Here is a 115343-nt window from a genome sequence, read left to right as displayed (position 1 = left end):
TTTCAAATCGAGTTTCAAAGCGATCTCTTTCTGGTTAATAGTAACTTGGGCGGAAGTCACACCCGGATAAGACTGAACAATTTTCATGAGTGGGTTGTGCAGAGTAAGCTGACGATACGTAAACCAGCCCCCAAACAGTACGGCAATTGAAACGATTACGGTAATCATAACAGGCATTGCCCGAAGTTTCATACATGTCCTCCTCTGTGTATATACATGGTGCAGTTATTTTATATAACTTTATTTCGGCAGACATTAGCCTTTCGGTAACCCAAAAACGACAGGTTTTTTTGTGATTCTTAAAAATATTTTACACAAATTGAAGATAATTGTAGTATATCATAACCATTTACTCCTATTTAAGGCAACTCTATGAACTTTTTTTACATATAAGAGATACTGTAAAATCTGAAATTGTATGCTTGTATTTATGCATGCGAATATTTTCGGTTTTTTTGTTATTTTGTTATTTTGTTATTTTGTCGAAGATGCTATACAGAAATCGTTTTTTTAACGGTAAGTTTAGAATATTAGCTAAAAATATCATTAGTCTGCATCTGGAAATAAATATCTTCTTTTTCCATATATGATGTGATCTAATCATTAATTAAAAAAGCTTATTACTATACTACTGCTTTTCGATCATCTGCTGCAAGTTTACCCAAGCTTTAGCCCCCTATACCGCTACACTACAGAATAGGGCAAAAACTGCAGGAAACGGTGTCCCAGTTCAAGCTGTAAGACAGAAAAAGTAATTCATAAAATCTACAAAAAAAGCGACCGTACAGGAGTTGGTACTCTCTGCGGTCGCTTTTTCTATAATTACACATACAATTAGCTCTTGTACACCCAGACCGGATCATTCATGATCCGGTCCTTGCTCTTCGTCCACTATTCTAGGTACCGATCAGAGTATTCGGCATTTCCATCGGTCCACCCAGCTTGGTGCCGTCACGGAAATTGTAGAATACATAATAATAATGATCCCCGGATTTGGCAAAAATCTGCCATGCATATTTGCCGTTGTATGAACCCGGTATGGCACGAACCACTTCAGCGCCCGGCAGATCCGTCTGTACCAGCTGCTTGGCCTGCTGAACGTTCATCGTTCCTGCTGTTTTCTCTACATGTACAGCATTGGCTCCCTGTACCGGAGTACCATCTTTGTTAAACTTGACCCAAACCATGACTTCCTGCTGCTGATCATTCTGTCCCTGTACGACCCAGTAGATCGATTTGTCATTCCAGACCGACTGGTATGTCCTTGTTAGTGACGTCAGATTCGCCTGCTTCTGGGCAATCTCCAACGCTTGCTGTTCATTGCTCCACGGCTTGGCCATAACATGCACATAGAACTGGTTCACGCACAGTACAATCAGACCTACTACCGTAATAATAATCGCTATCCACTTGCCACTTCCCAAATTTCGCAAGACACGCCATCCTTTCTGTTCAACTTCCGGTTAGCGTGTGAGCAAACCTTCAAAAGCAAGCTGTGCTTCACGGCGGATTTTCTCTTCATCCAGCGTCAGCGATACGCCATCCTTGATCAGCTGCTTGCCATCTACCCAGACATGCAGTACGTCCTTGGCACTCGCGGAATATACCGTATGAGAGATAAAGTCCGTAAACGGCAGGAAATGCGGCTGATCGATATTCAGAGAGGTAATGTCCGCTTTCATGCCTACCGCAAACACGCCTGTATTATCAAGGAATACGGATTTCGCACCATATTCGGTACCCATGCGCAAGGCTTCCAGTGCCGGTACCGCTGTAGGATCACCGGATACGCCTTTGTGAATCAGGGCTGCGAGACGCATTTCTTCGAACATATCCAGATTATTATTGCTGGCCGGTCCGTCGGTACCGAGCGATACGACTACGCCTGCACGCAGCAGATCCGGTACACGGGCTACGCCGCTCGCCAGCTTCAGGTTACTACCCGGGTTATGTGAAATGGTTGCTTTGTGGGCAGCCAGTGTCTGAATCTCTTCATCTGTCAGATGCACGGCATGTGCCAGCAGCGTCGGACGAGTGAATACACCGAGTTTCTCCAGGTGGGCTACCGGACGCAGACCGTAGTCACGTACGTTTTGCTCCACTTCAGCGATCGTCTCGGACATATGTGTATGCAGCGGCACATCGAGATCATGTGCGGCCTGAACGAATTTCTCGATAAATGCCGGCGGGCACGTATACGGCGCATGTGGAGACATCATCGTCGTAATGCGTCCGTTAGCTTGACCGTGCCAGTCGCGTACAAACTGTACCGCCTGATTCAGCTTCTCGTTTTGTTCTTCCTCCGAGCACAGACCGATAACACCGCGCATCAATACCGCTCGCATTCCCGACTGCTCGACCACTTCGGCCACGCGCTCGGAACGGTCATACATATCGAGGAAAGTAGTTGTACCGCCTTTGAGCATCTCCAGTACAGAGAGTGCTGTACCGGTATAGACATCATCACTCGTAAATTTGGCTTCCATCGGCCACATTTTCTCCTGCAGCCAGACCTGAAGGGCCAGATCGTCGCCATATCCGCGCAGCAAAGACATGGCCGCATGACCATGACTGTTAACCAGACCCGGAATGAAGAACTGGTGCCTGCCATCTACGATGGTCATTTCTTCCTGGTCAGCAGGCTCCTCCTCACCCAGATAGGTAATGATATCATTCTCGATGACCATATGGCCGTAGAGTACTGCTTTTTCTCCATGGGAAGCTGCAAATATCCCGTTTTTGATCATCCATTTACTCGGTGAGTTGTTCATTCGTCTCTAATTCCTTTCCATCTTCAAGGTAGTAGGCCAGACTAAGCAGATCGGTTGTAAAATCTGCCGTATGCACACGCACATGCGGTGGTGTCTTCAGAATAATCGGTGCAAAATTCAGAATGGCTTCGATGCCTGCTTCGATCAGCTGATCGGCAACACGCTGGGCTTCGGTATTGGGAACGGTAATGATGCCGACCCGAATATGTTTGGCTTGAACGGTCTCGGCCAGTTCATCAATCGGTTGCACAGTTAGTGTATTGATCTGTGTGCCTACCTTGGGCGTATACGAATCAAAGATCGCTACAATCTTCATCGTCTCCTGCAGATAGGCATTATAGTTGGAAAGCGCATGCCCCAGATTACCCGCTCCGATCAGCGCTACATTGATCTGCTGATCCAGTTTGAGGATATGACGGATCTTCTCGATCAGATAGGATACGTCATATCCGATTCCCTTTCGGCCAAAGTCACCGAAGTAAGCGAGATCCTTGCGAATCTGGGCCGGGTTCAGATCCAGCTTTTGCCCCAGTTCCTGCGAGGATACGGTCGGTACCTCGCGGGTGTGAAGCTCATTCAAGTATCTCAGGTAGACAGGTAATCTTCGCACGACCGCTTCTGATATTTTGTCGGATTTCATGCTTGCTCCCCCTCTTGATTTGCAGCATCCTTTTCGTTCTCACGATGGCTCAGCCATTCCGCAATACGGGGAACCATTTGCTGGGTAGGCATATGTTCCATTTTCGGACCGGGCAGCGAGTAGAGAAAATGCTTTCCGTAATACGACTCGATGACCCGGGTGTCATAAATCAGCACAATACCGCGGTCATTCGCTGTCCGGACCAGTCTGCCAAAGCCCTGTTTGAACCGGATAACTGCCTGTGGTACAGATAATTTCATAAATGGATTTTTCTTTTCTTTTTTGAGCCGTTCGCTTTTGGCTTCTACCAGCGGATGGTTTGGCGGCTGGAAAGGAAGTCGTACAATCGCCAGACAGGTCAGTGCCTCTCCGGGAATATCGACACCTTCCCAGAAGCTGCTCGTCCCTAGCAGTACGCAGGCCGGATGCTCCTGGAAGCGGCGGGTCAGCTTGGTTCGGCTGCCTCCATCCACACCCTGTCCGAATACAGCAATGTCACTCTGTGATAATTTCTCCTTCAGAGGCTCATACACCTGCTTGAGCATCCGGTAAGAAGTAAATAAGACAAGCATGCGTCCGCGCGTAGCCTCGGCAGCATCCGCCAGTGAATGGGCCAGCATGCTAACAAAATGCTCATCACCCACGCTGCCCTTGACGCTTGGGAAGTCTCTCGGGATCAATACGAGCGATTGCTCTCTATAGTTGAAAGGCGATTCCAGCATGGCGGTGTTCAGCTTGCCTTCCTGTTCGGCATCCTTTAGTCCCAGCTGCTCGATCATATACTGGAAATTTTTGTCGATCGACAGCGTCGCCGATGTCAGCACAATACTTTTCTTTTTGTCAAAGAAATGCTCCTTGAGCTGCTGGCTCACGTCGACAGGCACAGCATACATCTGAAGAGACTTGCTGCGATAGTTACCGTTGGCTTCGTACCAGTACACCGTATCCTCGCTGTCCAGCTTGATAAAGTGACGAAGATCGTCGCGTACACCGGTCAGATCCTTGAACAGTCCGGAGACATCTGTTACTAATCCGTCACTGTCCAGCACCTCGTCCGATTCCTTGATCTTGCTCATCACCTGCTCGCCTTTGCGGATAATCTGGCTGAGGCCGATATGAATCCGGTTCTCCAGCTCGGTGATCCCGGCCCATTCGTCCGGTTTCTTTTGCGGCAGCAGGCGAAGTGTGAACTGTGCAGCTTCACCGGGAGCCGCATCACTGCGCTGCGGCAGCAGGGCGAACAGCAGCTCACTGAGCTTGTCCCAGTCTTCCTTGACATCCGTCAATTCCGGGTACAGATTATCGATTGCAATGGCCCATTCCATACCGCGTTCACTGCCGGAAGATCCCAGCTGCTGACGCAAAATCGCCAGCTGGCCGGTCTTGCTGTCCTTGAACAGGCGAAGCATCGGATGAACCAATGTGAAATATTTCATGTGCATGCCCAGATGCTTACCGGCCACATCTTCCAGGTGATGGGCTTCATCAATAATCAGATGTTCATAGGCAGGCAGCAGCTGATGGCCAGCCTTGATATCCGTAAACAGCTTGGAATGATTGGTGATGACTACATCGGCTGCACCGGCTTCATGCTTGGCCCGGTGATAAAAGCATTGCCGGAACCATGGACAGGCGCGTCCAAGGCAGGAATCCGTATCGCTGGCGACCGTTTCCCAGAAATCGCCGCCCCGGTTACCCATATTCAGCTCTTCATCATCCCCGGTCTCGGTCGCTGTCAGCCAGACGATCATCTGTGCTGCAATCAGCACATCTTCCTTGGGACTCTGAAATTCCTTTGTATTTATTTTATGCTCAAATTTGCGCAGACACAAATAATGCTGGCGTCCCTTGAATACGGCAGCACGAAAAGCAAACGGAATGACCTGAGTAAGCAGCGGAACATCCCGTTCGCGCAGCTGTTCCTGCAAATTAATCGTATGCGTGCTGACCATGACTCTCTCGCTGTTTTTGACGCTATGGTAAATGGAAGGCAGCAGATAACCAAGCGACTTGCCGGTTCCTGTTCCTGCCTCGATCAGTAAATGCTTCTCATCCGTAAGCGCACGCACCACTTCATCAAACATATGATTCTGCGGCTCACGTTCTTCATAATCGGGCAGCAGCTTGCGCAGATTGTCCTTGACCTGCTCCAGGAACTCATCAAAGGAGACATCCGCAAGCGGCATGCCTTCGCGCGCTTCCTCTGCGGACGGGATATCCATCCAGTCGCCTACCTTGAGGGCCAGCTGACGGTAAAAGCGGTGCTCATCGAGATCCTGGGCAGGCTGCGCTTCACGCTGCATACGCACACCGTCAAAATACCAGCCCAGATCGCTGTCCTGGTTATCAAACAGTTCGGATAGACGCTGCACGGTAATCAGCGGCAGACCATCCAGCTCTTCGATGCATTTAAGGAACACATAAGCTGTCGCCAATGCATCGCTGTCTGCCTGATGAGGACGATCATGCTCGAACCCCAATGAACTGCTGACCATGCTGAGCTGATAGCTCGGCAGATTCGGGAAAAAAATACGCAGGAAATCCATCGTATCCAGCACTCTGCCGGTAAATGGCAAATAACCGGTACGGTCCAGCGCACGCTGCAAAAATCCCAGGTCAAAAGCTACATTATGCCCGACCAGTACGGCATCTTCCAGCAGCGGTATCATCTCCAGCATGACGTCATCCAGTTCGGGAGCATCTGCCACATCTTCATTGCGAATACCGGTGAGTCCGGTAATAAACGGAGGAATCTTGCCTCCGGGCTTAACCATGGAGCTGTATACCTGTGTAATGGTTAAATCATGATCTATAACAGCAAGACCCACCTGAATGATATCATCCGAGGACTGGGTTCCTGTTGTCTCAAAATCCAGTACGGCAAATTTCATGGATGTCTAAATCCTTTCCTTGCAGTCGTCACACCTGATGTCAAAATGTTCACCTATCAGCATACCAGAACGAGGCGGTTTTGAAAACGTGGCGAGGTGACGGGAACTGCCGCATCCTGCATACAGCCTGTACGGCTGTACGGCAATCTCTCTCCCGGCCGCCCGGGTTATCCTTTATATACATAAAAAAGGTGATACATGACGTGTTTGACAGGCACGCGGTATCACCTTGCTTAGGCGTTATGTTTCTTTTATTATACATGATTTCGCCGGGTTCGCCTACGCATATTATCCATTTCACCGGCTTCCATCGGTAATCATCATGATTCCGATTTCTTTTCCGGAAATCCAGAGTGGGTGAAAAAACCTGCCGGCAACCATACCGGCAGGACATCATTCCAATTACATAATGGTCGCGTGAACTTCCTTGTGTGCTTCCATGACCGGTTTGTTCTGATCATCCACAAATACAACGGTTGGACGATGTGTCTGCAGCTCTTCACTGCTCATCATCGCATACGAAATAATGATTACGGTATCTCCAGGCTGTACGAGACGTGCGGCTGCACCATTCAGGCATACAACGCCGCTGCCGCGCGGGCCGGTAATGACGTACGTTTCCAGGCGGGCACCATTGTTGTTGTTGACGATCTGTACTTTTTCATTTTCAAGCAGATCCGCCGCTTCCATCAGATCTTCGTCGATCGTAATGCTGCCGACATAGTTCAGATTGGCCTCTGTAACCGTGGCACGGTGGATTTTGGATTTCATCATTGTTCTATACATGAAGGGACACACCTTTCGTTTCCATAATTACATTATCGATCAGACGGGTTGGGCCGAATTTGACAGCCAGCGCTATGATCACTTCCTGATTCAGTTCATGCAGTACCGTATCGTCAGCCAGCACTTCCAGCTGCGGGAAAGACAGAATCTCCGCATAATCGATTACCGCTATCGGAGAAGTGCCAATCTCGCGGCGCAGCAGTTCACGCACTTGGCCGGCTGTCATCTCCTGATTCTCCAGAATCTGCTCACGAGCCAGACGCAGGGAACGGGATAATACGAGCGCCTGCGCGCGTTCTTCCCTGGAAAGGTAGACATTGCGCGAGCTGAGTGCCAGTCCATCTTCTTCGCGAATAATCGGACAAGGAACAATCTCGATATCCATGTTTAGATCATTCACCATCTGGGTAATGACCGCGACCTGCTGGGCGTCTTTGGCTCCGAAAAAGGCATGGTCCGGTTTGACGATATTGAACAGCTTGGTCACCACGGTCGATACGCCGTCAAAGTGACCGGGACGAGATGCCCCGCACAGTGTATCGGTCAGCTCCGCTACAGTGACATGCGTCTTGGTCGGTGACGGATACATCACCTCTACGGTCGGCAGGAAGACGATATCCACGCCTTCCGCTTCAGCCAGCGCCAGATCGCGCTGTTCGTCACGTGGATAACGTTCGAAATCTTCATTGGGTCCAAACTGGATCGGATTGACGAAAATGCTGATGACCACAATATCGCTGGTCTGTTTGGCTTTGCGCATCAGACTGGCATGGCCTTCATGCAGGAATCCCATGGTAGGCACCAGACCGACGGTTGCTTCATGATCTTCACGAGAACGCTGCTTGCGAAGGTCTTTCACTTCCTGGCGAATCTCTGCGATGCTGTGCAGTACCTTCACGCTTGCTCCTCTCCTTTCCGTTTGGCTCCATATAGGGAATCCAGTGCTTCCTGATCCGGGTTAAAAGCATGCTGCTCTGCCGGGAAGGCACGTGTTTTGACTTCATTTACATACTCTTCGAGAGCCGTACGGATCGTAGCTCCGATATCGGCATACGTTTTGACAAAACGCTTCTCGCGGTAGGACGATGTGTATTTGACCACATCATGAAATACGAGCACCTGACCGTCACAACCACGGCCTGCTCCAATACCGATCGTCGGGATAGACAGCTGACCGGTAATCATTGCTGCGGTATCTTCAGTGACCAGTTCCAGCACGACGCCAAATGCACCTGCGGCTTCCAATGCCCGGGCATCATTCAGCAGACGCTGGGCATCCTGCTCATCTTTGCCTTGTACACGGTACCCCCCAATCTGATGCACCGATTGCGGTGTTAGACCAATATGCGCCAGTACGGGTACGCCGGCGCGTGTAATCGCCGCAACCGTATCGGCAATCTCCGCTCCGCCTTCAAGCTTCACGGCATGGGCATGTCCTTCCTGCATAATGCGCTTCACACTGCGCAGGGTCTCATCTATACTTCCGTGATATGTCATGAACGGCAGATCCGCCACGATAAAGGTAGACTGTGCTCCACGTGCAACCGCACGGGAGTGGTAGACGATATCGTCCACCGTTACCGGGATGGTGGAATCATATCCCAGCACCACATTTCCCAGTGAATCTCCGATCAACAGCATCTCCACGCCAGCTTCTTCAGCCAGCTGTGCTGTCGGATAATCATAGGCGGTCACCATCGTAATCGGATCGCCTTCCTTCTTCATTTTTTTCATTTTTACAATATTCAGCGGCGTTTTGGCTGCCATGTGACATCAAGCTCCTTCTAATCAATATAGTATTTGGACAAAATAAAAAACCTTTTAGTTGATCACTAAAAAGGTCCTGAGTCCAAAAAAGAGTCACTTTGCGATCGTCTCTCCTGTCTCGGTCCATTTCATGGCTCAGAGCAGAATTGAAGTTAGCCAACACCTCGCTTCGTATGGGTATCCCGCAGGATACATATAGTAGGGCAGAATACAGATCAGCCGGAAAAATAGATCCCGGACGGTACAGAGCTGCTGCCTGCAGGCTGCCGGACATAACTGTCCACACGGCCAAATCGCTCGGCACGACTCCATATCCTCTGACGGTGCTCGCCTGCCAGCTTACACCAAGTTAACATCATAAAGTACGGTTCGGTCATGCCGATACCGTCTTCCCTGCTAGTATACCAGAGTCGTTCCACAATTTCACTATTTAAAGTTAATTACATTTTATTACTTACCTACCGGGGATATAGAATCCAAATACTGATATATCCCCTTGCATTTTGCTCGTACCTCCAGTACTTATACCGGTACCTTTATTGCCTTTAGCGCCTGAGTATTTTCGTGCTTGAAGACTTTTAATGCCACTGGTATTTGGGTGCTTGTATAGTGTTGGAGTGCTTTTGGTAGCTTTGATGCCTCTGCTTGCCCGGTTAGAGATTAATTTCACCCGAGTATACCGGCAAAATAGTACCATCCTCCTGCTGAAGCAGCAGTTCACCGTTGCTTCCAAGCCCTGTCGCTTTTCCGTTCATCACGCCCTGCGGAGTATGAACGGTCAAATGCTGACCCATGGAGAAAGCCAGCGCTTCCCACAACGCAGCAATCGCCGCAAATCCCTGCTCGCTGTACAGCCGGTACATCGCTTCCAGTTCCTGTATGACCGCTGCCACTACCACGGTACGATCCAGCGGTTCGCCGCCGCTTTCCATACGCAGCGATGTGGCAATAGACTGCAGCTCTTCCGGCAGGTCTTCGGCCGCCAGATTGACGTCGATGCCGATTCCGGCAATCGCGTGACGCACATACCCATCCTCGGCAGCGGATTCAACGAGAATGCCGCATACTTTGCGCCCGTCGATCAGCAGATCATTCGGCCATTTGATACCGATATTCAGGCTGCTGACACTTCGCAGTGCCCTGCAGACGGCTACTGCCGCCAGCAGGGTCAGCTGCGGGGTATACTGCAGCGGCTGCACCGGACGCATAATCAGGCTCATCCAGATGCCGCGGCCCGGAGGGGAATGCCAGTGGCGTCCCTGTCTGCCGCGCCCCTTGGTCTGTTCTTCCGCAATGACCAGTGTTCCCTCAGGTGCGCCCTGTTCGGCCAATGTACGGGCGATATCCTGTGTGGAACCGATCGACGGGAATAAGTGCAAGGGCTCTCCCCATGAGGTCACTTCGCCCAGACGCATACGCAGGGAGACTTCATCGAACCGATCCGGATAACGGGTGATCCGGTATCCTTTGCGGGTGACCGATTCGAACTCGTATCCCTGCTCCTTGAGTCGGTTAATGCCTTTCCATACGGCGGTTCGGCTGACGGCCATCCGGCGGCTGATCTCTTCCCCGGATATATATTCACCTGGACGCTCGGTCAGGAGCGCCAGCAGTTGTTCATCACGCATCATTCTTCCCTCTCTTCGTACCGCTGACGGGCGTATTCCAGAATCGCTTCCCGTTCATTATCCAGCTGACCGGTGGCCGCTGCCAGCAGAATACTGTTCATCAATTTACCCAGCCAGGGACCCCCTTTGGCCTGCAGGGCTGCTAGTATTTCCTGTCCATTGATCTGTACATCTCCAAGGCCGAATATGCTCATTCCATCCAGCCACTCCTCGGCATGCTGCGCGACAACCGCAAGCTGCCGCTGATCCTGTTCCGGCAGAACCGGATAGAGCTGCCGCCACTGCAGGGCTGCCTCGCATCCATAATCGATAACTGCGGAGACATAGATCTCGTACAGAGATTTCCCGGCTGCGGAAGCAGTAAGCAGTCGATCATTCATACGCAGCAGACGGGATACCTGATCCATAAAGGCATTGGAAAAGGTCCATTCCTTCATATAAGGCTTCATACGGTCACTATCCAGTCCCAGCGCCATGATCATAAGCGTCCATCGCAATGCGGCAGGCGAAGCTGGCACATCCGCCAACCGGTTCAGCAGCTCCGGCTGCTTCGGCGGGCAGGGCACCTGTATTTTCATGTACGGTACCAGTTCACTCTCCTGCAGCAGCCGGATACCTTTGAACGGGTGAGGACCGGCGATCATTTTCTCCATTTCGACCCGGATACGCTCGGCTGCAATATAGCTGATCAGCGAGCGGCGGTGCAGCAATGCCTGCCAGGTCGCCTTTTCAATCGTAAAATCAAATACCGCCGAGAAACGGATACCGCGCAGCATACGCAGCGCATCTTCCTCAAACCGCTCCTCCGGATCGCCAACACAGCGGATAATGCCCTGCTCCAGATCTTCCCTGCCATGGAACGGATCGACATAGCTGCCGTCGATGCCGCGGGCGATTGCATTCATCGTAAAATCCCGGCGCCGCAGGTCCTCATACAGATCGCTCACAAACTGCACTTGCTCCGGACGCCGGTGATCGGTATAATCACTCTCCGTGCGGTATGTAGTCACTTCGAAATGCTCACCATTCATAATGACAGTGATCGTTCCATGAGCAATTCCCGTGGGAATGGTATGTTCAAATAAAGCCATTACCTGCTCGGGTGTGGCATTGGTCGCTATATCCATATCATTTACCGGACGGCCCATCAGCTCATCCCGGACACAGCCACCGACAAAATAACCTTCATATCCCTGTTCAACCAGATGGCGGAGCAGAGATATACCCTGCTCCGCCATCTGTGGATCAATCCATTTCCAATCCATTTCTTATTCCTCTCAACCCTGTACCGCAGAAGTATGGGACATCTCGCGGCCCAGTACGCGGTAATAGATTTGTTCGTATTTATTTAACATCGCTTCATTGCTGAATTCCGTCTGGGCCCGCTGGATACATTGTTCACGTACCCGCTGCATCAGCAGGGGATCACGCAGCAGCTGCAGTGCATAGCCTGCCATCGCTTCCGTGTCCCCGATCTGTGCCAGATAGCCGGTCTCTCCATGAATGACCAGCTCGGGAATGCCGCCGGCCTGTGATCCGATCGTCGGTACGCCGCAGGCCATCGCTTCCAGCGCCACCAGGCCAAAGCTTTCCTTTTCGGAAGGCAGCATGAGAATGTCAGCCAGCGAGATTACCTGCGGAATATCGTCCTGCTTGCCAAGGAAATGTACACGATCCGTCAACCCCAGTTCCTGAATCTGCCACTGGATCTTCGGCAGATCCGGGCCTTCGCCGACAAACAGCAGCCGTGAAGGAATCTCGGCATTGATTCTGGCAAAGGTATCGACTACATCGCTGACACGCTTGACCGGACGGAAGTTGGAGATATGCATAATGATCCGGTCATCCCCAAATCCGAAATCTTCGCACAGCTGGGCAGTTTCCCGTGGATAATATACCCGTTTGTCCACAAAATTGTACGTGAGATCAATATCACGTGTTATATCGAGCAGCTCATGCGTCTCCCGGATCAGATCCTTGGAGACGGCTGTCACTGCATCACTTTCATTGATCGCCAGACGAATCAGGTCCTTGAGCGATTCGTCCTGAGCCAGCACGGTAATGTCTGTCCCGTGCAGTGTGGTTACCACTTTGAGATGGTCACCGATCATCTGTTTGGCCAGAAAGGCACACACCGCATGTGGTACCGCATAATGCACATGCAGCACATCCAGCTGCTGCATTTTGGCCACCTGGGCCATTTTATTCGCCAGTGTCAGATCATATGGTGGATACTTGAATACATAATAGTCGTTAACCTCGACTTCATGATAGAAAATATTTTTGTGAAACGTTCCCAGACGAAAAGGGACACTATGCGAAATAAAATGCACTTCATGCCCTTTTTCGGCAAGCAGCTTGCCAAGTTCGGTCGCCACGACGCCGGAACCGCCAAGTGACGGATAACAAGTGATGCCAATTTTCAGCATCTTGTCCATAAGGGCAGTCTCCCTTCCTCTAATCATCCATTAATGTATATCTGTATGTTTATATGAAAATATATCTTTTATATACCCTGATTCCGTGCAAATACCAATCACTGCAAGCTTCCTGCACTTTGCACAGCAACAGCCTACAGCAGCCGGTCGGCTACATACGGAGTGCGGGTAACAAAGCCTTCCGCATACGGAACCATGCTGCGCTGTCCGGCCAGTGAATCACGGTAGCGAACACGCTCGACATAGCCCTGATTCAGCGGCGTCGCGACGGTATCGCTGTCGCTGCCAAGACCGCCGAACTGCGAAGCATAGCAGGACAGCGTCTGTATTTTGCGTTCGTAATGTTCGCTTACATCAATCATCAGATTGGCCGGGCCCGGATCATTAATAAAATAATAATAAGTCTGCTGCACGGTAACCGGCGGCAGCTCCGGCATATAGCGTCGCAGCTTGGCATTGAATACCGCTTCTTCCACCAGCTTGCTGCATACCATATGGTCAGGATGGCGGTCTTCCCAGTAAGGAGCAAACACAATTTTCGGCGCACAGCGGCGAATCTCCGCTGTAATGGCATCCAGCTGTTCCCGCGAGCGTTCCAGACCGCGATCCGGCAGCCTCAGATTATTGCGATAGGCAAGACCCATCACTTCCGCAGCCGCAGCCGCCTCCTGCTTGCGCAGCTCGACCGTACCGTTGGAAGACATTTCCGCTTCGGTTAGTTCGCAGATGCCTACCCGCAGACCCGCTGCAGTATGCTTGATGATCGTTCCGGCCATCCCGATCTCCGCGTCATCCGCATGAGCGCCGAAGATCAGAATGTCCAGCGGCTCAATCATTTCATATCCTCCACCGGTTTGTACTTGTCCGGCAGCTCACGCCAGGCAAAATCTCCACGATCCAGCGCTTTAACCAGAATCTCGGCAGTCGCAATATTGGTCGCTACCGGAATACCCTGCACGTCGCAGATACGCAGCAGTGCCGTAATATCGGGTTCATGCGGCTGCGCCATCAATGGATCACGCAGAAAAATGATCAGATCCAGCTGATTCTCGGCAACGAGCGCACCGATCTGCTGGTCACCGCCCAGCGGACCAGACATAAAGCGGTGAATTTTCAGTTCCGTCTGTTCCATGATCCGCAGTCCGGTTGTACCGGTGGAATACAGCTGGTGGCCCTGGAATACATGCTCATAGGCCGTTACAAAGTTAACCATTTCATCCTTTTTACGATCATGCGCGATAAAAGCAATCTGAAACACAGACATCTCTCCCATCATTTATCTATTTATCCGTATATTCACTAACTGTTCAGCGACCCGTACGAGATACACATGCAGATCGCTGGAAGATTTACTTTCCGCTTAGTCGACGAATCGTTCAAATCCGTACACCATACCGGTATATTCCATAACCTTTTGTACCCCAATTTTCACGCCTGGCATATAACCTGCGCGTTCATAGGAATCATGACGAATTTTGAGTGACTGGCCAAAGCTGCCAAAGATCACTTCCTGCTGGGCAAACACTCCGGGCAGACGTACGCTGTGAATGCGGAATCCATCGTACTCTCCACCGCGTGAGCCGGCAATGATTTCCTTTTCGTTCGGATTGCCCTGCTTCATGGATTCACGCACTTCAGAGATCATCTCCGCTGTCTTCACCGCAGTTCCTGAAGGTGCATCCAGCTTCTGGTCACCGTGATACTCGATAATCTCCAGATGCGGGAAATGCTTGGCTGCCAGCGCCGAGAAGCGCATCAGCAAAATAGCGCCAATAGAGAAGTTCGGAGCGATCAAGCCGCCAATGCCGGCCTGCTCACATTTGGTGTTCAATTCTTCAATCTGTTCCGGTGTATAGCCGGTCGTTCCCATCACGGGACGCACACCTGCTGCAATCGCCAGATTGGCATGTTCATAGGCAAATTCAGGGTTTGTAAAATCGACCAGCACATCCGCCTGCCCGGCAGAGATTGCTTCCTGCAGATCAGCTGTCACCAGCACACCTGCTGTTCCCATTCCTACCATTTCTCCGGCATCCTTGCCTGCATCGGAGCGTCCGACAGCAGCTGCGAGTTCCAACTCCTGATCGCCAAGCACCAGCTTTACAACTTCCTTGCCCATACGCCCTCCGGCGCCGGCTACAATTACACGAATCGGTTTGTCCATGACTAATCTCCTTTACCGCTGCTATTCATTATCATTATATAGATACTTATTATAAGTGTGTATCCGTCAAATGAGCCAGTACTTTATCATTCGGCTGCATTTACTGACTGTCTCCGTCCGATTCCGCTTCTATGCGTGTCCAGCGGTCTTTGTCCCGGGTATTAAATTTATGCATCACTTTATTATGAGCCTCTGCCAGATCAATCCCGAGCGAATTGGCAAAACAAATCGTAATAAACAAGATATCGCCAAGTTCCAGTTCGATCGAATTATCGTCTTCGTCGCTTTTTTTGGGCTTCTCGCCAAAGGAATGGTTTACTTCACGCGCCAGTTCACCGACTTCCTCCGACATCCGCGCCAGCATGGCCAGCGGGGAAAAGTATCCTTCCTTGAACTGGGAAATGTAGGCATCTACCTCTCTTTGCATTTCCGCAAGTGATTTTTCTGTCATTTCAATCCCTCCGTAAATTCCAGATAAATAGTATAAAAATTACAAATGGTGTATAGGTATGTATACGCTCCGGAAAGCCGCCAATACTGCCTATTGCCGAATTCATGACTCCCCCATATAGTTAAGAATGGGCCGGGCTGCAACCGGGATTTGATATCATTCTGTATGTACCATTCTGCGATATGGTGTCAATTGAATATGTCATTACCATGTTATCCTAAAGCGATTTTGAAAACAAATCCTTTTTACTGTACCTATTTCCCTTTATCCTTGACTATTCCAATGGAGGTATTCACATCATGGTACAACAATTTTGGCGGCAATTCAGGGTTATTTTGCCGATTCTGTTCGGTGCGGGCGTCTACGCCTTTGGTTTATTGTATTTTATTATTCCGAATAAGCTTATGGAAGGCGGCGTTACCGGAATTACCATTTTGCTGAATTATTCCTTTGGCATCTCGCCTTCGCTGTCCACATTAATTATTAATATTCCACTGTTTCTGATCGGACTCAAAATGCTCGGTCGGCGAAAGATGATCTACACCGGGGTAGGAATCGCTGCACTGACCTTTTTCCTGTGGCTGTTCGAGCGGCTGATCGATATGGGCTGGATTGTGCCATTCCAGACGCAGCATGATTATATTCTGGCTGTATTGTACGCAGGCGTGACGCTGGGAATTGGGCTGGGGATCGTATTCCGATTCGGCGGGACGACCGGTGGATCGGATATTATCGCGACAATTCTGAACCGGGCATTCGGCTGGAGTATCGGCCAGATTATGCTGGTGCTGGACATTATCATTATTGGCGGTTCCCTGTTCTTTATTTCCAAGGAGCTGGTGCTGTACACGCTGGTGACGGTATTTATCGCCACCAAGATTATTGATTTTATCCAGGAAGGCGCTTATTCCGGCAAAGCATTTACGATCATCAGCGATCATGCCGGGGAGATTGCCGAGGTTATTATGAAAGAAATGGATCGCGGCGTGACGCTGATCCCTGCGATTGGGGCCTATTCCAAGCAGGCCAAGGAAGTCGCCTACTGCGTCGTCTCCCGTCAGGAGATCCGGCGGGTACATACGATTGTGAAGTCGGTGGACCCGCGGGCATTTGTGATTATTAATGAAGTGAATGATGTGCATGGGGAAGGGTTCCGGGAAGAGCTGCATCACTGAGACGAGTTAAATATCTGGACGTATGGAGCGGCAATATATAGGGTATTTATCCAGAATCGGGGTCATACAGTGCCAATATGCATATTAGCACTGGGAAACATATCAATGAAACCTGAAAAACATTCGCTAAAGATAGGTGAATTCTTTATATGAACAAAAGCACTGAACGAATTGTTCAGTGCTTTTTCTGCTGCTGGATATGACTGTTACTCTGTAGTTTGCCTGTCTATTTCTAGCTTGTACTTTTCCTGCTTTTCCTTTTTGTTGATTGTGTTTTTGGTTTCCTGTATTTTAATCTTCCAATTGGTATTTCCATACCAACGCTTGGTCGTTGTGCGAATGAGTGTAAGCTTTTCAGGTACTCTATCCAATCCGAATATACGGAGTTCATAGCTCATATCATCATCTTTACTCTTGAACTGATCCAGCTCGATACCGGCACTATTTTTATCAGAGGTTAATCTATAGCTGCCTCTTCCATCTACTTTATATGTGTTTCCATATTCATCTATCGCTTTATACTCATAACTATCCATACCGTTCTTGACCTTACCGATTACAGGCAAGCTTCCCTCCAATGATTTGGATAGATCATCTCCTTCATGATTGACTTCATATCTCCCCAACTTTAGCTGATCTCCCATAGAATCGAAAGACAAGGGATAATTGACATGAGCCGGGTCAAATGTCAGAGCATGTCCATCACGTTCTTTTACCAGATACCCGTCTAATACCAAATAATAGGGTTGATCGACAGGCAAATCACTGAATGTATAGCTCCAGTGCATTTCTCCAGTCGTTTCACCTGCAATATGCTGAGAAGTTAATACATTCGAATTAGGATCAGCAGAACTTACATTTACAATATGATTCCCCGACCTATCCTCAATATGGAATCGGATTTCCTGCTCTTTCCACAGTTCTCCTGGAGAGCGCTCCAGTGCTTTTTTAGATAATTGAGTATCCCATTCCAGCCGTACTCCCTGAACCATCCATGTAATACGTATCCATGTAATACGTTTTAAGCTTATGCTCATTCCATCAGGCGACGTATAGTTTCCCATGATCGGAATGATTCTGGTCTGTTTGTTTGCTCTATCTAAGTCAATCGTAAATTGGAATTTCCAGTTCCCCTGTATGATGTTGTGGGTATATGCTTCTTTTAAGCTGGTAATTCGTCCTCACTGCCAAGCATAGAGCGGGCGAGCCGGTACAGATTCATCTCCAGATCATGAATCAACCGGATAAATGCTTCCTTGCTACCTCCCAGCCGAAATCGTGTCATACCAACCAGCGAATATTCAGTCAAAATAAAAAACCGCCCTGCACAGGCGGCTTTAAGCGGATTTTTCTGAAACTAGATTATACGTAAACACCCGGCTCCATGGTGATGATGACTTTGCCCAGCATACGACCTTCACCGAAATACCGTAATGCTTGGGCTCCCTCTTGTAATGAATACTTCCGATCGATCACAGGTGTAATCCGACCTGTCTCTACCAGCGACTTCCAAACGAGCTGATCATCATGATTCGGTTTATGAATCAGCAGCTTTACTTTCTTTTTCTCCAACCAGCCGATCCATGGAGATGCCGCAAGCGCTTCAAGAATCCGGAATGTAGTCCCCCCGATAATCACGTATGTACCGCCGGGTCGGAGTGCTTTTTTGATATCAAAAATCGAACGATTCCCGATTACATCGAGGATGACATCATACTGCTGACCATTTCCAGTGAAATCGCTGCGTGTATAATCGAGCACATGATCCGCTCCGAGCCTGCTCAGCAGATCCAGCTTTTCCATGCTGTCCACGCCGGTCACTTCAGCTCCGAGCCATTTGGCATATTGAATACCGAATGTACCCACACCTCCGCCTGCACCATTGATCAGTACATGATGATCTTTGGCAAGCTTTCCCTGATCACGCAATCCCTGCAGAGCCAGCACAGCCGCTTGTGGAATAGCCGCTGCCTGCTCAAATTCAAGATCCTCTGGCATTAATGTCAAAGCCTCTTCATGGGCACATACATACTCCGCAAATCCACCCCACCCGCACCCGGAAATGTCACCAAACACTCTATCTCCCTGCCGGAACTTGCTTACAGCAGGACCTACCGAGATAACCTGTCCTGCCACATCGGCGCCCAGTATACGGTAACGCGGCTTGTAGGGCCGACCAATCCGATTGGCAAATGGCTTGCCGCGCAGGAGGTCCCAATCCCAGGAATTCACTGATGCAGCATACACTCTGATCAGCACTTCATGATCGCGTGCCTGGGGAATTTCCATTTCGTCCACATAAAGAACATCGGACATGCCATAAGTATCGTATACCAGAGCCATCATTTTGCCGGTTTCCGCTTCCATTTGAGACCTCCATCCGATTCTGCAATGAATGTGCAGTGTCCAGAATTCTTCCTCGCGATCAGTTAGAGCCGCTTGCGTTCACGGCGAGCCTGCCATAGAGCAAGACCTCCAACCAGTGCAGATAGTACCGTCAATGTTACTGTGAAATTCCGTACCTGATTCAGCCGTTTGACCAGTTCTTCCGTCAGCCACGGATAAATGCCCTGGCTGTAATCCATATAATCGTTGAGCAGTGTCCAGCCGAGCGCAATAATCAATGACTTCCAACCAAACAGGAAAAAGCGGACAAACAGCAGCGATTCGATCGCCATCGCCAGATGGGAAAAGGTCAACATCCAGTCTTCCCACACCAGTGTATCGCCCAGCGCCTGCCCCCAGAATATCATGACAACCGCCCAGACGCCATACTTAACCGACGTAACGACGGCCAGCGCTTCAAAAAGCTTGCGCACAATCTGCAGCCATCCGCTGCGCGGCGGAAACATCAGAAAAATCAGCGCAATACTGAAAAACAGGCTCGCTGTCGGACTGTCCGGAACAAAAATAACCATCCATGAAGGCCAGCGTTCCAGTGTATATTCCATCTGTGCACCGTACCATATGTATCCATAAATCGTTCCCAGCGCATTGCAGATGAGCAGCAGCCACAGCAGCCGGCGATCGGTAAGGAACATTTTGCTCCATAAATAAGAAATCGGCATTTCCATTCTCCTTTATTTTTATCCAGCCGGAGGCATCGCATCGTATTGCCGAATACCGCTCATTCCGGATATAATCTCTACTATTTTAAAAGTAAGTATACTAACAAGCAAGCGCTATTCTGCCTTTCCATTTTGAGTGATCAGTCAGAGATGCACATAATCCCAAAAGAACATCAAAAAAGTCTGCCTCAGATCACGGCAGACTTTTATAGGATAAAATGATACATACATATCGTCTTAGTGAGATAATGATTTACGTTCATAATGCTCCACTTCTGGCAGTTCGACTTCAATAGCCGGCGCTAATGAACGCAATTCATTAGTCCACTTTTGAAAAGATTCTTCATCTCTGTCGGCAAGCGCCCGATCAATAAGTGTGTTCAGTTCCTCAATCCGATGTTCGCGAAGTACTTGGTCCCATACCATCTCAGCTGCCAAACCCAACATGACCTCATAGGTTACTTTCATCTTGTACATAGGGCGCACCTCCATAATGCTATTCATGGATTCCTGAACTCTCTTCCTTTGTCCACATAGCTCTGTGTAGTCCTGGCCATCCGCTGCAAATCAGCTTCGGTTAGTTCGCGGATTACACGTGCCGGTGAACCTAGTGCAAGAGTATAAGGTGGAATTTTGTTATTCTCTGTGACAATTGAACCTGCACCAATTAACGAATATTCACCAACCTCTACTCCGTTCAGCAAAATGGCACCCATTCCGATCAAGGATCCCTGACCGATCCGGCAGCCGTGAACAATAGCAGAGTGTCCGACGGAAACATCATTTTCGATAATTAAGGGGTGAATCTCATGTACATGTCCTACAGCCAGATCTTGTACATTACATCGGTCTCCAATGATTACCGGAGCGAGATCTCCGCGCAGTACAGTATTAAACCATACGCTGCTGTCCTCGCCCAGCTTCACGTCTCCGATCAGCTTGGCACCCTCGGCGATGAATGTATTTTCGTGTACAATCGGCCATTGATTGTGGTAAGGCAATAACATGTTATCCGCTCCTTATCTGGACTTTAACCAAAATATCTGTAAGCGCATCATTAATTTCACAAAAAAAGTGATAAAAATAATAACAATGCTGTAAACTTTATGCTGGAACATCTTATCTCCCGCGCTTTTTTCCTATCGTTATGCCTTAATATAGTCCAATGAGCACGTGCGACGGTTCTCCAACCAACCTCAATCGTGCTCATTCTTCCATTTGCGTCCATATATCACGTCATGCCTCATTACTGAAGATGATCCGTATTATTATACAGCAAAGCCTTCCATTCTTCGGCTTCCCGTTCCAGAACAGTCAATGACAAATTGCCGATTCGCTCGGTATGCTGCTCCTGCAGCAGCAAAGTGAACAGATGCGAAAGGAAACCGCCATGACTGACGACAAGAATATTATGATTGGGAAACTGCTCCCAGGTGGAATTGAGAAAGCTCATTCCGCGTTCCTGAAGCAGCTCGACCTTTTCCTGTCCCAGCTCCAGTGTCTCCCAATCTGTGCCCCATTTGGCTTCACGCTCTGTCCAGGTTAATCCTTCCACCTGACCGAAGCCTCGTTCCTTGAGGCGCTCATCCGGTTCCAGAAGTGGGATATCCAGACGCTGTGCGATGATCTGCGCAGTCTCATGCGCACGCTGTAGACTGCTGGAAATAATATGGTCCCAGTGAATCGGCTCTACCGCGAGCCGTTCTGCCAGTCGTGATGCCTGTCTCCTCCCTTCCTCATTGAGTGGAATATCGCTGTGACCCTGAATACGCCCCAGCGCATTCCAGTCGGTCAAGCCGTGCCTGATTAATCCGATCCGCATTTTTCCTTTACACCCTTCCTCCGACTGCTCACACATGCTGCGATCGCTGCTATGTACTGGATATGAATACCTACAGCATAACATAAATAAAAGCCTGCCGGCATCCGTCCAATTACGGAATTTGCCTGCAAGCTATGCATCTTTGTGTTTATTATTGATGTTTGGTTCGGGCGAGCCAGCGCAGGGAGACCAGCGCCAGCAGCATGCCGACAAGCGACAGAATCATCCAGTACTGCGGATGGCTCGGATTCATTGGAATCACCAGCGGATCGATCAATCCCCGTTCCGATCCGGCAAAGTGAAGCGACGAATATACAACGGTAGTATCATCACCTGTAGCTACAGCGGTAGGCACAATGCCGGTAACCCGTTCCGGCTGCGGCTGCTGTTCAAACGTGCCTGTCATATCGAGCGTCAAGTAAATGGAACTGCATATAAAGACCGCAATGAGCGAGGAGATCCAGACGGACAGACGACGGCGGAACAAACGCGAGATCGGTCCACGCTTTACATCTGTCTGTACCAGCCATGGTGATTCAGCATAAATCCGGTCCATAACGTTCCGGTTTATATTTTCGGCGCGGATCGTCATGGTCGGCATATTTTCCAATTGTGCTGTTTCCGCCTGAATGAGTTCATGACTTTCTTTCCACACTTCAAATTCTGCCGCGCAGTCAGGACACTCCCGAACATGTTCGTCCAGTGCCAACCGACGTGGATCACCCGGTGTCAGGTCCCAATAGATCCCGAACAGCTCTTCGGCCTCTCTGCAATTCATTTTCTCTTCATCCCTTCACTAGGCTGATTGTAGACCGAGTCATAATAATACGGCTCCAACCGTGTTTTTACGCTCGCTCTTGCCCGGAACAATAGAGATTTGACGGAGCTTACACTTTGACAGAGGATATCAGCAATTTCCTGATAGTCCAGCTGATCATATTCGCGGAGGATCAAAGCAGATCGTTGTTTTTCAGGCAGCTGGTCAATCGCTTCCCGTACCATCTGGACGCGTTCCCCGCGCAGTACAGCCTGTTCCGGCACCATACTGTTCGGTGCAACCGGGGTGTAGCCGCTCTCTTCCAGAGGGATGCTGCCGCTTTTCTGCTTACGCAGCTCGCTCAGTACGGTATTGCGTGCGATTGTATACAGCCAGGTGGAGAACGAAGCATCCACTTCACGGAAGGAATGCAGGCTTTTATAAGCCTTGTAGAACGTCTCCGAGCACAGGTCTTCTGCCATAATTTCGAGATTGGAGCTTTTGAGCATATGATAGATAAACGCCAGAATCTTGCGCTGATAACGGCGCATCAGCTCAGAATACAGCTCCACATCACCGTTTTTAATTTCCTGAATTAACAGGGAATCTGTCATTGAAATGCGACCCTCCTCATTGTTGCCGCCGCATCTTCCTATTCCTCATGTATTAGATAATACCGGATAGAACGGCAAAAGTTGCGGTGTTTATAACATTTTCCGCAGCTGACAACAATTCACTGATTTTATATGGATGGTAGGCTTGTTCGGAGAACCGAACGAGCGACTGGAATAATAGGCTGCAGCCTTAATCAGGCTGACCGGATAGAAGGGACATCTTGCTTATATTTATCAAATGCAGCTTCGCGGCCGCTTGAATACGTTCGGAATAATCACTTGCCAGCAGATCGTTTGCCGGCCAGGCCGATTCATGGAAATGAGCCGTCGGTACGGAGCCGAACCGATTCATTTCATAGCACTGCACAAGTGCAACCTTTATATCATACCTGACTTTTAGACGGATGGCAAAGTTAAAAGGTTGCTGATCCAGCCATCAAATTAATCTTATACGATTGAGAATGACGCTTACTCTCCTGCTATCCCTGCTGCTGTGCCTCGTTATCCACAGTCAAGGGATGGGATGAAACGATATTTTTCTGGAACCAGGTGCAATTATTTATGTATACATCCCAAATCGATTATGTAGGTGCTGCAAGATCGGTTCCATCAAAGGCTGAATTCCATACTGGATAACGGCAGACGAAAACTCCCTTATCTGTTATACCATACAAAGCTGCTGCAATTCAAAGTTCGCTAAATAACTGTTCGGACAAAAAAGAAATCGCTAACATAAGTTAGCGGTTGGAGTCTCATATTTCAGAAACTCCAGTTATTGGATAGAAGTTTTTTGTTATAATGAAATCTTTAATTGCAGCGCATCTTCAAAACCCATTTTATAAGCTTTTTGGCTGCAACATTCTTCTCTAAAAATATGCCTTCTAGCTTATTCAGCTCCTCTGTATGTTCATCTGCTAAAAGGTCCTTTATTTTTTCAACTGCGCCGAAAATTCTAATATATTCCCCTCGTTCTCTCTTTCTGCTAAAAGTACAGCCTCCCATGCTCGTTGCTCTAATTTCGGCGCTATCCACTCATAACTAATATCCATTTAAAATTTATACTCACCAATAACATATTTCATATTAAATAAATTATTGAAACCTTTTCCACTATTTTCCGATATAGTGATGATGAAATTTAATATTTATGAAGGAGTTATATAACTATGAAATCATTAATCATTCTTGTATTAACTTCATTTCTCTTTTTGCCTTCAGCTTCAGGAGATATTTCTTACAGCAAACCAGTAACAGGTTCTGACTCAATAATTTCTACTCAGCCAAAAATTACAAAAGAGAAAAAGCACCTAGATTATAAGCAAATCGCCGGCTGGACTTTAGGGCTTTCTTTTTCTGAATTGCAGCCAAAAATCAAAAATATGGATCATAAAATCCCTACTGAAGATAAGAAGTACGATAGTACGGTTGTCTTTTTTGATAAAAAACAAATATTAATATTCGAAGGCGGTATCCTTGAATATGTTATCACCACTACAAAAGGTCAAGGGATCAAGAATGTTGTCCTGGTTGGTGATTCTCTTAAACAGGTTTTAAATAAGCTGGGGAACCCCCTCCAAAAGTATAAAGACACTGACGGAGTTTATTATGGATATGGAACCAGCTACGATAATCCGGAGTTACAAATTAAAATAAAGAATTATAGAGTTATCGAAATCAGCTTGGAAAATCCCACCGTAGGTTTTGTTGACGAAAACAGAGTTGTTCTTGCATATTTGCACAGTATTGGCGATCTGGCCGTTGACTACTATGTATGTAATGCTTGCAGTATTAAAAATGAAAATTCTGCCGAGTCAAACACATCAAGCATTCTAACCTTGAATGAAATGAAATCAATCTTTGAACAAATAAATAAAGATATGAAATCTCTAAAGATTTTAATCGCTAAAAATTCTACAATTGCATTAGATTATCAATCTGTTTTCACTGATCAACAAGCTCAGTTAGAACAAAAGCTAGACGAAGCGGAGAAAAATTCAGAAGGTTCTAAAAACCAAGTAATTATAAAACAACTTAATTTGTATTCCACACTTGTCTACGACGCATATAATCAAAAAGAACTCTCTCTAACACCCAACTTATCAGAATATGATAAATCAAATTATGAGCAGACAGCTTTCATAAGTATTACTGATGCGATGACTATTCATAATGTAATCAACGCTTATTTAAAAACTGAAAAGTAATTACACATCCCAATATCAAATGAATCTAGTTAAGTATTGTACTACAGAAAATACTATAAATTTAAAATCAAAATAAGACCTAACTTACAGACTGTTAATCAGCTAAATATATATTTGAGAGGAATTAGTATCTTTGAAAACAAATATTAATAACGAATCTGCAAGTGATTATCTAAGAAGAAAATATCGTGTAGGAAAATTTCTAAATCAAGAATTGGGAAGTATTTCTAAAAATCAGGATTTATTCTTAAGGCGGAAACTAGTTCAAGTTGAAACCTTTGAAAATCTTAGAAGTATCTTTTCTGGAATTGAAGCAAGATATGAATCTATGAAGCAATTAAATTTAATTGTCACTATAGCATTATTTTTTGTAACTATTCTACTTGGAAACTTCTCATTTTATCTGCAACATACTATGAAACAGGTAGATTGGGCTCATGAAATGGCTATGCTTAAATTAAAAGCTAAAATTGACCTTTTTAAAACAATACCGGTATTAGGAGAAAAAGGTTACTTATACAATGCAGAAATAAGTGCTTATACTGAAAGCTTGAACAAACAAAGTAGCTCATACATTGATTTACTGGGAGATATTAATTCTATATATTTCTTAATAATTTCAGTTATTTTATTATATTTAGCATTTTTCATTTTTGGAAAATGGTATCAATATCTATGGGTTTCTAGTATATATGCTTGTGTAAAGGAAGCTTATAAGCAAAAAGAAAAAATTAAGACTGAAATTGATAAAAAGGCAATATTAACTAATAATTTTGAGTGAATACAAAAGGCACTGCCATAACCGGCAGGGACTTTTAATATTGAGTAAAGTAATCTGAGCCACTTTGTGCCGGCTGGATCGCCCAGACGGTTTCAGGCTGTTGTAGCAATACGACTGTCTGCAAATCCGCCCCATCCCAATTGATGTATCCCTGATTAGCCAGACCATTCAACAGCATAGTCACTTGATCTTTATCTCTTCCGATCTTCCGGGGCGCCTCTACCCAGCTGGGCATCATCCGGCTCTTTGCAAAATAATTGTACAGCACTCTCAATACCTTCCGCTCTGCATCCTGCAGCATGCCAATCACCTCAGTATGAATTATGTTCGAACATCAGTTCGGTTACAAGGCGATTATGTAGAGGTATCTCAGCGGTAAAAGACTATCCTTTTGTTGCTTTAAATATACGAGTTGATCTGGAATAATAAGTGTCTTGTATTTTAACGAAATCTGACGTATAGATTTTAATGAGTCCACCGTAATCCACAATAATATCTACTTCAAGTTCTGACTTCATTTCTATTCTGTCACATATTTGAGATATAAATATTTCCACTAATTTCATATCTATTTTTACTTTTTTATACTTTAATTTAAATAATAAGAAATTAAGTTTTATTATTGAAATAAACAAATTTATATACTATACTTTTAATATAATTTAATAAAAGGAGAAAATACATATGAATAAATTTATTAAATCCCTTTCTTTAGGAATAGTTGCTGCTTCTTTTATTGCAACTTCGGCATTTGCTTCTATTAATTCTGGATATATCCAAGTGCTGCCAAGTACAAGTAGCGAAACTCCACGCTTAGGACAAACTCCGTTCGTTGAAGGTGTTGGTAAGACAGGAAAAATAACACTTATTTCTTCTCCTTCACAAGGAACTGGTTACAGCTATGCAAATCTCCAAGAGTATTGTAACGGCAACAAACAAGAATATTATAACATTTTAACTTCTTTCCATGATCAACCTGATTCTAAAAATTTCTCAATGAAAAGTGGTTGTACTTATCGACTCAACGTATATACCTTTGGCGGGGCAAAAGGATACATTAATAATGGTGTAAATTAATACTCATCAAATACTAATTTAAATAAAGAAGACTCTACCAATAAATTATCGGTAAAGTCTTCTTTATTTACGTACTCCAAATTTATATGTTTTGCACGAATAGTAGGTGTCCTGTATTTTGGCAAACTCCGGCGTATAAATTTTAACAGGTCCGCCGTAATCCACAACGATATCTGCTCCAAGTTCTGACTCTATCTCTACTTTGGTATGGGCCTAAAATAGTACTGCTGAAAGCAATTACATATCTATTTTTATTTTTTTATATAAGTCTTATTGGTCTCTTTAAAATAATAATTCTCTCATTACTTAAAAAAGAGTTTTATCAGTATATACTAATAAAACTCTAATCTTTTAAGTTTATAAAAATTAAAACAAACTTTTGATAGGTGTTTTCTTATTTAAGATGGAGTATTACCGTCATTATCTTTAGAAACTTTTTTAAAATCATTGGCCAGATCCATAATAGATACCAAGACAGTTTGTACTCTTTTTGTTTGAAAAAATTTTTCTAGAAATATAATAAAGTCATCTTCACTGTTTATGTTTATTACTTTTTCATCTTTATCTTCTTTATAAAGGCATCTTTTGGATAATCATTTAATATCTCTTGTAAGACAAGTTTATCTAACTTTATAGAAACAGGATAAAGAAGAATATCATGATAGAATTTAAGTAATTCAAACTTATAATTTTTCAAATAAGAAGAACCTATTTTGAAACTAAAAGTAAAAGGTAGCTCATCTATACGCTTCTCTGAAAAGAATGATGGTGGAATATTATCAATACTGCATTGCAAAGTTTTATTTGTTATTTGCGATAAAATTTTTGCTTGTTCATTTAGTATTGCAGTTGCTGGCTGCTGTTTTTTTATAATCATTAATACTAGGCCATAAACTTCTCATAAAAACCTCCATGTTTTAGATCGCAAAAAAATAGGTAGGTGATCTGTGATCTTTTTATTTATGATACTAGCTTTTCCAATAAGACTCTGCTCTCCAATAAATGAAATTAATTTCAATTTACTAGAATTGAAAGATGGGATTAATTGCGGCCTCAATATAATTTGATCAACTATATTCCAATAAAATAATACGTCAGTAGCTTTTGTATAATAAAAAGTTCCTTCTGGACCGTAATCTTCTGAAAAAACTTCCACCTAGGGTTATAAAACATTGTATACGACCTTCCGCGAATTGTTCGTTCTCTTTTTTTACTTTGACTTTCGTGGGTATTGCATGTAACCCTCTAGCAGAGATCATTCCAGGATCAAATGGATTCATATTAAAATCACCCAAGACTATAGTGTTTTGACATTGCCTCCTGATTTCGATATCATCTATCAGAGCCTTAAGACCGAGGCCTCTCCTAAATGATCGTATTCAGTAGCATATAGTTTACTAGGGAAATGAACAAATACTATTAAGATGGTATTTAATTGAGGGTGAGGAAAAGTCTTAAAAGTATAGTAATAGGACTCATCAAAACTTTCAACATCAATTAAATTTAGATAAAATAGTGATCCTATCACAACTAGGACAGGGATAAGGAAGGAACAGATCATTTATAATGATCTGTTCCTTCTCTTTTAATTACGACTTCGTTGATTAAGATATGTATCATCGAATAGCATTTATGCCGTTATGCAGCGTTGGGAAGATGAGTATCTATAGAGTTACTAATACACAAAATTATCCTGGCTCTCCATTTGAAGTACAATTTAAGTGGGGTAACGTGGAAGAGATACCGGTACATTATACCAAGTGTAAAGGCAGCACCTATTTTTACTAAATAACAAAAAAAGAAACCGCTAACATAAGTTAGCGGTTCGAGTCTCATATTTCAGAAACTCCAGTTATTGGATAGGAGTGGAGAGAAACCATACTGTAGTTACAGTATACTGTATGCGCTTTCATTAAGTCAACCCTTTTAGCTAATCTTTTTTGGTAAATTTACATTTTTTTAAAATTAATGTGATATCCACTTAATGTATACGTGTACTTCCAAGTGATGACCGCTTTGGAATCAACTATCCAAAGCAGTCGATACAACCAGCTTCCGTGGACGTGCATCCCGGTACCATCGGTAACAAAATAGCCCGATAATGATCAGCTGAACCAGATCCCCGCCATAGTACATCCACATTGCCCCTGTCTCCGCGTCCCCCGCCGGTATGCCTGCCGGAGGATGAATATAAATGTATTTGGACAGCATGCCGTGCAGAGCTGCAGCTATAATAGCCACGACCGCCCGGTACACATAGCCATACCGGTGAGCTACCGGATCAATATACAGCATGGAAATGGTGAATACATACCCTGCCAGCAGAATATGCAGATGAACCAGCAGGTTGACTGCGGTGTACTGGTGCATCCATGTATAGAGCGGAGTCGTATACAGCAGCCACAGACCACCGGTATTCAGCAGAGCTGCCACGATCGGGTGACAGACCAGCGCAGGATACGGACTGCGCAGAAATCTGCTCAGCTCCCGTGCCCGGCTCACCGGCAGACTGCGCAGCAGCAGTGTAACCGGAGCAGCTATAGCCATCAACAGTGGACCCAGCATTCCGAGCAGTAGATGACCGATCATATGTATGCGAAAATCGCTGTGCGCTGCTGCTGCGAGCGGCCCGATAATGACGATTACTGCACAGGTACAGCCTGTGTACCAGCAGAGGTAACGGTACAGCGGCCAGGGTTTGTAATTTCGGTTGGTGATCAGTCCTGTCAGCGTGTAGCCCAATATTGCAGCCGCATAAATCAGTGTGCAGAGCAATTCCACTGCAATCGATGCCGAAGTGCCTCCATGTCCGATTGAATGTTCCATCTTCCCTTTTCCCCTTTCATCCTAAATAGCCTGCCAGCCTGATCAATCGGTGCTGGCAGGGAAGTTATTAGCAGAGGCTTAAAGCCCTGGGGTTTTAGAGTTTTGAGCCTACCTGCATACCGGTATCAGGCACGGCGCGTGCGCCAGACCAGAATGCTGCCGATAATGATCATGATGACCGCAATAATATTCCAGGTTAGGTCATAGGGCGTCAGATCGACGTTGTACCGAATCTGGTGAATCCCCATCAGCTTGTGATGTACCAGTCCGTCATACAGCTGGAACAGCCCTGCTCCGAGCAGGACGCCGCCCCACCAGCGCATCATCCAGAGCGCTTTGCGACGCCGCAGATCCGCGAACAGAAACAGGGAAGCAATCGTGGCAAACCAGCTGAACGCGTGAAAAAATCCATCCGATACCAGTCCGACCGCTGTGGTCGACAAATCGTAAAAATGATGCCAGTGCAGCAGCTGATGAAAAATCGTCTCATCAATAAAAGCCGCCAGTCCTACGCCAAACAAGAAACCTGACCACATATTGCGCTTGCTGTAAATACGACGCGGCTCAGCCGTGTCATCATGGATATCCCCTGTGTAAGATGTCATCCTGTTTCCTCCTTGGCATTTTTGCCGGTGAATAAATTGGTAAATATTTTACATTCAACAGCCTATTACCCTTCCCAGCATAATAAAAACAAAAAGGAACGCTGTGAATGACACAGCGTTCCTGGAGATGATGTAAGATACAGCCGTAAGACATCAGTTATGGTTACCAGTACTTTCCCTGCTGAACAGCTGTCGTTTCTCAGACAAATACGGAGTATTCACTTTGCTGGAGCATTGCCTTCGCCTGCTCCATATCATGCTCATTGCGGAAAGACAGGCGCATGACGCCCGGCACATCCTCCCGGCTCTCGATAATCTGTACGTTGCTGATGTTGATGCCGCGGTTACCGATCTCGGTCGTAATTTTACCAATAATACCGGGATGATCCGGTACATCGAGGTACAGATCATACAGTTGGGTGATCATGCCTTTACGGCGCTCGGGCAGCTCATCGCGGAAAGCACCCGCTTTTTCAAACTGCTCTTCGATACCGCGCGCATCCTGGCTCTCCAGCAGACCGATAAACTGCTCCACTCCTTCATTCCAGTCCTGCAGCAGCTGCAGCACAATATGACGGTTATTGAGCAGAATATCCCGCCATACGATCGGGTCACTGGACGCAATCCGGGTAATATCCCGGAATCCTCCTGCTGCCAGCATCCGGTACAATGGATTGCCTTCATTATAGCTGCGAATCTGGTTGACCAGCGCAACCGCAATGACATGCGGCAAATGGCTGATCGCCCCGACAATCTCGTCATGCATCAGCGGCTCGACTTTGATAATCTGGGCACGGGTATGCTGTGTCAGCAGATCAGCCAGACGTTCGTACACAAGCTGGGGTACCTGAGCCGGCGGAGTCAGCACATAGTAGGCATTTTCAAACAGCAGATAGGAAGCGGCCCCTACTCCGGAGCGTTCCGATCCTGCCATTGGATGACCGCCGATGAAATGCACATCCTCACGCAGCTGCAGCTGATCGGCACAGGCTGTGATCGATGCCTTGGTACTGCCTACATCGGTAATGATGCAGCCAGGCTTGAGCGGCAGATGGCTCAGCTGCTTCAGATAGGTTCCGAGCAGACTGACCGGTACACAGAGAAAAATAAAGTCCGCTTCCAATGCCGCTTCCTCTACCGAAAGGGTAGCATGGTCGACAACCTGCCGTTCCTGAAAGATATGTATCAATTCCGGCAAGTGCGTATAACCGGTCACATGCAGACCCGGCTTGCCTTTAAAGCAGAGCGCAAGTGAACCGCCGATTAGCCCTACGCCGAAGATTGCAATTTTTGTTGTCATAATGATCCCACTCATTCTTCGTTAATTAGATTGCTTTGTATATCATCCTATATGCTGCATAGATGCTTTAAAGCATCATAATACCCGGTTACAGATGGGCAGCGGATTTCCTTGCCAGCCTCTTTGCCGGAAGGAATCCGCCTGATCCCCTTGATATAAATTAGTTAATGCAGTACCGCAGTCTTATACGGCAGCAGTACGTTCCTGCAGTGTCTCTTCCAGTGCACGGATGAAAATCTCATTCTCGCGCGGTGTTCCAACGGTCACACGGATGTAGCTCGGATATTTGTGATGACCGGCACGGATAATGACACCCCGACTCAGCATAGCCTGGAATACTTCCATTGCGGGATGCCCGGTGTCGACCATGATGAAGTTCGTCTGGCTCGGGAAATAAGAGAGTCCCAGACGGTCAAAATGTCCTGTCAGGTACTCAATGCCTTCACGGTTCTTGGTACGGCATTCATCGACAAAAGCCTGATCTCTCAGCGCCTGACGAGCTGCAGCCTGTCCGATTCGTGATGTGTTGAACGGTTCACGCACCTGGTTGATCAGCTTGATCACACCTGCTCCACCGACTCCGTAGCCGATGCGCAGTGCAGCCAGACCGTAGATTTTGGAAAATGTACGCAGAATGACCAGATTCGGATATTGATCCAGCATCGGGATGCTCTGCGGGTAGGCGCCGTCCACTACATACTCGTAATAGGCTTCATCCAGTACAACCAGTACATGCGCCGGTACCTGATCAAGAAACTGCACCAGTTCGGATTCATCCACAATCGTACCTGTCGGGTTGTTCGGATTGCATACCCAGACAATTTTGGTACGGTCATTGATTTGCTCCAGCATCGCCGGCAGATCATGCACGCCATCCTTGAGCGGTACTTCGTGAACAGCAGCACCCTCGATATCTGCATTGCTCTTGTACACAGAGAACGTCTGGTCGGCCATGATGGTCTCATCACCCGGCTCCAGGAAAGCACGTGTAATCAAGGCAATAATTTCATCAGAACCACAGCCAAAGATAATCTGCTCGGACTGCACATCAAGCGAAGCTGCCAGCTCGGCAGTCAGTTCTACAGCCCCGCCATCCGGATACAGATGCAGCTGGGACAGTTCCGCTGCAATCGCCTGCTGGACGGAAGGTGCTGAACCATACGGATTCTCATTGGAAGCCAACTTGGTTACCTCAGTCAGCCCAAGCTCGCGCTTTACCTCTTCAATCGGCTTGCCTGGCTGGTAAACGGGAATATTGACAATACGGGATTTTGGTTTCATTTTGGGACCACTCCTTCGGACTTTGTACGGTTTCTTTTCTGATACGTATTCATTTCATTATACAGAATTAGCGGACGGAATCCATCGTTTCCGCGGAAAACCTGTTTCCCGCCGATCCGATATGATCCCATCCGCTGGTACAGCATGACGGTTACTGTTTCATGAATGCAGCCGGAGCAACAGCTCTGCTCTCCACTGCATGATCATGACAGCAATCTGTTATTTTATTGATGATGACCAGACATTAACGGTACCTGGCAGGATCGCCATGACAGACCGTAATCGCTTATTCCGATCCGATCAATTCGGATACAAAATTCCGGATCTGCCGCAGCCCATCGGCTTTGCGCTCCGGGTCGGTAAGCAGCGGAATCTGGGACTCGATCTGACGCACAATTGCGCTGCCCACCACTACGCCGTCGCAGAACTCGGAAAATTTACGTACCTGCTCATGACTGGAAATGCCAAACCCGACCGCTACCGGCAGATCCGTGTTTGCTTTGACATTACGGATAAACTGCTCCACATTGTTATGGAAAGAAGCACGCTCACCGGTTACACCGAGCGAAGAGACGCAGTACACAAACCCCTGTGCCCCATCCAGAATGGAAGCAATGCGTTCTTCCGAAGTAGGTGCTACGAGCGGTACGAGGCTGACGCCTGCTGCTCTGGAGCGGCTGCGCATCTCTTCGGATTCTTCCACCGGCAGATCCGGTATGATCATGCCGCTGATATCATAATGCTGCATCTGCTCGAAGAAGCGGTCCAGTCCATACTGCAGGATCGGATTGTAATAGGTGAACAGGATAAAAGGCATCGTCACTCCCCGGCTGCGCGCCTGCTCGGCGACTTCCAGACAGGTATCAATCGTCACCCGATGAGTCAGTGAACGCTGGGAAGCGCGCTGGATCACCGGACCATCTGCCAGCGGGTCAGAGTACGGAACACCAAGCTCCAGGATATGTGCTCCGGCCGCCTGCAGCTCGACGATAATATCGACGGTCGTCTGCGGATCGGGATCACCTACCGTCAGGAAAGGAATCAGCGCGGTGCTGCCCTTTTCCCGAAGTTCGGCAAATGTAACATCCATCCGGTTCTGGCTCTGTCCTGTAATACTCATAGCGACCCCTCCCGTTCATATCTCATAATGGATTCGACATCCTTGTCACCGCGCCCCGACAGACAGATGACCAGCAGCTGATCCGCTGTCATTTCCTTCGCGAGCTTGACGGTATGGGCAATGGCATGAGCGGATTCAAGTGCTGGAATGATGCCCTCGGTCCGGCACAGCAGCTTGAGTGCATCCAGTGCTTCCTGGTCAGTGATCGGCACGTACTGGGCACGCTCAATATCCTTGAGATACGAATGCTCCGGGCCGACACCGGGATAATCCAACCCGGCTGAAATGGAGTGTGCTTCTTGCACCTGTCCATGCTGATCCTGCAGCAGATAGCTCATCGAGCCCTGGAATACGCCTTTGGTACCGAGGCTCATCGTGGCTGCATGCAGTGGAGTATCAATACCTCGGCCTGCCGCTTCCACACCGATCAGGCGTACTTCTTTATCTTCCACAAATGGATAGAACATGCCGATCGCATTGCTGCCGCCGCCGATAGCCGCTACCACCGTATGCGGCAGACGATTTTCCTTTTCCAGAATCTGACGGCGGGTCTCGTCGCCGATCACTCGCTGGAAGTTACGCACCATCATCGGATACGGATGAGGACCGACGGCAGAGCCGAGAATGTAGAACGTATCGTCCACATTGCTGACCCAGTAACGCAGCGCTTCATTGCCTGCGTCCTTGAGTGTGCGGCTGCCCGAGGTAACCGGTACGACTTCGGCGCCCAGCATGTTCATGCGGAATACATTGAGCTGCTGACGCTTAATATCCTCTTCACCCATGAATACTTTACATTCCAGACCGAGCAGTGCTGCGACCGTGGCTGTCGCAACGCCATGCTGTCCGGCTCCTGTTTCGGCGATTACTTTTTGCTTGCCCATGCGCTTGGCGAGTACACCCTGACCGATCGCATTGTTGATTTTGTGAGCGCCGGTATGGTTGAGATCCTCACGCTTGAGATAGATTTTTGGACCGCCCAGCTGTTCGGTCAGTCTCTCTGCATAATAAAGCGGGGTCTCGCGTCCGGAATATTCTTTGAGCAGATAGGCAACCTCTGCATTAAATTCATCGTCAGCCGCATATTTACGGTAGGAATCTTCGAGCTCAATCAGTGCGTTCATTAGCGTCTCCGGCACATAGCGTCCGCCGAAGTCTCCAAATCTTCCTTTTGCATCAGGTAGTGTTGTCATTATGATCTCGCCCTTTCCACAAACGATTTGATTTTTGCGATATCCTTGGTTCCATCCGTCTCGACGCCGCTGGACACATCAATACCTTCCAGCGGATAGCCGGACAGCAGTGCATTCACATTATCCGGGTTCAGTCCTCCGGCGACAAACAGCGGGATATTCCGCGCTGCGGTCCAGTCATGGTAAGCACGAATCCGGTCCCAGGCAAATGTCTTGCCGGAGCCTCCTCCATACAGAGGGTCATACGTATCTAATAAAAAGGCATCTACGCTGCCTTCATACATTTTCAATTGAGCAGCAGCATCCAACTTGGGCTGCTGCGGATTGCCGCCAAGGGAGATTACCTTGAATACCTGCACATCCAGCACCTCACGTACCTGCCGGCAAAATTCTGGCGTCTCCTGGCCATGCAGCTGAATCACATCCAGTGGAGCAGTGCTCATGACAGCGGCCAGTTCATCCATCGTCGGATTCACAAACACTCCTGCACTCTGTGGACGCTTTCTATCGGGCCACTTCTGCAGCACTTCGATCAATCCGGCTGCCTGCTGTGGTGTAATCTGACGCTTGCTTTTTGCGAACACAAACCCGATATAATCGACGGATAACGGTATCATAGATTTTAGCACTTCAACGCTTTGAAGTCCACAAATTTTTATCCTCGTTTTTGCTTTGCCATTCTGTTTTCCGCTCTCATTTACAGCAGGATCAGGATGGGAAAAAGCAGCTTGTGACTGCTGATTATTCATGGGAATCCTCGGCAGCCGCAGCAGACTGCAGACGAGACTGCGCAGGTTGCATGAGGGTTTGGACCGCCTGGGCAATATTATCCTGCCGCATAAAATATTCTCCAACCAGCACGCCAGCAGCTCCCGCTTCAGCTACATAACGGATATCATCCGGTGACATAATCCCACTCTCGCTGATTAAAGGCACCCCTTCAGGCAGCAGCTTGATCAGCTCTGCGGTCGTCGTAAGCGAAGTCTCGAAAGTCTTGAGATCGCGGTTATTCACACCGATCAATCCATGTTCTACCGCTCCCTCGGCTGCCAGTACAATCTTCAATTCATGAAGATCATGTACCTCGATCAGTACATCCAGTCCGAGTGATACAGCTAGTCTCAGGTAGTCACGAATCTGTGCAGGTGTCAAAATGGCTGCAATCAGCAGAATCGCATCCGCCCCGATCAGACGCGCTTCGTAGATCTGCCGTTCATCAATAATAAAGTCTTTGCGCAGCAACGGCAGCTGAATCTCTTCACGAATCTCGGTCAGATAGCTGTTATTTCCCTGGAAATACTGCACATCGGTCAATATCGAAATGCAATCGGCTCCAGCCTCCTCATAGGCACGAGCGATATGTACCGGATGAAAGTCCGGACGAATCAGCCCTTTGGATGGTGAAGCTTTCTTCACTTCGGCAATCAGACCGAGGCTGCGGTTTGGTGTCTTGGTCAGTGCACCCCTGAATCCCCGCGTGGCAGGCATGGCGGCTATCTGACGCTCTGCTTCTGCCAACGTGAACCGACTGGCTAACTGTTCCACTTCACTTTGTTTGGTTACGACGATACGATCAAGATACATAGCTATATGCCTCCGTTGTCTGAATTAGTTGTTCCAGCTTGTGAGCTGCTGCTCCGGAATCGATGGCTGCCGCTGCAATGGCCGCACCTTCTGCCAGATGATCGGCCTGTCCGGCCAGGTAAATGCAGGCTGCCGTGTTGGCCAGTACAACATCACGATAAGCACCTTTCTCTCCATGCAGTACCCGGCGGATAATATCTGCATTTTGCAGTGCATCTCCACCAAGCATATGTTCCAGCGGATGCACATCCAATCCAAAATCATGCGGATTCACTTCATACGTCTGCACCTGTCCGTCCCGCAGCTCGGCGATCCGTGTAGGAGCGGCAATACTGATCTCATCCAGTCCGTCATGACTGGCAACGACCATCGCACGCTTGAGTCCCAGCAGATTCAGCGTCTCGGCGACCGTCTCGATTTTGCTGCCATCATACAATCCGATCAGCTGGCGGTCTGCCCCTGCCGGATTGGTCAGCGGTCCCAGCATGTTGAAGACGGTGCGTACACCCAGCTCCCGTCTGGTGGCGGCGGCGTGCTTCATTGATGGATGGAATACCTGGGCAAACAGGAAGCAGATGCCGATCTCATCGAGACAGCGGGCCGCCTGATCGGCATTCAGTCCGATATTGACCCCGAGCGCTTCCAACACATCCGCACTGCCTGCCTTGCCGGAAGCCGACCGGTTGCCATGCTTGGCTACACGTACCGATACCGATGAAGCAATAATAGCCGATACGGTGGAAATGTTAAACTTGTGAATACCCGATCCGCCTGTACCGCACGTATCCAGCAGATTGGAGGACAACACCGGCACCCGTCCGCCACTCATGCGCATCGCTTCGGCAAAGCCTGCAATCTCTTCCACAGTCTCTCCCTTGACCCGCAGCGCTGTGAGAAGCCCGCCGATCTGCGAAGGTGTCGCTTCCCCGCTCATAATGGTACTCATCACACGGTTTGCTTCTTCCCGCTGCAAATGCTCTCCCTGAATGACTTTCGTAATGGCCTGCTGCATCGTTGCTGATGTATGCATATCGTCTCCTCCTTTAAATTCTGCTACTGTAAAATACAATAACTGTAGACGGAATAAATTCATTTTCCTGCTATATCGAAATCACGTTATCAACTCGTGCTTTATTTGAATGGTACCGGCTCGTAGCCATACAGATAATCCTGATTGGTCACCGTATCCTGCTTTGCCTGGGGCGGGAACATCGCTTCTGCCACCCGGATCGATTTGAGCATCCCTTTGGCTTTATTGACTGTTTCCTCATATTCATTTTCCGCAATGGAATCCCAGACGATGCCAGCTCCTGCTTGCACATAGGCACGACCATGTTTGAAAATAATCGTCCGGATCGTGATGCATGCATCCATATTTCCGGAAAAGCCCAGATATCCGATGGCACCGGCATACGCACCGCGTGCTTCATTCTCGATCTCTGCGATAATTTCCATCGCCCGCAGCTTCGGTGCGCCGGATACCGTCCCCGCTGGCAGACAGGAGAGAAAAGCATCAAAGAAATCCTTGTCCTTGCTCAGCTGGCCCGATACATTGGACACGATATGCATGACATGCGAGTATTTCTCGATCTGCATAAAGGAATCTGTCTTGACCGTACCGTATTCGGATACACGTCCCAGATCATTCCGGCCCAGATCGACGAGCATTAGATGTTCTGCCCGCTCTTTCTCATCCTGCAGCAGCTCCTCGGCCAGTGCCTGATCTTCCGCCTCTGTCTTGCCTCTCGGCCGTGTACCGGCGATAGGACGGGTCTGCAGCCGGTCGCCTTCCACTTTGACGAGCGCTTCCGGCGAGGTCCCGACGATAATCTCGTCATCCATTTTCAGATAATACATATATGGCGAAGGGTTCATCGTTCGCAGTACCCGGTACACTTCCAGCGGAGCAACCTCGGTCTCAATATGGAAGCGCTGGGACAGCACCACCTGGAAAATGTCTCCGGCCCGGATATATTCTTTGGCCCGGCTTACTCCGTCCAGATATTGTTCCTTGGTCATATTCGACTGAATCTCGCCCATTTCGATATCTTCGGATACCGGAGCGCGTCCTGCTGTGCTGACTGGCGGCTGATTGTGCAGCAGCAGTTCCATACTTTCCAGCTTGCGTGAAGCCTGATCATAGGCTTTGCGGATCTGCTGATCATCTGCCCCCTCGGGAATATGCACATTACTGACGAGCAGGATATGCTGCTTCACATGGTCAAAGACCACGATCTGATCGCAAAACATAAACTGAATATCGTCCATGCCCATATCATCCACCCGGTGAGCCGGCAGTCTCTCGTAATACTGCAGCAGATCATAGCCGAAGAATCCGATCGCTCCGCCTGTAAAAGGAGGCAATGTGTCCAGCTTGGGACTGCGGTAGCGGCGCAGCAGCGCTTTGAGCTGCTCTACCGGCTTGCCGGTTAAGGCCTTTTTCTCACCGTTCATTTCCAGTGTGATCTGTCCCTGCTTGCCGGAGATCATCAGAAACGGGTCGCTGCCGATAAAGGAATATCGTGCCCATTTACTGCCGCCTTCCACACTCTCCAGCAGAAAGGCTCGCTTATGATCCGCATAACGCTGGAAAATCCGGATCGGTGTCTCCATATCTCCCAGCAGCCGCTTGGTAATGGGAACCAGATTATATTGACCTGCCATTGCGATCACTTGCTCTACCTGTGGTTGAATCATAAGTATCCGCTCCTTTGTCTCGTATAGGGATAGTTCGTTTGAATTTGATAATGACACGCCGGATAACAAAAAAGCCTTCACGCGTAATGACGCATGAAGGCTGCTATTGGTATAAATTGTACAAATGTAAGAAACAGACATATTCATCCATTTCCCGCTTCCCCGGTAATTGAACGTATCATCCTGTCCTGTGACAGTGATCGATACGATTATGGCAAAAGCAGCTCTTTCCCTATGGAAAGCGGCCTGCTCTGCGGATTCATTCATTTTCCGGTTCTGCTCTTAAAACGCCATCGCACCTGTAATCGCTACGGACACACGACCGGGACAACCATCATCTGCTGTTCTACTCTGCATATACGGTTTATCCATACTGTCCGCCGATAGGGCTTACGTTTTCTTCTCATCTATACTCTTCTCTACTCAATTGCATCTCATCTCAATACACGGCTCATACTGCTTATTAATCTTGTTGTATACTATACCCTACAACGAGCAGCTGACGCAACCCTTACAGTGAAAAAGATGATTGTATACTTGATATCATTCATTTGCTTCATCCTCAAAGTCCTGATATCACGCTCAAAGTCCTATATCAAGAATTTATTTTTATGTCCACTACATATTTATGATGCATTAGTAAATTTGGGGATATGTAAATGATTTTAATGCTTTAAAGTGACAAAAGCAAAGACAGAGAGCTGCCTTTGCTTTTGTTTCCTTTATCTATGTTACTTTCATCTACAATTGATCTGCTATAGGTGATCTGTAGTATTTCCCTGTCTGCTCAGGAAGTAGCCAGATCCGGCCGCAGCCGTTTGGCTTCATTCAGGTAGACATGCCGGATCTCCTGCTGGGTCTTGGTTGTATTGATATGCAGCATTAGCCGGATACACATAGGCAGACTGCCCTGTACTGGCACTTCCAGTGCACACATCAGCGGAACCATATTCCAGCCCTCCATCTCGCGGATTGCCAGAGCGGGGAAGACTGCATCCAGATCAGGTGTCATCGTGATCCAGATGCTGCTGATATCTTCCGGTTCGAACTCATTGCGGGCCACAATTTCCCGCAGCAGTACCAGTGTCTCATCCAGAATTTCCTGGCGGTCGTTGCGTGTCACTGTAGTGGCTCCGCGAATACCTCGTACGTACATGGTTCTACACCTCTTTCTTTAAAAGCTCAACGGTTCTGCGAACCAGATCGTAATCGACATTGCGGTTAATCTCCACTTTGCCAATCTCCAGCGGTACCACAAAGGTCATCTGCCCTTCCTGGAACTTCTTGTCATGCATCATCGCCTTCATGATCCGGTCCACACTCAGATGCTCCGGCAGTACGGTAGGCAGTCCAAGCGACTGCAGCATTTCCCGGGTCGTATCGACCAATCCCGGCTCTGCACCCAGTGCTTCACCGATCAGAGCCGAACCGACCATACCGATCGAAATGGCTTCACCATGAATAATCTCGCCATAGCCGGCTACTGCTTCAATCGCATGACCAATCGTATGACCCAGATTAAGGATGGCGCGCAGATCACTTTCCCGTTCATCCTGCGACACTACTGCCGCTTTGATCGAACAACCTTTTTCCAGACCGTAACCCATGGCCTGCATATCCACAGACTTCAGCTCTTCGGCATGTTCCAGACACCAGTAGGCAAATTCACGATCCCAGATCAGTCCGTGCTTTACCATCTCGGCGAGTCCTGCATACACTTCACGCGCCGGAAGAGTTTTCAGCGCAGAAAGGTCATACAGCACGAGTTCCGGCTGATGGAAGACACCGATCATGTTTTTGGCAAGGGAATGGTTGATTCCAACCTTACCGCCGACACTGCTGTCATGCGCCAGTACCGTGGTCGGCATCTGGATAAAGCGAATGCCTCTCATGTACGTTCCTGCCACAAAACCGGCAAGATCACCCACGACGCCGCCGCCCAGTGCGATGACTGCAGATTTGCGGTCCAGACCGCCTTCAATCGCTTTGGTCATTACCGCTTCAAATACGGACAGCGATTTGGAAGTCTCGCCGGACCCCACAATCGCTGTGAGCACTTTGAAACCGGAAGCAGTCAGAGACTGCTCCACTATACTCAAATAAGGATCAGCCACTTTTTCATCCGTAACAATCAACAGTGGACTCTGCTTGGATAACTGATGTTTTTCCAGATAGCTGCCCGCCTGCTGAAGCAATCCTTCGCCAATATAAATGGGATACGAACGTTCGCCAAGTTGAACGTCGACGATCCGGATATCACTCATTAGTATTCATCCACCTGAGCCTGGTAGTTTTCCAGGTTTTTGCGGATTTCTGTCATCGAGTCACCGCCGAATTTTTCCAGGAAGGCCTTGGCTACTTCCCAGGCGACCACACTCTCCATCACTACGCTGGCAGCCGGAACCGCACATGCATCCGAACGTTCCACCTGAGCGGTAAATGGTTCTTTCGTATCGATATCCACGCTTTGCAGCGGCTTATAGAGCGTCGGAATCGGCTTCATGACGCCGCGTACGACGATTGGCATACCGTTAGTCATGCCGCCTTCGAATCCACCCAGACGATTGGTCGCCCGGTGATAGCCACGTTCCTCGTTGTACATAATCTCATCATGTACCTGGGAGCCGCGGATATGTCCTGCTTCGAATCCGATACCAATCTCCACACCTTTAAAGGCATTGATCGACATGACTGCCTGGGCGATTCGTGCATCCAGCTTGCGATCATACTGCACATAGCTGCCGAGTCCAATCGGGACACCTTCGATAATGCATTCAACGATGCCGCCGATGGAGTCGCCTTCTTTTTTGATCTGGTCAATATAGGCTTCCATCTTTTGTTCGGTTTCCTTGTCCACGACACGCACCGAGGATTCTTCCGTACGGGCAACCAGCTCGTCGAGCGGCAGATTGTTCGGCGGCGCTTCGATCTCACCGATCCGGATCACCTGTCCACCCACCTTGATGCCAAAGGAAGCGAGGAACTGACGCGCGATAGCACCTACTGCTACACGAATAGCCGTCTCGCGGGCGCTGGAGCGCTCCAGTACATTACGCAGATCCTTGTGATTATACTTGAGTCCGCCATTCAGATCGGCATGACCGGGACGCGGGCGATGGACACGGCGCTTCTCTTCATCCGTTCCTTCCATCGGCTCGATATTCATAATTTTGGTCCAGTGCTTCCAGTCATTGTTGACGACAACCAGTGCAACCGGTGCGCCTGTCGTATATCCATGACGAACACCGCCTACGATATCCGCTGTATCTTTTTCAATCTGCATCCGGCGGCCGCGACCATAGCCTTTTTGACGGCGTGCCAGCTGGAAATTCAATTCTTCAAAATCAAGCTGCAGTTCGCTCGGCAGCCCCTCAATAATCGCAGTCAGCTGGGGTCCGTGAGTCTCCCCTGCTGTTAAGTAACGTATACTCATTTTGCGTTCCCCCTTTAAACTGTTAAACTGCGCATCGCTAAAATCCGTAATTACCTTTGCTTATTATAGTACAGGATTTATCCATTTGACAAGGAACGTTAAACATTGCATTTCCATATGGAAAACAGAGTATTTCCTGCTTTTTATAACAAAAACACGCCTCTGCTGCCGGAGCAAAACAGACTGCGTGTTTGATGCATTATCTTTAATATTATAGATTCTGCCCTCCTCGGCGGATGGTGATACCACGAGACAGCAGACTTTCTTGTATGATTGGTTGGTACAGCTATAAGTAATTCACCGCTGAGCAATACCTTTGCCCGGCCAGAGGGCGTGATTATACCACCCATTCTGGCCCTGTATTGCTGCATACTGCCGGTTCTCTCTTATGCGACTACAATTACCGTTCTTCGTCCAGACTGCAATCAGCCGTTTTTGTGATAGAAGAACGTCTCGGATGAATCAAATCCGTATTGTGCCGGAGAGAAAATCTGCTCCGTACTGCCTACAAACAATACGCCGCCCGGACGCAGACTCGCCGCGAACTTATGGTACAGCATGCTTTTGGCTTCTTCAGTAAAGTAAATCATGACATTACGGCATACAATCAGGTCATATCCGGTTTCAAACGTATCTGTCAGCAGATTACCCTTGCGGAATTGTACCGCCTTTTTGAGGTTGTCATTTACAGCAAACATATGACCATTCGGTGTGAAATGACGTTTGGCTACATCTGCCGGTACATCTTTGAGCGAGCGCTCCAGATAAAGTCCTTTTTTGGCTTTTTCCAATGCACCGTCATCGATATCAGTCGCATGCAGGGTCGTTGAAGACAGAATATTTTTATCGGCCAAGATCGTAGCGATTGTATAAGGCTCTTCACCTGTCGAGCAAGCAGCACTCCATACTTTGAGGTTCTTGCCACTCTTTTGCAGCTGCGGCAAAATGCTATCACGCAGCACTTCCCAGCGGTTCGGGTTACGCCAGAACTCGGATACGTTGATCGTCATCCGATCAAGGAACTCATAAAATAATGCTTTGTCCTTGAGCATGGCATCAAAAAATGCAGAGAAGGTGGCAAAACCGTTTTTGGTACGCAGCGTTGTCAGTCTGCGCTTCATTTGTGCTTCCTTATACTGTGCTAAGTCAATGCCCGTACTATCTTTCACTTTTTTGATGAAACCTGTATAGTCCGAGTCTGGTTGAACGGCATCATTTGTAAGCATGGCATCACTTCCTTGATTTCATATTGAGTGTAGTCCATGCGAGGGTATGTTTAGAGCCAGACGGAAATGTTTTTTTCGTAAACGCTTAACTCGTCTGGAGTGAAAAAGTTCGCGATCTCTCGTTCTGCACTCTCGGGCGCATCGGAGCCATGAATCAGATTGAAAGGAGTGTGAGCAGCAAAATCCCCACGGATTGTACCGGGCAGTGCTTCAGTGACTTTGGTTTTCCCCATCAGTGTACGGGATAATGTGATGACATCATCGCCTTCCCATACCATGGCAAAGACCGGTCCTGAAGTAATAAAGTCAATGAGTTCTCCGTAGAACACTTTGCCTTCATGCTCGGCATAATGCCGTTTGGCCTGCTCTTCCGTCGGAATAAGAAACTTGCCTCCGATCAATTTAAATCCTTTGTCTTCGAAGCGGCTGATAATGCGTCCCATTAACCCCCGCTGTACTCCATCAGGTTTAATCATCAAAAATGTGCGTTCCATTGATTCACTCTCCTGTTATCTACAAAGTGATCTGCTATCGGAGCAATTTCAAGATGCTCACTTGTGTATTCTAACAGAAAGTGTGAATTACAGAAAGAAACACCATCATATACGTTTCCGACATTTTTTGATAAAATACCACCTTCAAAAAGTACATTACTCGTTATGTGCCTGATTTCCGACAAGCAACCAGCCTTTGATGCGGTTAGCGGAAAGCCATTCACATACTTCGTAACTTATATATCGACTGAAGGGGGCCTGTCTGTTAGTTCTTGTCGAGAAATGTTTTTGAATTTAACGCTATTAATGGGAGCGCTTAGCAACAAAATGCGCAATTTCCTGCAAATGCTTTTGTGTTTTGCCGGATGGAAGCTGTTTTAGCGCATTCATCGCCTTTTGAATATATCGATCTGCCAGCACTTCAGCCTGTTCAATCCCCTGGCTGCCGCGGACCATCTGAACGGCCTGCTTGACGTCTGTTTCCCCATTCGCCTGATGAATCCGGTTGATCTCGGCCAGCAGCGGCTCTCTCAGTGAATTTTGCTGCAAAGCGTACAATACCGGCAGCGTAATATTACCCTGACGCAGATCGCTGCCCGGCGGCTTGCCGATTTGTTTTTCCGTACCGCACAGATCAAGCACGTCGTCACGAATCTGAAAAGCCATGCCAACATTATAGCCATAGCGGTACAGCTGACGCGTAACTTCACGCGGTGCATCCGCAGCCAGTCCGCCCAGCTGGCAGCTGATCGCAATCAGCAGTGCCGTTTTGCGACGAATCCGCAGCAGATAACGGCGAATCGTCTGATCCGTATTGAAAAAGTCGCGGATCTGCTCCATCTCACCGATCGACATCTGCACCATTGCTTTGGCAAGCACCTGATGAATCTCCGGATTTTCCAGTCTGGCTACAATAGCCAGCGCCTTGGCATAAATATAGTCACCGGTATACATGGCAATCCGGTTATCCCATTTGGATTTGACGGTCAGTTGTCCGCGGCGCGTCTGTGCATCGTCGATAACATCATCATGCACCAGGGAAGCCATATGAATCAGTTCGAGCGGGACAGCAATATTACTCAGCCGTTCCAAATCATAATGGCCATACTTGCCTCCAAGCAGCACAAAAGCGGGACGAAGCCGCTTTCCCCCCGCTTTCAACAGATGAAGTGAAGTTTCATTGAGCAGCGCATGCTCGGTATCGATGCTGCGGCTGAGCTCACGTTCAATTAGGTTCATATCTTTTTTTAGTGTCCCGAAAATATCCAGTAGTTTCATTCGTTCACCCGTGTCGTCGTATTGTCAGTCCATAATTCCATATTCACTTCGTGATCCAGCAGACCCAGCTCATAGGCATACTTAAAATAAAGCGCGAGGCCCAGCTGTTCCTGCTCTCCAAAATCATACCATAGTTGCCGGAAGTAGTGCTCCCAGTATTCATGACTGCCGCCCATTTTCTCGCGGGCTTCATGAATAACCGGATTCAGATCAGCTACACTGCGCTGCTTGCTGATGCGCAGTTGCTCGCCAATTTCGCTTACCAGCTCCGGATATGCTGCAGCAAACTGCTTGTTCACTGCCCAGACAGCAAATGTCATGCTCAGTCCGGTCCACTGTTTCCATTCCAGCCCCAGATCGGTAATGATATACCCTGTCTCCTGCTGTGCAGCAGCAATCGCATGATCACCGATCAGCAGTGCGGCATCACAGCTCTCCATCATCTGATCCAGATCAGGATCCATGGATATGTATTCCGGTTTGCAGTCATAACGCTTATCCAGAATAATTTTGAGCAAATTAATGGATGTGGCTGATGTATTTGTCAGCGCGATCGTTCCACTTCCCAGTTCCGCCACCGGCTTTCTGGAAAACAGAAGAATCGATCCGACCGCATTGCGGGCACTTACCGAAAGATCCGGCAGCAGCCAGAAATCATCAGAACGTGTTCCATAGGCAAAAGAAGATACCGGTGTAATATACAGACAGTCTTCCAGCAGACCACGATTCAGGTTAGCCGGAAGATCGCTGTGGATAACAGCCGGTACAGACAGCTGCGCCGGATCAAAGTTCTGATAAATAGGCCAATCATTTGTATATTCAATTTTACCGATTTTGATCGGCAATTCAAACTTACTCACTGTTATTCCCCCATCGTTCAAATAAATGATGCTCAATATCGAGAATATCGAGCACTTTGCCAACCATAAAGTCGACGGCATCTTCCAGTGTCTGAGGGCGGTAATAAAAAGCCGGCATCGCCGGAATGATGCTGATTCCCATGCGGGCCAGCTTGAGCATATTTTCCAGATGAATCGCATGCAAAGGTGTTTCTCTTGGAACTATAACCAGTTTTCGCTCTTCTTTAATCATTACATCCGCTGCGCGGGTCATCAGATTGGCGGAAGTGCCTCCGGCAATATTCGCCAGCGTCCCCATCGAGCAAGGGATAATAATCATTGCTTTGACCCGGAAAGAGCCGCTCGCAATCGATGCACCGATATCCGAAAAAGAATGATACACCAGCTTGCCCGGCAGGGAACCGAAATGCTCACTCAGCATCTCTTCCCTGCTGGAAGCTGTCCAGTCCAGTTCTTCCTTAAGCACTCTCCACCCGGCATTCGAGATCACCAGATGGACACTGTAGCCCATCGATAACAGTACTTCGATCAGACGAACGCCGTATACAGAGCCGCTGGCTCCGGTAATGCCAATTACATAACGCTTGCTGGCATGATCCGGATGATAAGCGGCAGGAAAAAGGGCGTCAGACTCGGACGGTGCGGGTTCCGGACGATTTACCACCATTGTTTAACCGCCAGATCCACCAGTGTAAACACGAACATAATGATGCTGAGCGCTCCGTTCATCGTAAAGAAGGCGGTTTGCAGACGGCTCAGATCTTTTGGCGTTACAATATAGTGCTCATAGAACAGAATCGCACAGGCAATAATGACACCGGCGATATACCACCATCCCAGATCGGTGATGAACAGCAGACTGATCAGACCAGCTGCTGTAATGACGTGGAAGCCCTGAGCGATTTTGAGTGCGCGTGGAATACCGAAGCGGCTCGGGATGGAATGCAATCCTTCTTTGCGGTCAAATTCCGCATCATCACACGCATAGATAACGTCAAATCCGGCTGTCCAGAACGTAATCGCAATATAGAAGACAATAGCTGCCCAGTCGATCCGGCCAGCGACAGCGACCCATCCGCCCAGCGGAGCAAGTGCGATCGTCATGCCGAGCACAACATGGCACAGCCAGGTAAATCGTTTGGTAAAGGAATAGAAAATCAGCATAAACACCGCGATAGGCAGCAGCTTAAATGCCAGCGGCGATAGCTGGGTCACCGCCCAGAAAAAAACGACGAGTGAAATCACAATAAAGATAACGACCTCACCGGAACGAAGCAGCCCGGCAGGAATGGCCCGCATCATTGTACGGGGGTTTTTGCCATCAAAGGTACGGTCAATGAGACGGTTCAGTCCCATCGCTGCACTGCGTGCACCGACCATGGCAACCAGAATCCAGACGATCTGCTCCCAGGTTGGCAAATGCCCTTTGACTACATAAGATCCCAGCATCGCGCCCATAAAGGCAAATGGCAGGGCAAACAAGGTATGCTCAATTTTAATCATTTCCAAAAATATCTTAATCTTCTTAAACATCCTACTTCTCCTTGATCCCAATATGAAGTGCCGCAATCCCACCGGTTAGCGGATAAGCCTGAACCTGCTGGAGTCCGATCTCACGAAATACACCGGCCAGCTCCTCACGCCCGGGGAAAGCCTTAAGCGAGTCCGGAAGCCATTTGTACTGTTCGTAACGCTTGGCGACCAGCTTGCCCATCAGCGGCAGCAAATTCTGAAAATAAAAATAATAAATGCCTTTAAACGGCTGCCAGGTTGGCTTGGACAATTCCAGACAAACGACCATGCCGCCAGGTTTGACGACACGCTGCATTTCTTTGAGCGTCTGTACCAGATCCGGCACATTGCGCAGTCCGAATCCGATCGTCACATAGTCGAATGAATTATCCGCATAAGGCAGATCCATCGCATTGCCCTGGGTCAGCGTAATATTATCGCTCCACCCGTCACGGTCAATCTTTTTCTGTCCAAACTGCAGCATATTGGGGCTGAAGTCCAGGCCGCATACCTGACCGGTACCGCTGGCTTCGGCCAAACTGAGCGTCCAGTCGCATGTACCACAGCATACATCCAGTGCAGAATCGCCGCGCTGGACGTTCATTTTTTTCATCGTAAACTTACGCCATGTCTTGTGCATGCGGAAGCTGAGCAGATCATTCATCATATCGTATTGTGGCGCAATCGATTCAAACACCGACTGGACAAATTGTTCTTTGGGTTTGACACTTTCCGGTTTGCTCATAGTGTTACCACCTCTTCTGAATTACTTGGATTATGCGGTTAACGCAGAGTGGCATATCCTTCCGTCAACTCGGAAATGTCTGCACGCAGACGCTCATTGCCAGGCTGCTGCAGGCGCGCTTCAATCGCAGACAGGGATTGTTCCAGCAGTCGGCTGATCTGCCCGGCTGTTCCATATTGCTCATACCACTGCGTCCAGCGCGGACTGTCTGTCGGCTCGGTCATCATGGCAGCCTGATCTTGTTCGGCTGCCTGTTCCAAGGCATAATACAAGCTGTAATGTCCGAATGGACGCTGCAGCAGGGAAGCCTCCTCCAGCTGCATATCCTCGGCCAGTACCTCGCAGCGGCTGAATTCATACAGCAGCTCTTCCCACAACGTGGTGCGGGAGGCTGGAAGATAGGCTGTAAATGAAAGAAACAGCTGCATCTTCAGCTGTGTAATCGCCTCGATATACTGTTCGGAGGTAAGCGGCGTTTTCTGGACCTGCTGATACAGATTCATTTTCAGACGGTTGTTCTCACAAATGGCTTCGCTGAGACGGGCTACCATCTCAATCTCGCCCGCTTTAGCCAGCAGCTCGTAGAAGCGACTGCTGAAATAATCGCCTGCCAGTACATTCAGCTGGCGAGAGCGCATTTTGGCTTCTTCCTGATGCAATGGGGAAGTATCGATCAGATCATGCGTATCCAGAGCCATCTGTACCAACCCCGTAACAAGGGAAAACAGCTGCCCACGGGATGTTTCCTGTTCCGTATCTGCCGCCTCGTTCAAAAAAGCCAGCAGCAGCCGAGCTCTGATGTCCGGAAACTCGGGGATCTTGGTATGCTCTTGAATCATATCGTATTCTGTATATTTTTGGGATGTTTCCAATAAGCGATACGGTTTCATCTCAGCCTCCATGCCTTCGTTTGGCAAGTCTATATTTTCACAAACTATAATGTTTTAGATTTAAACATTTCAGTTCATTATAACATATGTTTTTTCGACAAAACAGGGCAAGTGAATATTTGTAAGTCCATTATGATTAGGTTATATAAACAATAAAATACTGGCTTTCCCACAATTAAGTCCAGCTTAATAATGAGGAAGCCAGTATAGGTGCTGCAGGCTGCGGCAGTGTTGTGCAGCAGCCATATTAATCTTCCGTTTTCACGGTACCATGCTTAGTATGCACTTCAGCATCGCCCCTGATTTTGATGGCGGATGTATTTTCCGTGAACTGCACGATCAGCAGCTCACCTTTATCCAGCTTTTCTGTATGATGAAAACGGGTATCCCGTCCGCGAGTCAGACCGATAACCTGTACTCCGTTTTCCTTGGCCTTGATGACTACATAATCACCATTTACAATACCGTCTTTTGATGGCTCCATCATTTCCTCCTTTTGCTTGTCATGGCTCTCACGTTAAGTATGCTGGCAGATACGGAAAGGACCGTGAACATGAAGATCACGGTCCTTTCCTGAACATGGAATATGTACAGCTTATTTAATTCCATCTTTCAGTGCTTTACCAGGCTTGAAAGCCGGAATTTTGCTCGCCGGGATTTCCATTTGCTCCCCAGTTTGCGGGTTACGTCCCATACGTGCGGAACGTTCACGAACTTCGAAGTTACCAAATCCAACCAGTTGGACTTTATCACCACTTTGCAGGGCGCTAGAGATTGCTTCGAAAACAGCGTCAACTGCTTTTGTAGCATCTTTCTTCTGCAGTTCTGTTTTTTCAACAACCTGTGCGATCAGATCAGTTTTGTTCATGTGTATTCACCTCCTAATGCAAATATAAACTTCTCCACTTGCTACTTTGGTTTTCGCATTAACGAAAATATAGGTAAACGCCGCGGAATTTTTGGAATATGGACTGTACCAGCTATCGCCGGGACACAGAACAAACCTATAGTAATACAGCTACCCCGTAATTTCAAGCGTTTTACGCTTTTTTTATCCGATATCGAATAAATGTAAATTATTACCAGTCGCTCAAATCGTCATTTTGCTGTTCCATTTGTTTGCGGATAGCGGCCTTGAGACGGTCTTCCGGAATACGCACCACACATGGACCTGTGACACGTGCCTGACATCCCAAACGTATGTGCTCCTCCAAGGAGGCTCCCAGCTTCCGACTTTCTACCGCTTCCGGTGTGGAAAGGGATATTGCTTCCGCAGGCTGGTCATCCGGCAAAACGGTCACTTTGCACATAAGACAGGCCGCTCTGCCATCACAACGCACAGGCAGATGCACCCCTGCACGTCTGGCAGCTGCCAGCAGCGTGGTTCCTTCCGGCACAAGTACCAATTTGCCGGAAGGCCAGAATTTCACCTGGCATTGCTGATGTCGGGACATGGGGGATTCCTCCTTTTAGTGGTTGATTCCGGCCAACCTCTGAATATGCTGAATCATCTGCGGATGAAATCCGTTGGCAGCAATAATCTGTTCTACCAGGGCAGCATGGCGCTCCGGCTCGGCAGCCATCTGCTTGGCGATGCGCCCATAGCGATCCCGGCGATCCCTCAGCAGGTTAAAGATCAATTCATGTGCCAGCGGCATCAAGAACACAGTATGGCTACCCAGAGCAATGCTCTGCGCATGATCATACAGATTTTTATCAATATGTACCCGATAATACGATTCTCGCGCCCGCACCTCAAAGTCTCCAACCAGTTCAACTTTGTAGTCTCCGGCCTGATAATGGCTCAGAACAGAGCGGTACATTCTCGTCTCGTTCGGTTCCGGACCATCCAGTACAATGGTATGGGTCTGCAGCTGCTCATGAAGCGTCTGTACCGCGTCGCCATCCGCATATAAATCAATATCCCTTGGCGCCTCATCCAGTGGAATTCCCTGCAGCAGCAGTCCGCAGCTTCCTCCCAGCAGCCAACGTGTACGACTGATCCCCTGATCCAGCCAACCGGCGATATTCGTAAGTGACTGCTTCAGCTTCGGATACGGCTGCAAATAGTGTTCAGGATTATACATTTTGAACCTGCTCCCCCTCTGCATTCAGACCTGTACAAAAAGAACGACAGGATTTCCCCTCGTTCTCTGTACGTCTGACTTCATATCAGATCAGGAATGCCACTGCTGCCAGATTTCCAGCTTCATGGATTCCATCTCATTTTTAGGATCTCTTCCCATTAATGCCTCCACTGCTTCGCGCGGATCGCTTTGTTCAAACAGTACACGGTACAGCTGCTCGGCAATCGGCATCTGGACATCGTATTTGCGGGACATGTCATGCGCTACCTGTGTAGTCCGTACGCCTTCCACCACCATATTCATGGAATTCATCACTTCATCCAGTGACTTGCCCTGACCGAGCATATAACCGGCTCTCCAGTTCCGGCTGTGACGACTTGTACCGGTTACCATCAGATCGCCTATACCCGCGAGACCTGCAAAAGTCAGCGGATTTGCACCCATTTCACTGCCTACCCGGACCATCTCGGCAATCCCGCGTGTCAGCAGCGCCGCTTTGGCATTATCGCCATAGCCAAGTCCATCAGACATGCCTGCACCAAGCGCGATAATGTTTTTAAGTGCTCCCGCCAGTTCTACACCAATCATATCAAGATTCGTATAGACCCTGAAGTACTCTTCGTTCATGAAAAGAGTCTGGGCAGCTGCAGCCGCTCTCTCATTACGGGAAGCGACCACCACTGTCGTCGGCATCCGCTTAACCACTTCTTCAGCATGACTCGGTCCGGAGAGAACCACAATATTGGATTCTTTGGCACCAAGCTCCTCACTGATTACGGTAGACATGCGTTTAAGCGATTCGGTCTCAAATCCTTTGGTCGCATGAACACAGAGCATATCTTCATGATAATAAGATTTGAGTTGACTGCACACTTCACGCATCGCTTTGGAAGGCGCTACGATAATAACTGCCTGCGTGTCTCTCATCGCTTCGGCCAAGCTTGATGTAGCTGTGATATTATCCGGCAGCACTGCCTCCGGCAAGTATTTGCGATTCGTATGCTGTCCGTTGATTTCCCTCGCCTGCTCCTCGCTGCGTGTCCACAAAGACACCTGCAGCCCGTTATCCGCCAGAACACAGGCAAGTGCCGTACCCCAGCTTCCCGCAACTAGAACCGTTACTTTATCAGACAATTCCGCTTCCTCCCTTGTCCGCTTTTGCTCCGATTTTATTTTCCGTACCCTTGAAAATCCGGGACAGGTTCGCCCGGTGACGCCAGACTGCCAGCGCCCAGATAATGACACTAACTGTTATAATTGGCGCCGAATACCCAAGGAACAACAATATGACCGGCGTCAGCGTAACGAAGATCAGAGAACCCAGTGATACATAACGTGTGAACACGATAGCCAGTATAGCCACTATACCAGCCGCCAGGGAAGGCAGCAGAGACAGGGTAGCCAGTACACCAATCGTGGTAGCGATCCCTTTGCCCCCGCGGAAGCGGAAATAAATCGGCCAGTTGTGGCCCAGAATCGCTGCAATCCCGCATAATGCCGGAACCCAGTAGGTAGGAGAAGAAGATAACCATACTCCCAGCCATACGGCTCCTATACCTTTGAGCGCATCCAGCAACAGTACCGTAATAGCCGGACCTTTACCGAGCACGCGCAGCGTATTCGTCGCGCCAGCATTACCGCTGCCATGATCACGAATATCGATTCCTTTCATGCCTTTAGCGATCAGTACACTAAAACTGATGGAACCGAGAAGATAACTCACTATGATGGCTAAAACCGATACAATCACAAGCTTCTCTCCTTAATCGTCCGATGATTTGCGACGTGTAAAGATACGGATCGGCGTTCCTACGAAATCAAAAGCCGCCCGGATTTTATTTTCCAGATAACGTTCATAGGAAAAGTGCATCATTTCCGGCTCATTGACAAATACGATAATGGTAGGTGGTTTTACCGCTACCTGGGTTACATAGTTAATACGCAGACGTTTCCCTTTATCGGTTGGAGGCGGATTGATCGCAATCGCATCTGAAATGACATCATTGAGTAGATGCGTCGGAATACGCAGGGAATGCTGCTCGGCTACCTGCTGTACGACAGGCAGAAGCTTGTGAATACGCTGTTTGGTCAGTGCAGACAGGAATACAACCGGAGCATACTGCATAAATAGGAAGTGATCACGGATATTGTTCTCGAAATGCTGCATCGTTTTATCATCTTTCTCGACAACGTCCCATTTGTTTACAACGATAATGGCGGCTTTACCCGCATCATGTGCATAACCGGCAACGTGTTTATCCTGGTCGATAATGCCCTCTTCGCCGTTGATTACCATTAGAACGACGTCTGCACGCTCAATCGCTTTCATCGCACGCATCACGCTGTATTTCTCGGTGTTTTCATAGACTTTACCGCGTTTGCGCATCCCGGCCGTATCAATCAGTACATAACGCTGTCCATCCCGTTCAAACGGAGTATCTATCGCATCGCGCGTTGTACCCGCTACACTGCTGACGATAACCCGCTCTTCGCCCAGAATGGCGTTAACGAGTGAAGATTTACCAACGTTAGGACGTCCGATCAGTGCAACACGAATTACATCCTCACCGTACTCATCGTCTTCCAGCTCAGGCAGATTGGCTACGATGGCATCCATCAGATCCCCCATACCGCTGCCATGACTGCCGGAGACTCCGATTGGATCGCCGAAGCCTACATTATAAAATTCATAAATATCATCCATTCGGTTCATGTTATCGACTTTGTTGACAGCTACGATAACAGGTTTGCGGGAGCGATACAGAATCTGTGCCACTTCCTCGTCGGACTGGGTTAAGCCGCTTTTGACGTCACACATAAATACGATTACATCCGCTTCAGCGATAGCGAGCTCCGCCTGCATCCGGATCGATTTGAGCATCATATCTTCGCCATCCAGTTCAATACCACCGGTATCAATTACACTGAAAGGCTTGCCATTCCATTCTGAAGTTCCATATATCCGGTCACGGGTTACCCCCGGGCGGTCTTCTACAATTGCCAACCGGTCACCGATCATCCGGTTAAATACCGTTGATTTACCCACATTCGGGCGTCCAACGATTGCTACTACGGGTCTTGCCATAGGTTTTTTCCTCCTGTTCTATCTTTCCGTTAATCATCATAGCAAAAAACCATTGCCTTGGCTAACATTATGATGAATTTTAACGTCAGTGAAAAGCAATAATCGGCGAACCCATTACGGATTCGCCGATTATCTGGTGAACTTAGCCGTTGAATCCTCCGCAATAATCTGGTGGACTGTACGGGTTAAGCCCTGAAATATTTATGCTGGTTAAGTGAAAGTGGAAGCGCTAGTGTTTTCTCAGAACCAATAGCATAGACAGTGGCTTTGAACCGCAGTTTGTCTGCCAGCAAATGAAATTTGCATTTCGGATTTGCTGTAAGAAATGGGCGGGTTAAAGTTATTGTATGTGCATAATGGTCATGCGTCTAAACGGCACTAGAGCGTTGCCGTTTAGGGAGCAAGAAGAGCACTTGCTCCTGCATCCAATCTAAACGGCATTAGAGCATTGCCGTTTAGGGAGCAAGGAGAGCACTTGCTCCTGCATCCAATCTAAACGGCATTAGAGCATTGCCGTTTAGGGAGCAAGGAGAGCACTTGCTCCTTATCACTTAAATTTGCTGAGTTTGTCGCCGAAGAGGTCGCCCAATGTTACGTTCATGCCCTGATTGCTCAGAGATACGTTAGGGTTGTTCAGCTCTTCTTGTTTCGGAGCTCGGTTGCCCTTGTTGCTGTGTTCTCTAGGAGCTTTTGGCTCGTCTGCAGGAGCTTCTTCGGTTTCTTTAATGCTCAGGCTAACGCGTTTTTCGCTAGGATTTACATCCAGTACTTTAACGGAAACGGTTTGACCTTCTTCCAGTACTTCTTGCGGAGTACCGATGTGTTTGTGGGAGATTTGGGAAATGTGAACCAGACCTTCCACTCCTGGAGCGATTTCAACGAATGCGCCGAAGTTCACCAGGCGTTTTACTTCACCGGTTACTACATCGCCAGTATGGAATTTCTCTGCTGCTGTCTCCCAAGGACCTGGTTGAGCTGCTTTGATACTAAGACTGATTTTGCCTTTTTCAGGATCAACGCGCAGAACTTTTACTTTCACTTCGTCGCCTTCGGACAGCACGTCAGCCGGTTTGTCCACATGTGTCCAAGCAATCTCGGATACGTGTACCAGACCATCTACACCGCCTACATCAACGAATGCACCGAATTGAGTCAGACGCTGTACAGTACCTGTCAGCTCCTGGCCTTCTTGCAGGCTTTCCATGATTTTGTGCTTGTTGGACTCGTATTCCGCTTCCAGCACTTCTTTTTGGGACAGGATTACTTTGTTGTTTTCGCGGTCCAGTTCTTTTACTTTAACGCGAAGTGTACGACCTTTGTAATCGCTGAAGTCTTCTACGAAATGACGCTCTACCATGGATGCAGGGATAAATCCACGTGCGCCCACGTCAGCTACCAGTCCGCCTTTTACAACATCGGACACAGTAACTTCGAATACTTCACCAGACTCAAAGCGCTGTTCCAGTGTTTCCCATGCGTTTTCACTGTCGATCGCACGCTTGGACAGAACGAGAGTTTCTTTCTCGTCATTGATGCTTACGACTTTGCATTCCACTTCCTGGCCCACTTCTACAGCTTCAGAAGCGCTGTCTACGTGTACTGAAGAAAGTTCACGGACTGGAATAACACCGTCATATTTATATCCAATACTTACATAAGCTTGATTATCATCAATTTTGACGATTGTTCCTGTGACTGTGTCACCTTTCTTCACGGAGACGATCTGATCCATTGCCTCCTGGTTTGTAACTTCGGTAGTTTCTTGGTTATTATTTTCTTCCGACATGTCAATACCCTCCTCGATTCAAACCCCATTTATTTAAACTCGCAGTAATGCTGAGTTCAAAACACATTCATTGATTTTCGTGGATAATTTTACGGATAGCTTCCATAATTTTCTCCGTTGCTTCTTCAGCCGTACCTGTCGCATCTTTGCCTTTGTAAGCGGAAAGGTCAACCGGTGGACCATATACAACCTTGGTTGTACGAAAAAGCTTGTAGTTTCCAATAATCGCAGCCGGAATAACTGCCGCATCACTCCGCAATGCAAAAGTTGCAGCGCCACGCTTGGCAGCCGCCGCCTGAGAATTGCGCGTACCTTCAGGGAAAATACCCATTATACCGCCTTCACGTAAAATGGTGAGCGCAGTACGGATCGATTCCTTGCTGATGCCGCCCCGTTTGACCGGAAAGGCACCAAGTCTTGCAATAATCGGTCCCAATACAGGAGCATGGAACAGCTCTTCCTTGGCCATAAAGCGAACCTGGCGTTTAATCAGGATGCCTACCATGGGAGGATCCAGATTACTGATGTGGTTGGAACAGAGCAGTACGCCACCTTCCTGCGGGATATGCTCTAATCCTTCAGCCTTAATGCGGAACAGAATGCGATAAAAAAAGCGTATAAGAGCGCGAATGAATCGATAGAACATCATTGGACTCTCCCTGCCATTGTAGTATGGGCCAGCATCAGTATGTGATCGGATACTTGATCGATAGACATCGACGTTGTATCCAGTACCACTGCATCATCTGCACATACCAGCGGAGAAAATTCACGTTGCTCATCCAGCTGATCCCGTTCTGCAATCTCGCGTTCAAGCTGCTCCAGTGTAATACCCTCCGAAGCATCCATTTCTGCATACCTGCGTCTGGCACGTTCCTGCACAGTTGCTGTCATAAAGATCTTCAACTCTGCATCTGGAAGCACATGAGTACCGATATCGCGTCCATCCATCACAACGCCTTTACGCAAAGCCATTTGCCGCTGTAAAGACGATAGCTTTACTCTCAGCCCCTCGATTTGCGCATATCGTGACACAATCCGGTTCACGGTCAGACTACGAATATCTGCAGTTACATCCGCTCCATTAGCCAGGACCTTCTGTCCCTGTTCATCAGGTATTAATTCAATCACCAGATTCTGTGCTTCTTGAAGCACCTTTTCGGCATTTTCAGGTTCAATATTTAATTGAAGCATATGCCATGTGACGGCGCGGTACATTGCTCCCGTATCGACATATACATAGCCAAGCCGCTTCGCGACCATACGTGCAATTGTACTTTTCCCTGCGCCGGCAGGTCCATCAATCGCAATGTTGATTTTCCCGTTATGTTCTAACATTTGGCGTTCCAACCGGGAACTCCCCCTCAACCATCATACTCCAACTCAATAAAAAAGCAGGCATTGCCTGCGTCAAGCAAATTATAACACAGACCCCTAGAACATGCAAAAGCGTACAGTACACCAGAAAGTACAAAAATCCAATTTCCGCTTAAAAAGGAACAGATCCATTTTTGCCAATCGGTATCGGGATGGTATTGCAGCGCTTGTCTCTACCTTCACTCGTCTGTCCCAAAGGTCTGACAATCAAAGCGGACTGCCTAAGCGCGTTGTATCCTGCAGAACCACTCTCCAATGGTATCTTTCTCTATTGATAGTACTGAAACTATATGTCAATGCACTCCGTTTGCAGCGCCGCCGACTATATTTTACAAAAATAAAACCTGTAGTTCGGAACTGTTGTCCAACTGCAGGTTTTATTGATGTGTCTATTTACGTATTTATTTCTTCTTCCCTTTTAACAAACCGAAAAGGTGAGCGGTTATTCGCACGTGCAATCTTGATCATGCCTCCGTACCAGAGGAACAACATTAGCGGTATAATGTACCACATCCAGTGCTGGGTAACCGTCTGCAGGATAAAGTCATATACACCATGCCAAAATAATGGCAATACCAGCGCACAAGCCAGAAACAAACGGCGTTTGCGTGAAGTGGCGGTGAATTTGGCTTTGCCTACATAGTAACCCATAATGACACCGAACAATGCATGTCCGGATACCGGCAGCAGACCGCGTGCAAGCAGCGACATGACCGACATCGAATTATAGAGCGCATAGAGCACATTTTCCAGTGTGGCAAATCCGAGTGAAAGTGCAACAGCATAGACGATTCCATCATAAGGCTCATCAAATTCCGTATGGTTATACAGCATGTGATAAATGATAAACCATTTGGCTGCTTCCTCTACACCGGCAGAGATTAGAAAAGAGAAAACATACGGACTTTCTCCCAAACCGAGTACCATTGCCCGCTGAATAATCATGATCGGAAATACGATAGCTATTCCGAGCAGGAAAAACTTGATTACCAGATGAAGCGGTTCGGTGTCGTATTTATCCTTGAGATAGACATATACAAGCAGTGCAATACCCGGAGCTATTGCAGCCATCAGAATTGAAAATAAAGACACCCAGATTCCCCCTCATCGATTTATAGCCAGACCACCGGTGATGTGCCGTTATGTGCAACATACAAAATAGGAACTCCTTCCGGCCGGTTTGGACTATTTATTAGTGAAGGAAATACCTGGATGCCTTGATTTCATTCAGTCATTACGCTTGAAATGGTCACAGATAATCTGTACCGCATTTTCCGGCATGACCACCTTGCCATACTCTTCCAGCATGGCTTCGGTAACCGAAGTGGCATCACCAAATTCAGCCAGCACAGCAATAAGGGCTGCATGCTTGGACATATCCACCTCAGCCGGATCAAGGGTAAACACCCACTGATCTTTGTAATGATACAGTCTTCCAGCCTCCGTTACGTTCTGGGAAAGCGTATGCGCCGCTTCGATCAATGTCTCGAAGTCCTTGAAGGCATAGGCGATAAAATCGGTCTCTTCCAGAGTAACTTCCATCTCGTATATCTCATCAGCCAGATCATCTTCGTTCATGGTACCCAGATGCTGATCATATTTACCGCGAGTTACTATCACTACCATACCCTGTGCAGGAAGCGCGAATACTTCAACCGCCAGTGGACCGGTAGCATCAAACCCAAGCTCCGTATAAGCCTGGTCCATCATTTCAGTGAACAGGTCATGCACTTTTGGAATCTCCTGCCACATATCTTCTTTTTGAATCCCGCGCTCAGTGAGATCATCAAAGGTAAGGAAAATCCGTATTTTGTCTGAGCTCAATCTTTCTATTTTCATGATAGGATCCCCCTTGAAAACATAGGTTGTGATCACGCATAATGCGTGTCATCCATTCCCTATTCATATGGTTTAAATATAGCAAGGCTATATTATATATGTTACCATTTATTATCCTTAAATGCACGTAATAAAACGCTTTGCACATAATTATGATTGTAAGCGTTTTATCGTTTTACGGTTGATTCAGCACTCTACTTTTTGGGTTATTAGGCATTTGTATGCCCAAATCGCATAGAAAGTTTATACAAGTGTTGATTTTTCATGCCGATTAGGGATTTAATTTACATAGGCGTACTGTTGTCCAAGTAAGTGAGCAGGATAGCTTCTCAAAATTATTTTCATGGACATCAGCGGCTTGGCTACAGAAACTACAGACAGAAAAGAGCGTGAAATGAATGGGTAAGAAAACTGCGGGCTGGCTGCTCCTTTCCGTGCTAATGTTATCTGCATGCAGCAACCAGACCACCGCCGAAAATACGGGTGCCAATCAGCCCCCCGCCACACCGACTGCTATTACAGAACAAAGCTCCGAATCCGGCACGACGCCACAGAATGGAGCTGAAGGTACGGCTTCCACTGATTCAATGGAAGCCAAAACGCAGGACAGCAGTAATAAGCCGGCTGAAGATGCCAAAGCCGAAGCACCTGCAAGCTATACATATCATATGAACAAAAACTATGATATTGTGCCGAACAAAGAATCGGACAAAACACCGAAAAAAGTCGTTCTGCTGACTTTTGACGATGGTCCAAAAGAAGCAAAAATGATTAACAGCATGATGGATACGCTCGACAAGCATCATGCCCGTGCCATTTTCTATGTGAATGGCAGCCGTGTCAAGCAGCATCCAGAGCTGCTCAAATTGATTCATGACCGCGGAGGCGTGATCGGCAACCACACCTATGATCATATCGTACTCAAAAATGAATCGGCCGCCAAAGTAAAGCAGCAAATTGAAGACACCCAGAAAATTATTGAGGAAACGATCAATGTTACACCACGCTTCCTGCGTCCGCCAAACGGAGCAGGCAATGATGCCGTGCATGAAGTCGCTGCCAAAAACAACCTGATGTACATGAACTGGTCTGTAGGCTCGCTGGACTGGGTTAACCAGGATGATCCACAAGCGGTAATTACCAATGTGATGGATCAGCTGCATTCTGGCAGCAACATTCTGATGCATGAACTGCCATGGACAGTGGAAGCGCTGGATCAGCTGCTGACCAAGCTGGAAGCCAAAGGATATACTTTTGTCGATCCGGATACGATTGAACCGGAAATGCGTTAAGCAAACAACATATAGGCATATAAAAACGCAGAGCTGCGGAATCATGCGAGCTCTGCGTTTTTGGTTTTTAATGTTATCAATCAAGCAGCTGTTGGCTGTTCAAGGGTGGCGCCAGTTACTGCAGAAGCATACTTTTGAATTTGTCCCAGCTCAGCATAAAGCCGGAAAGCTTGAAGCCCCACCAGAGCAGCATACCTGTCAGTACGACAAACATGAAGATCAGATAGCCGTAAAAGAACTTGGCCAGTTTGATTTTGCGGGCCGGATAGATTGTACTGCGAGGCGCATATTCCTTCTCTGCCTCTCCTTCTTCTCCTTCGCCCTGTTCCTGCCGATCTGCCTCCAAAGCCGGGTTCATCGGGTTGTATGCTGCCTGCCGTACTGTTTGGGATGATCGCTTGCTACGGCCGCCAGGCAGCTTGATCCGCCCGCCGATCAGCAATCCTTCATCTCGATTACTGCCAAAACGCTCTATTCTGCTTGTATCTCTAGCTGTGCTGTAACGTTCCAACCTGCTTAGACGTTCGCTCATTTTTCCCTCCGCAACGAAATAATCAGACCGGATATCAGGTCAATCATAAAATGACATAAAATGGGTGCCCATAATGTACCGGATTCAATATAAATATACCCAAGAGCGTAGCTGCTGACAAACACCCAGCCAGTCGGAATCCAGTGACGCAGATACCGAAAGTGAATGGCTGCAAAAATAATGCTGGTCCAGTACGGTCCAAAGGCATGCTGAATGGCTCCGCGAAACAGAACTTCCTCACAGATGCCGACGATCATGGTAATGATCACGATATGCCAGATCGGCCGGTTTTTAAAAATCATTTCGTTAATCCCGCCATCATCCATGCTGCTCTCCGGAATTATTCTTGAAATAAACAGATCGGCCAGCAACATCGCTCCAGCGAGTCCGAGTCCCCACCATACAAATTGTAGATTGGTCGGCAGCTGAAACAGCAGAAATGGATTGCGTCCCTGCAGCCATATCCAGATCAGACCGACAAGCAGTGTGAGTCCCTGGGTCAGATACAGATTGGCAAGCAAAAGCTTGTCAGTCAGCTGTTCGGGCTGTACCCTTTTTAATTTAAACGATCGAAACTTGCCTTTTTTCATAATCACAATCCTCTTGGTTAAGCATTGAGCCGAATGCCCACTTTCCATTGATAAAATTCATTATAACATGATATCCCCCAAAGCAAATAATCCTCTTGCCGGTTCGTTCGCTATTCCCGCCTATCCGGCGTGATCGGTACGCTATATAGACCGCTGAACCTGTGTTGAGCAGCAGAATATAATTATGCTGTATTTGATTACGTTTATGGGATACAATAGGATTCAACAGAGCATAATACGTATATTCGTCCACTTTTCACATTTAATATTCGTGTTTGATTCCTAAATACGTTATTGACATGGTATGTAACCCATGGTACATTATGAAAAATTAAATTACTTTAACGTCTGTGAAGGAAAAAAATTGCACTCTGGTTTTCAGAGAGCCGGTGGTTGGTGCAAACCGGTAAACCGATTGTATATTTTGAGCGTTCCTGAGTCACTGTATTGAAATTGGAGTAGGTACAGTCGGGTGATTCCGTTATGAATCCGGTCAATTGATTTGACCATAAGGCTGCTTCTTGTGAGAGAACAGCGAATTAGGGTGGTACCACGACAGCTCTCGTCCCTTGACTACAATCGTAGTGTGCGGATGAGTGCTTTTTTTGTATAATTTTCGCTTTTGTGCGTTAGTGCGTTTGTTCGGTAATTAAATGGAGTCAGGATCATCGGGATATTAACATTTGCAGCTGTCTGTCAGCGTCCGTGACAGAGGCAGATGTTTATATAAAGCACAACCTGTACAGCCAACAAGGAGAATGACAAAAAAACAAAGAATGACCATTTTGGAGGAGGAAAGAAATAATGTTTAAGGTACTGGTATCTGATCCAATTAGCGATCTGGGGATTCAACAACTGATGGATGCTTCGGACATCACAGTAGAAAAAAAGACAGGACTCAGCGAAGACGAATTGACTGCTATTATCGGCGAATATGATGCACTGCTCGTACGCAGCCAGACGACGGTCACAGCCAAAATCATGGAAGCTGCAACCAACCTGAAAGTCGTAGGACGTGCAGGTGTCGGCGTCGACAATATCGATCTGGAAGCCGCTACCCAGCGCGGCATTATCGTCATCAACGCGCCGGACGGCAATACGATTACTACCTGTGAGCATACTTTTGCCATGATGATGGCTTTGGCACGCCATATTCCACAGGCCTATGCCAAAACCATTAACGGTACCTGGGACCGCAAATCTTTCCTCGGGGTCGAACTGCGTAACAAAACACTCGGCGTACTCGGTATGGGCCGCATCGGCAGTGAAGTCGCCAAGCGTGCCAAAGCATTTGGCATGGATATTCTCGGCTACGATCCATTCCTGACTCAGGAGCGTGCCGACAAGATGGGTGTCAAGCTGGCCAGTGTGGATGATATTCTGCAGCATGCCGACTTTATGACAGTGCATACACCACTTACGCCGGAGACCAAGCATATGATCTCGACACCGCAATTCCAGATCATGAAAAAAGGAATGCGTATCATCAACTGTGCCCGCGGCGGCGTCATCGATGAGCTGGCACTGGTGGCGGCGATTGATGAAGGCATTGTGGCCGGAGCAGCCTTTGACGTATTCGAGAGCGAGCCACCGCAGGCAGATCACCCTTTCCTGAGTCATCCAAGCATTATCGTAACGCCTCACCTCGGCGCTTCCACGGTGGAAGCCCAGGAAAACGTAGCGATCGATGTATCCGAGCAGGTACTGCATATTCTGCGTGACGAGCCGTTCAAGAATGCAGTCAACATGCCTCCTGTCGCTGCAAGCGTCATGAACAAGCTGCAGCCGTACTTTGGACTGGGCGAGAAGCTGGGCAGCTTTGCCGCTCAAATCTCCGTACAGGCGATCCAGGAGATCCGTATCGACTATGCGGGCGATTTGTCCGAAGTGGATACCCAGCCGCTGACCCGCTATATTCTGAAAGGCATTCTCTCCCGTCATCTCGGTTCGGAAGCGAATATCGTCAACTCGCTGCATCTGGCCAAAGTGCGCGATCTGAATGTGATCGTCACCAGCGCTCCATCGACCAAAGGCTTTACCAATCTGATCACTGTGAGCCTGAAAGGCCAGGATGGCAGCGAACAGCGCATCTCCGGTACCCTGCTGAGCGGTTATGGGGAGCGTATTGTCCGCATCAATGATTATTCGGTGGATGTACTGCCTGCCGGTCACCAGATTCTCGTATCGCATACGGACAAACCGGGCATCATCGGTAATGTGGGCTCCCTGCTGGGTCAAAAAGATGTCAATATCGCCTCCATGCAGGTTGGACGGAAAATTGAAGGCGGCGAAGCGATCATGATCCTGACTGTGGATAAAGATGTGCCTAAGCAGGTACTCCTCGAGCTGACCAGCTTGCCGAACCTGAACACCGCACAGGAAGTTGTGCTGACTTAATAGATCAGAGGCTCTGCCGACAAAGCTACTCTTACAAATGAATATACTAAAAGAGCTCCTGCCGATAATCCGGTGCAGGAGCTCTTTTAGTATATTCAATCCCGGTCTTCATGATGCACAGGCAGCCGCAGGGTAAATACGGTTCCCTTGCCTACCTGACTGTCCGCAGTAATAGTCGCCTGATGTGCTTCGATAATATTGCGTACAATTGCCAGTCCAAGACCGGTACCACCGGATTCTCCGCGAACTCTTGCCTTGTCCGCCTTGTAAAAACGTTCAAAGATAAAAGGCAGATCTTCCAGCGGAATGCCTGCTCCGGTATCCTGGAAGGACACACGAACATTGCTGTCTTCCACCGCAGCGGTAACAGTAATGGTGCCACCAGCCTGTGTGTGACGGAATGCATTGTCCAGCAGATTGGTAAATACCTGCTCCAGACGGTCGGCATCCGCTTCCAGCATCAGCGGCGTTTCATCACGGACAAAATCCAGCTCCAGCTCACGTTCCTTGGCACGTACGGAGAACTTGCGATACACCCGGTCCATCAGTTCATTCAGATTCATCTGCCCGAAATTCATGTCCGTGTGCCCTGCCTCCATTCGCGACAGATCCAGCAGATCCTGTACCAGCCTGCTCATGCGCAGGGATTCATCGTAAATCACCTGCACCAGTTCATTGCTTTCTTCCGGTGAGGAAGCCATGCCATCGAGCAGCGCTTCACTGTAACCCTGAATCATCTGCAGCGGCGTTCGAATCTCGTGCGATACATTGGCGACAAAGTCGCGGCGCATTTTCTCTGCCTTGACCTCTTCGGTCACATCGCGCAGCACGGATACGGTACCGCGCACATCCTCGCCCGAGTACAGCGGCGTCATATTGACGGCCCATACCTGCTGCTTGACATGGATATTGGAGCTCTGATCCTGACGTTCCCGGATGACCCGCTCGAACATCGGATAGAGCGGTTCCGGCACTTTGGAAGCGGCCGCACCACTGCCATCCTGCTGTCCTTCCCAGCCGGCTTTGTGCCAGCTGTCCATGATCATTTCGCCGAGCGGGTTATGAAGGATCATATTGCCCTGCTTGTCAAAGGTAATTACACCGTCACCCATGCTGCGCAGTACGCTCGCCATCTGTTCCTTTTCCAGCTGCAGGTTCTGTATATTCTTTTCCAGTTCCTCGGCCATATGGTTAAAGGCGCTGGCCAGCTGACCAATCTCGTCACCGGTACGCAGCGCCAGACGGGTATTATACTTTCCTTTGCGGATACCGTCTGTTGCTTGAATCAGCTGCTGCATTGGCTGTGTAATCTTGGTCAACAGGAACAGCGCAAAAAAGGTGGTCAGCGCAAATCCAATAATCGATACATACGTAAACAGCCTTTTGATCGCGTCTGAATTGGTAAAATTGGTATCAATATAAGGCAGTAAAAACAACCCCAGCGTCAGCAGGACACAGGCGACCAGTCCACTGATCGTCAGCCATAATTTACCGACAAGCGTTCTCCAGAAGTCCACTTATTTAGGCACCTCTAACTTGTAGCCTACCCCCCAGACGGTCGTGATCATTGCGGCGGAATCAGGAGAGACCTTATTCAGTTTTTCACGCAAACGCTTAACATGGGTATCAACGGTACGCAGATCACCGAAAAATTCATAGTTCCATACATCCTTGAGCAATTCTTCCCGAGAGAATACTTTGTCCGGTGACGAAGCAAGGAAATGCAGCAGTTCATATTCCTTTGGTGTCAGACTGATCTCATGACCGCTTGCCATCACCCGGTGCGCGTCATGCTCAATAATCAGGTTCGGGAATACGATGTTGTTGCTTGAATTGTTTTCCTGGGATAGATAGGCGGTCGCCGATGAACGGCGCATGATCGCCTTGACCCGGTAGATGACTTCACGCGGACTGAATGGCTTTACCACATAGTCGTCAGCGCCCACTTCAAAGCCCTGTACGCGGTTTACCTCTTCGCCTTTGGCTGTCAGCATCAATACCGGTGTGGACTTGGATTGACGCAGACGGTTGCAGACTTCAATTCCGTCAATTCCCGGCAGCATCAGATCCAGCATAATCAGACCATAGTCGTCAGCAAGAGCTTTGCGCAGCGCGGTTTCACCATCTTCGGCTTCTTCGATTTCATAACCTTCTTTTTCCAGATACATGCGCAGCAGACGGCGAATGCGTTCTTCATCATCGACTACGAGAATACGGTTCAATTGTTCACTCATTTCCTAAAGCCCCCCAGCTGTGCGACGGAATATCAGAATTAATGATTTCTGTAGTTTTGATGGTCACCGGCAGGCTGTGCTGCCTGCAAATGACCTCCGGCGTACAGCTTCAGGCAGGCGAACCATAATGGTCGTGCCTGCCTGAAGCCGATGATCCGGTACTGCTTGCTTTATTTGGAGCCTCTTTGCAGAGCGTCCAGTTCCTGTTTACTCAGCGGGCGATGCAGGCCGCGCTTGAGATTGCCAATCAGCAGTTCGCCAAAAGCGATCCGTTTCAGACGAATCACTTTGTGGGACAACGCATCAAACATACGGCGGATCTGACGGTTCTTGCCTTCGTAGATCGTTACACGGATGGTAGCCTGCTTTTTGTCGGTATCGATATCGTAATACTCAGCCTCTGCCGGCTGGGTCATGCCATCCTCCAGCTGGATACCTCTGCGGAACTTGTCCAGAGAATCGCCGTGCGGCACGCCTTCTACCGTAACGAGATACGTTTTGGGTACGTGGTGCTTGGGATGAGTCAGTCTATTGGCCAGTTCGCCATCATTCGTCAGAATCAATAACCCTTCGGAGTCATAGTCCAGACGTCCAACCGGGAATACTCGTTCATTAACGCCTTTGAGATAGTCCTGCACGGTTTTCCGTCCTTCCGGATCGGTTACACTCGTGATGACTCCCTTGGGCTTATTAAACATATAATATACTTTCTTCTCAGCTGCGATGGATCTTCCGTTTACTGTAATCTCATCGACAGTCGGATCAGCCTTGGTTCCCAACTCAGTGACTACCTCACCATTGACGGTTACTTTTCCCGCCAGAATCAGTTCTTCACTTTTACGGCGTGAAGCTACACCCGCTTGAGCTAATATTTTCTGCAATCGTTCCATAATAGTCATTTCACCTCATGTTAATGATACTCATATGCGAACAAAATCACAAGATAAAGGATAAAGTTAACCCCCTTCTTCATTGTAATTCGGAGAAATCGGGCACTCATGAGAAGGTACAGCGGCTATTCCTGTGCAGAAAGCATACCGCTCATCCGGCAGTCGGCTGAACAATATATAATAAAGGAAGACAATAGAGATCGGTATTGCAAAAAAATCCTCAACCTGCCCGTATAGCAGCGGTTGAGGATTTTTGTAGGTAGGCGACCATTATAGATGTTTATTTGATATAGTCGGCCATCGATGTTACTTTCAGTCCCTCTGCACGGGACGGCACCATGGCTGCGGATGACAGACCATACTGCGGTTTACGTGATCCGCTTTGTACCACATCAGTCAGCTGGCAGAAATGAACACGATACGTCTGTCCCGGCAGCAGGTCAAAGAAGTTATCACTGAACTCCCCTGCATTATCCGCAGACAGCCATACCTGGCGGGCCAGCTTGTCTGTGGTCAGTTCGATTACAGTTACACCGTTTTCTTCTTTTTCCGTGACTATAATATTCGGTGGACTCATCGGAATATGCTTGTACGAGACAAAGTAGCTCAGCTGGGAATCAATCAGTTCTCCATCATGCTCCAGCTCAACGAGCAGCACCGCCTGATTCGGATCGACGCCATCCAGCAGATGATCTTTGGACAGGGACATCAGCTTCAGACATTCATTGCCTGCCAGGCTGAACGACTGCGGAATCTCCTTGTATAGTTCACCATCCGTGCCGAGTACTTTGACCCGGATCATCAGTGCGGCCGGAGCCAGCACATCGGAGATGGCATAGATATCAAACTGCTCTTTGCTTGAACCGTCTACCGATACGGCAATATCACGGAAGCTGCGCTTGGCGTAATAGTGCATCGCTTTCCAGCGGCCAAAGTAATCCATGCCTGCCCAGGAAGCGACCGGCCAGCAGTCATTCATCTGCCAGTACAGCGTACCCATGCAGTACGGCTTGTTGCGGCGGTGAGCTTCAATCGCCATCTGCATCGCCTCGGCCTGCAGCACCTGACTCATGTACAGGAAGGACGGAAAGTCTTTGGGTTCCGGCAAATATTTGTCCATGTATTCCTTGATCAGACGGTTACCGGCACCATTCTTCTGGTGACGCAGCATCACTTCGGATTCCAGTTCCATATCCGACTCTTCGGCATAGGTGCGAACAGAACGGTATTCCGGGAAAGATTGGAAACCATATTCGCTCATAAAGCGGCCAACATATTCGTTATACCGTTCAAACGGCTCGCTGGCATGCCATACGCCCCAGTAGTGAATATCTCCGCTATCCGTCAGTCCCTGAGTATGCTGCTCCACCGTATCGGTCATGTCGACCATCGGGGAAGATGCCCAGTAGTCGATACCCGGAGATTCGCTGGCTACCACGTCCGGCAGCAGTTCATGGAAAATGGCTTTGTAGTCGCTCCAGATCTGTTCGCGCTGCTCTACCGTATAATTCTTTTTCCAGCCCCAGCCACCATCTTCGATATAATGCGCCCATGCGGAATCCATTTCATTATTACCGCACCAGAGGACCACCGACGGATGATTGCGCAGACGGCGTACATTGTCTTCGGCTTCAGCCTGTACACTGTCCAGGAATTCTTCATCGCCCGGATACATACTGCAGGCAAACATAAAGTCCTGCCATACCATAATGCCGTATTCATCACATAGTTCATAGAATTCGTCATTCTCGTAAATACCGCCGCCCCATACGCGCAGCATATTCATATTGGCTTCGGCAGCTGATACGATCTCATGACGGTATCGCTCATAAGTGACGCTTGGCAGGAAGCTGTCATTCGGGATATGGTTGGCTCCTTTGGCAAAGACCGGCACCCCGTTCAGCTCAAAGTAGAATGAAGTGCCCGGGTAATCACCATGCTTTTCCCGTACCAGACGTACCGAACGGATACCGGTGCGGATGCTCTGCTCGGCCAGCTGATTTTGCTGGTCGGCTGTATCGGTCACAGATATTGTAAACGTATACAAGTTTGCTTCACCAAGACCTCTTGACCACCATAACTTGGGGTTTTCCAGCGTCAAAGGAATCTCAATGATATCGGTACCTTCCTGCAGCGTCACCTGCTGTTCCCAGTTCTGATCTTCTGTATGGATATGCAGATAGCCTTTGCGCTCCAGCTCGGAGTATACCTGGATGACAGCCGTGAGATCAGCGGATTCCGCCGTTACCTGATTTTGACGAATGTATACGTCTTCAATTCGTACGTCTGACCAGGCGACCAGCTCGGCTTCACGCCAGATTCCACTCGTTACAAAGCGCGGACCCCAGTCCCAGCCATAATGATAAGGCGCTTTGCGGGCAAAGATGCTGACACGCTGCTCGCCCAGCTCGCCTACGTCCGACTGATCATTGCTCGCCGGCAGCGCGTAACCAAGCGCTTCCAGTTTGGGCAGATCTTCCTGAATCGGAGAACGGAAATAGATGCGTACCGTGTTCTCTCCTTCTTTCACATATCCTTTCACATCGGCTCTCCAGGTACGGAACATATTATCTGCAGACAGCACCAGCTGATCGTTCAAATATACATCCGCATACGTATCGAGTCCGTGGAACAGCAGTTCCACATGGGAATGCTTCAGAGCGGATTGATCCAGCTGAATAGTCGTTATGTATTCCCAATCCTTTTTGTCGACCCATTGTACCTCTTTTTCATTTGTACCATAAAATGGATCGGGAATCAGATCGTGCGCCAGCAGATCGGTATGTACAGTACCCGGTACCTGAGCGGACAGCCATTCATTCTCATCAGCTGCCTTGAACTTCCACTCTTGCAGGGTGAGGCGGTAAGGCGTGATTTGCAGATTGCTCATCGCTTCATTCATCCTTTCGCTATTGGGTTATGCCTACACCTTACTATGACTGGAACCAATAATCAAATTAAATTGGGATTATGAATTATGCCAAAAAAGGATAAACCAACAGCCCGCTGTTTGCGGCAACGGTGTTACCGATCCGAGGGAATATTGAAATGGAATGTACAGCAGTACCACAGCTGTTAAGCCTTTACCAAAAAAGCAGACCTGCCGGATTTCTTCCGGGCGGTCTGCTTTTTATTGAACTGCTGATCGAGAGTACACATTTCCCATCCTATAAAACAGGATATTCACTTCCTGCACGCAAATGCCTGCTCAGCCTTTGTATTCCTCTTCATCCTGATGATGCAAAGATTCTGCTACCGGTTCTTCAGCCAGCACTTCTTCTGCCGCCTCGATCAGTTCCTCACCGAGTTCTTCCAGTGCAGGAATATCTTCATTATAGGTCTGTTCCTCGAGACGGTGAAACAGCAGCTGGGTCTCTTCTTCGAGATCCCCGGCATCCTCGAACAGGGCTGCATCCGGCAGTTCCCGCAGTCCGCTGAGACCGAAATAATCGAGAAACGCCTTGGTGGTTCCATATAAAATAGGACGACCGATCGCTTCGGCACGGCCCACTTCCTGAATCAGATCTTTGTTAACCAATGTATGAATCGGGCGTTCCGATTTGACCCCGCGAATCTCCTCAATCTCAATGCGCGTAATCGGCTGCCGGTAGGCAACGATCGACAGTGTCTCCAACGCAGCCTGAGACAGGGAAGAACGGTTGGGCGATTCTGCCAGCTTCTCATAATAGGACGCATGTGCCGGCAGCGTGGACAGCTGGTAGCTGCCTGCGATATGAATGATCTGAATGCCGCGGCGAGCTTTTTTGAGATCGGCCTGCAGTTCTTCGATCGCGATCTGGACCGTCTGTACCGGCTGATCGGTCACTTCGGCGATCTGCTTGACATTCAGTCCTTCCTCGCCTGACAGGAACAGCATGCCTTCAATAACTGCTTTCAACTTCTGGGACTTCATTAATGCTTATTTCTCCTCTCCACTCCATCACAATGTCATCAAAAAGCTGGCTCTGATAACACGAAATCTGCTTCATTTTCATCATTTCCAGTACAGCCAAAAATGTTACCACGATCTCATGGCGATACATGGCTTGATCCAGCAGTTTGGAGAACAGCAGGTTTTCTCCTCGTTCCAGGGCCAAAAATCGATTGGCCACTTCGCGAATCCGGTCCTTGACCGAGATCTCGTCACGCTGGATGCGGGTAATCTGTGTTCTCCGGCTCGCCCGGCGAAGCGCCTTGCGGAAGGCTTCCACCAGATCCATCGTATGCAATCCTTCTACCGGATTGTAATTGACTTTGGCGGTAAAGGGCTTGAGATCTTCCGGTTCCTTGGTAAAAATCAGACTCCGCTCTTCTTCCCGCTCACGCAGATGTCCGGCAATGCCCTTGTACTTGCGATATTCGACGAGCTTGCGCACCAGCTCTGCGCGCGGGTCCAGATCTTCTTCCTCATAATAATCAAAATCATCCATCTCCATGACCGGCGGTCTGGGCAGCAGCAGCTTGCTCTTGATCGACAGCAGCGTCGCCGCCATAACGAGAAACTCGCTCGTTACTTCGAGCTCAAGTTCCTTCATGCTATGAAGATACTCCAGATACTGTTCCGTGATTTCACTGATCGGAATATTCTGGATGTCAATTTCCGATTCGTCAATTAAATGAAGCAGCAAATCGAGCGGCCCTTCAAACGTTTCCAGTTTGTACAGTACAGTCACAGGCACACTCCTTTAATGGGATTCATTCGATGCGGCCCTGTTCTCCGGAAATGCATAACGCACATCTCCTCTATATTCAGGCAGTCGCAGCATCGACAAGCTTAACATACAAACCTTATTTTATCCTTAATGCATAGCTATGACCATACATATTCAGCAAAAAAGAGGCTCATTCCTTTTCAGGATAGCCTCTTTTCGGGAAAATCGCTACTATTCAGTAATTATTTCATCTGTCTGGTCAGATTCGCCATTTCAATTGCTGCATTTGCGGAATCCCAGCCTTTGTTGCCTGCTTTGGTACCAGCACGTTCAATGGCCTGCTCGATATTTTCGGTGGTTACCACGCCGAAGATGACCGGTACGCCTGTTTTCAGATTGATGGCGGATACGCCTTTGGCGACTTCGTTGCATACATAGTCATAATGACTGGTTGATCCGCGGATCACGGTGCCGAGTGTGATAACGGCATCATATTTGCCGGATTCAGCCATTTTCTGGGCGATCAGCGGAATTTCAAACGCTCCGGGTACCCAGGCGACGTCGATATTGTCCTGCGGTGTGCCGTGACGCTGGAGAGCGTCGAGTGCGCCGCTGAGCAGCTTGTTGGTGATGAACTCATTAAAACGTGCAACAACGATTCCGAATTTCAGATCCTGCGAGACTAAGTGTCCTTCAAAAATGTTAGCCATGGTTAGTTTCCTCATTTCAAGTAGGGTTAGTGGGGAGGCGGACAGCTGTTCCTGTGATGGGTCCGCTCGGGGAAAGATCAGCTGTCTGCCTCCCGAAAAAAGATGGTCGGATAGTAAGGCGGGCAAGGGCGCTGCGCTGCTTGCCTGGGGTTGCTGGTGGTGCTGGTTAGGTGATAGAAGTGATGCTTAGCTTGGTTCTGGGATGATGGTTTGGTGGTGCTCGTGGGATAGGATGACTGGAGTGACATGTTGGTATCTATCCCTGGAAAATACATTTTTTGCTTAAGTTGCCGGGTTGCTTGGGGTGGAGCTGGTTTTGGTTTGTAGATAGATGATCAGGGCTTGGATGCTAATGAGCTGCAGGTTGTGTTTGGTGGCGATGGTCCGCAGTTGGTCCAGGCGGGCCATGGTGCCGTCTTCGTTCATGATTTCGCAGATAACGCCTGCGGGATAAGCTCCACAGAGGCGGGCCAGGTCGATGGCGGCTTCCGTATGGCCGGGTCGGGACAGGACGCCGCCGGGATTGGCAATCAACGGGAACATGTGGCCCGGGCGGCGGAAATGTTCAGGGCCGGCTGATGGATCGGTAATCGCCCGTGCGGTCATGGAGCGCTCGTGGGCAGAGATGCCTGTCGATGTGCTCATATGGTCGACCGATACGGTAAAGGCGGTGCCGTGGTAATCCGTATTCTGGGATACCATCGGCTGCAATTGCAGCTGTTCGGCGCGTTCTGCCGTGATCGGCAGGCAGACGAGACCGCGTCCTTCGGTAACCATAAAGTTGATTACCTGCGGAGTGGCATGATCGGCGAGCGCTATAAAGTCGCCTTCATTTTCCCGGTCTTCATCATCCACGACGATGATAACTTTACCCTGCTGCAAATCGTGTAATGCTTCCTCAATCCGGTGCAAACCGGAAGGTTCGTTATCCATGGTAGGTCCCTCCTTGGTATAATAATGGGCTGCTGGCGAAAATGCTCCAATGATGCATTACATATATCCGTTTTCCTGCAAAAAATTGGCGGTCAGTACCGATTGGTGATTGGATTGTGCATCATTTGGTGAAGCGGAGCGGTACTGCAGCATATGCTCTACATACTTGCCGAGTACATCACATTCCAGATTTACGGTATCTCCAGGCTTACGGTGGGCAAGCACCGTTTCCTTGAGCGTATGCGGAATGATCGAGATGGTGAAGCTATCGTTCATGACTGCCACCACGGTTAGGCTAATGCCGTCGACAGCGATAGAGCCTTTGGGAATAATATAGCGGAACAGGGAAGTATCCTGCGGCTTGATCCGGAAAACGACCGCATTCTGGTTATGCTCCACCTGCTCGATGACAGCTGTTCCGTCGACATGACCCTGCACAATATGACCGCCGAATCGGCCATTGGCCGCCATCGCCCGTTCCAGGTTAATCGGGCTGCCGGAGTGAAGGTCCTTGAGACTGGACAGACGGTGGGTCTCCGGCATGACATCCACAGTGAACAGCGAACCCGCAATCGAGGTGACCGTCAGACAGACACCATTGCACGATACACTGTCACCGATCGCCAGACCGGGCATAATGCGGGAAGCAGTAATACCGAGGACCATCGTCTCGCCGCGGCGTTCGCTGCGCTTCAGGGTGCCGATTTCTTCAATCAATCCGGTAAACATGGGCTTCCTCCTTTGGTTCAGGATATGCTGAATATTGATTTTTTTACTTTTACAGATGATGGTAGACTGCACGACCACTGATACAGACGTTGTCGCCTAGCTGCCGCACTTCCATCTGATCCAGCGTCACCGCCTGATTCATCTTCTCGAATCCGTCCAAGGTAAAGGTAGACATTCCGCCGCCAATCAGCTTGGGAGCGAAGAAGAGCGTCACGCGATCGACCAGACCGGCTTCGAGCATCGCTCCGTTCAGCCGGCCGCCTCCTTCGAGCAAAATGGAGGATAGCTCCTGCTCACCCAGTGTACGCATCGCCAGCGGCAGATCCACCTGTGGTCCATCGCCGCAGATCAGTATACGTACACCCTTTTGCTGCTCCAGCTGCCGGATTCGATCAGGGTCAGTCTGTGACGTTGTAATAATGATCGTATCGGCTTCTTCCGTATTCAGCAGCCGGGCTCCATCCGGAATACTCAGTCTGGAGTCAATTACGATCCGTACCGGATGGATACCGGGCACGGCGGTACGGGTCGTCAGTTCAGGATCATCTGCCAGTACCGTTCCGATACCGACCATAATGCCCTGGTGACGGTGACGCATCCCATGGACACGTTCGCGGGCATCACCATTGGAGATCCATTTGCTGTCGCCTGTGCGTGAAGCGAGACGTCCATCGAGCGTACTGGCGGTCTTGAGCGTAACGAATGGCATCCTGGTCGTGATGTATTTGTTAAATGTCTCGTTCAGCCGCTCCGAACGCTCCGCCAGTACACCGGTAACGACTTCTATACCATGACTGCGCAGCCGCTTGATGCCGGAACCGGCAACCTGCGGGTTCGGATCTACGGCGGCAACGACGACACGCTTGACCTTTTCCTGGATCAGACGGTCGCTGCATGGTGGGGTCTTGCCATAGTGGCTGCACGGTTCAAGCGTCACATAAGCGGTCGCTCCCTCCGCTTCGGTGCCAGCCATATTGAGCGCATGAACTTCCGCATGACCGGTACCTCGCTTGAGATGGGCACCCATGCCGACAATCCGTCCGTCCTTGACAACGACACAGCCGACCACCGGGTTAATATCCGTCTGCCCCTGAGCTCTCTCTGCCATATCCAGTGCAAGTGACATATAAAATTCATCGTTTAATACGTTCATATTCAAGGCTCCTTTGGGTGAGTGGCGTTTCGTATTAGGTCAGCTGCTGTCCAGCACGAAACACACATAGTTACTATTAATAATATAGTAACAAAAATATATCTTTCTAACAATCTCACCTGATGCATATACAAAAAGCCCCGCGACTCGGTATATAACCGGGTCAACGGGGCTGTGTATCAGACAGGAAATCAGAATTGTCATTTATGGGTTCCGGCAGACAGGGTCGTCAAAAAACCTTGGATCTGCGAAATGGCCTTCAGCTGTACAACGTACGACAGACCGATACGGCAAATACACGCAAACCTTTAAAAAGGTCTCGACTCTCCTGTGCATTATGGACATAACTCATACGGTTGTACAGCTGCAAGATAATCTTACAGCTCGCTCTCTGGTATAACATGACATACGAAAAATGCCTGCCAGAAATAAACCGATGACTATATGTGAATTAAATGACAACTCTAGTACGACCGTTATGATAACGGTGGTACCGTTTCTCCTCTCCCATCCAGACTATACTGTCGGCTCCGGATTCTCACCAGATCCACCGCATCCGGCCAGCAGGCACAGATAACGGGTCACGGACTTAGAGCTTCGTATTCAGCAGCAGGCTCCATGAATGGAGTCGCATCCAAATATTGTCTCAACACCGCCGGTGGGGAATTTCGCCCCGCCCCGAGGATAAAATATTATCGAATTTTATGGTCACTTCTCACGTCTGCAGTTGTTTGCAGCGTGCTGGTGAAATCATACCATTTTACTTGGTGAAAATCAAGAAAGTACATTTTGATGTGACGATTTTTACTTCATCCACTCCAGAAAGGAATAAAGGCACATCCTCCGGTTAAGCCTGGATATCTTTTGTTGTAATGGGTAAATGAAGATCTCCAGGCTTAAAGCAGTAAGATATTTTGCTCCGCAAAAATCACTTCTTATCTTGAACCTCCCGTTTCAAAGGAATTGGCGGGCTTTTATTTATGTTCATTTTGTATCAATTGCGTATATTAACCGGGAACAGCTCTTGTACTACGCACGGTAGCCAATTTCACCGTTTACGACAGTCATGCGCACCTGTGCTTGCAGCAGGGTGTCGGCTCCTTGGTAGATATCGCGGTCCAGGGCGGTGAAGTCGGCGGCTTTGCCGATCTGGATGGAGCCGCGCTGGTTTTGTTCGGCGACTGCGGCGGCGCTGCCGGTTGTAAACAGCTGTACGGCCTCATGGATGCTCAGTCGTTCTTCGGGCAGATAGCCTTCAGCGGGTTCCATCATATCGGGTCTGCGCCGGGTGACAGCGGCGTGCAGGCCGAGCAGTGGGTTCAACGGTTCGATAGGGGCATCACTGCCTCCGGCGCAGACGACGCCGGCGGTGAGCATCTTTTTCCAGGCGTACAGATACTCTGTACGTTCCAAGCCTACCCGGTCCATTACCCATGGGAAATCACTGGCAACGAATCTTGGCTGAATATCGGCGATCATTTGCAGCCGGGTCATTCGCTCCAGCAGGGAAGCGTCCAGTACCTGGGCATGGATAAAGCGGTCCGGCAGATGGCTGATACCCTGCAGCGGATAGGCTTCCATGGCGGACAGCGTCATATCTGCTGCACCGTCTCCGATCGCATGAACCGCAATTGGGAATCCGAGGCGCCGCGCATAGGCGGTAATCTCGTTCAGTCGCTCCTGTGGATGAATCGCCATGCCTTTGGTCGCCGGTGCATCGCTGTAAGGCTGCTGCAGCAGCGCAGTCCGGCCGCCGATCGCTCCATCCGAGAAAATCTTGGCTGCGCCGATCCGCATCCATTCGTCGCCATCTCCGGCACGCAGTCCCAGCGCTTCGGCTTCCTGCAGATGCGTATAATAAATTAGCTGATGGCTGCGGAAATGCAGCCCCTCTTCGCGCAGCTCCCGGTAAATCCGCAGCATATTGTCGATACTGCCGAGAAAGCGCAAATCTTCGGTATGTGCGCCGGTCAGTCCGAGCCGCAGTCCATCTTCACAAGCGCGGCGAATCGCATTTTTGCGGGTGATGTAATCGGGTTCCGGCTGTACGGCGGTAAAAGCCATATTGGCTTCCTCATACACCCAGCCGTTCAGTTCGCCCGCTTCGTCGCGCCCGTAAGCGCCGGATGGAGGATCAGGGGTGGCTGCCGTTACACCGGCACGACGGAACGCTTCACTGTTCGCCAGATACGCATGAAAACAGGTCCGGGTCAGATAGACCGGATGATCGGTCGTGATCTCATCCAGCTCCCGGCGCAGCGGCGGCACAGCTGGAGTGAAGGCATTTTCATTCCAGTTCAGGCCCAGAATCCATTCACCGGCAGGCGTAATACGGACCCGTTCGCGGATCATATGCAGCATCTCTTCCCTGGATCGCACATCGGAAAAGTCCAGCATGGACAGCTTCATTCCATGCATCGACAAATGCATATGCGAATCGACCAGTCCAGGCAGCACAGCTGCGCCTTCCCAATCTACGGTATTGTACTGTGAACCTGTCAGCTGCAGCTGCAGCTCACGGGTGCTTCCTATGGCCCGGATCATTCCATCCTCGGTATAGATTGCATCCGCCCCGGCAGGCAGACCGGTATGCGGGTTGAAGCGGCCATTTACAAATAAGGTTCCCGGCATATGTATTCTCCTTATCACGGATATATGTCCGCGTATGATGTAGTGTGATACCCTGTCATTTTAGCATAATCCAAGTTTTACAAACCAGCTGATTTGCTTTAACGCTGGAGATATGGTTGGTTGCTAGACTGCTTACAGTGAAAGTTTTGTGCACCTTCAGATGTATGATTGTACGGATGAAATGTTGCAGCATATATTTTTTGACATCGCTTGTTTTAATATTATGTGTTGTTAGCATCAATCACTACGGAAAGGAATAAGGGCACGTCCTCCAGGCTTAAAAATCGTCCTTTGCCCTTATTTCCTTTCTTTCGTTCCGTGCGGATACAACATTTGTACGTGCTTTGTTTATATATGCATATCCATTTTGTATGCTGTACTCATTATAAATAAAAGGGGCGTTTGTTGATGATTCAGGGAAAAGGTATACATAGCAAGAAACTGGCAAAGCGTCTGGCTTTGCTGACGACGGTGGCAGTACTTGGAGGCAGTCTGGTGAGCGGTGGGCATTTGGCGGCTGCGGCCAAGGCGGATATTTCGCTGCGTACTACGGTGCAGAATATGCAGGGCAAGATTAGCTGGAATGGGGCTTCCCAGAAAGCGGTCGTGACCGCTGGGGGTGTCACGCTCTCCCTTCGTTCGGGCAGTACGATGGCTATGCTCGCAGGCAAGGCGATTCGACTGGATCAGGCACCGGTATTCCGTAATGGCACGCTGTATGTGTCAGAGCACACGACCGGGCAGCTGCAGCAGGCTGTGCTGGCCAAGCAGAATCAGACAGGCTATACGCTGGCTGCTTCTTTTCAGATGCCTTTGGACAAAGCCGAGATCGCTTCTTCCACACCGGATGGCAAGCGTCTGGTCGTGACCGAAGCGGATGAAGGCAGCATTACAATTCTGGATATCGCCAATATCCATCAGACTAAAGTCGCCAAAACGGTCAGCTTCCATTCTCTTTCTGCCAAAGCCGAAGTCACCAGTGTAGCGGTAATGCCAGATGGCAAATATGCGCTGGCTGTCATTCGTACCGGTGACAACAAAAATGAAGCCAACCCAGGCATACTCGCAGTCGTGGATCTGGCCAGCTACAAGATAGCCAAAACATATCCGCTTGGTATTGGACCCGATTCGATCGCTATTTCCAAAGATGGCACCTATGCGGTCATTGCGATTGAAGATGAAGAGTTGGACCCGGCTACGGAAGAATTCGATTATCCAAATGCTAAGCGTCCCGGCAGCATTACAATTGTCCAGTTCAACCAGGCCAATGCGCTGGACGGCACGGTGACCGATCTTCCTGTCGATCTGAGTGGTGTAAAAGGAGCCATCTATCCGCATGAGCCGCAGCCCGAGTATGTTGCCATCAATGAAGCAGGCACCACAGCGGCTGTAACGCTGCAGGAAAACAACGTCATTGCCCTCGTTGATCTGGACAGCAAGCAGATTACCCGCATGTTCGCTCTCGGAACGACCCGCCATGCAGCGGATCTCAAAGACGATGGCAAAGTGTCTTTTACCGATACGATGACCGGGCGTTATGAACCGGATGGCATTGCCTTTACCCCGGACGGTCAGTATGTGATCACCGCCAACGAAGGCGACCTGGGCAAAAACGAATTCAAGGATGGCGTCAAAGCAGGCGGCCGCAATATTGCCGTCTGGGATCTGCAGGGCAACCGCGTCTATGACAGCGGCAATCTGATCGACCGCGCAGCAGCACAGGCCGGATTGTACCCGGATGATCGCAGTCCCAACAAAGGCAGCGAAGTCGAGAATCTGACGGTATCCATTGTAAATGGAAAATCGGTTCTCGCCGTGGCCTCCGAACGCGCGGATGCTGTTTTATTCTTTGACATCGGCAATCCGGCCCAGCCGGTATACAAAGGCCTGATTCCAACGGCAGGCGAATCACCAGAAGGCATCCACCGGGTCAACGGACGCAATCTGTTCGTCAGCGCGGACGAGAGTACCGGCACGATCAGCTTTTACGCCCCGGCTAAATAAACGAATCATCGAATTCACCAACCAAATAAAATAACGAAAAAGGACAAGCTACTCTCAGGAAGCCTGTCCTTTTTCGTTATGCGGTTGATTCCGGAATCAGCCGTACAGCGAACCTGCTATATCGATATCTCTATGCAGCCGGTACCTTGATTACCTATTACACATCATAATTAACAAGATAATGCTGAAGCTCTGTATTGTAAAAACCTTTGCTGTATTCGATCAGATTACCGTCCGTATCATAGGAATACCGCAGCCGCTGCAGCAGCGCTGTATCTTCTTTTACCCGCAGCAGCACCTCGGTTGCAAAGTCCGCCGTCGCCACCGTAAAGCTGTCCCGGAAATTATGCAGCTCGATTCCGTATTCTTCAATAAGATCGTACATTGACTGCAGTTCCAGGCCTTTCAGTTCCAATGATAGCGGAAATACCGGTGCCAGGTAATTCACATAATGAATATACGGCTGTTCATCCAGCCAGTACAGGCGTTCCACCTTGAGACAGCGCGGACCAAACAGCCGATAGATCTCGCTGTCGGGTTCGTTGGTCACCCAGACCGAATGCAACAGCTGCTTGCGGATCTGATGCCCTTCTTCGACCAGCAGCTCGGTGAACCGTTTGCCTTTGGACAATCGGGAAAGGGATGTGTTGCGGATCACGGTCGTACCGACGCCGCTGCGCTTCTCCACATATCCCTCCTGGGCCAGCTCCTGTACCGCGTTACGGACGGTCATTTTACTGACACCAAATTCATTTTCCAGCTGCGGCTCGGAAGGGATCGTCGTTCCCATTGGATAGACGCCGTGCAGAATCCGGTCTTTGATAATTTTCTTGACCTGCAAATAAAGAGGTCCTTTTTTTCGCGTAATGGACATGAAATGTCCCTGCCTTTCTGCTGGTCATCTGTCTACATCCCTGCTCTGCTCTGTCATGGCCTGCCGGATCTCCATATCGGTCGATAACGGAGTATCTCCGGTAACCGTATGGGCCAGCATGGCAGCGGTCGCCGCATAATCAGCAGTCTGCTGCAGTTCTAGGCCAGTTAATTGACCATGAATAATACCGGCGGTATAGGCATCACCTGCGCCAATCCGGTCATGCACGGGAAACGTAAGCAGCCGGGAAAAGACAAATGAACCGTTCTTGTAAATATAGCCTTGCAGTGAATGGGTGTTATCTTCATGAATCGCCCGGTGCGTTCCGGCGATTACAGCAATATCATACTTCCTGGCGACCTGTGGAATCAATTGTTTTAATTGATCAAGGCGATCTGTCGATTCTGCAGGCATACCGAGTATGCCTGTTGCATCCCGTTCGTTCATCATGACGATGTCCGCATGGGCCAGCATTTCTTCATAATGCGGACGGGCCATCTCATAACTGTCATGGCCCCATAGTGACGGACGGTAATTGCAGTCCAGCACAACCTGCCCACCCTGCTCTCGTACCGCTGCTGCCAGCCGCTTCATCTGCTGGCGCACACTTTCGTTCATTGCCAGTGTAATACCGCAGAAATGGATCAGCTGCACCCGTTGAGCGATCTGTTCATACGGATAGTTGTCCGGATCGGCTGTATTGAAGCTGCTGCCCAGGCGATCCGTATAGGTCACCCGTCCGGGTCGCGGACCGAATCCATTCTCCAGAAAGTACATACCGATATATTTGCCGCTGCGCTGGATCAGTGAGGTCGAGATGCCCAGCCGGCGCAGATAGGCGATCGCCGCTTCACCCAGCGGATTGGACGGCAGCGTAGTGATCAGATAGCCGTCATGACCGAACCGGGACAGCGCCGAAGTAATATTTACCCCTGTGCCGGAAAATGTATATTTCAGTTCACTGCCCTGCGTCAGTGTCTCGTAGCCGGGCACCTGCAGCCGCATCATCACTTCGCCAAAAGCCGCTACACGGCAGCCTGTTCCCATCTGTACATCTGCAGAGGTCTCATGCATAACGATCCACCAGTTCGGTCATCGTATGGTGCAGTGTCTGTACATGCTCCACTATCGTATCCCCGCTGCCGGAATCGATAATGGAGGAGTACACATGCGGAATTACCTGCGGCACTCCCGCTTCCAGTGCAATCTGCACAATTCGCTCAAAATTATGCAGCTCAATGCCTCCGGTCGGCTCCAGGGCAAAATGCTCCTGCGCACAGGCGGCTGCGACCGCGCGGTACTCCTCCTCCAGCTCCAGCCCTTTCATCGGAAAATACTTGATCGCATTGCCGCCCATATCACGAATCAGCGCAATCGCTGCCTTGACCGGTACGACAGCCTGATCGGCACAGGCGGCACTGGCAGGACCCGTGGAGATATTCACGTATCCCGGCTTCCCGCTCGGTGAGACCAGGCTGTTGATCCAGCTGTCCCTACTGCCCAGATTCGCACGTGTGGCGCCTACAGCCGGGAATACCTGATTGATATGTGCACCCGCGTAGCTGCGGGCAATCTCGGCGACCACTGCCGCCTGACGGTTGTCCCCTGCTCCAAGCCCGATCGACACCGCATCCTCTATCGCTTCACCATAGGCCATCATCGCTTCCACCGCGGACTCGGCATCGGGATAGTTCTTGGACAGCACGCCGACCAGTACATATCCCTGAGCGGCTTCAAATACCTGCTTTGCATTATTGATACTGCCTGCCAGCACATTGAGTGCCGCGCGGCCGCGGTACAGTCTTGCGGATAAATTGGTCATATGTCAGCCTCCTGTAATTTCCCGTATCCGGCTTGCAATGATCTCCAGATCATCACCCAGCAGCGGCCGCGGATCAATATCAAAAAAGCCCTGCTTCACTCCATAATCCCGTGTATAAATGGCGATCTCACCTTCACGCAGCCGGTCATTCACTTCCTGCGCGGTCAGACTGGCTGCTGATGGATCAATATGTACCCTGCCCCGGAAAATCGCCCGGCCCGCTTCATCCTGAACAATCGTGACGGTGATGCCCTGCTGACCGGACAGCGGCAGCAATATATCCTGAAGGTTCTGCTTCTCCTGCTGGCTCCGATCCGGCTTGTCCTGATATTCATCCAGTGCCTGCAGCAGACCGAATGTCGTCTCCTTGCCCACCTTCATGCTGCGTCCGATCCCGTGCAGCTGCGTCTTCAGCCATTCCACGTACATCCGTTTACCGGCTACGATGCCGGAGGTCGGCCCTTCGATAGCTTTGGAGCCGCTGAAGATGACCAGATCGGAATATGGAATATACCGGGACAGTTCTTCCTCGGCGGCAGCATCGATAATCATCGGAATATGATGACGATGAGCCACCTCCCACGTTTCTTCAAAGGAAATCATGTTCTTCTGCACGGCATGATGGGATTTGACATACAAAATGGCGGCGGTATGCTCGTTAATCGCTTCTTCCAGATGCTCGGCGCGGCCTTCATTGGCATAACCAACCTCGACCACCCTGCCGCCGCCCAGATAGACCATCGTCTCGACTGGCGCGCCGTACTGGACGTTGTGGCCTTTGAACATCAGAATCTCGCTGCGGACAATAGGTTCCTGATGAAGCCGCAGACTGCGGCGAAGATTCCCTTCCGTAACGATCGCCGCGACCGAGAGTGCAATCCCGCTGGAAGCCGAGTTGACGACCACCGCCGCTTCCGAACCGATCAGCCGGGCGATATAATCACCCGCTTTATTAACCAGATCGGCGATCTCCACATAGCTCTGACCGCCTGTTTTCATCGCCTCCATCACCGCATCTGTCGGTGCAGATACACCCAGAATGCTCATTCGTCCACTGGCATTAATGACCCGCTTGAGTCCGTACTTGACATGTAAAGAATGTCCCATCTTTGACGACTCCCTTCGCTTCGATATGTCGGTCTGCTGTACGCTGTTCTCCCTCCGAGTCGGTCAGTATGACCGGTCCCGGCTCAATGGCAAACAGGGTCAGATCCGCCTGTTCGCCAGGCTGCATGCCGGCCAGTTTCGGACGATTCAGCCACTGCGCCGCATGGGTCGTTACCGCTTCCATAATGTCTTTCAATTCATAGCCCAGATACAGAAATTTGCTGAGTACATTCGACATATTATACACCGGTCCATCCAGCCGGTTACGACGGTAAATATCCGTGCTGATCGTATACAGGGGAATGCCTGCATCTCTCGCCTGCTCGGCTACCGCAAAAGAAAAACTGGCCGATCCATGACCCACATCCAGATGAATCCCCCGCTGCAGGGCAGCGATCAGTTCAGGCAAGGGCTGAGCCTGCTCATCAAACAGATTATTGGATTTGCCATTTAGATAATGGGTGACAATGTCTCCGGATTCCAGCAGACTCAGCACCTCGCGGATATCCGGCGGTCCCGAGCCGATATGTACCATCAATGGCAGATTCACCTGTGCAGATAACTGCCTTGCCCGCCGCAGCGGTTCAATACCCAGATCCTGTACCACACTGGCGCTGATTCTTGCTTTCAGTCCGACGATATGACCGGGGTGCTGCTGCACCGCTTCTTGTACCCGAGCTGCATCAATCCATTCCAGATTGGACAGTTCATCTACCCGGTGCAGTCCAATTCGCGAAATATTCAGAAAGGCCAGCAGCGATGTCCGTGTATCCACGCTCTGCTGCACCAGCTGGTGAATATCATCGCCGCCGCAGCTGCCGGCGTCCACAATCGTCGTCACGCCATGCCGGATACCAATCTCATCAATCTCATCCCCGTAGGGAGACAGCTCGGAATAAGCGTGAACATGCATATCAATCCAGCCGCTGGTGACATACCACCCGTCACAATCAATCTGCTGCGTTCCTGGTTGGACAGAATCCTGCTGCATTAGACCGGATGGATGAATCGAGGAAATAATTCCATCCATCATCAGTACATCCACCTGCTCTCCGCTTAGCAGCATCGCCTTGCGCAGCAGCAGTCTATGCGGCACATCCGTATTATGTTGCATTTGCCTTCATCTCCTGACCTGGATACGTACAATTCAAATACTGCTTCAACGCTTCATAGTGACAGAGCCAACTGGCATATGATTACTTGTTATATAAATTAGCACAGATCATTACAAAAATAAACATAACGTTATTATGTTTAACGAAAATGTAATTTATATTTTACATTACGGAATATATATGTTACATATATGTAGAGGTGACTGATTTGGGAAATAGAGTAAGAAATGCCCGCATTCAGGTGGGATTGACACAGCAGCAGCTCGCCGACCGAACCGGCGTAACCCGCCAGACGATCAGTCTGATTGAGAAAGGCAGCTATAATCCTACACTGCGTCTGTGTCTGGAAATTTGTTATGCGGTCAATCAGTCGCTGGATGAACTATTCTGGACAGACAGGGAGGACTAAATTATGCGACCGATCAAGGATGAACGACTCGTTATGCAGAATCTAAAAAACATCCGTCTTGCCTTTGGCGTGCAAAGCGCAGGGATTGCCATCATTCTGCTGTATACACTGGTAAAGTATGGGCTGGAAGAGATGATAGCGCAGCCGATATGGATTGTATTTATGCTGACGGCGATGACTCTTGGCTATGCCAATCTGAGAATTTCCGTAGATATGGATCGTTCCGAGACTGCCCGCAAACCCAAGCCTTACCTGTACAATCTGATTCTGGCGGCAGGAGCCGGGATTATTGCCGGTGGTGCAGTATGGTTTAGCCAGCCGGAGCATTCGATGCGGGATGCACTTATTGTAGGAGGAGTTGTGTTTGCGTGTCTGCTGATCCCGTATTCGATTGTCTATTATTTGCAGCGCAAAAAAGCACAGGATGAGCAGGAAGAGGATTGATCTATAGTTCGATAACTCTATACAATAGAACACCAAAGTATATATATCCATACTGTCTTTCTCACTGCACATACAAATGCATATCAAAAACAGGCTGCCCGGTATCAATATGACACCGAACAGCCTGTCTGCTCGCTGGCAGGCTGCATTACACAGCCGCCAAGCGATATCATTTCATAAGTAATTATAAATTATGCTTCTACCACTTCTACAGTTTCCATTTTGTCGCGGCCCTGGAATGCGTCAACGTATTCCATACCTTTTACGACTTTACCGAAAACAGTGTGCTGTCCATCCAGGTGAGGCTGTGGCTGGTAAGCGATGTAGAACTGGCTTCCGCCTGTGTTGCGGCCGGCGTGAGCCATAGCCAGGGAACCGCGCTCGTGTTTGTTCGGGTTGATTTCGCAATCGATCATGTAACCTGGACCACCAGTACCTGTACCGTTCGGGCATCCGCCCTGAGCTACGAAACCTGGGATTACACGGTGGAAGACAAGACCGTTGTAGAACCCTTCACTTGCCAGTTTCTCAAAGTTGGCAACCGTATTAGGAGCATCCTGATCGAACAGATCGATAACTACCTCGCCGCCATTTTCCAATTTGATTTTAGCCTGTTTTGCCATAATCATCTATCTCCTCTCGTGTATCAGCGTTATTGAGTGTATTCAACAAGCTGTATATTAAAAATACATACAGGATGCCATGCTGAATACCCGTAAAGGCGATCAGCACAGCACCCTATCAGTTTACTATGAAATTCATTTCAACGCAAAAGATTATAACCATCCCTGCATATTCTCTACCTGTGAATCAGCTGCGCAAAGCGGCCGATGCCTGCAGACGCGTCGGAATTCGGTCATTGCCGACCAGATCTTCATAGCTCTCGCGGCTGACGATTACTTCACTCTGTCCATCCTGAACGAGCACGACGGCCGGACGACGCAGACGGTTATAATTGCTGGCCATCGAGTAGTTGTAGGCACCGGTACAGGCCACAGCGAGCAGGTCGCCGGATACCGGATGAGCCAGCTCAATATCCCAGATCAGCATATCGCCGCTCTCACAGCATTTGCCGGCGACCGATACGAGCTCGGACGTTTCATCCGCCGCACGATTGGCGATCACCGCTTCATACTTGGCATCATAGAGGGCTGTACGCGGGTTATCCGACATGCCGCCATCAACAGAGACGTATTTGCGGATGCCGGGGATGTCCTTGCTCGTTCCTACCGTATACAGCGTCGTACCGGCATCGCCGACGATGCTGCGTCCCGGCTCGATCCAGATCTGCGGCACAGTTCCTTCACTGTCGGCAAAATGCTTTTTGACCGATTCGGCAATCGCCTGCACATAATCGGACACCTGCAGCGGACTGTCTGCTTCGGTATACCGGATGCCAAAGCCACCGCCCAGATTGATAACGGAAAAGTGAATATCTTTCTCGTCCTGCAGCTGACGGGCAAACTCCGACACACGCTGAGCTGCCACTTCAAACCCATCCACTTCAAAAATCTGCGACCCGATATGCGAGTGCAAACCGAGCAGTTCAACACTGGACAGCTGATCCGCCTGAACAACTGCCTCATATGCAGAGCCGTTGCCGATATCGAATCCGAATTTGGAATCTTCCTGTCCGGTAGAGATAAATTCATGCGTATGCGCTTCGACACCAGGAGTAACGCGCAGCAGAATCTTCGGCTGCAGCCCTTTCTCCGCAGCGATCGCGTTCAGCAGATGCAGCTCGATCAGGTTATCGACCACAAAACAGCCGATACCTGCATCCAGTGCGAGTTCCAGCTCCTCCGGCGTCTTGTTATTGCCATGAAAATGGATGCGTTCCACCGGGAACCCGGCCTGCATCGCCGTATACAGTTCTCCGTCGGAGACCACATCCAGCGACAGCCCTTCTTCTTCTACAATGCGGCACATCGCCATGGTACAGAATGCCTTGCTCGCATAAGCGACCTGAAATTGCATCCCCGTCGCGCGGAAAGCGTCCATATATTCCCGGCAGCGCTGACGGATTAATTGTTCGTCCATAATATATAAAGGGGTGCCATACTGCTCTTTCAGAGCAACCGTATCACAGCCGCCGATCTCCAGATGTCCCTGCTCATTAATCTTGCTTGTTCCATGTAAATACATCGTTGTCCTCCGTTCGTTCATTTGAATGTACAGTCAGTATAGAACGGTTCCCACAGGTGCAGAATGGACTATTGTACTGAACATTTGTATTATATGGGGCTATTGTGAATGGCCCCGGATGGAATTTGGTCTTCCTTTTATTGTAACATTTAGAGACGAGATATGGACCTGGATTATATGATTTTTAACAATTTATATTCCGGTAATACAATAACTTTTGTATAGAAATTATATTTTCTTGTATGAAGTGTAAATAATTTTAGTATAAATCTTTCGCTGGAGACATCTCTTCCGTACAGTTATTTGATAACTATCGCAGTCATAGAACCTTCTTGGACACAGAAATCAGTTTTTTGCGACGATAGATGCCCAGCATCATCCCGATAGCCGCATAGCTGAGAATTGTAGCTGTAGCACCATAACTAAAGAATGGCATATACATAGTTGTAAATGGCAGCACACCGGTAGAAGCTCCCAGTGTATACAGCAATTGCCCGATCAGCATCACTGCTAATGAAGTGAATACGAGCTGTCCGTACGGATCTGTAATCAAACGTACGGTCGTCAGACACCGGGTAATGAATATGGCTATGACAAGCAGCAGTACCCCTGCAGCAATCCAGCCAAAAGCGTAGGCGAAATAGGTGAACACCAATTGGGACGGTGAATACGGAAGATGATCGGCTCGTACGCCAAATCCCTGTCCCCACCAACCTGCACTGCGGACAGAATGCATAATCTGAAATCTATTGTAGGCATAATTCGGATCTGGCGCTGCGAAAGAAAATGTCTCCGTAATTCGATTCCATGCCTGCTTGTTTTTGAACAAGGTTAGCCCAACGCTTGCTGCAAAAGCTGCAGAAAGTGCAACAATCAGTCGGCGGTTACCGCCTGCACGGCCATACATCATGGCAACCGCAACAATATAGAAAATCAGTGTCAGCCAGTGAGTCATGCCAAAAGCAAAATATAAGCCTGCAGGCAAAATCATCGCAGCCAGAACAGCAAGATGGGATCTGCTCTTCCAGTTAACCGTTGACCAATCCTGCCGGGACAGTATACCCGCTATAGCGATCAGATAAGCGTATATCCCCAATGCCCAGCAATCCAGTGAAACAGGTCCAATCACTGCATAATACCACCCTTTTCCTTCAAAATTTATTCTCGAAGGGACGTGGAATAACAGTAACTCCGCGATCAGGGTAAACCCATAGAGATGCCAGGCATATCGACTGAACAGACGATAATCCAGAAAATAAAAGACTATAAACACTATCATTCCCAGAATGCTAAAAAAAAGCTGGAAATCGATCATTGCACTGTGGTAATCTGCTTCGCTGTAACCTGCACTAAAGGAGAAAACAGTCAAAAGCCCCATGGCGGCTACCATTCCGATAAGCAGTAGCAGCTTCCAGTTGAGAACAGGTTTATGTATATTTCTAAAAGAGCGGTTCAATGCATCGGCATCTCCCATTTGATCAATCGCCCACAGCATCGCTTCCTCCTCCGGGTAACCTTCTTCCTGTCTGCTGGCTGCCAGTTCATCCAGATGGGACTGCATTTCCATACGTATTTCCTCACGGATTGCTTTGGAACGAATTCCCTTGCCAACGGTATTCAGAAATTGCCGGGAACATTCGGCAGCACTCTGTGTATGCCGAGATTGGTGTATGCTCATCCCATACTCTCCTTTCCAATGACCCTATCGACTGCATTTTTGAACAGATTCCACTCTCGTGTTTTTTCCTGAAGCTGCGCGATTCCTGTCTCTGTAATCGAATAGTATTTGCGCTTCCTGCCGCTGCTCTCCTGCCAGTAAGATTCTACCCAGCGTTCGGACTCCATGGCATGAAGGATCGGATACAATGTGCCTTCTTTTAGCGAAAATATGCCCTGGGAACTTTGTTCCAGCTCTTTGATCAATTCATAGCCGTACATATCTTTTTGTGATAAAAGCGTCAGTACAAGTGTACCTGTAGAGCCCTTGAGCAGCTCTTTGCTGATTTTCATGCTGACCCTCCTTCTTTTAACATACCTAGTATATCTATGCATAGAATTATGAGGTATTATAAACCAGAAGATGAATGTAAAGCAACTTCTTATTGTTAAGCCTGTGTTTTCACCGTGATAGTTCAGTAATTAGTTTAATAGATGTATGTATTACCATGACGTATTAGGAGGAGATTTACTCAACCACTCAAATGATGAACCGATTAAATCATTAAATATTTAACGTTTATCGGTTTATTCTATTGAATACGGATGATGATAGTAAACAAAGCACCTTCTTCATCAGCATCATAGAGCTCTATCCAAGCACGGACATACGAAAAGAGCTAAAGCTCCATAACAGCAGCTTTAGCTCTTTTATCTTTTCTCACTACTTACTACTTCTCCTCACTATTCACTACTTACTGCTCATTTCTTACTTTCTACTTCATTTTACGCTCCCGAAATCGACAGCGAGCGAACCTTGAGCGATGGCGAGGTGCAGCTGCCGGTGAAGCGCAGGTCATTGCCCAGCTCTTCCACCTCACTGAGCAGATCGTAAAAGTTGCCGGAGACAGTAATCTGATTGACAGGGCGACTGATTTTGCCGTTTTCGATCAGGTAACCGAGGCAGGCGAGCGAGAAGTTGCCGCTTGTCGGGTTGGTACCGGCGTGCAGTCCCTGCAGCTCGGTGATCAGGATGCCGCGTTCGGTTGACGCGATCAGCTCATCCAGACTGCGTGTACCTGGCGCAAGGTAGAGATTATGGTACGACACGCCGATTTTGCCTTTGTATCCGCCTTTGGAAGCATTACCGGTCGTCTCCAGCCCTACCTTGGATGCTGTTTTGCGGTTGTGCAGGAAGGTCATCAGTGTTCCTTCCCGGATCAGTTCATTGCGGCGCGCAGCCACACCTTCGGCATCGAATATCGATGCTCCCGGGACACCCGGCATCAGCGGATCGTCGATCAGCGTAATATTGCTGCCTGCGATGCGCTGACCGAGTTTGCCGACGAGGCTGGAGAAGCCTTTTTCCACATTTTCCGCCGAGAAGATTGAAGCATGGGTCTGCAGCAGATTGGAGGCGGCATCTTCGCGCAGGATCACCGGATAATTATCTGACGGTACAGAAGAGGCACCCAGCTTGGATACGGTCTCGTTTACAGCACGGACAGCAATTTCTTCCAGTCGGATATCCGAGAAGTCGGTCAGGGAATAGTCGAACCAGCCCCCGCTCACCGTCTCCTGCTCTTCACCAGCCAGCAGATACACACTTACACTGCCGATACTGTCCTGCTGATGGCAGTGCAGCCCTTTGGTATTGGCAATCAGCAGTTCATGCTCACGCACACTGGCAGCACTCTGGCGTACCATCGTGATCCGGTTATCCTTTTCCAGTACGAGACGCTCCACCTGCTGGGCCGCTTGGATAAGTCGTTCGGGATCGGTCTGCATGAGCGCAGCAGAATAGGTCTGCAGCTGTGGATACTCTGCTGAACCGGCGAAAAGGTCAGCTTCATCTTCTAATTCCAGTACAGCTGCGTTGCCTTCGGCTTCTTCCAGCAGAAAAGGGATGCTGTCTGCGGCAATTTTCTCTGTAAATGCATAACCCAGCTTGCCGCCAATCGTGCCGCGGAAAGATAATCCGTTCGTCTCCGCGATCCGGTAGGTATCTACCTCGCCTTTGCGTATCGCTATGGAGATGGCACGGCTGCCGGAGTAGTAGATTTCCATATCGGTGTAACCGTATTCCTGTCCCTGGCGGAACAGCGTTTCCTGAAACTCAGTAATATTCATCTGCTTACTCCCCCTTTCTGCCTCCGATGGTCATTTTGGATACACGCAGTGTCGGCTGGCCGCAGTTCACCGGCAGACTGCCGCTGACCGAGCCGCACATGCCCTGCCCGTGATCCAGATTGTTGCCGACCATATCGATATGTTGCAGCGCTTCGAGCCCTTTGCCGATCAGGGTGGCACCTTTGACCGGTTCGGCAATCTGGCCGTTGCGGATGATGTACGCTTCATTGATGGCAAAGTTGAAATCACTGGTCGCTGTATTGACCGAGCCACCGCCGAGCGACTTGGCGTAGATGCCGTATTCCGTATTCGCGATCATCTCTTCGCGGGTCGAGCTGCCTTCACAGATAAAGGTATTGTTCATCCGTGATGCCGGAGCAAATTTGTACGACTGGCGTCTGCCGGAACCGGTCGGCGGCATATTCATGCGGCGGGAACCGACTTTGTCGATCAGATAGCCTTTGAGAATACCGTTCTCGATCAGTACGTTGCGCTGGGTCGGCATACCTTCATCGTCAATATTGAGCGATCCCCATGCATTCGGAATCGTGCCGTCGTCCACCGCGGTAACGAGCGGCGAAGCGATCTGCTGGCCGAGCTTGCCGGCGAATACCGAAGCACCGATCCCGACCGCGGTCGATTCCAGACCATGACCGCAGGCTTCGTGGAACAGAACACCGCCAAATCCATTTTCGATTACGACAGGGAACTGCCCGCTTGGTGCATAACCCGCCTGGACCATCGTACCGGCGATCCGCCCGGCTTCCCGTGCTTCGGCCTGGATATCCATCTGCTCCAGCAGCTCCAGTCCGGCATAGGCTCCCGGTCCGCGGAATCCGGACTGCCGCTGGGTTCCATCCACGGCAATTGCGCTCATACGCATCCGGGTGTAGGTGCGGGTATCTTCCGCCCACAGTCCATCGGAGTTCGCGATCAATACATTTTGCTCCCAGTTCAGGATACCGACCGAGGTCTGCTCGATCAGCGGATGAGAAGTTTTGAGCGCTTCATGTGCCTGACGCATCAATTCAATTTTGCGGGCATTTTGCGAGGCTGAAGGACGCTGCAGGATAGGATGACGATCTTCGAACTGCACTTTATCAAAATTCAGTACAAGGTCACCGGAAGATCCTTTGAGCGCGCGGGCTGCTTTGCGGGCGGTATCTATGAGATGCTCCTCCTGCAGATCGCTCGTATACGCATACACTGAGAACACGCCCTGCAGAATACGGATGCCAACTCCATAATCGCGTCCGGACAGCGCGCGTTCCACCACGCCGCCGAGCATGCCCAGATCACGGTCGGTACGATCTTCCACGAACACTTCGGCAAAATCACCCCCGCTTTCCAGCGCAGCATTTAATATTTTCTCTACAAGTGCAGGTTGCAGCATAGTATCCCTCCTGAATAAGTGATGGTAGGCGAACAGGCTTGATATGTAAAGAAACAGACTGGCCGCCCTTCAGGCAGACGCTGTCTTTCTGTTCACCATCTTGATTCCATATTGTACCATTAACATTGCCCGCTTCCTAACCGGTTCTCTTTTATGAGGATGCGCTGGTTTTATCCGTTTTCTCGCGGAATACAAAATACAGCGCAATACACATCAGTACCATGTTGCGTCATCAGAAATGTCGCCGTCGCTCCAATAATAAAAATTGTAGTATGTACTCTCCAGTTCACCTGCACATACGCCGCCCTTGATGCTGACCTCCTTGGGCAGATGTGCTTGCTGTTTTAGGTTTTTATCCAGTTTCTCCAAGCAACCTCAATATATTGAGACGTATCTTGTTGGAAAGGGCCTTGAAGCTATTGATTTCATTGCAGCTGCGACGCCAGATCTATAGCCTGTTTGCATTACAACCTACAATCATTTTAATTGTACCAATCGCGAACTTTAAATATTATTATAAGTCATATATTGATATAATTGTTAAAAGCTGCTACCATCCTTTTCTCACTCTATACTACATCCCTCTTCCCTTCATCCTGCCATGGTGATTAGCAGCCGGCACACACATCATGAACACCAAGGAGGATTGTTTTGAAAAAAAGTATACTGCTCAACCTGTCCATGCTGCTGATTCTGCTGAGTGCCATCGTTCCCGGTCAGGCAGAAGCACGCAGTGGAAATGTGGTAGATCCGTCCGCCACCTATACATATGCCAGACTGACAAGGGATATCGAGTCGCTGGCCCGCAAGTATCCGGATATTATCGAGTATCGTTCGATCGGCCAAACCCGTTATGGTCGGGAGATCTGGGCGGTAGGTCTCGGTCGCAGCGAAGCGACTCTATTTATCAACGGCTCCCATCATGCCCGCGAATGGCTGACAACTACGCTCAATATGTACATGATCGAACAGTATGCGGCTGCCTACAGTGCCGACCGTAAGTTTGAAGGTTATGATGTACGCACCATTCTGGACAAAACCAAAATCTGGTTCGTCCCAATGGTCAATCCGGATGGTGTGACACTGCAGCAGCTGGGACTCAGTCCGTTTCCCGCTTCTGTACATCAGGCGCTTATACGCATGAATGGCGGCAGTCGAAATTTCAAACGCTGGAAAGCCAATCTGCAGGGAATCGACCCGAATCGCCAGTACGACTCGTACTGGTCCACCCTGGAAGCGAATGTCCCTTATCCGTTCTGGCGAAATCACAAGGGAACCGCACCGGTACAGACGTTGGAAAATAAAGCGATGGTGGCGTTCACGTACGAGATTGATCCGCAGATTGCCGTGTCGTATCATTCGGCCGGACGCATCATTTACTGGAGCTTCCATACGCTGGCGGCCAATCTTCCGCGGGACAAGCGGCTGGCCCGTATTTTCAGCGACCTGACCGGCTACCGGCTCATGCCGCAGCGCAGTGATTCCTCCGGCGGCGGTTATACGGACTGGTTTATCACAACGTTTAAACGGCCGGCCTTTACCCCGGAGATCGGCATCAAGCCGGGGGAGACGAATCTGCCGGTATCCGCCTTTGCCGAAGAATGGCGACGCAACAAAAAAGTCGGACTGTGGCTCGCACAGGAGAGCTATTCCCTCTGGGCAAAAAAGAATGCCGTACCGGCTCAACGTCCGTCTGCATCATCAAAAGTCAGCGTATGGATCGATGGACAGCAGCCAGCCGAGGCGATCCCGGCTTTCCGTGAAAATGGCGTTACTTATGTAGCTTACAAGCCGCTGCTGACCCATTATGGATTCGTACCGTTCTGGGATCAATCTACGAAGACCGTCACAGCTACTTCCAGTGCGGGAGGAACAGTCAGCTTTACGCTGAACAGCCGATATGCCCAACTGAACGGCAAGACGATCACGCTCAGCGCACCGCCGAAGATGGCGGACAATGTCATCTATGTACCGGCACGTCTGATCAGCCAGGTAACGGGAGCGATGCTGGATGTTGATACGACAGATAACAGTCTGCGCTTCACAAGTCCCGAAGTGAATCCGGCTCCGGTTGACAGCAGCCTGCAGCAGGAAGCCGGAACAGGTAGCAACGCTGCTCCAGCTGGCGACACGGTCGGTTCGTCCACCTACGGAAAATGATCTGACTGGACATGCGGCAGGTTATAACTCCCTTAATTTGGATACTTAATATATGAGTTCTACTATAATTCAAGGAGGCTGGTACAATGGCATCGCAGGATGAACGCTATGAAGATGAGCATCAACGTGTAGGTGAGGTATTGAGCACGGCTTGGTATGATACCGCGGACGGTTATGATCGCCAATTTCTGGGTGAGCAATACGAAATTCCGCATCCTGGACTGAGCCCGGAGTTGACGAAAGATGTGGCTCCGCTCCACAATGGCTCCATTATTCTCGATTATACCCATTTCTCCATTGTCATGAGTCGTTCACGCCGATTGGCTATCTATACAGTCGTGAATATTGATGGCAGCCAGCTCCAGGATGCCGGGCGATCGGATAAATGGCGGTATGATTCCCGGATGGATAAGCAGTATCAGAGCGGAGATGAGATCTACCGGGATAATGATCTGGATCGCGGTCATCTCGTTCGGCGGCGTGATCCGATCTGGGGCAAGGATGCGGACCGGGCAAATGTGGACACGTTTCACTTTACCAACTGCGCGCCACAACACAAGGATCTCAACCAGGACACCTGGCTCGGCCTCGAAGATTATATTTTGGAGCATGCCCGCAGCAACAAACGCAAAGCGACTATTTTCACCGGTCCGGTGTTCCGTGACAATGATATTGCCTACCGCGGCATCCAGCTGCCGGAGGAATTCTGGAAAGTCGCTGCCATTGTCAAGGATAACGGTCAGCTGTCTGTCACCGCCTATCTGATCTCGCAAAAAGGACTGCTGCGCACCATGCAGACCGAAGACGAACTTGGTCCGTACAAGACGTATCAAGTCAAAGTAACCCATATCGAACAGCTGACCGGATTGGACTTTCGCCATCTGCGTGAACATGATGCCTATCCAACGGAAGCAGTGGCCGAAAGCTTTACGATTGAGAGCGTGCAGGATATTCGGGTGTAGAACGTGACAATCACAACTTGACACCGATGCGATATAGTCTGAATTCAAACACCAAAAAAGAGCCTGTGGAATTGATTATCAAGACCTAATTAAAAAAGATGGACAAATTAAAGGGTTATGCATATTAGTCATCTCTAATATGCACAACCCTTTCTTCTTTTACTAAGTCCCTGTTAGTTGAATAACGGGGATTTATTTTATAAATTTTTATTAATGCTCTAAGTGTTTTTTAATAAAAAAGCTAAAATATCTGAGTTCATTTTGTCCTGGAATCTATCTCTATTAAATCCGATTGGATCTTGGGACGGGAGGAACGAAGCATTTATCATATGCTTTGGGAATGGGCTTAAGAATGAAAAATGTCCTGCATTCTCAATCACTCTATGCTTTACCTTCTTACGATCAGGTACTCCGTTTAAAATAATTTCTGCATGAAAATAAGGAGTAAATTTATCCTTTTCTGCAACGAGCATTAAAATTGGTATATTCACCGCTCTTAATGCACCTTCAGTTTTAAACCAAACAGACGCAGGTGCTAAGAGAACCAATGACTTAATTCTTGGGTCAGGTCGGGTATGGATAAGATGGGGTTGATTATCAGAAGATTCATGAGGGAATGAAGATGGTATACCTCCCGCCGCTGCCAGTGCTGTATATCCACCCATAGAATGCCCGATCAACGAAACCGAAATAGGTTTTAGGAATCTCGCAAATTTTTTACTATTGAAAAACCACTCGATAGTCATAGATGCGTGCCTTGGTCTGATGGTCAGATTTTTTATTGTTCCCTCCAATGAGTTATCATTACGATTATTGAATGGGTGTTCAGGTATACCTACAATAAGACCATTACGTGCTAAATAACGGGCAAGATTCCGATAACCCCAAGGAGTACCACCCGTTCCATGGGAGATTAAAACTAAAGGAAAAACACCATTTTGAGGTATAGCATCCCTTGATACATTCAAGGTATAGGGGCCAAAACTTTCCTTTGCTTCAGGAATTTCTGTTGGATACAAAACGTGCAATGGAAATGTAATTCCCAATTCTTCATCAAAAACTTCAACCTTTTGGTATCCAGCAAAGGTTGTATTGTTAGCTGTATCTATATCTTTATTCACTATAATTCATCTCCTTTGTTGAATCCTTCAATATCCTATTTTACCAGATTTCATTTAACCAAACCGCTTTGTTAGTTGAAGAAGAATGATTCATTTACATTTACCAATCAATCACTATTATGAGTGTGTTTACTTTTTTTCGTGGCTCTTTTAACTTCAGTATTGTTCTGATTGATGGCTTGTCTTTATTGATGTGATGCAAGAAAAATTTATAATAGGTGTGTCCCCTGTAAATATTTGCTTCATCAACTTTTCCATCATGTCATTTTGTACCTCTTCATTTCTGTAAAGGTAGTCATAGAAGTTCGCTATTACTGTAATGGTAAGGTTAATTTTTTTCGTTCGCTTTGCTTTCTCTTGTTCAAAAGGAGTGACATTTGATCTCTGATAAGGGCTTCTTAACCATCCCACAAAATCAGCTAAATCTTCTAATCGAATTAATGTGTAATCCTTCTTTTCCTTTTCTAAGTAGGCAAAGAAATGCTTCAATAAACAACAATATGCCTTTGAGTATTGGGGCTTTTCCTGTCTTACCTAAATACCTTATATATTTCATCACTGGCATTACAGAAACCCTCCCTTGATCCAGTAATATGTATCTCTTTCTCTTATTCTCTATGAGAACTTCTTGTACCCTGATAGCACACTATTCCTTAAAGATAATAACGCTCTATTTAAAGACCTCACTACGCCTCCTGCTGTAGGCTATGTTCCTCACTAAAAGAACATATGTTCCTGTATATTGTATGCATGGTATACGATATTTTCAACATCTAATTAATAAATCTAATATGCAAAAGAAAAGAGGATATATGCTCATATATTGAACATAATATCCTCTTATTAATTTAGTCTATTTAAATAATCCACAGGCTCTTTTTGCTATCATTTCTACCAGATGATTCTCTCTCATTCCCGATCTGGAAATTTACATTTGCGGGATAACAGCCAGTACCAGCTTCAGGAACTGGTCACGTACACGATCGGCGGTCTCCATGACTTCATCATGAGACAGCGGCTGGTCGAGAATACCTGCCGCCATATTCGTAATGCAGGAGATTCCCAGCACTTCGATACCGGCATGACGGGCTACGATCGTCTCGGATACCGTCGACATGCCTACAGCATCCGCGCCAAGCGTACGCAGCATCACGATCTCAGCCGGTGTCTCGTAGGTTGGGCCGAGCAATCCGGCATAGACGCCCTCCTGTACTTTGAGTCCCTGCTGTGCAGCGGTGTCCTTGAATACCTGGCGCAGACGGCGGCTATAAGCTTCGGACATATCCGGGAAGCGTACGCCCAGTGCCGAATCATTCGGTCCGATCAGCGGATTGCGGCCAGTCAGGTTCAGATGGTCGCTCAGTACCATCAGATCGCCAGGCTCATATGACGTATTCACGCCGCCTGCCGCATTGGTCACGAGCAGGCTGGATACACCCAGTTCCTTCATGACACGTACCGGGAAAGCTGTTACTTCCGGGCCATACCCTTCATACATATGAAAGCGGCCTTTCATCATAACGACCGGACGCCCCTGCACTTTGCCAAGCAGTAGTTCGCCATCATGTCCTTCTACCGTGGACACCGGGAAATGCGGAATACTGTTGTATGGAATGGATACTCCCTCCTCGACCAGCTCGGCGAGTACGCCCAGGCCGGAGCCGAGAATAAGTCCCACTTCCGGAGTCAGGTCACTCTGACTGCGGATGTAGTCTGCTGCTGCTTTAATGGTTGCTTGGTTAATCGTTGTCATTTATTGATTTCCCCCTTCAAATAGAAAACCTGTTTATTTCAAAAGATTCAGGAAGCTCTCCCCGTGCATCACTCTGCCGGCGCTGAAATTGTCGGCAATCGTGGCACCCAGATCACTGAATGTCTCACGAATACCCAGATCACCGGGCGATGCAAGTGCCGGGCTGTAGACCAGCAGCGGCACATATTCCCGAGTATGATCGGTGCCTGCATGGACCGGATCGTTACCGTGATCCGCTGTAATGATCAGCAGATCCTGCTCGCCGATCTGCTCCATCAGCTCCGGCAGCGAACGGTCAAAAGCTTCCAGTGCCTGCGCGTACCCTTGCGGATCGCGGCGATGTCCATACAACGAATCGAAGTCCACCAGATTGGTAAACAGCAGGCCATGGAAATCCTGCTTCAGCTGCTCCAGCGTCACCTGTACGCCATGCTCGTTGCTCTTGGTCGGATAAGAGGATGTTATGCCTTCGCCGGTGAAAATATCATTGATTTTCCCAACAGCGATTACATCACAGCCTGCATTCTCCAGCCGGCTCAGTACCGTAGGCTCCGGTGGACTCACCGCATAATCATGTCGATTCGATGTGCGGGTGAAGTGACCCGGTTCGCCCTTGTACGGACGTGCGATCACACGTCCCACTGAATGCTCCGGCTCCAGCGTCAGTTCACGGGCCACTTCGCAGGCAGCATACAGCTCTTCCAGCGGAATTACATCCTCGTGAGCGGCAATCTGGAACACACTGTCTGCCGACGTATAGACGATCCAGGAACCGGTCCTCATCTGCTCTTCGCCGTATTCATCCAGTATATCGGTACCGGAAGCTGGCTTGTTACCGAGCACACGGCGGCCTGTCCTTTTCTCAAACTGGGTGATCAGATCCTGTGGGAACCCATTCGGGTATGTATTGAACGCGGTCCCAATATTCAGACCCATCAACTCCCAGTGTCCTGTCATCGTATCCTTGCCAACCGAAGTCTCAGCCATTTTGCCGTAGTAGGCCTGCGGCTGATCGACAGCCTCCAGCGGCGGGAGCGCTGTAATATTGGCGAGTCCAAGACGCTGCAGATTCGGCAGCTGTGTGCCTGATACCTGCTCGATAATATGTCCCAGCGTATGGGCGCCCTTATCTCCAAACTTGCCGGCATCGGGCAGTTCACCAATACCGACGCTATCCAGTACAATAACGCAGATTCGTCTAAAACGTGATTGCTGTTCGATTTCTGTCATGACTCATGCCTCCTATTCGGTAGATGAATCAGGTTGCATTGGCACGCGGATGATTAGCCTCATACACATCCTTCATATTCTTTCTGGATACCTGGGTATAGATCTGAGTCGTGGAGATGTCGGCATGACCGAGCATTTCCTGTACCGAGCGCAGATCCGCCCCATTTTCCAGCAGATGGGCAGCAAAGGAATGCCGCAGCGTATGCGGAGTGATGGCGGTCTCAATTCCGGCTTCCCGGGCATACTTTTTGATGATTTTCCAGAAGCCCTGGCGGGTCAGCCGAGTGCCGAGCTGATTCACGAAAAGCGCCTGCTCTTCCGGATGGTTCCGGATGAGCTGCGGGCGGCCTTCTTCTATATATTCACCTACACGCTTGACGGTGACACCGGTAATCGGAATGATACGCTCTTTGCCCGAGCTGCTAGCACAGCGCAGGAACCTCAGATCGAGCCGTACATCTTCTACATTGACCGAAATCAGCTCGGAGACGCGGATGCCGGTAGCATAGAGCAGCTCCAGCATGGCTCGGTCACGCCGGCCCTGCGCCGTATACGCTTCCGGGGCATCCAGCAGACGCTCCATTTCTTCAACAGTCATGACGTGAGGCAGACGTTTCTCCGCTTTGGGTGCTTCCATATGTATAGACGGGTCCTGCTGAATGATCCCTTCCCGGACGAGATACTGGCAAAATGAACGCAGCGAAACGGTCATCCGGGTAATGGTGGATGACGCTCTGCCGATCTGGCGCATTTCTCCCAGGAACAGGGCAATATGTGTCTTGCGGATCTGATCCGGCTCTGTCAGATGACGCTGCCTGGCAAACTCCAGAAACTGATTCAGGTCCCGCTGGTACGATTCCAACGTATTTCGGGACAGTCCTTTTTCCTCGGTCAGATAACGGATAAATCTCTCCAAATAATCACTCACTGGAAATCAGCCTCCTTTGCAGTCACTTGGTGATATCTCTGTCTATGGACAGGCGGTTATGGCAAAAAGACTCCCTCCCGAACAGCCAAACATCGGGCGAGAGTCTCTGGTATCCAATTCAGTTATTCAGTTCCATTGTCCTGGCCGCCGTCCTGCTGCTCTTTGTCCTTGCAGCGATAGCAGACTCCATAAAAATCGAGCCGGTGGTCCAGAACCGAGAAATCGAATTCCTTGTCCAGTCGCTCCTCGAGCGGTCCCAACCAGTCTTCGCGGATCTCGTCCATACTTCCGCATTGCACACAAATCAGATGATGATGATGGTGCTTGCTTGTATCGGTACGCAGGTCGTAACGTGCGACACCGTCGCCGAAGTTAATTTTCTCCACGACATGCAGTTCACTCAGAAGCTCGAGGGTACGGTAAACGGTGGCCAGACCGATTTCGGGAGCCTTTTGCTTCACGAGCATAAATACATCCTCGGCACTCAGATGATCTTCTTCGTTCTCAAGGAGCACTCGGACGGTGGCTTCCCGCTGGGGTGTTAATTTGTAACCTTTGGATTGTAATTGATGTTTGATTTTATCGATCCGTGCTTCCATTTTTGCCCTCCCCCTGTGGAAATCACTGCATCGCTTGAATGCTCACTCCAATTATTATAGGGGGAGTTCCAAGACAAAGTCAAACTTTTTAGTACACTTGCACAGCATTGTTGCCTCTGGGCAAAACCTGTTCATTTCCCTGCTGTACCGCATAATGCGAAATGGCAAAACCGGCAAAGATAAAGCCTGTTGTCTCCTCTCGTGCAGAAAGGCAACAGCACTTCTTCTTTGCCGGGATATGGTGTACAACAATGTTCCTTATTCAGCCTTTATCCGGTAACGACTTTGCCATACGTACCGCCGCCGCCTGCAATGAGCGTCAACTCACCGCTGCGGGCCAGTTCGATATAACGGGCAATCTCGGCTCCCACCGCCGCTTCCAACTCGTCGCGGGATGTGTCATGCAGAATGCTCATCTCGGTGCCAAACGCTTCCAGCAGTCGGTTCATTTTGGCAGGTCCCAGACCGGGAATAAAAGCAAGCGGAACCTGATACCGATATGGCGGCCGATTTGCAGGCGGCTGGGGCTCGTCCCGGTCGGCGATGCCGAGAATCCGGTCCAGTACGCCTATCGTCAGCTTCGTACTTCCGCAGTACGGGCAGCGTTCCAGCGCCGGCTCGTCTTCATGGATAATATGTTCGCAGTTACTGCAGTAGGTACGGTGATACTTGCCCAGTCTCGGGTCGAGGCCATAGTTGGCTTCAATTCCTCTGCCGTTATGACCCTGCAGTACATGACAGAACTCGTCAAAGCTCGCCTCCTGCATCCGGAATACATTATATTCCCGGCCAATCTTGCCGAGGGAATGAGCGTCCGAGTTGGTCAACAGCGGATAAGGGTCCAGCTCGCTGAGATAGCCGGCCATCGTCGTGTCGGCACTCAGACCGAGCTCGCCACCATCGATCTTGTCCATATCCAGCACATCGCTCATCCGCGGCGTAACACTGCCATAGATGCCTTTATGCGGAGTGAACATATGCGCAGGGATGAACAGTCCATCCCGCTGCCTTACCTGCTGCTGAAGTTCCCGGTACGAGACGTACAGACGCTGGGAGCTGAGCTGCAGATTTTTCATATGCCCGCTCATCCAGCGGCTAAAATCAGTCATCCGCTCCAGATCACGGAAATAGACAAGCACATGCGCTTCCTGATACCCGGGCTCCCGAATCTCGATCTCCGAGCCGAGCAGAATTGTCGTGTCCCCATATACAATTCCGCCGCCGGGAGATTCCACCATTTCGCCGGAAGCGATATAACGACGGATATCCTGCTGCACTCCCGGTGAGTGACAATCGATAATACCGATCAATCCAATACCTTTACGCTGGGAAGACTCTTTGGCTATGTTGGCAAAAGTCAGGTTGCGGCTGCCGCTGATCTTGACCGGCTGGCCGTCCTCACTGCGCCCGATATGGATATGCAGATCGGCGTAAACCCGCTGCAGGGAACTCATTGTCCCGGCTGGGCTCCCAATTTGAGCAGCTGCCAAGCCTGCACGGCCATAATCGTCTTGGCATCGCTCATGCGTCCGTCACGGATTTGCTCAAATGCTTCTTCCAGCGTAATCTCGGTTACTTCCAGGAATTCGTCTTCATCCAGCTCCGCTTCGCCTTCGGTCAGTTCATCCGCCAGATAGAGGTGAATGATCTCATCGGCAAATCCCGGTGACGTATAAAAGGAGAACAGCAGCTTCATGCTTTTGGCGGTATAGCCGGTCTCTTCCTTGAGCTCACGGTTGATTGCATCTTCCGGCTTTTCGCCTGGATCAAGCTTGCCGGCAGGAATCTCCACCTGGGTGCGTCCCAGCGGCTGGCGGAACTGCTCCACCACGATCATGCGGTCATTATGGATAGCCAGCACAGCGACCGCTCCCGAGTGCTTGACCACTTCGCGCTTGCTTTCCTCGCCGTTTGGCAGCTTAACGGTATCGACCTGTACGGAAATGATTTTGCCTTTGTAAATGGATTCCGTAGACAGCGTGATTTCATTCAGTTGTTTATTTTTGTTTTCAGCCATTATATTCCCTCCATTGCATGAGTAAAAGTAAACGTTCTGCCGATATGGATCATATCTGGATCTGCAGGACATTTCGATTTGGTTCATTGGGATCAGCTGCAGCTTGCAAAAGATACAACTCTAACTCTTTACACATTTTTATGCTTTTTTAGACAGAAGGGCTGACAATTCCGTACTTTCATTATGAACGAAAAGTTATCGATAAAGAGAAAACAGGGCTATTGCCGCGCGGTCTCGCGTACGATCTCGATCACCAGACGGGCTGCATTAATCAGCTCATTGCGGTGAATGCGCTCACTGGTCGTATGAATCTCTTCGTAGCCAACCGCCAGATTGGCTGTCGGTACGCCCATGCCGTTGAATATGTTGGCATCACTGCCGCCACCGGTATGGAAAATGTTATTCGGCAGACCGAGATTTGCCGCTGCACGCTGAGCCAGCTGTACAACCGCGTCTTCTTCCGTGAATTTGAAGCCCGGATAGACGATCACACTCTGGAACTTGGCAGTGGCGCCAAAGTCAGCACATGTATTTTCCAGTGATTCCTTCATCGCAGCGAGCTGCGCTTCCACTTTCTCGTGGACAAGGCTGCGCGCTTCGGCTTCCAGACGGGCATAGTCACATACTACATTTGTCGCGCCTCCGCCTTCGAATTTGCCAATATTGGCTGTGGTCTCGTGATCGATACGGCCCAGCTTCATACGCGAGATCGCTTTACCGGCCACCTGAATCGCACTGATGCCGTCTTCCGGATTTACTCCGGCATGAGCGGACTTGCCGTAGATCTCCATGACGATACGTGCCTGTGTCGGTGCCGCTACTGCGATCGTACCTACCGCTCCATTGGAATCCAGCGCATAACCAAAGTCCGCGTCCAGCAATCCCGGGTCCATTGCCCGTGCGCCCATCAGTCCAGACTCTTCGCCTGCTGTGATGACCAGCTGAATCTGGCCGTGCGGAATATTCTGTTCCTGCAGCACCCTGATCATCTCGAACAGCGCAGCCACACCCGCCTTGTCATCCGCTCCCAGAATAGTGTCGCCTTCGCTCGTGATCCAGCCTTCGCTGTCTATGACCGGCTTGATCCCGATGCCCGGTTTCACTGTATCCATATGGGAAGTGAAGAAAATTTTCGGGATCGGCGCGTCCGTATTCGGAGCAAGGGTAGCAATCAGATTGCCTGCTCCATGTCCGGTACGCAGAGACGATTCATCCTCAATAACGGTAAATCCAAGCGCCAGCAGCTTCTCAGTCAGGCGGTCGGCAATAATGCGCTCCTGCTTGGTCTCACTGTCGATTTGTACAAGTTCCATGAATTCTTCGATTAATCTGCTTTCGGATACCACAATGATTCGCTCCTTTGGATGGTTGTCACATTAATTTCACTTTGTCCCTATTATTATCTGTCCAAAATCTTTGCAAAACGCCTGTGCAGTCGGTATGATAAAAATGATTATTTATTTTACCAATACACGTCCGCTCTATATTGAAAAGATAAAGGAGTCATCAGAAATGCAACAGAAAAAATGGTTTCGTACTTTTATTTATCTGATGCTGATCGCCATGATCGCATCCGTGCTGTTCTCAATCATTCAGCCTCTGCTGTAAGTTTGCCTCATATTCCGGCTGCTCATATTCAAAATGACGCATAAAATGCGGCACAATCTCCTGTGCCACCTGCTCCACCGTATACGAGCGGCCGGTAATATCCTCCAGTGAAGTGACCCCGTACTGCTCGATCCCGCATGGAATGATTCCTGTGAACCCCTCCTGCTGAATACCGGAAGCAATATTAAAAGCAAACCCATGACTTGTAATAAAGCCTTTACGGTTACGGCATTTGTTGAACTTAATACCGATCGCAGCGATCTTCAGATCGCCGACCCATACACCGGTATATTCTTCCTTGCGTCCGGCCACGATCCCCTGATCGGCCAGATAATCGATAATGACCTGTTCTAGAGTACGTAAATAACGATGCGGATCAATGCCTTTGGCCGCGTCAAGCAGCAGAATCGGATAACCGACCAGCTGACCAGGGCCATGATATGTAATATCTCCTCCGCGGTCAATCTGAAACAGGGCAATTCCCCGCTGTCTCAGTTCCTCTTCGCTCCACAGCAGATGCTCGGGATGACGCTGCGAGCCGATCGTATACGTTGGCGGATGCTGAAGCATCAGCAGCTGCTCTCCCTGTTCACCTTCGTCAATACCACGTACAATTTCCTTTTGTTTGTCCCATGCGGCTGCGTATTCCATCAGCGGCGTATAGGATACCTGAATCGTTTTCCCCATCAACAAAGCACTTCCTTCCCTGATGATTCATCCTGTCATGTCGGCTTATCCCGGATGATAAGCAAAAGGCCGACAAAACCGTTACGTTTGTCAACCTTTACATACCTGTTATGCCTATTCATGAATTCATTTCATTCAAAAGGGCAGGCAGCAACCTGCTGCCTGCTTTATTTCAATGTAACGCAAACCGGAGCTTAATACAACTTGGTCTCCATATTGTAGCCTTCCAGATTGTCCTTCACCCGCTGCAGGAAACGACCGCAGATAACGCCGTCCAGGATACGATGATCCAGAGACAGACACAGGTTCACCATCGAGCGGACACCGATCATATCATTGATCACGACCGGACGCTTCACGATCGATTCAAATGTCAGAATCGCCGCCTGTGGATAGTTGATAATCGGATAGGACAATACGGAACCAAAGGAACCGGTATTATTGACGGTAAATGTGCCACCCTGCATATCATCCAGCTTGAGCTTGCCTTCTCGGGTACGACGCGCCAGATCTTCGATCTCATGTGCCAGACCGGCAATGTTCTTCTGATCGGCACGCTGGATAACCGGCGTCATCACCGAATCTTCGGTACCGACAGCCAGCGAGACGTTAATATCGCGCTTAACGATAATTTTGTCCACGGCCCAGACGGAGTTCATAATTGGATAATCCTTGATCGCATTGACAACCGCTTTGATCAGGAAAGGCAGGTAGGTCAGTGTAATGCCTTCACTGCGCTTGAATTCCTCTTTGAGCTTGTTGCGCAGCATGACCAGATTGGTCACATCCACTTCGATCATCGTCCATGCATGAGGAATTTCGGATACGCTCTGGCGCATATTGCGAGCGATCGCGTTGCGCAATGGAGTGACATTGATCAGATGCTCTCCACGTGCCGGTGCACTCTCAGCCTGCTCCAGCTCGATTTTCTGAATCGCCGGCGTCTCGCTCAGGTGCATGCCGGAATTGCGAACCGCATAATCGGTCGTGGACGCAGCAGGTTCCGACTGTGCTGCAGGAGCGGATGGTGCAGCAGGCTGCTGAACGGCAGCAGCTTGAGCTGTCCCATTCTCCAGCGCTTTGAGTACATCGCGGCGGGTAATGCGTCCACCTGCACCCGTACCCTGAATCAGAGACAGATTGAGTCCATGCTCGGAAGCAAGGGATTGCACGGCTGGTGAGTAACGACCGGCCATTGCACCCGCTGCTGCTGCAGGCTCGGACTGCTGCTGTGGAGCAGCTGTATGCTGTACGGGAGCTGCCGTCGATATGACAGGCTCCGATTGCTGCGCTGGTGCAGCGGCTGGTGCCGGTGTGGAGGCAGCTGCAGGAGCAGAAGCGCTTTCTGCGGCGCCGGCTTCCGTATAGATCTGGCAGATCACTTCACCGACAGCCACTTCCTGTCCTTCGGCTGCTAGATGTTCACCCATAATCCCCTCCAGCACGGAAGGAATCTCGGCGTTTACTTTATCCGTAATAACTTCACAGATCGGTTCGTACTGATCGACGGATTCACCGGGCTGTTTGAGCCATTTGGCGATTGTGGCGGATACCAGCGACTCGGCGAGCTGCGGCATCACGACATCGGTCGGATTTCCTTTTTGGGACATTATATTCACTCCTAAAAGCTGCCGTTCCCCGGTTGGACCGGTCTGACGGCAGCTGTTTTGATAGATCGGATATTAAAAAAGGGCCAGATCACGCATCGCTGCTTTTACTTTATCCTTATTCAGCATATACGCTTTTTCCTGCGGCGGGTTAATCGGCATTGCCGGTGCATCCGGACCTGCCAGACGGCGGATTGGAGCATCCAGATCGAACAGGCATTCTTCCGCGATAATGGCAGCGACTTCACCGCCGACACCACCGGTCAGATTGTCTTCATGGACGATCAGTACTTTGCCGGTACGGCGGGCTGCATCGATAATCGCCTGGCGATCCAGCGGCTGAATGGTGCGCAGATCCAGTACATGACTGGTAATACCTTCCTGCTCCAGCTCTTCGGCAGCCTGCATAATAAAGTGCAGCGGCAGACTGTAGCTGATGACTGTAATATCATCGCCTTCACGCAGCAGATTGGCTTTGCCTAGCGGTACGACATAATCGTCTTCAGGCACATCGCCCTTGATCAGCTTGTAGCATTTTTTATTTTCAAAAAAGAGCACAGGGTCTGGGTCGCGAATGGCTGCCTTGAGCAGTCCCTTGGCATCATAAGCCGAATAAGGCGCTACGATCTTGAGACCGGCGGTTCCAAAGAACACCGATTCCATACACTGGGAATGATACAATCCGCCGAAGATACCGCCGCCGATTGGCGCACGTACGACGATCGGACAGCTCCAGTCATTGTTGGAACGGTAACGGATTTTGGCCGCTTCGCTGATGATCTGATTGGTCGCCGGAAGCATGAAGTCCGAATACTGCATTTCCGCAATCGGCTTCATTCCGTACATGGCGGCACCAATAGCTACGCCTGCGATCGCAGACTCGGACAGCGGAGTATCCATAACGCGGTCTTCCCCGTAGATTTCCTGCAGTCCCTTGGTCGTTGTAAATACGCCGCCTTTGACGCCTACGTCTTCACCGAGTACAAATACATTTTCGTCCAGCGCCATTTCTTCCTTCATCGCCAGGCGAATCGCATCGATATATTCCATCATAGCCATTACTGAACATCCTCCCCATCCCCTGCAAATACGTGCTTCAGCAGGTCATCCGCGCTCGGATAAGGAGCTGCGTCCGCATATTCCGTCGCTTCTTTCATAATTTCGGTGCATTCTTTTTGCAGGGCCTGATCCTGCTCTTCGTTCCAGATGCCGCAGTCGATCAGATACTGCTTGTATTTCGGCAGACCATCCTTTTCCCAGTTGGCGTCGACTTCTTCCTTGGTCCGGTAAGCCAGATCGTTATCCGAAGTGGAGTGCGGGGACAGACGATAGACCATAGCCTCGATCAGCGTTGGCCCTTCGCCACGAATCGCACGCTCGCGCGCTTCCTTGACGGCCGCATATACTTCCAGTACATCGTTGCCATCGACCCGGATACCCGGGAAGCCGTAACCGAGTGCACGGTCACTGATCTTGCCGCTGAGCTGCTTGTGTACCGGTACGGAGATGGCGTACTGGTTATTCTCACACATGATAATGACCGGCAGTTTATGTACGCCGGCAAAGTTGCAGCCCTCATGGAAGTCTCCCTGGTTGCTTGAACCTTCGCCAAAAGTAACGAACGATACCAGTTCCTGCTTCTTCATCTTCGCCGCCAGCGCAACGCCAACTGCATGAGGAACCTGTGTCGTTACAGGGCTGGAGCCTGTTACGATTCGCAGACGCTTGCTTCCAAAGTGACCCGGCATCTGGCGGCCGGCACTGTTCGGATCTTCCGCTTTGGCAAATGCCGACAGCATTAGGTCGCGTGCAGTCATGCCAACAGACAGCACGAATCCATAGTCACGGTAATACGGCAGAAAATAATCCTTTTCCCGGTCCAGTGCAAAAGCCGCGCCTACTTGAGCCGCTTCCTGACCTACGCCGGAGACGTGGAAATTAATTTTACCTGCGCGCTGCAGCAGCAATGAACGTTCATCGAACTTGCGCGCCATCATCATATATCGATAAATTTCAATAGCCTGGGCATCGGACAAGCCGAGCTTCCCGTGCCGTGTTTGTTGGTCAATAGTACCTTCTGCTTTCATTACAGGTACCTCCTTCATAAATGACGGAGAGAACAGGGTTCTCCCTCTTAACTGTCTACCAGCATTACGATGTATTACATCGTTTATAGTAAAGGTTACACGCCCATGCAGTCATTGCGCAAATTCACGGCGGAAATGCCTGTCCGCCTATATCCTCTGCCCGCTTCCGCATGGTCCATCATAAGCAGTGAACAGCAACCATACAGTGCTTATGTCTGCTTGTCTTAAAACCTGGTACTAAGACTTGAGCATAACCTTATTATAATCACATCTGCACGAAAAAGAAAAGATGGATTTCTCCAGTCTGACGATTGGAAGTCCATCTTTCCTTTTTTATTCACTTTTACATGCCGATCGCTTTGCCATCCACCGCCAGCATCGCTTCGCCCATAATCTCGGCCAGTGTCGGGTGCGCATGCACCGTCTGTCCGATCTCCCAAGGCGTGGCATTAAGGAACTGCGCCAGTGCAGCTTCGCTGATCAGGTCTGTCGCCTGCGGACCGATGATCTGTACGCCGAGCAGATCATTCGTATTGCGGTCAGCGATAACTTTGACGAATCCATCGCTTTCGCCGTATACGAGCGCCTTGCCGATCGCCTGGAAAGGAAACTTGCCGGTCTTCACATCCAGTCCCTGTGCTGCAGCTTCCTTCTCGGTAATACCGACACTGGCCACTTCTGGACGTGTATACACACAGCGGGATACCTGGGCCGGGTTGTAATGAGTCTCTTCGCCACAGATATGGTTCACCGCTGTAATGCCTTCATGGCTGGCTGCATGAGCCAGCTGCAGACCGCCGATCACATCACCGATTGCATAAATATGCGATTCGCTCGTCTGCATGTTTCCATTTACCTTGATAAATCCATTCTCCACGCGAATGTCCGTGTTCGCGAGACCAATCGTCTCCACATTCGCCTGACGTCCAACCGACAGCAGCATCCGGGAAGCGGTCAGTTCTATCGTCTGCTCCTGATGCACCAGCTGAATGGTGAACTGCTGCTCACCCGGCTGGTACGAATCCAGCTGCAGGACCGCGCCTGTATAGATGGTAATGCCGCGCTTTTCCATCAGCTTGCGCAGTTCGCGGGCCACCTCTTCATCTTCCAGCGGCAGAATCTGCGGAGCGGCCTCGACAACCGTAACCTGTACGCCAAAGTCATGCAGCATGGAAGCCCATTCCATGCCAATAACGCCGCCACCGACGATCAGCATCGAAGCAGGCAGCTGCTTCATTTGCAGCGCATGATCGCTGTTCAGAATCAGGTGTCCATCCGCTTCCAGACCCGGCAGGGAGCGTGGACGGGAGCCAGTGGCAATGATCAGGTTTTTGGAGACCACCGTCTCCATTTCGCCATCTTCCAGTTCTACGGCTACTGCGCCGCTCTGCGGGGAAAAGATCGACGGACCGATAACGCGCCCCTGTCCCTGTACGATTCTGATTTTGTTTTTGCGCATCAGATATTGTACGCCTTTATGCAGCTGATCCACGATCCCCTGTTTGCGGGACTGTACCCGGTCAAACTGCAGCGAGACCTGTTCTGCCGCTACGCCGTACTGTTCGCTATCCTGCATCAGTGCGAACACCTCGGCACTGCGCAGCAGACTTTTGCTCGGAATACAGCCGCGGTGCAAGCATGTGCCGCCCAGCTTGTCCTGCTCGATAATGACTACATCCTTGCCCAGCTGTGCCGCACGGATGGCAGCTACGTATCCTCCGGTTCCGCCGCCCAGTACCGCGATATCACAATTAATCGTCATAATGAATATTCACTCTCTTTTCCTGAAGTCTTAACAGCTGTTGTATATTATACACGCTTCAGCAGAAGCAGCGTGTCCGCACCTTTTTGAAATGTAAATTCGGCAGGAATCTCCTGCATCTCCCAGCGGCCGCAACCACCTTTTCCACATAAGCAACCCGTTCACTTTTCAAATTGACCAGCGGGAAAATCCGAAGCCGGTTGCAGCCGGAATGCAGATTTATTCTAACATAACTCTCCGTGGTTCTCTATGTCCGTCTGCTTGCGCTCCATATAGAGAGATTCCCGGCTTCGCATTCACTCATAAAGTGCGTCTTTAAGACGGCTGGACATCCGGGGTTTATTAGAATTGGCTTTAACAAGTGCTGTGCGTAAGCGCTTGTTCTCTGCAGTCAGTTCACTGACGATATCGAGCAGCTTCTGCACCGCCTCCGCATCTTTAGGATTCAGTCTCTCCTGCCGCAGCAGCATCTCGGTCTGTTCCATCCAATTCTGCTGTTCTTCTTTGTTCATCGGCCCTGCCTCCTTTTCACCAGCATGGTGTACTGCCTCATGCCCGGCCGCTAATAAATTCTATCTCCCAAACGCGATAAACCAGGCACAATATGCCCGGTTCGTTGTCGGTAACTCTCGCTTCTTTTCTATTATAGTCCATTTTGGCAGACCGGCGTCAATACGGCAGCCGGATTCGTTTTCTTTTATGGATAGAAGTCCGGATGAACTGCGCTCATCTTATACGGCGCCCGGTGTAAACAATCCCTGTCCGCCGTGCAGCTTCACCAGCGCTTCCATAAAATAATAATCTCCATAAATGATCGGCACATTCAGATGGCGCCGCTCGGGATAGTGGACCGTGCCATGGGTGATCAATCCTTCACTACCGGTCTGCCGGGTCGAATACTGCTCATACAATCCCCTGATGATTCGCTGACCGGCCTGTTCATAGATTCCACGGTCCTTAACCGGAAGATACCGGGCCAGCTCTAGCAGCCCACTGGCGGCAATCGCCGCCGCTGATGAATCCAGTGCATCCCGGTGTTCCACCGGTGCCCGAAAATCCCAGTATGGAACAACCCGCTCACCAAGCTGTTCCAAGAAAAAGTCTGCCGTCTGGCAGCTGATCTCCAGATAACGCTGCTTGCCGGTATACGCATATGAGAGAGCAAATCCGTGCAGCGCCCACGCCGTCCCCCGTGCCCAGGCCGAGCCGGGGGCGAATCCCTGGCCGCCATGCTCCCGCAGCCTTGCTCCTGTACTGGGGTCAAATTCTACAATATGACAAATGGAATGATCTTCTCGGACAAACTGACCGGCAATCGTATCCGCATGCTCTATCGCCAACGACCGGTAGCGTGGATCACCCGTCTCCAATGAAGCCCAGTACAGAAGCGGTAGATTCATCATGCTGTCGATGATCACCACTCCGCGTGTATCCATAAATGGCGAGCCAAAGTTCCAGGCTCGGATGTAATTGCCGCGCACATTGAACCGGGCGGCCAGCAGATTCGCAGCGAGCAGTCCGCGTCTGCGAGAGTCCGGGTCACCGGTATGGGTATAGCGTGCCACACCGCTTAGCAGCCAGATAAAGCCCAGATCGTGATCAACCAGCTCTGGATTATGCAGACAATGCTCCAGCTGACGCTCGCAGCTCTCGGCCCAGCGGCTAAGCGTTGATTGATAATGTGCGGGTTTTCCTTCCACTGCGGATGCCCTTGTCTGCTCCATCATCTCCGGTTCATGATGCGTTCCAAGTTCACTTTCCAAATCCATGTCCTGTTCGTCTTCTGCTACGGGCAGACTGCGGACCGGCAGATGGTTCTGGCTGTTATCGCTTGCTCCATGAACGAGCCACAGCAGTCCCGGCCAGAAACCGGCTGTCCACCATTCCGGTGTACAGCGGTCATATTTGCCATTCTCCGCTACATGGGGAAAATGATCCTGAATGATTGCAGCATTGCGCTGTGTCCGGTCGGCTGCCCATGCCCATGCTTCCGTGATCCAGTCTGCCGGTTCGGTTGTATTCATAATTTTTCTCCTTTGCTTTTGACAGGTGGTTGGCCTGTATACAGTTTGTACAGCTTGAGAAAATAACTCTTATACTGGTAGCCCAGCATTCTGGACACTTCCTCGACCGTACCGTGCCCGGAAACAATCCATTCACGTGCCTGCTGCATTTTGATCCGTGTCGCATATTCGATAAAGGTCTCACCAGTCTCGCGCTTGAACAATCTGCTAAAATAGCTCGGATTCAGATGCAAATGCTCGGCTACTTCTTCCAATCGGACGAGCCGGTGCATATGCTGCTCCACATAATGACGTGCTTCATGAATCTCCGAACGGCAGCCCGGCTGTCCCGGCCAGTCTGCCGATCGGGCGGCCAGCGCACGGAAAGTCGTATACATCCATTCCTCCAGCTCACACTGATGACGGATCGCTGCCATCTGCCGATGCAGCTGCTCCACCGGTACGGCAAATGGCTGCTGATATAACTGCTGCTGCTTGAGCTGCCAGTCGATCGCCAGCTTGAGTATAAACGTCTTTACCGTCTCCGGGTGATAATGCTCCATGGCTATTTTCCGTACCCAGCTGTCAATCCAGCTGTCCACCTTATGACTTGTATGAAGTGCCTGTCCCAGCGCTTCCGAAGCTGCCGGATAGTCTGCGAACAGCCCGCTCTCCTGTTCAAAGCTTACAGTCACCGGACTGCGGTAAATCGCTGATGGCGCCAG

111 protein-coding genes, 3 pseudogenes, 1 riboswitch and 1 other annotated feature (2 of these 116 cut by a window edge) are annotated in these 115343 nt (G+C 49.3%); of the genes and pseudogenes, 12 read left to right on the top strand and 102 right to left on the bottom strand.

Annotation, left to right across the window (positions count from 1 at the left end; translation table 11 throughout):
• The 16 genes from M1D61_RS08910 to M1D61_RS08835 form a co-directional block, all read right to left on the bottom strand.
• Positions 1 to 192 carry the 5' end (the start) of a hypothetical protein gene (locus M1D61_RS08910; RefSeq protein WP_458122019.1) on the bottom strand. It extends 336 nt beyond the left edge of the window, so 192 of the gene's 528 nt are visible here — the first part of the coding sequence; its start codon is at positions 190 to 192; the stop codon falls past the left edge of the window.
• 704 nt (positions 193 to 896) lie between these two features.
• On the bottom strand, positions 897 to 1433 hold the full coding sequence (locus tag M1D61_RS08905) for a cell wall elongation regulator TseB-like domain-containing protein (protein ID WP_458122018.1): 537 nt from the start codon (positions 1431 to 1433) through the stop codon (positions 897 to 899).
• Between the two features lie 30 nt (positions 1434 to 1463).
• Complete coding sequence (locus M1D61_RS08900; RefSeq protein ID WP_458122017.1) at positions 1464 to 2771, bottom strand: amidohydrolase; 1308 nt, start codon at positions 2769 to 2771, stop codon at positions 1464 to 1466.
• A complete protein-coding gene (locus tag M1D61_RS08895; RefSeq protein WP_458122016.1) occupies positions 2752 to 3411 on the bottom strand; it encodes a redox-sensing transcriptional repressor Rex in 660 nt (219 codons plus the stop codon). The genes M1D61_RS08900 and M1D61_RS08895 overlap by 20 nt, the downstream gene beginning before the upstream one ends.
• Positions 3408 to 6302: an ATP-dependent DNA helicase DinG gene (gene dinG, locus M1D61_RS08890; RefSeq protein WP_458122015.1), complete on the bottom strand. Its 2895-nt coding sequence runs from the start codon at positions 6300 to 6302 to the stop codon at positions 3408 to 3410. Before dinG ends, M1D61_RS08895 begins: the two co-directional genes overlap by 4 nt.
• Before the next feature lie 402 nt (positions 6303 to 6704).
• Complete coding sequence (gene panD / locus M1D61_RS08885) at positions 6705 to 7088, bottom strand: aspartate 1-decarboxylase (RefSeq protein WP_458122014.1); 384 nt, start codon at positions 7086 to 7088, stop codon at positions 6705 to 6707.
• Positions 7081 to 7986, bottom strand: a complete 906-nt coding sequence (panC, locus tag M1D61_RS08880; RefSeq protein WP_458122013.1) for a pantoate--beta-alanine ligase — start codon at positions 7984 to 7986, stop codon at positions 7081 to 7083. Before panC ends, panD begins: the two co-directional genes overlap by 8 nt.
• Positions 7983 to 8855, bottom strand: coding sequence for a 3-methyl-2-oxobutanoate hydroxymethyltransferase (panB, locus tag M1D61_RS08875; protein WP_046215042.1), 873 nt, complete (start codon positions 8853 to 8855; stop codon positions 7983 to 7985). The genes panC and panB overlap by 4 nt, the downstream gene beginning before the upstream one ends.
• A 215-nt stretch (positions 8856 to 9070) precedes the next feature.
• Positions 9071 to 9274, bottom strand: a complete 204-nt coding sequence (locus M1D61_RS08870) for a hypothetical protein (protein WP_458122012.1) — start codon at positions 9272 to 9274, stop codon at positions 9071 to 9073.
• A gap of 234 nt (positions 9275 to 9508) precedes the next feature.
• Positions 9509 to 10486 (bottom strand): biotin--[acetyl-CoA-carboxylase] ligase, encoded by a 978-nt coding sequence (locus M1D61_RS08865; RefSeq protein ID WP_458122011.1) that lies wholly within the window; start codon positions 10484 to 10486, stop codon positions 9509 to 9511.
• Positions 10483 to 11748 carry a CCA tRNA nucleotidyltransferase gene (locus M1D61_RS08860; protein ID WP_458122010.1) on the bottom strand — a complete coding sequence of 422 codons (1266 nt, stop codon included), beginning with the start codon at positions 11746 to 11748 and terminating at the stop codon, positions 10483 to 10485. Before M1D61_RS08860 ends, M1D61_RS08865 begins: the two co-directional genes overlap by 4 nt.
• Before the next feature lie 12 nt (positions 11749 to 11760).
• Positions 11761 to 12921 carry an N-acetyl-alpha-D-glucosaminyl L-malate synthase BshA gene (gene bshA / locus M1D61_RS08855; protein WP_458122009.1) on the bottom strand — a complete coding sequence of 387 codons (1161 nt, stop codon included), beginning with the start codon at positions 12919 to 12921 and terminating at the stop codon, positions 11761 to 11763.
• Positions 12922 to 13055: 134 nt separating this feature from the next.
• Positions 13056 to 13757, bottom strand: coding sequence for a bacillithiol biosynthesis deacetylase BshB1 (gene bshB1 / locus M1D61_RS08850; protein ID WP_458122008.1), 702 nt, complete (start codon positions 13755 to 13757; stop codon positions 13056 to 13058).
• On the bottom strand, positions 13754 to 14179 hold the full coding sequence (gene mgsA / locus M1D61_RS08845; RefSeq protein ID WP_458122007.1) for a methylglyoxal synthase: 426 nt from the start codon (positions 14177 to 14179) through the stop codon (positions 13754 to 13756). The genes bshB1 and mgsA overlap by 4 nt, the downstream gene beginning before the upstream one ends.
• Positions 14180 to 14281: 102 nt before the next feature.
• Positions 14282 to 15085: a 4-hydroxy-tetrahydrodipicolinate reductase gene (dapB, locus tag M1D61_RS08840; protein ID WP_458122006.1), complete on the bottom strand. Its 804-nt coding sequence runs from the start codon at positions 15083 to 15085 to the stop codon at positions 14282 to 14284.
• Positions 15086 to 15185: 100 nt separating this feature from the next.
• A complete protein-coding gene (locus M1D61_RS08835) occupies positions 15186 to 15536 on the bottom strand; it encodes a nucleotide pyrophosphohydrolase (protein WP_458122005.1) in 351 nt (116 codons plus the stop codon).
• 299 nt (positions 15537 to 15835) lie between these two features.
• On the opposite strand from M1D61_RS08835, the gene M1D61_RS08830 reads away from it, so the two are divergent.
• Complete coding sequence (locus M1D61_RS08830; protein WP_458122004.1) at positions 15836 to 16711, top strand: YitT family protein; 876 nt, start codon at positions 15836 to 15838, stop codon at positions 16709 to 16711.
• Between the two features lie 206 nt (positions 16712 to 16917).
• On the opposite strand, the gene M1D61_RS08825 is transcribed toward M1D61_RS08830, so the two are convergent.
• From M1D61_RS08825 to M1D61_RS08785, 9 genes are all read right to left on the bottom strand, one after another.
• Positions 16918 to 17775, bottom strand: coding sequence for a hypothetical protein (locus tag M1D61_RS08825; RefSeq protein ID WP_458122003.1), 858 nt, complete (start codon positions 17773 to 17775; stop codon positions 16918 to 16920).
• Positions 17776 to 17873: 98 nt separating this feature from the next.
• Positions 17874 to 18020, bottom strand: coding sequence for a hypothetical protein (locus tag M1D61_RS08820; protein ID WP_458122002.1), 147 nt, complete (start codon positions 18018 to 18020; stop codon positions 17874 to 17876).
• 53 nt (positions 18021 to 18073) lie between these two features.
• Positions 18074 to 19078 carry an NAD(P)-dependent alcohol dehydrogenase gene (locus M1D61_RS08815; protein ID WP_458122001.1) on the bottom strand — a complete coding sequence of 335 codons (1005 nt, stop codon included), beginning with the start codon at positions 19076 to 19078 and terminating at the stop codon, positions 18074 to 18076.
• 62 nt (positions 19079 to 19140) lie between these two features.
• On the bottom strand, positions 19141 to 19779 hold the full coding sequence (locus M1D61_RS08810; RefSeq protein WP_458122000.1) for a DUF1405 domain-containing protein: 639 nt from the start codon (positions 19777 to 19779) through the stop codon (positions 19141 to 19143).
• A gap of 237 nt (positions 19780 to 20016) precedes the next feature.
• Positions 20017 to 20256, bottom strand: coding sequence for an IDEAL domain-containing protein (locus tag M1D61_RS08805; RefSeq protein ID WP_046215031.1), 240 nt, complete (start codon positions 20254 to 20256; stop codon positions 20017 to 20019).
• A gap of 23 nt (positions 20257 to 20279) precedes the next feature.
• Positions 20280 to 20786 carry a gamma carbonic anhydrase family protein gene (locus M1D61_RS08800; RefSeq protein WP_458121999.1) on the bottom strand — a complete coding sequence of 169 codons (507 nt, stop codon included), beginning with the start codon at positions 20784 to 20786 and terminating at the stop codon, positions 20280 to 20282.
• 239 nt (positions 20787 to 21025) lie between these two features.
• The gene (locus M1D61_RS08795; protein ID WP_458121998.1) at positions 21026 to 21601 is read right to left on the bottom strand and encodes a histidine phosphatase family protein; all 576 of its coding nucleotides are present in this window, start codon (positions 21599 to 21601) and stop codon (positions 21026 to 21028) included.
• A gap of 151 nt (positions 21602 to 21752) precedes the next feature.
• On the bottom strand, positions 21753 to 22379 hold the full coding sequence (locus tag M1D61_RS08790; protein ID WP_458121997.1) for an anti-sigma factor family protein: 627 nt from the start codon (positions 22377 to 22379) through the stop codon (positions 21753 to 21755).
• Entirely contained in the window at positions 22376 to 22972 is a 597-nt protein-coding gene (locus M1D61_RS08785; RefSeq protein ID WP_017814502.1) for an RNA polymerase sigma factor, read from the bottom strand. Before M1D61_RS08785 ends, M1D61_RS08790 begins: the two co-directional genes overlap by 4 nt.
• Before the next feature lie 1166 nt (positions 22973 to 24138).
• Here M1D61_RS08785 and M1D61_RS08780 point away from each other — a divergent pair.
• Positions 24139 to 25176, top strand: a complete 1038-nt coding sequence (locus M1D61_RS08780) for a hypothetical protein (protein ID WP_458121996.1) — start codon at positions 24139 to 24141, stop codon at positions 25174 to 25176.
• A 133-nt stretch (positions 25177 to 25309) separates the two neighbouring features.
• The gene (locus tag M1D61_RS08775) at positions 25310 to 25957 is read left to right on the top strand and encodes a hypothetical protein (protein WP_458121995.1); all 648 of its coding nucleotides are present in this window, start codon (positions 25310 to 25312) and stop codon (positions 25955 to 25957) included.
• Positions 25958 to 25991: 34 nt separating this feature from the next.
• Here the strand turns inward: M1D61_RS08775 and M1D61_RS08770 are convergent, their stop codons facing one another.
• Positions 25992 to 26258 (bottom strand): hypothetical protein, encoded by a 267-nt coding sequence (locus M1D61_RS08770; RefSeq protein WP_458121994.1) that lies wholly within the window; start codon positions 26256 to 26258, stop codon positions 25992 to 25994.
• 383 nt (positions 26259 to 26641) lie between these two features.
• Here M1D61_RS08770 and M1D61_RS08765 point away from each other — a divergent pair, with 383 nt between their 5' ends.
• Positions 26642 to 27034: a hypothetical protein gene (locus M1D61_RS08765; protein ID WP_458121993.1), complete on the top strand. Its 393-nt coding sequence runs from the start codon at positions 26642 to 26644 to the stop codon at positions 27032 to 27034.
• A gap of 547 nt (positions 27035 to 27581) precedes the next feature.
• Here M1D61_RS08765 and M1D61_RS08760 read toward each other — a convergent pair.
• The 34 genes from M1D61_RS08760 to M1D61_RS08595 form a co-directional block, all read right to left on the bottom strand.
• A complete protein-coding gene (locus tag M1D61_RS08760) occupies positions 27582 to 27911 on the bottom strand; it encodes a hypothetical protein (protein WP_458121992.1) in 330 nt (109 codons plus the stop codon).
• Positions 27912 to 29056: 1145 nt separating this feature from the next.
• Positions 29057 to 29860, bottom strand: a complete 804-nt coding sequence (locus tag M1D61_RS08755; protein ID WP_458121991.1) for a cytochrome c oxidase assembly protein — start codon at positions 29858 to 29860, stop codon at positions 29057 to 29059.
• Positions 29861 to 29985: 125 nt separating this feature from the next.
• The gene (locus tag M1D61_RS08750) at positions 29986 to 30465 is read right to left on the bottom strand and encodes a DUF2243 domain-containing protein (protein WP_458121990.1); all 480 of its coding nucleotides are present in this window, start codon (positions 30463 to 30465) and stop codon (positions 29986 to 29988) included.
• Between the two features lie 199 nt (positions 30466 to 30664).
• The gene (locus M1D61_RS08745; protein ID WP_458121989.1) at positions 30665 to 31765 is read right to left on the bottom strand and encodes a prephenate dehydrogenase; all 1101 of its coding nucleotides are present in this window, start codon (positions 31763 to 31765) and stop codon (positions 30665 to 30667) included.
• Positions 31766 to 31948: 183 nt separating this feature from the next.
• On the bottom strand, positions 31949 to 33046 hold the full coding sequence (gene hisC, locus M1D61_RS08740) for a histidinol-phosphate transaminase (protein ID WP_458121988.1): 1098 nt from the start codon (positions 33044 to 33046) through the stop codon (positions 31949 to 31951).
• Positions 33047 to 33332: 286 nt separating this feature from the next.
• On the bottom strand, positions 33333 to 34166 hold the full coding sequence (trpA, locus tag M1D61_RS08735; protein WP_458121987.1) for a tryptophan synthase subunit alpha: 834 nt from the start codon (positions 34164 to 34166) through the stop codon (positions 33333 to 33335).
• Positions 34163 to 35359 (bottom strand): tryptophan synthase subunit beta, encoded by a 1197-nt coding sequence (gene trpB / locus M1D61_RS08730; protein ID WP_458121986.1) that lies wholly within the window; start codon positions 35357 to 35359, stop codon positions 34163 to 34165. The genes trpA and trpB overlap by 4 nt, the downstream gene beginning before the upstream one ends.
• Positions 35359 to 35976 (bottom strand): phosphoribosylanthranilate isomerase, encoded by a 618-nt coding sequence (locus M1D61_RS08725; protein ID WP_458121985.1) that lies wholly within the window; start codon positions 35974 to 35976, stop codon positions 35359 to 35361. Before M1D61_RS08725 ends, trpB begins: the two co-directional genes overlap by 1 nt.
• Positions 35977 to 36100: 124 nt before the next feature.
• Entirely contained in the window at positions 36101 to 36943 is an 843-nt protein-coding gene (gene trpC, locus M1D61_RS08720) for an indole-3-glycerol phosphate synthase TrpC (RefSeq protein ID WP_458121984.1), read from the bottom strand.
• A complete protein-coding gene (gene trpD / locus M1D61_RS08715; RefSeq protein ID WP_458121983.1) occupies positions 36933 to 37973 on the bottom strand; it encodes an anthranilate phosphoribosyltransferase in 1041 nt (346 codons plus the stop codon). The genes trpC and trpD overlap by 11 nt, the downstream gene beginning before the upstream one ends.
• Positions 37974 to 38074: 101 nt before the next feature.
• Positions 38075 to 39640 carry an anthranilate synthase component I gene (gene trpE / locus M1D61_RS08710; protein ID WP_458121982.1) on the bottom strand — a complete coding sequence of 522 codons (1566 nt, stop codon included), beginning with the start codon at positions 39638 to 39640 and terminating at the stop codon, positions 38075 to 38077.
• A gap of 787 nt (positions 39641 to 40427) precedes the next feature.
• Positions 40428 to 40796: a chorismate mutase gene (gene aroH, locus M1D61_RS08705; RefSeq protein ID WP_458121981.1), complete on the bottom strand. Its 369-nt coding sequence runs from the start codon at positions 40794 to 40796 to the stop codon at positions 40428 to 40430.
• Positions 40797 to 40800: 4 nt separating this feature from the next.
• Entirely contained in the window at positions 40801 to 41895 is a 1095-nt protein-coding gene (gene aroB / locus M1D61_RS08700; RefSeq protein ID WP_458122456.1) for a 3-dehydroquinate synthase, read from the bottom strand.
• 8 nt (positions 41896 to 41903) lie between these two features.
• Positions 41904 to 43073 (bottom strand): chorismate synthase, encoded by a 1170-nt coding sequence (aroC, locus tag M1D61_RS08695; protein ID WP_458121980.1) that lies wholly within the window; start codon positions 43071 to 43073, stop codon positions 41904 to 41906.
• Positions 43074 to 43498: 425 nt separating this feature from the next.
• Positions 43499 to 44299, bottom strand: a complete 801-nt coding sequence (locus tag M1D61_RS08690; protein WP_046215014.1) for a CheR family methyltransferase — start codon at positions 44297 to 44299, stop codon at positions 43499 to 43501.
• A 50-nt stretch (positions 44300 to 44349) separates the two neighbouring features.
• Positions 44350 to 44793: a nucleoside-diphosphate kinase gene (ndk, locus tag M1D61_RS08685; protein WP_017814395.1), complete on the bottom strand. Its 444-nt coding sequence runs from the start codon at positions 44791 to 44793 to the stop codon at positions 44350 to 44352.
• Positions 44794 to 45096: 303 nt separating this feature from the next.
• Positions 45097 to 46071 carry a polyprenyl synthetase family protein gene (locus tag M1D61_RS08680; RefSeq protein ID WP_458121979.1) on the bottom strand — a complete coding sequence of 325 codons (975 nt, stop codon included), beginning with the start codon at positions 46069 to 46071 and terminating at the stop codon, positions 45097 to 45099.
• Positions 46068 to 46931 carry a menaquinone biosynthesis protein gene (locus M1D61_RS08675; protein ID WP_458121978.1) on the bottom strand — a complete coding sequence of 288 codons (864 nt, stop codon included), beginning with the start codon at positions 46929 to 46931 and terminating at the stop codon, positions 46068 to 46070. The genes M1D61_RS08680 and M1D61_RS08675 overlap by 4 nt, the downstream gene beginning before the upstream one ends.
• Entirely contained in the window at positions 46924 to 47598 is a 675-nt protein-coding gene (locus tag M1D61_RS08670) for a UbiX family flavin prenyltransferase (RefSeq protein WP_458121977.1), read from the bottom strand. The genes M1D61_RS08675 and M1D61_RS08670 overlap by 8 nt, the downstream gene beginning before the upstream one ends.
• Positions 47589 to 48464: a UbiA-like polyprenyltransferase gene (locus tag M1D61_RS08665; protein ID WP_458121976.1), complete on the bottom strand. Its 876-nt coding sequence runs from the start codon at positions 48462 to 48464 to the stop codon at positions 47589 to 47591. Before M1D61_RS08665 ends, M1D61_RS08670 begins: the two co-directional genes overlap by 10 nt.
• Position 48465: 1 nt before the next feature.
• Positions 48466 to 49188, bottom strand: a complete 723-nt coding sequence (locus M1D61_RS08660) for a demethylmenaquinone methyltransferase (protein ID WP_458121975.1) — start codon at positions 49186 to 49188, stop codon at positions 48466 to 48468.
• A 38-nt stretch (positions 49189 to 49226) separates the two neighbouring features.
• A complete protein-coding gene (locus M1D61_RS08655; protein WP_458121974.1) occupies positions 49227 to 50078 on the bottom strand; it encodes a heptaprenyl diphosphate synthase component 1 in 852 nt (283 codons plus the stop codon).
• A gap of 247 nt (positions 50079 to 50325) precedes the next feature.
• Positions 50326 to 50562 (bottom strand): trp RNA-binding attenuation protein MtrB, encoded by a 237-nt coding sequence (gene mtrB / locus M1D61_RS08650; protein WP_017814388.1) that lies wholly within the window; start codon positions 50560 to 50562, stop codon positions 50326 to 50328.
• A 111-nt stretch (positions 50563 to 50673) separates the two neighbouring features.
• Positions 50674 to 50946, bottom strand: coding sequence for an HU family DNA-binding protein (locus M1D61_RS08645; protein ID WP_017814387.1), 273 nt, complete (start codon positions 50944 to 50946; stop codon positions 50674 to 50676).
• 211 nt (positions 50947 to 51157) lie between these two features.
• Positions 51158 to 51532 carry a 2Fe-2S iron-sulfur cluster-binding protein gene (locus M1D61_RS08640; protein ID WP_458121973.1) on the bottom strand — a complete coding sequence of 125 codons (375 nt, stop codon included), beginning with the start codon at positions 51530 to 51532 and terminating at the stop codon, positions 51158 to 51160.
• A gap of 15 nt (positions 51533 to 51547) precedes the next feature.
• A complete protein-coding gene (locus M1D61_RS08635) occupies positions 51548 to 52165 on the bottom strand; it encodes a hypothetical protein (protein ID WP_458121972.1) in 618 nt (205 codons plus the stop codon).
• 90 nt (positions 52166 to 52255) lie between these two features.
• A complete protein-coding gene (locus M1D61_RS08630; RefSeq protein WP_458121971.1) occupies positions 52256 to 53299 on the bottom strand; it encodes an NAD(P)H-dependent glycerol-3-phosphate dehydrogenase in 1044 nt (347 codons plus the stop codon).
• Positions 53292 to 53915 carry a glycerol-3-phosphate 1-O-acyltransferase PlsY gene (gene plsY, locus M1D61_RS08625; protein WP_458121970.1) on the bottom strand — a complete coding sequence of 208 codons (624 nt, stop codon included), beginning with the start codon at positions 53913 to 53915 and terminating at the stop codon, positions 53292 to 53294. The genes M1D61_RS08630 and plsY overlap by 8 nt, the downstream gene beginning before the upstream one ends.
• Positions 53916 to 53927: 12 nt before the next feature.
• Positions 53928 to 55250, bottom strand: a complete 1323-nt coding sequence (gene der, locus M1D61_RS08620; protein WP_458121969.1) for a ribosome biogenesis GTPase Der — start codon at positions 55248 to 55250, stop codon at positions 53928 to 53930.
• Between the two features lie 547 nt (positions 55251 to 55797).
• Entirely contained in the window at positions 55798 to 57036 is a 1239-nt protein-coding gene (gene rpsA, locus M1D61_RS08615; protein ID WP_046215003.1) for a 30S ribosomal protein S1, read from the bottom strand.
• A gap of 67 nt (positions 57037 to 57103) precedes the next feature.
• Complete coding sequence (locus M1D61_RS08610) at positions 57104 to 57682, bottom strand: lysophospholipid acyltransferase family protein (RefSeq protein WP_458122455.1); 579 nt, start codon at positions 57680 to 57682, stop codon at positions 57104 to 57106.
• A complete protein-coding gene (cmk, locus tag M1D61_RS08605; protein WP_407668027.1) occupies positions 57682 to 58386 on the bottom strand; it encodes a (d)CMP kinase in 705 nt (234 codons plus the stop codon). Before cmk ends, M1D61_RS08610 begins: the two co-directional genes overlap by 1 nt.
• Positions 58387 to 58806: 420 nt before the next feature.
• The gene (gene prsW, locus M1D61_RS08600; RefSeq protein ID WP_458121968.1) at positions 58807 to 59505 is read right to left on the bottom strand and encodes a glutamic-type intramembrane protease PrsW; all 699 of its coding nucleotides are present in this window, start codon (positions 59503 to 59505) and stop codon (positions 58807 to 58809) included.
• A gap of 135 nt (positions 59506 to 59640) precedes the next feature.
• Complete coding sequence (locus tag M1D61_RS08595; protein WP_458121967.1) at positions 59641 to 60252, bottom strand: genetic competence negative regulator; 612 nt, start codon at positions 60250 to 60252, stop codon at positions 59641 to 59643.
• Positions 60253 to 60650: 398 nt separating this feature from the next.
• Here M1D61_RS08595 and M1D61_RS08590 point away from each other — a divergent pair, with 398 nt between their 5' ends.
• Positions 60651 to 61544 (top strand): polysaccharide deacetylase family protein, encoded by an 894-nt coding sequence (locus tag M1D61_RS08590; RefSeq protein WP_458121966.1) that lies wholly within the window; start codon positions 60651 to 60653, stop codon positions 61542 to 61544.
• Positions 61545 to 61659: 115 nt separating this feature from the next.
• Here M1D61_RS08590 and M1D61_RS08585 read toward each other — a convergent pair whose 3' ends face one another.
• Positions 61660 to 62076, bottom strand: coding sequence for a hypothetical protein (locus M1D61_RS08585; protein ID WP_458121965.1), 417 nt, complete (start codon positions 62074 to 62076; stop codon positions 61660 to 61662).
• Positions 62073 to 62666 carry a CPBP family intramembrane glutamic endopeptidase gene (locus M1D61_RS08580; RefSeq protein WP_458121964.1) on the bottom strand — a complete coding sequence of 198 codons (594 nt, stop codon included), beginning with the start codon at positions 62664 to 62666 and terminating at the stop codon, positions 62073 to 62075. The genes M1D61_RS08585 and M1D61_RS08580 overlap by 4 nt, the downstream gene beginning before the upstream one ends.
• 341 nt (positions 62667 to 63007) lie before the next feature.
• Positions 63008 to 63239 (top strand) — a binding site (T-box leader).
• 231 nt (positions 63240 to 63470) lie between these two features.
• Here M1D61_RS08580 and serA point away from each other — a divergent pair.
• On the top strand, positions 63471 to 65063 hold the full coding sequence (gene serA / locus M1D61_RS08575) for a phosphoglycerate dehydrogenase (protein WP_458121963.1): 1593 nt from the start codon (positions 63471 to 63473) through the stop codon (positions 65061 to 65063).
• A 95-nt stretch (positions 65064 to 65158) separates the two neighbouring features.
• On the opposite strand, the gene M1D61_RS08570 is transcribed toward serA, so the two are convergent.
• The 11 genes and pseudogenes from M1D61_RS08570 to M1D61_RS08520 form a co-directional block, all read right to left on the bottom strand.
• On the bottom strand, positions 65159 to 66580 hold the full coding sequence (locus M1D61_RS08570) for a HAMP domain-containing sensor histidine kinase (protein WP_458121962.1): 1422 nt from the start codon (positions 66578 to 66580) through the stop codon (positions 65159 to 65161).
• Positions 66581 to 67297 (bottom strand): response regulator transcription factor, encoded by a 717-nt coding sequence (locus M1D61_RS08565; RefSeq protein WP_458121961.1) that lies wholly within the window; start codon positions 67295 to 67297, stop codon positions 66581 to 66583.
• 170 nt (positions 67298 to 67467) lie between these two features.
• Positions 67468 to 68187, bottom strand: a complete 720-nt coding sequence (locus M1D61_RS08560; RefSeq protein WP_046214994.1) for a pseudouridine synthase — start codon at positions 68185 to 68187, stop codon at positions 67468 to 67470.
• Positions 68188 to 68467: 280 nt separating this feature from the next.
• Positions 68468 to 71077, bottom strand: coding sequence for a beta-mannosidase (locus M1D61_RS08555; protein WP_458121960.1), 2610 nt, complete (start codon positions 71075 to 71077; stop codon positions 68468 to 68470).
• A gap of 318 nt (positions 71078 to 71395) precedes the next feature.
• A complete protein-coding gene (gene scpB, locus M1D61_RS08550) occupies positions 71396 to 72100 on the bottom strand; it encodes an SMC-Scp complex subunit ScpB (protein WP_458121959.1) in 705 nt (234 codons plus the stop codon).
• Positions 72069 to 72860, bottom strand: a complete 792-nt coding sequence (locus M1D61_RS08545) for a segregation and condensation protein A (RefSeq protein ID WP_046214992.1) — start codon at positions 72858 to 72860, stop codon at positions 72069 to 72071. The genes scpB and M1D61_RS08545 overlap by 32 nt, the downstream gene beginning before the upstream one ends.
• A 221-nt stretch (positions 72861 to 73081) precedes the next feature.
• Positions 73082 to 73549, bottom strand: coding sequence for a 6,7-dimethyl-8-ribityllumazine synthase (gene ribH / locus M1D61_RS08540; RefSeq protein WP_046214991.1), 468 nt, complete (start codon positions 73547 to 73549; stop codon positions 73082 to 73084).
• Between the two features lie 315 nt (positions 73550 to 73864).
• A pseudogene (gene ribB / locus M1D61_RS08535) lies at positions 73865 to 74482 on the bottom strand (3,4-dihydroxy-2-butanone-4-phosphate synthase); the annotation flags it as partial.
• A gap of 57 nt (positions 74483 to 74539) precedes the next feature.
• Positions 74540 to 75211 (bottom strand): riboflavin synthase, encoded by a 672-nt coding sequence (gene ribE / locus M1D61_RS08530; protein WP_458121958.1) that lies wholly within the window; start codon positions 75209 to 75211, stop codon positions 74540 to 74542.
• Positions 75212 to 75260: 49 nt separating this feature from the next.
• Positions 75261 to 76364 carry a bifunctional diaminohydroxyphosphoribosylaminopyrimidine deaminase/5-amino-6-(5-phosphoribosylamino)uracil reductase RibD gene (gene ribD / locus M1D61_RS08525; protein WP_458121957.1) on the bottom strand — a complete coding sequence of 368 codons (1104 nt, stop codon included), beginning with the start codon at positions 76362 to 76364 and terminating at the stop codon, positions 75261 to 75263.
• A gap of 495 nt (positions 76365 to 76859) precedes the next feature.
• A riboswitch (FMN riboswitch) is annotated at positions 76860 to 77054 on the bottom strand.
• A 339-nt stretch (positions 77055 to 77393) separates the two neighbouring features.
• Entirely contained in the window at positions 77394 to 78995 is a 1602-nt protein-coding gene (locus M1D61_RS08520; protein ID WP_458121956.1) for an amidohydrolase, read from the bottom strand.
• Positions 78996 to 79403: 408 nt separating this feature from the next.
• On the opposite strand from M1D61_RS08520, the gene M1D61_RS08515 reads away from it, so the two are divergent.
• Entirely contained in the window at positions 79404 to 80999 is a 1596-nt protein-coding gene (locus tag M1D61_RS08515) for a choice-of-anchor I domain-containing protein (RefSeq protein WP_458121955.1), read from the top strand.
• Positions 81000 to 81156: 157 nt separating this feature from the next.
• Here M1D61_RS08515 and M1D61_RS08510 read toward each other — a convergent pair whose 3' ends face one another.
• From M1D61_RS08510 to M1D61_RS08490, 5 genes are read right to left on the bottom strand one after another with little or no spacing between them, the layout of a single operon-like run.
• A complete protein-coding gene (locus tag M1D61_RS08510; protein WP_046214984.1) occupies positions 81157 to 81873 on the bottom strand; it encodes a GntR family transcriptional regulator in 717 nt (238 codons plus the stop codon).
• 24 nt (positions 81874 to 81897) lie between these two features.
• Entirely contained in the window at positions 81898 to 82947 is a 1050-nt protein-coding gene (locus tag M1D61_RS08505; protein WP_458121954.1) for a sugar kinase, read from the bottom strand.
• Positions 82940 to 83695, bottom strand: a complete 756-nt coding sequence (gene dagF, locus M1D61_RS08500) for a 2-dehydro-3-deoxy-phosphogluconate aldolase (RefSeq protein WP_458121953.1) — start codon at positions 83693 to 83695, stop codon at positions 82940 to 82942. Before dagF ends, M1D61_RS08505 begins: the two co-directional genes overlap by 8 nt.
• A gap of 3 nt (positions 83696 to 83698) precedes the next feature.
• Positions 83699 to 84802: a DgaE family pyridoxal phosphate-dependent ammonia lyase gene (locus tag M1D61_RS08495; RefSeq protein ID WP_458121952.1), complete on the bottom strand. Its 1104-nt coding sequence runs from the start codon at positions 84800 to 84802 to the stop codon at positions 83699 to 83701.
• Complete coding sequence (locus M1D61_RS08490; RefSeq protein WP_458122454.1) at positions 84756 to 85898, bottom strand: amidohydrolase/deacetylase family metallohydrolase; 1143 nt, start codon at positions 85896 to 85898, stop codon at positions 84756 to 84758. Before M1D61_RS08490 ends, M1D61_RS08495 begins: the two co-directional genes overlap by 47 nt.
• A 227-nt stretch (positions 85899 to 86125) precedes the next feature.
• Here M1D61_RS08490 and M1D61_RS08485 point away from each other — a divergent pair, with 227 nt between their 5' ends.
• Positions 86126 to 86326, top strand: a complete 201-nt coding sequence (locus M1D61_RS08485; protein WP_458121951.1) for a helix-turn-helix transcriptional regulator — start codon at positions 86126 to 86128, stop codon at positions 86324 to 86326.
• A 3-nt stretch (positions 86327 to 86329) separates the two neighbouring features.
• On the top strand, positions 86330 to 86770 hold the full coding sequence (locus M1D61_RS08480; RefSeq protein ID WP_458121950.1) for a hypothetical protein: 441 nt from the start codon (positions 86330 to 86332) through the stop codon (positions 86768 to 86770).
• A 191-nt stretch (positions 86771 to 86961) separates the two neighbouring features.
• On the opposite strand, the gene M1D61_RS08475 is transcribed toward M1D61_RS08480, so the two are convergent.
• From M1D61_RS08475 to M1D61_RS08445, 7 genes and pseudogenes are all read right to left on the bottom strand, one after another.
• Positions 86962 to 87393 carry a peptidylprolyl isomerase gene (locus tag M1D61_RS08475; RefSeq protein ID WP_046214978.1) on the bottom strand — a complete coding sequence of 144 codons (432 nt, stop codon included), beginning with the start codon at positions 87391 to 87393 and terminating at the stop codon, positions 86962 to 86964.
• Positions 87394 to 87580: 187 nt separating this feature from the next.
• Positions 87581 to 88915, bottom strand: coding sequence for a diaminopimelate decarboxylase (gene lysA, locus M1D61_RS08470; RefSeq protein WP_458121949.1), 1335 nt, complete (start codon positions 88913 to 88915; stop codon positions 87581 to 87583).
• A gap of 319 nt (positions 88916 to 89234) precedes the next feature.
• Positions 89235 to 90593 (bottom strand): FtsW/RodA/SpoVE family cell cycle protein, encoded by a 1359-nt coding sequence (locus M1D61_RS08465; protein WP_458121948.1) that lies wholly within the window; start codon positions 90591 to 90593, stop codon positions 89235 to 89237.
• Positions 90590 to 90925 carry a PadR family transcriptional regulator gene (locus tag M1D61_RS08460; protein ID WP_046214975.1) on the bottom strand — a complete coding sequence of 112 codons (336 nt, stop codon included), beginning with the start codon at positions 90923 to 90925 and terminating at the stop codon, positions 90590 to 90592. Before M1D61_RS08460 ends, M1D61_RS08465 begins: the two co-directional genes overlap by 4 nt.
• Positions 90926 to 91357: 432 nt before the next feature.
• On the bottom strand, positions 91358 to 92701 hold the full coding sequence (locus M1D61_RS08455; RefSeq protein ID WP_458121947.1) for a TldD/PmbA family protein: 1344 nt from the start codon (positions 92699 to 92701) through the stop codon (positions 91358 to 91360).
• Between the two features lie 4 nt (positions 92702 to 92705).
• Positions 92706 to 94094, bottom strand: a complete 1389-nt coding sequence (locus M1D61_RS08450) for a TldD/PmbA family protein (protein WP_458121946.1) — start codon at positions 94092 to 94094, stop codon at positions 92706 to 92708.
• Positions 94095 to 94373: 279 nt separating this feature from the next.
• Positions 94374 to 94518, bottom strand: a pseudogene (locus tag M1D61_RS08445) (transcriptional regulator); the annotation flags it as partial.
• 227 nt (positions 94519 to 94745) lie between these two features.
• Here M1D61_RS08445 and M1D61_RS08440 point away from each other — a divergent pair.
• Together M1D61_RS08440 and M1D61_RS08435 are read left to right on the top strand one after the other, a co-directional pair.
• Positions 94746 to 96254 carry a M14 family zinc carboxypeptidase gene (locus M1D61_RS08440; protein ID WP_458121945.1) on the top strand — a complete coding sequence of 503 codons (1509 nt, stop codon included), beginning with the start codon at positions 94746 to 94748 and terminating at the stop codon, positions 96252 to 96254.
• An 86-nt stretch (positions 96255 to 96340) separates the two neighbouring features.
• Positions 96341 to 97216 carry a DNA/RNA non-specific endonuclease gene (locus M1D61_RS08435; protein ID WP_458121944.1) on the top strand — a complete coding sequence of 292 codons (876 nt, stop codon included), beginning with the start codon at positions 96341 to 96343 and terminating at the stop codon, positions 97214 to 97216.
• Between the two features lie 218 nt (positions 97217 to 97434).
• Here M1D61_RS08435 and M1D61_RS08430 read toward each other — a convergent pair whose 3' ends face one another.
• The 9 genes and pseudogenes from M1D61_RS08430 to M1D61_RS08390 form a co-directional block, all read right to left on the bottom strand.
• On the bottom strand, positions 97435 to 98337 hold the full coding sequence (locus M1D61_RS08430) for an alpha/beta hydrolase family protein (protein ID WP_458121943.1): 903 nt from the start codon (positions 98335 to 98337) through the stop codon (positions 97435 to 97437).
• A 121-nt stretch (positions 98338 to 98458) separates the two neighbouring features.
• Positions 98459 to 98977 (bottom strand): annotated as a pseudogene (locus M1D61_RS08425) (tyrosine-type recombinase/integrase); the annotation flags it as partial.
• Positions 98978 to 99265: 288 nt separating this feature from the next.
• On the bottom strand, positions 99266 to 100090 hold the full coding sequence (locus tag M1D61_RS08420; protein ID WP_458121942.1) for a purine-nucleoside phosphorylase: 825 nt from the start codon (positions 100088 to 100090) through the stop codon (positions 99266 to 99268).
• A gap of 33 nt (positions 100091 to 100123) precedes the next feature.
• Positions 100124 to 101320 (bottom strand): phosphopentomutase, encoded by a 1197-nt coding sequence (deoB, locus tag M1D61_RS08415; protein ID WP_458121941.1) that lies wholly within the window; start codon positions 101318 to 101320, stop codon positions 100124 to 100126.
• A gap of 28 nt (positions 101321 to 101348) precedes the next feature.
• On the bottom strand, positions 101349 to 102248 hold the full coding sequence (gene xerD / locus M1D61_RS08410; protein ID WP_458121940.1) for a site-specific tyrosine recombinase XerD: 900 nt from the start codon (positions 102246 to 102248) through the stop codon (positions 101349 to 101351).
• Between the two features lie 122 nt (positions 102249 to 102370).
• Positions 102371 to 102847, bottom strand: coding sequence for a ferric iron uptake transcriptional regulator (fur, locus tag M1D61_RS08405; protein ID WP_458121939.1), 477 nt, complete (start codon positions 102845 to 102847; stop codon positions 102371 to 102373).
• Between the two features lie 269 nt (positions 102848 to 103116).
• Positions 103117 to 104301, bottom strand: a complete 1185-nt coding sequence (locus tag M1D61_RS08400) for an endonuclease Q family protein (RefSeq protein ID WP_458121938.1) — start codon at positions 104299 to 104301, stop codon at positions 103117 to 103119.
• Positions 104298 to 104864 carry an NUDIX domain-containing protein gene (locus tag M1D61_RS08395; protein ID WP_046214966.1) on the bottom strand — a complete coding sequence of 189 codons (567 nt, stop codon included), beginning with the start codon at positions 104862 to 104864 and terminating at the stop codon, positions 104298 to 104300. Before M1D61_RS08395 ends, M1D61_RS08400 begins: the two co-directional genes overlap by 4 nt.
• Positions 104865 to 105082: 218 nt before the next feature.
• On the bottom strand, positions 105083 to 106210 hold the full coding sequence (locus tag M1D61_RS08390; protein WP_458121937.1) for a M20/M25/M40 family metallo-hydrolase: 1128 nt from the start codon (positions 106208 to 106210) through the stop codon (positions 105083 to 105085).
• Positions 106211 to 106376: 166 nt separating this feature from the next.
• Here M1D61_RS08390 and prli42 point away from each other — a divergent pair, with 166 nt between their 5' ends.
• Positions 106377 to 106472 (top strand): stressosome-associated protein Prli42, encoded by a 96-nt coding sequence (gene prli42 / locus M1D61_RS08385; RefSeq protein WP_458121936.1) that lies wholly within the window; start codon positions 106377 to 106379, stop codon positions 106470 to 106472.
• Here prli42 and lipB read toward each other — a convergent pair.
• The 8 genes from lipB to M1D61_RS08345 all read right to left on the bottom strand — a co-directional run.
• A complete protein-coding gene (lipB, locus tag M1D61_RS08380; RefSeq protein ID WP_458121935.1) occupies positions 106449 to 107159 on the bottom strand; it encodes a lipoyl(octanoyl) transferase LipB in 711 nt (236 codons plus the stop codon). The two genes, prli42 and lipB, sit on opposite strands and share 24 nt — an antisense overlap.
• Positions 107160 to 107353: 194 nt before the next feature.
• On the bottom strand, positions 107354 to 108769 hold the full coding sequence (locus tag M1D61_RS08375; protein ID WP_458121934.1) for a dihydrolipoamide acetyltransferase family protein: 1416 nt from the start codon (positions 108767 to 108769) through the stop codon (positions 107354 to 107356).
• 72 nt (positions 108770 to 108841) lie between these two features.
• On the bottom strand, positions 108842 to 109825 hold the full coding sequence (locus M1D61_RS08370; protein ID WP_046214962.1) for an alpha-ketoacid dehydrogenase subunit beta: 984 nt from the start codon (positions 109823 to 109825) through the stop codon (positions 108842 to 108844).
• Positions 109825 to 110853, bottom strand: a complete 1029-nt coding sequence (locus M1D61_RS08365; RefSeq protein ID WP_458121933.1) for a thiamine pyrophosphate-dependent dehydrogenase E1 component subunit alpha — start codon at positions 110851 to 110853, stop codon at positions 109825 to 109827. The genes M1D61_RS08370 and M1D61_RS08365 overlap by 1 nt, the downstream gene beginning before the upstream one ends.
• A 343-nt stretch (positions 110854 to 111196) precedes the next feature.
• Positions 111197 to 112615, bottom strand: a complete 1419-nt coding sequence (gene lpdA, locus M1D61_RS08360) for a dihydrolipoyl dehydrogenase (RefSeq protein WP_458121932.1) — start codon at positions 112613 to 112615, stop codon at positions 111197 to 111199.
• A 296-nt stretch (positions 112616 to 112911) separates the two neighbouring features.
• Positions 112912 to 113127, bottom strand: a complete 216-nt coding sequence (locus M1D61_RS08355) for a hypothetical protein (RefSeq protein ID WP_458121931.1) — start codon at positions 113125 to 113127, stop codon at positions 112912 to 112914.
• Between the two features lie 219 nt (positions 113128 to 113346).
• Entirely contained in the window at positions 113347 to 114639 is a 1293-nt protein-coding gene (locus M1D61_RS08350) for a glycoside hydrolase family 88 protein (RefSeq protein WP_458121930.1), read from the bottom strand.
• Positions 114636 to 115343, bottom strand: the final stretch of a protein-coding gene (locus M1D61_RS08345) for a response regulator transcription factor (protein ID WP_458121929.1). The gene runs 912 nt beyond the window's last position; only the last 708 of its 1620 coding nucleotides appear in the window; the start codon falls outside the window, past its right edge — the gene reads right to left on this strand; it ends in the stop codon at positions 114636 to 114638. Before M1D61_RS08345 ends, M1D61_RS08350 begins: the two co-directional genes overlap by 4 nt.

This window comes from Paenibacillus sp. Z6-24 (genome assembly GCF_054161335.1).
The sequence above is the reverse complement of the archived record's forward strand: the minus strand, read 5'-3'. Positions and strand labels throughout refer to the sequence as shown.

What these genes read in the sequence shown, in the direction of transcription:
- M1D61_RS08900 (WP_458122017.1), bottom strand. Translation starts at nt 2,771, where the DNA reads ATGAACAACTCACCGAGTAAATGGATGATCAAAAACGGGATATTTGCA.
- M1D61_RS08895 (WP_458122016.1), bottom strand. Translation starts at nt 3,411, where the DNA reads ATGAAATCCGACAAAATATCAGAAGCGGTCGTGCGAAGATTACCTGTC.
- dinG (WP_458122015.1), bottom strand. Translation starts at nt 6,302, where the DNA reads ATGAAATTTGCCGTACTGGATTTTGAGACAACAGGAACCCAGTCCTCG.
- panD (WP_458122014.1), bottom strand. Translation starts at nt 7,088, where the DNA reads ATGTATAGAACAATGATGAAATCCAAAATCCACCGTGCCACGGTTACA.
- panB (WP_046215042.1), bottom strand. Translation starts at nt 8,855, where the DNA reads ATGGCAGCCAAAACGCCGCTGAATATTGTAAAAATGAAAAAAATGAAG.
- M1D61_RS08865 (WP_458122011.1), bottom strand. Translation starts at nt 10,486, where the DNA reads ATGATGCGTGATGAACAACTGCTGGCGCTCCTGACCGAGCGTCCAGGT.
- M1D61_RS08860 (WP_458122010.1), bottom strand. Translation starts at nt 11,748, where the DNA reads ATGGATTGGAAATGGATTGATCCACAGATGGCGGAGCAGGGTATATCT.
- bshA (WP_458122009.1), bottom strand. Translation starts at nt 12,921, where the DNA reads ATGGACAAGATGCTGAAAATTGGCATCACTTGTTATCCGTCACTTGGC.
- bshB1 (WP_458122008.1), bottom strand. Translation starts at nt 13,757, where the DNA reads ATGATTGAGCCGCTGGACATTCTGATCTTCGGCGCTCATGCGGATGAC.
- dapB (WP_458122006.1), bottom strand. Translation starts at nt 15,085, where the DNA reads ATGGACAAACCGATTCGTGTAATTGTAGCCGGCGCCGGAGGGCGTATG.
- M1D61_RS08835 (WP_458122005.1), bottom strand. Translation starts at nt 15,536, where the DNA reads ATGACAGAAAAATCACTTGCGGAAATGCAAAGAGAGGTAGATGCCTAC.
- M1D61_RS08830 (WP_458122004.1), top strand. Translation starts at nt 15,836, where the DNA reads ATGGTACAACAATTTTGGCGGCAATTCAGGGTTATTTTGCCGATTCTG.
- M1D61_RS08825 (WP_458122003.1), bottom strand. Translation starts at nt 17,775, where the DNA reads ATGGGAAACTATACGTCGCCTGATGGAATGAGCATAAGCTTAAAACGT.
- M1D61_RS08815 (WP_458122001.1), bottom strand. Translation starts at nt 19,078, where the DNA reads ATGGAAGCGGAAACCGGCAAAATGATGGCTCTGGTATACGATACTTAT.
- M1D61_RS08810 (WP_458122000.1), bottom strand. Translation starts at nt 19,779, where the DNA reads ATGCCGATTTCTTATTTATGGAGCAAAATGTTCCTTACCGATCGCCGG.
- M1D61_RS08805 (WP_046215031.1), bottom strand. Translation starts at nt 20,256, where the DNA reads ATGTACAAGATGAAAGTAACCTATGAGGTCATGTTGGGTTTGGCAGCT.
- M1D61_RS08800 (WP_458121999.1), bottom strand. Translation starts at nt 20,786, where the DNA reads ATGTTATTGCCTTACCACAATCAATGGCCGATTGTACACGAAAATACA.
- M1D61_RS08795 (WP_458121998.1), bottom strand. Translation starts at nt 21,601, where the DNA reads ATGCGGATCGGATTAATCAGGCACGGCTTGACCGACTGGAATGCGCTG.
- M1D61_RS08790 (WP_458121997.1), bottom strand. Translation starts at nt 22,379, where the DNA reads ATGAATTGCAGAGAGGCCGAAGAGCTGTTCGGGATCTATTGGGACCTG.
- M1D61_RS08785 (WP_017814502.1), bottom strand. Translation starts at nt 22,972, where the DNA reads ATGACAGATTCCCTGTTAATTCAGGAAATTAAAAACGGTGATGTGGAG.
- M1D61_RS08780 (WP_458121996.1), top strand. Translation starts at nt 24,139, where the DNA reads ATGAAATCATTAATCATTCTTGTATTAACTTCATTTCTCTTTTTGCCT.
- M1D61_RS08770 (WP_458121994.1), bottom strand. Translation starts at nt 26,258, where the DNA reads ATGCTGCAGGATGCAGAGCGGAAGGTATTGAGAGTGCTGTACAATTAT.
- M1D61_RS08765 (WP_458121993.1), top strand. Translation starts at nt 26,642, where the DNA reads ATGAATAAATTTATTAAATCCCTTTCTTTAGGAATAGTTGCTGCTTCT.
- M1D61_RS08760 (WP_458121992.1), bottom strand. Translation starts at nt 27,911, where the DNA reads ATGATTATAAAAAAACAGCAGCCAGCAACTGCAATACTAAATGAACAA.
- M1D61_RS08755 (WP_458121991.1), bottom strand. Translation starts at nt 29,860, where the DNA reads ATGGAACATTCAATCGGACATGGAGGCACTTCGGCATCGATTGCAGTG.
- M1D61_RS08750 (WP_458121990.1), bottom strand. Translation starts at nt 30,465, where the DNA reads ATGACATCTTACACAGGGGATATCCATGATGACACGGCTGAGCCGCGT.
- M1D61_RS08745 (WP_458121989.1), bottom strand. Translation starts at nt 31,765, where the DNA reads ATGACAACAAAAATTGCAATCTTCGGCGTAGGGCTAATCGGCGGTTCA.
- hisC (WP_458121988.1), bottom strand. Translation starts at nt 33,046, where the DNA reads ATGAAACCAAAATCCCGTATTGTCAATATTCCCGTTTACCAGCCAGGC.
- trpA (WP_458121987.1), bottom strand. Translation starts at nt 34,166, where the DNA reads ATGAGTATTACAGGACAGAGCCAGAACCGGATGGATGTTACATTTGCC.
- trpB (WP_458121986.1), bottom strand. Translation starts at nt 35,359, where the DNA reads ATGACAACACTACCTGATGCAAAAGGAAGATTTGGAGACTTCGGCGGA.
- M1D61_RS08725 (WP_458121985.1), bottom strand. Translation starts at nt 35,976, where the DNA reads ATGATACCGTTATCCGTCGATTATATCGGGTTTGTGTTCGCAAAAAGC.
- trpC (WP_458121984.1), bottom strand. Translation starts at nt 36,943, where the DNA reads ATGTATCTTGATCGTATCGTCGTAACCAAACAAAGTGAAGTGGAACAG.
- trpD (WP_458121983.1), bottom strand. Translation starts at nt 37,973, where the DNA reads ATGCATACATCAGCAACGATGCAGCAGGCCATTACGAAAGTCATTCAG.
- trpE (WP_458121982.1), bottom strand. Translation starts at nt 39,640, where the DNA reads ATGATTCAACCACAGGTAGAGCAAGTGATCGCAATGGCAGGTCAATAT.
- aroH (WP_458121981.1), bottom strand. Translation starts at nt 40,796, where the DNA reads ATGTACGTACGAGGTATTCGCGGAGCCACTACAGTGACACGCAACGAC.
- aroC (WP_458121980.1), bottom strand. Translation starts at nt 43,073, where the DNA reads ATGAGTATACGTTACTTAACAGCAGGGGAGACTCACGGACCCCAGCTG.
- M1D61_RS08690 (WP_046215014.1), bottom strand. Translation starts at nt 44,299, where the DNA reads ATGCTTACAAATGATGCCGTTCAACCAGACTCGGACTATACAGGTTTC.
- ndk (WP_017814395.1), bottom strand. Translation starts at nt 44,793, where the DNA reads ATGGAACGCACATTTTTGATGATTAAACCTGATGGAGTACAGCGGGGG.
- M1D61_RS08680 (WP_458121979.1), bottom strand. Translation starts at nt 46,071, where the DNA reads ATGAAACTACTGGATATTTTCGGGACACTAAAAAAAGATATGAACCTA.
- M1D61_RS08670 (WP_458121977.1), bottom strand. Translation starts at nt 47,598, where the DNA reads ATGGTGGTAAATCGTCCGGAACCCGCACCGTCCGAGTCTGACGCCCTT.
- M1D61_RS08665 (WP_458121976.1), bottom strand. Translation starts at nt 48,464, where the DNA reads ATGTTTAAGAAGATTAAGATATTTTTGGAAATGATTAAAATTGAGCAT.
- M1D61_RS08660 (WP_458121975.1), bottom strand. Translation starts at nt 49,188, where the DNA reads ATGAGCAAACCGGAAAGTGTCAAACCCAAAGAACAATTTGTCCAGTCG.
- M1D61_RS08655 (WP_458121974.1), bottom strand. Translation starts at nt 50,078, where the DNA reads ATGAAACCGTATCGCTTATTGGAAACATCCCAAAAATATACAGAATAC.
- mtrB (WP_017814388.1), bottom strand. Translation starts at nt 50,562, where the DNA reads ATGGAGCCATCAAAAGACGGTATTGTAAATGGTGATTATGTAGTCATC.
- M1D61_RS08645 (WP_017814387.1), bottom strand. Translation starts at nt 50,946, where the DNA reads ATGAACAAAACTGATCTGATCGCACAGGTTGTTGAAAAAACAGAACTG.
- M1D61_RS08640 (WP_458121973.1), bottom strand. Translation starts at nt 51,532, where the DNA reads ATGTCCCGACATCAGCAATGCCAGGTGAAATTCTGGCCTTCCGGCAAA.
- M1D61_RS08635 (WP_458121972.1), bottom strand. Translation starts at nt 52,165, where the DNA reads ATGTATAATCCTGAACACTATTTGCAGCCGTATCCGAAGCTGAAGCAG.
- der (WP_458121969.1), bottom strand. Translation starts at nt 55,250, where the DNA reads ATGGCAAGACCCGTAGTAGCAATCGTTGGACGCCCGAATGTGGGTAAA.
- rpsA (WP_046215003.1), bottom strand. Translation starts at nt 57,036, where the DNA reads ATGTCGGAAGAAAATAATAACCAAGAAACTACCGAAGTTACAAACCAG.
- M1D61_RS08610 (WP_458122455.1), bottom strand. Translation starts at nt 57,682, where the DNA reads ATGTTCTATCGATTCATTCGCGCTCTTATACGCTTTTTTTATCGCATT.
- M1D61_RS08595 (WP_458121967.1), bottom strand. Translation starts at nt 60,252, where the DNA reads ATGAAAATAGAAAGATTGAGCTCAGACAAAATACGGATTTTCCTTACC.
- M1D61_RS08590 (WP_458121966.1), top strand. Translation starts at nt 60,651, where the DNA reads ATGGGTAAGAAAACTGCGGGCTGGCTGCTCCTTTCCGTGCTAATGTTA.
- M1D61_RS08585 (WP_458121965.1), bottom strand. Translation starts at nt 62,076, where the DNA reads ATGAGCGAACGTCTAAGCAGGTTGGAACGTTACAGCACAGCTAGAGAT.
- M1D61_RS08580 (WP_458121964.1), bottom strand. Translation starts at nt 62,666, where the DNA reads ATGAAAAAAGGCAAGTTTCGATCGTTTAAATTAAAAAGGGTACAGCCC.
- serA (WP_458121963.1), top strand. Translation starts at nt 63,471, where the DNA reads ATGTTTAAGGTACTGGTATCTGATCCAATTAGCGATCTGGGGATTCAA.
- M1D61_RS08565 (WP_458121961.1), bottom strand. Translation starts at nt 67,297, where the DNA reads ATGAGTGAACAATTGAACCGTATTCTCGTAGTCGATGATGAAGAACGC.
- M1D61_RS08560 (WP_046214994.1), bottom strand. Translation starts at nt 68,187, where the DNA reads ATGGAACGATTGCAGAAAATATTAGCTCAAGCGGGTGTAGCTTCACGC.
- M1D61_RS08555 (WP_458121960.1), bottom strand. Translation starts at nt 71,077, where the DNA reads ATGAGCAATCTGCAAATCACGCCTTACCGCCTCACCCTGCAAGAGTGG.
- scpB (WP_458121959.1), bottom strand. Translation starts at nt 72,100, where the DNA reads ATGAAGTCCCAGAAGTTGAAAGCAGTTATTGAAGGCATGCTGTTCCTG.
- ribH (WP_046214991.1), bottom strand. Translation starts at nt 73,549, where the DNA reads ATGGCTAACATTTTTGAAGGACACTTAGTCTCGCAGGATCTGAAATTC.
- ribE (WP_458121958.1), bottom strand. Translation starts at nt 75,211, where the DNA reads ATGTTTACCGGATTGATTGAAGAAATCGGCACCCTGAAGCGCAGCGAA.
- ribD (WP_458121957.1), bottom strand. Translation starts at nt 76,364, where the DNA reads ATGAACGTATTAAACGATGAATTTTATATGTCACTTGCACTGGATATG.
- M1D61_RS08520 (WP_458121956.1), bottom strand. Translation starts at nt 78,995, where the DNA reads ATGCCGGGAACCTTATTTGTAAATGGCCGCTTCAACCCGCATACCGGT.
- M1D61_RS08515 (WP_458121955.1), top strand. Translation starts at nt 79,404, where the DNA reads ATGATTCAGGGAAAAGGTATACATAGCAAGAAACTGGCAAAGCGTCTG.
- M1D61_RS08510 (WP_046214984.1), bottom strand. Translation starts at nt 81,873, where the DNA reads ATGTCCATTACGCGAAAAAAAGGACCTCTTTATTTGCAGGTCAAGAAA.
- M1D61_RS08505 (WP_458121954.1), bottom strand. Translation starts at nt 82,947, where the DNA reads ATGCATGAGACCTCTGCAGATGTACAGATGGGAACAGGCTGCCGTGTA.
- dagF (WP_458121953.1), bottom strand. Translation starts at nt 83,695, where the DNA reads ATGACCAATTTATCCGCAAGACTGTACCGCGGCCGCGCGGCACTCAAT.
- M1D61_RS08495 (WP_458121952.1), bottom strand. Translation starts at nt 84,802, where the DNA reads ATGGGACATTCTTTACATGTCAAGTACGGACTCAAGCGGGTCATTAAT.
- M1D61_RS08480 (WP_458121950.1), top strand. Translation starts at nt 86,330, where the DNA reads ATGCGACCGATCAAGGATGAACGACTCGTTATGCAGAATCTAAAAAAC.
- M1D61_RS08475 (WP_046214978.1), bottom strand. Translation starts at nt 87,393, where the DNA reads ATGGCAAAACAGGCTAAAATCAAATTGGAAAATGGCGGCGAGGTAGTT.
- lysA (WP_458121949.1), bottom strand. Translation starts at nt 88,915, where the DNA reads ATGTATTTACATGGAACAAGCAAGATTAATGAGCAGGGACATCTGGAG.
- M1D61_RS08465 (WP_458121948.1), bottom strand. Translation starts at nt 90,593, where the DNA reads ATGAGCATACACCAATCTCGGCATACACAGAGTGCTGCCGAATGTTCC.
- M1D61_RS08460 (WP_046214975.1), bottom strand. Translation starts at nt 90,925, where the DNA reads ATGAAAATCAGCAAAGAGCTGCTCAAGGGCTCTACAGGTACACTTGTA.
- M1D61_RS08455 (WP_458121947.1), bottom strand. Translation starts at nt 92,701, where the DNA reads ATGAATATTACTGAGTTTCAGGAAACGCTGTTCCGCCAGGGACAGGAA.
- M1D61_RS08450 (WP_458121946.1), bottom strand. Translation starts at nt 94,094, where the DNA reads ATGCTGCAACCTGCACTTGTAGAGAAAATATTAAATGCTGCGCTGGAA.
- M1D61_RS08435 (WP_458121944.1), top strand. Translation starts at nt 96,341, where the DNA reads ATGGCATCGCAGGATGAACGCTATGAAGATGAGCATCAACGTGTAGGT.
- M1D61_RS08420 (WP_458121942.1), bottom strand. Translation starts at nt 100,090, where the DNA reads ATGACAACGATTAACCAAGCAACCATTAAAGCAGCAGCAGACTACATC.
- deoB (WP_458121941.1), bottom strand. Translation starts at nt 101,320, where the DNA reads ATGACAGAAATCGAACAGCAATCACGTTTTAGACGAATCTGCGTTATT.
- fur (WP_458121939.1), bottom strand. Translation starts at nt 102,847, where the DNA reads ATGGAAGCACGGATCGATAAAATCAAACATCAATTACAATCCAAAGGT.
- M1D61_RS08400 (WP_458121938.1), bottom strand. Translation starts at nt 104,301, where the DNA reads ATGAGTTCCCTGCAGCGGGTTTACGCCGATCTGCATATCCATATCGGG.
- M1D61_RS08395 (WP_046214966.1), bottom strand. Translation starts at nt 104,864, where the DNA reads ATGGCTGAAAACAAAAATAAACAACTGAATGAAATCACGCTGTCTACG.
- prli42 (WP_458121936.1), top strand. Translation starts at nt 106,377, where the DNA reads ATGCAACAGAAAAAATGGTTTCGTACTTTTATTTATCTGATGCTGATC.
- lipB (WP_458121935.1), bottom strand. Translation starts at nt 107,159, where the DNA reads ATGGGGAAAACGATTCAGGTATCCTATACGCCGCTGATGGAATACGCA.
- M1D61_RS08375 (WP_458121934.1), bottom strand. Translation starts at nt 108,769, where the DNA reads ATGTCCCAAAAAGGAAATCCGACCGATGTCGTGATGCCGCAGCTCGCC.
- M1D61_RS08370 (WP_046214962.1), bottom strand. Translation starts at nt 109,825, where the DNA reads ATGGCTATGATGGAATATATCGATGCGATTCGCCTGGCGATGAAGGAA.
- M1D61_RS08365 (WP_458121933.1), bottom strand. Translation starts at nt 110,853, where the DNA reads ATGAAAGCAGAAGGTACTATTGACCAACAAACACGGCACGGGAAGCTC.
- lpdA (WP_458121932.1), bottom strand. Translation starts at nt 112,615, where the DNA reads ATGACGATTAATTGTGATATCGCGGTACTGGGCGGCGGAACCGGAGGA.
- M1D61_RS08355 (WP_458121931.1), bottom strand. Translation starts at nt 113,127, where the DNA reads ATGAACAAAGAAGAACAGCAGAATTGGATGGAACAGACCGAGATGCTG.
- M1D61_RS08350 (WP_458121930.1), bottom strand. Translation starts at nt 114,639, where the DNA reads ATGAATACAACCGAACCGGCAGACTGGATCACGGAAGCATGGGCATGG.